A 115,343-nucleotide genomic window follows, 5' to 3' on the forward strand; every position below is an offset into this window, starting at 1 on the left:
GGAAATTAACTTAGAAATGGCTGAGATGGTGGGTCGTGCAGGATTCGAACCTGCGACCAATTGATTAAAAGTCAACTGCTCTACCGACTGAGCTAACGACCCATCTTGGAAATTCTGATTTTTTTACTGCTTAGATGGTGGGTCGTGCAGGATTCGAACCTGCGACCAATTGATTAAAAGTCAACTGCTCTACCGACTGAGCTAACGACCCATCTAAATTGTATTTTAATGCAAGTATCTAATGAAGTGGTGGGCGATAGCGGGCTCGAACCACTGACCCCCTCCTTGTAAGGGAGGTGCTCTACCAACTGAGCTAATCGCCCACTTCATGACTTATATTACATTATAATAAATAATTGGTGGGCGATAGCGGGCTCGAACCACTGACCCCCTCCTTGTAAGGGAGGTGCTCTACCAACTGAGCTAATCGCCCAATTATTTACTGTCATCGTCAACGGTGGTGGGCGATAGCGGGCTCGAACCACTGACCCCCTCCTTGTAAGGGAGGTGCTCTACCAACTGAGCTAATCGCCCCGTCGTCGATGGAGGTGCATTATAGGGATACTGAGTTCTGAGTCAACGCTTTTTCAATAGATTTTTATCGTTCGTTGCAAAAATAATCAAGATGTTTCAATATTCACCAGAAAAGCTGCCTTTTTAATCAATTACCTATCATTTTCTCTTTGTTCTTTTAAGAAAAAAACAGAAATTATTTTTAAAGCGCATTTATTTATGTCAAATTTGGCGAAACTGCGTAATTTCTTGTCTTCTATTCTGATAACTTGATTGAGGAATCATTGTAGGATGATAGAATAGATACACATTTTAGCAATGCTTAGACATTTCGCTGTTTAGAACATCAAACTTGCTACCCAGTTAACTGTGCTTGTTTTTAGTCTTTTACAGTAAATAGATAAGCGCTTCAAAAACATGTTTTGCAATTAAGGCAATCTCGATGAGTAAAATCAAAACCCGTTTTGCGCCAAGTCCAACTGGCTATTTACACGTTGGTGGTGCACGTACCGCTCTGTATTCCTGGTTATTTAGTCGCCACAATCAGGGCGAATTTGTCCTGCGTATTGAAGATACTGACTTAGAACGTTCAACTCAGGAAGCTATCGACGCCATTATGGACGGTATGAACTGGTTGAATTTAAATTGGGATGAAGGTCCTTATTATCAAACTAAACGTTTTGACCGTTATAATGATGTCATTGATCAAATGTTAGATGCGGGTACCGCTTATCGTTGTTATTGTTCAAAAGAGCGTCTAGAAGCGTTACGTGAAGAACAAATGGCAAATAACGAAAAGCCTCGGTACGATGGTTGCTGCCGTGATCATGCTCACAACCATACGCCAGATGAGCCACACGTTGTTCGTTTTCGTAATCCACAAGAAGGTTCCGTTATTTTTGACGACAAAATTCGTGGGCCAATTGAGTTTAGTAACCAAGAACTGGATGACTTAATCATTCGCCGTACTGATGGTTCCCCGACATATAATTTCTGCGTCGTAATTGATGACTGGGATATGGAAATCACTCATGTTATTCGTGGTGAAGACCATATTAATAACACACCTCGCCAGATCAATATTCTAAAAGCATTAGGGGCACCAGTGCCTGTATATGCCCACGTGTCAATGATCCTAGGTGATGATGGTAAAAAACTGTCAAAACGCCATGGTGCAGTTAGCGTTATGCAGTACCGTGATGACGGTTATTTGCCGCAAGCGCTTCTTAATTATCTTGTGCGTTTAGGTTGGTCTCATGGTGACCAAGAAATTTTCACCGTTGAAGAAATGAAAGAGTATTTCAGCCTTGATGCTATCAGTAAATCAGCAAGTGCGTTTAACACTGAAAAACTGCAATGGTTAAACCACCACTATATCAATACATTACCAGCAGAAGAAGTTGCAACCTATCTTGCATGGCATATTGAACAACAAAACATTGATACCAGCACAGGGCCTCAATTAGTTGATCTAATCAAATTACTGGGTGAACGCTGCAAGACATTGAAAGAAATGGCGGAATCCTGCCACTATTTCTACCAAGATTTTGAAGAGTTTGATGCTGATGCCGCGAAAAAACACTTACGACCTGTTGCACGTCAACCGTTAGAAGTCGTAAAAGATAAGTTAGCTGCGATCACTGATTGGACGGCTGAAAATGTTCATCAAGCCATCGAAGCTACTGCAGCTGAATTAGAAGTGGGTATGGGTAAAGTGGGAATGCCTTTACGTGTTGCTGTAACAGGTGCCGGCCAATCTCCAGGCCTTGATGTGACCGTTCACGCTATCGGCCAAGCCCGTTCAATCGCTCGTATTGAAAAAGCACTTTCATTTATTAGTGAGCGCGAATCAAGCGCACAATAATAACGACTAAAATTAAATAACCTCATGCGTCTTATCACGTATGAGGTTATTATTTATATATTACCTGGGTTCATATAAAATCTTAATTAGACGTATGGGTGATGATTAATTTATGGTAAACACTTCTATCACACAATTACGGTCATTAAATGAAAAAATTCATTATCAATCTCACAATCATATTACCTATAGTAATATTTTCAAAAATGAGTTTTTCCTCTATTCTCTCAGAAAAGAAAGTACTCATTGATAATAGTAAAAACCAACAAATTAGAATAACTGAAAACAGAAACAATATTCCTATTATAGAGGTAAACCCAAGCGATAAAAACCAAGTTTCCCATAATTATTATCAAGAATTTCATGTTAATAAAGAGGGGTTGAAAATCAATAACCACCCTATTTATCCAGCAAAATTAATTATTAGCGAGGTCACTTCCAATAACAAAAGTTATATTAACGGTAATATTAATATTAACACCGGGAAAACCCATCACCTTATCGTCAACCCCAATGGGATCAACTGTAATCGCTGTAGCTTTGATAATTTAACCACTTTAACAGCCTTTTCAGTCCAACATATTAATAATAAAGGAGAATATAAACCCAATACAGTTCAAAAAGGAACAATCAACATCAGTAAATTAAAAAATAATTATAATGACTTGAATTTAATGGCCAATAAAATTAGGTTTAATAAAGAAAATCACTCTGAAGGAAGCATTAAAATTTATAATGGTGATGTTAAAATCACAAAAGATGAAATAATTATTCCAGATATCTTTCCTGAGGCAATACCACAACAGCGGAAAAGAAAAAATATTCTGATAAGGCCAGCTGCAACGGTAAATACACCTTATCTATTCATTCATAGCGAAAATGAATTTAATATAGCAAATAATGGAATTATTAATACTAAACGCGCAGAGATCTCAACTCTAGGTGAGTTTCAAGGAAAGGCGTTTTCCGCCATTAATATCACACGGCCATATGATAAAAAAACCTCATCAATAAGCATGAATAACATATCATTAAAAAATACGCTCCTTCTCGTTGATAGCAGTAGCTTATTGCTTATGGCTCCAAATCTAACTAATGATGATATCCAATATAATAATACGCTGCTCTTGAGAAACGGTGCAAAAATTAACATCGGCCAAGGGTTTGGCTTTAATAAATAAAAATTACCCGCTGATTACTTCAATCATTTGAATTAGCTAGAATTTGCTTTATATTTAATCAATCGGTTTGGAAATGCTATTATTTGATTGACACTCTCTCTAGCCTTGAATATCATCCCTGCGTCCAAAAGATTTTGCTTGGGGCTATAGCTCAGCTGGGAGAGCGCTTGCATGGCATGCAAGAGGTCAGCGGTTCGATCCCGCTTAGCTCCACCATCTAATTCCCTGTTAGATGGCACAATACAAAACATTTCGATTGGGGCTATAGCTCAGCTGGGAGAGCGCTTGCATGGCATGCAAGAGGTCAGCGGTTCGATCCCGCTTAGCTCCACCATTAACTTTCTACACTTTCAGTCTGTTTAGCTTCCGATTTAATCCAATTTAAAAATGCTAAAACCTCTGTTTTTTCAATAGATTCCGGTAACATCACTAAATAATACGCGAACCTCGCTGGCCATGGCTTATCAATCACTTGCACTAGCCGCCCTTCTTCGATTTCCTGTATCGCATACTCTTTTGGGACTAAGGCTAAACCTTGCCCTGCAATCGCAGCACGGATCAATAAATAATCATCATCAAATGCACTACCTCGTGTTGCCTGTTTATCCTGTTCAACACCATGCGCAGCTAACCATAATGGCCAGTCCATTCTGTCATTATCTTGCAAAAGGGGATAATTAAGACAATCTGCTGGGGTTATAATCGGATTATTAATTGGAAAATTTGGACTCATCACCGGTAATAAAACAGGGGTAATTAACCGCTCACTCACTAAATTGGGGTAATGACCTAGACCATGGCGAATAGCAATATCGACCCGCTGTTGATGCAAATTAACTAACGTTGAAGAAGCTTCAATATGCACCTCAATTTCAGGATGTGACTGCGTGAACCTCCCTAAACGGGGTACTAGCCAAGAGGCGGCAAATGAAGGAACGGTACTAATGTTAATCGTTTTTTCTTTACGAATATTTTCTAGTACATACATTGAACCTTCGATTTGTTCGAATGCCTGCAACAACGCAGGGTAAACACACTGCCCTGCATGTGTTAATTCCATGCTGTGGTGGCTGCGCACAAACAATGGCATTCCAATCCGTTCTTCTAATAAACGAATTTGCTGGCTAACCGCACCTGATGTCACACCAAGAAAGTGTGCGGCGCGCTTAATACTTTTATGTTTCGCCACTTCGGTGAAAGCTCGTAAAGCAAGTAATGGGAGAACCGGATTCATAGTTTAGTTTTTCTAAATTTAAGTTGAGTTAATATGGTTTTATTTTCTTCAGTAGAAAACCAATAATCAAGGCATCAATTCAATCTTAACGATATAGAAAAGCGAATACAACTATGCTTGAACTTTATACTGATAGCTCACCAAATGGATTTAAAATAACAATAGCATTAGAAGAACTAAACCTTCCATACCACCTTAATCATATACAAATTTCTCGTGGTGACCACCAGCAACCCACTTTTTTACAGTTAAATCCTCATGGACGTATTCCTGTTATTTATGATCCACAAACAGAGATTACTCTCTTTGAATCAGCCGCAATTTTATTATATCTTGCTGAAAAAACAGGCCAACTTCTTCCCGCTATCCCTAAACAAAAGTGGGAAGCCATTAAATGGCTACAATTCCATTCTGCCAGTTTAGGGCCGATTATAGGTCAATGGGTAAACTTCGCTATTTTCGATAAATCACCAAAGCCAGAGATTGTGGAACGCTATTTTAATATGACCCACAAGGCACTCACGGTATTAGACAAACAACTCGAAAATGCACCTTATCTTGCAGGCTCTGATTACTCCATCGCAGATATCGCTAATTTCGGCTGGTTACACATTGCTCAGGTTATTGCGTTCGATTTTAGCCAACACACACATTTAACGAAATGGTATGACCGAGTTGCCTTGAGACCCGCTGTCATGAAAGGGATCACTCTACCCGCCCCTGCTACAGAAGCCTAATATTGGACAATAACATGAATACATCCCCATTTTTCCCTAAACAAAAAGCACAGCCATCATCGTCCTTTGCATCTCATGTAGGCTATAGTCGTATGTTTTCTCCTAACAAACTTACTGTCGGAATTTTCCTGCCCTTACGTTTTTATCAAGGAGATACCCAGGTATTAAAAGGGCAAATAAAGTTAATCGAACATATTGATGAATATAATTTTGCTGCAGTTTGGGTGCGAGATATTCCCTTATTCGACCCATTGTTTGGTGATGCAGGTCAGTTATTTGATCCTCTGACCTATTTGTCTTTTATTGCTGCCAGAACAAAAAATGTTGCATTGGTTACAGGAAGCTCGATTTTTTCATTACGACACCCAATTGATTTAGCCAAAGCGGCCACCACAATTGACCAACTTTCAGGTAACCGGCTAGTAATGGGTATCGCCTCAGGAGATAGAGCTATTGAGTTTCCTGCCTATGGTATTAATTATGAGCAACGTGCAAAAAGATTTGCACAGGCTGTTGATTACTTTAGGCAGTTAATGGCTGATGGGTTACTGAATATTCAATCCCCACTAGGTGAGTTCAATCGAGCCCAGCTACTCCCGAAACCAATCACTGGGCAAATACCATTAATCGTCACAGGAGGCTCAGGCCAATCTAAACAGTGGATTGCTGATTATTCCGATGGTTGGTTATCCTATCCTGAAGCTACCAGTCATCCAGAAGGCGCTCTTCGTTTAGCTGAGAAAATTGCGTCCTGGCGTGCCCTCATCCCTGAACATGACTTTAGGCCACATATGACAAATGAATGGATTGACCTTGTCGATGATCCTGATTTCCCGCGCACTCCTTTACGAGGAGGATTCACTCTACGAACAGGCCGTAACGGTTTGATTCAACTACTCGAAGAATGGCAAGCTGCGGGAGTTAACCATGCCGCGATTGGAATTCAATACTCTGAGCGACCAGCTTTAGAGGTACTACAAGAAATGGCTGAAGAGGTTTTACCACATTTCCCTAGCCACCAAGGGATGCAAAGCAGGCTCGTAGACTGGTAGTAATTTTGGCGTCTTCCCTCATTTTGTGGCTGACGCCAAACCTTGATTATTTTGCATCACTGCGCAGTATAACCACCATCAATAGGAATAAACGCCCCTGTTATAAAGCTACTCTCTTCTGATAACAAGAAAGCGACAACATTAGCAATTTCTTGCCGAGTAGCCATTCTACCCATTGGATGAGTTGAAGCCATCCATTGCTTCGTTTCCTGTGGTAATACGCTAATATTCGGTGTTTCTACATAGCCGGGGCCAACCGCATTGATACGAATACCTTTTTGAGCGTTTTCTAAGGCTGCTGAACGCGTTAACCCCAGTACCGCATGCTTTGCTGCGGTGTAAGGTGCTATGCCCGCTATCCCTGTTACCCCATTGCAAGCTGATAAATTCACGATAGCTCCCCCACCACTGCGCAAAATCGCAGGAATACTGTACTTTAAACCATGAAATGTTCCTGTTATATCGGTCTCGATCACCTCATGCCAAGCCTCTAAAGGATAATCTTCAATATTGACGCCATGAGGCCCAGTGATCCCTGCATTATTCACCAAGTAATGCAATGCACCGTATTGTTGCTCAATTTTTTCAACTGTTGTTTTAAAGTCTTGTGCATTTGCGACATTCATTTTTATGGCATAGACACGTTGTCCTGTTGGGTCTATTTCTTTAGCGGCTTGTTGTAAAGCTGCCTCATTACGCCCCGTAATTACCGTTATTGCGCCAAGTGAATACAGCTTTTGTGCAATAGTGAAACCGACACCTGTCGATGCCCCTGTTATAAGCGCAACTCGCTGATTAAATTTACCCATAGCTCACCTCAATTATAATTAACTTTAGTTAACTATAATTAATTAACTAAAGTTAATCAACTGGTCGTCTTATTATTAAAATCAATATATACTCAACAGATTGAATATTACGGGATCGTCATAATGCCAAATTCTCTTGAAGATGCGCTTTCTCTACTGCAATGTACGCTAGTTGCACGCAGAGTTAGCTTTACCCCTGAACAAATAACTTGGGGCCAATATGATGTGCTAGAGATATTGAGATTAAAAGGAGACTTAACACCAAGCCAGTTAAGCCAAGCACTTGGCCTTTCTCGTCAAAATTTATCGAAGTTTCTTCGAGTTCTGAAATATTATGAATTTGTCGAGCAATATCAATCTGAAGAAGATAGACGGGAACTGATCACCCATTTAACCGACAAAGGGCATCATTTTTTGCAGCGTGCAGCCACAGGACGTGCTGAAAACGCGGCTAAGGTCAAAGCAGCATTAACCCCCCAAGAGCAAAAGTTATTTATTACTTTAAGCCAGAAGATTACTCACGCACTAGGGCACAATTAACCTCGCTTTAAAGGCTTTACTAGCCCTTCTAAGCCTTCTATTTTTAACCCTAGGGTCATCTCCATTAACTGCCCTAAACGTCCAGCAGGAAACTCCCCTTTCTTATAGAACCATAATAAATATTCTTCAGGTAAATCAATTAATACGCAGCCTTTATATTTACCAAATGGCATATAGGTATTGGCGATATCAATGAGATCTTGTTTTTCCATTATAAGTTCTCTTTTGTGTCAAAGCATAAAAAAACGGCGCTCATTTGAACGCCGTTTCTTAATTTAGCATGTTTTAGTGGATTACAAAACTAACCCGACAACGGCTGCAGATAAGAAGCTAACTAGGGTTGAACCGTACAGTAATTTCAAACCGAAGCGAGCCACGGTATTACCTTGTTTCTCATCTAAGCCTTTAATCGCACCCGCAATAATACCGATGGATGAGAAGTTAGCGAAAGAAACTAAGAATACAGATAAGATACCAACAGAGCGCTCAGATAACCCACCAGCAATCGCTTGTAAGCCGTCCATCGCAACGAATTCATTCGTCACCATTTTCACTGCCATAATTCCGCCAACCTGTAAGGCTTCATCAGCAGGAATACCAAGTATCCACGCAAACGGATAGAACACGTAACCTAACATGGTTTGGAAGTCGATACCGAATACGGCTGAGAAAATACCGTTAATCATCGCAATGAGGGCAATAAAACCAATTAACATTGCTGAAACGATAATTGCTACTTTAAACCCTGCAAGAATATATTCACCTAACATTTCAAAGAAGCTTTGCCCTTCATGCAGGTTGCTCATTTGAATATCTTCTTCACCTTCCGGTGGATACGGGTTAATCAGTGAGAGTACAACGAAAGTACCAAACATATTCAGAACCAATGCAGCGACCACGAAACGTGGCTCTAACATGGTCATGTATGCCCCAACGATAGACATAGATACCGTTGACATGGCTGTTGCGGCCATGGTGTACATTCTGCGGTCAGACATCCGGTTCAATTGGTCTTTATACGCAATAAAGTTTTCTGACTGACCCAATAACAATGAGCTGACTGCGTTAAATGACTCCAATTTCCCCATACCATTCACTTTCGATAGCACGGTACCGATGATACGGATCACAATAGGAAGAATTTTGACGTGCTGTAAGATCCCGATCAACGCAGAAATAAAGATGATTGGGCATAATACTTGTAAGAAGAAGAACGCTAAGTTGCCTTCAATCATACCGCCAAAAATAAATTTGGTCCCTTCTGCTGCATAGCCTAGCAAGTGGGTAAATACCCCTGCCACACCAAGAACAAATGATTCGCCAATATTCGATTTTAAGAACAGATAAGCTAATGCAATTTGAATAACCAGTAGTTGAACAACATAGCGAGGGCGGATCCCTCTACGGTTACTACTGGCTAAAATAGCAAGAGCAGCTATTACTACTAAAGATAAAACGAAATGCAGGATCGAGGTCATATGCGACTCCAACAAATTTAAGAATCAGTCTATGTGCATATTCTATGTAATAGACAACATTTAAATGAGACGGAGGTCACATTAATATGAAAGCTTACTAGGTGTATTTTGCAAAAAGAAGAAGGGGATCACGTTTCAACTATAACAAATCCTAGTATTCGCTTTTTTTGCACAGAAATTTTACTGAGAATTTAAGTTAAGACTTACAACAACCTGCGTACAAAATTGTTGCCTACAGAGATTGTAGGCAACTAAGCCAAATTGAATATAGTTCACTATTGAATATTCAGCAAACGAATCAATTCATTTTCATCTATAACACGTATGCCAAGTTCATTTGCTTTCGCTAATTTAGAACCTGCAGCCTCACCAGCAATCACCAAATCTGTTTTTTTAGAGACGCTTCCTGAAACCTTTGCACCTAAAGCGACTAATTTGTCTTTGGCTTCATCACGCGTCAAGATACTCATTGACCCTGTTAGCACTACCGTTTTACCTGCAAATGGGCTATCAATTTCTGCACTGTTGACGACTTTTACTTCAGGCCAATGAATATTTGCCTTAGTCAGTAAATCTTCAATCACCGCTTGGTTATGAGGTTCGCGGAAAAAATTGACCACATGCTTCGCGACCACATGACCAATATCTTGAACCGTTTTTAGTGACTCTTCATCTGCCGCCATCACGGCTTCAAGTGTGGTGTAATGCGCTGCTAAGTTTGCCGCCGTTGCTTCACCAACTTCACGAATTCCAAGGGCATAAATAAAACGAGCTAACGTCGTTTGTTTAGACTTATTGAGTGCATCAACCAGATTTTGTGCCGATTTCGGCCCCATTCTATCCAAGCCTGTTAAGATACCTGCACTTAATTGATACAAATCTGCTGGAGTTTTGACATACTCTTTTTCGACTAGCTGGTCGATAATTTTATCGCCCATACCATCGACATCCATTGCTCTGCGTGAGACAAAATGTTTCAGTGCTTCTTTGCGTTGTGCCCCACAAATAAGCCCACCTGTACAGCGCGCTACCGCTTCGCCTTCGATTCGTTCGATATCAGAGCCACATACTGGGCAATGAGTTGGAAAAACAATTTCCCGGCTATCTGCAGGGCGGTTATCAACCACAACACTGACGATTTGCGGAATAACATCTCCGGCTCGACGAATAATAACCGTGTCACCAATATGCACACCAAGGCGTTCGATTTCATCGGCATTGTGTAAAGTCGCATTGCTGACAACAACACCTGCAACTTGCACGGGCTCTAAACGCGCGACAGGCGTGATAGCCCCGGTACGCCCGACTTGAAATTCAACATCTTTTAATAATGTCACTTGTTCTTGCGCTGGAAATTTAAATGCGGTCGCCCAGCGAGGTGCTCGAGAAACAAACCCTAACTCTTCTTGAATCGCAATCGAGTTAACCTTAATAACCACACCATCGATATCAAAGCCAAGGTCAGGTCGAACTTGCTCAATTTCATGGTAAAAATCCAATACTGCCTGATGACCAACACGTAATTGAACATAATCACTAACCGGTAAACCCCATGCCTTGAATTGCATTAAACGGTCATAATGTGTATCCGGTAAAGAGCCTCCTTCCACAAGCCCCACACCATAACAATAAAAAGTAAGCGGCCTTTTGGCGGTAATACGTGGGTCTAATTGGCGTAAAGAACCTGCTGCTGCATTACGTGGGTTTGCAAAGACTTTGCCATCCGTTTTGCGTGCTTGCTCATTAAGCGCTTCAAAGCCTTTTTGGGGCATAAAAACTTCCCCACGGATCTCAACGCGATCAGGAATATTGCTTCCCGTTAAACGCAATGGGATAGCACGAATGGTTCGAACATTCGCAGTAATATTTTCGCCTACGGTTCCATCGCCCCGAGTCGCGGCCTGTACTAGCTCACCGTTTTCATACAGCAAACTGACCGCTAGCCCATCTAACTTGAGCTCACAACAAAAAGTCAGTTCTTGATGATTTTTCAAGCGATCCCTGACTCGCTTATCAAACGCAAGATAGCTTTCTTCATCAAAAACGTTATCTAGCGACAACATAGGAATTTCATGGCGTACGGTATCAAACGCAGCTAATGGTGCAGCACCAACACGTTGAGTCGGTGAATCACTGGTGACAAGTTCAGGATGCTGCGCCTCTATCTCTTTTAGACGTTGCATTAACTTGTCATATTCCACGTCTGGAATTTCAGGCGCATCTAATACATGGTACTGATATTCATGATGACGTAACTGCTTTTTTAATTCGTCTATTTCTTGTTTGGTAGTCATGATTCACTCATACAGATAAAAAACCCCCAATTAATGGGGGTTTTGTTCAATGTTTACTTAACTTAGTGTGTTTCTAATTCGTGCATGATACACCTCTATTTTTTGAGGTGTCAGCATTTTGCGTTCGTCATCAAGAACAACCCCTCCCGCATCTGATGCGATACGTTGAGCCGCTTGCAACATCAGTTTGAAATTTTGCCCTGCATCACCGTAAGACGGTACCATCATAAACATGGAAACCCCTGGGGTGGTAAAGTCCGCCATTGTCTCAGGGTCAAATGAGCCCGGCTTTACCATGTTAGCTAAGCTAAACAGCACAGGCCCTGTACCAGACGGATTCACATGACGGTGGAATATTTTCATTTCCCCAAATTGGAAACCGGCTTGTAAAATACTCTGCAGTAACAATTCACCTTGAAGTTCTTGTCCTTGAAGAGCGGCTACGTGAAGTACCAGGACTGTCTCCTTGCTACTTGTTGTAGCAGAATTTTCCTGCGGCTCAGCTTTCTTCTCAATATGCTGCGTCTCTTGTTCATAGGTACTCGGCTGAGGTTCTTCGCTCAATTTAGTTGAATCAATATGTGGCTCAGCGGCAGTACCAATGACTGGCTGAGTACGAACTTCTGGCTCAATAGCCACTTCCTCACTCATATTAATGGTGAGTTGCTCAGGTACATGAACAGGTTCAGTACGTTGGTGCATCGTAGGCTCATTATGAACTGGCGATTTAGCCTCTGGCTCCATATTCATAATAATGTCAGGTTCAACCGATGCCTGTGGCTGTATATTAGGTTCAACTGGAGACTCATTTTTTACCGGATATACAGGCTCAGTCGCAGCAGGGTGAACAGGCGCTTGCTGAGTAGGTTGATTTTCAGTAAATAATGCGGAATCATCATATTCTGATGAATTCTCTTGCATATCGTTTTTTCTACGTTTTACGGGTCTATCGCGAAATAACTTTGAGCGCTCTTTACGGCTGGTCCATAAACCATGCAGTAATAAAGCGACAATCGCTATCGCACCTACGACCACTAATATCAGACGCAAATCCTGCATCGCTGCTATCTCTAGTTGATGAATGATAATGCCAATACGGCGGAAACTACCCTAAGATTATTTCTCAATTGCTCTAAGTGCAACCCCCAGAACGATTTTCTTACAAGAAAGAGAATATTCCGCTTTCATTTGCTGCTTTTTTAAGCGAATAATGGCTAGTCAGCCTAATTTCATATCTATATGATACATGGTCAACCGAAAAGGAGAGAACAAGAAGTATGACCCAATCGACATTTTCGACACAAAAAGACCATTCCGGTTTTTATTATTTTACACAAGGGTGGAGATTAATCACTCGTCCCGGTATTAAACGTTTTGTTATTTTGCCCCTATTAGCCAATATTTTATTCTTAGGCGGCGCATTTTGGTGGTTATATACCAAGCTTGGTGGCTGGATAAACCAAGTGATGAGTTACGTTCCTGACTGGCTACAATGGCTCGACTATGTTATTTGGCCAATCGCCGTTATCTCAATACTGCTCGTATTTACCTATTTCTTTAGTACGGTTGCTAATATTATCGCGGCGCCTTTTAACGGTTGGCTATCAGAGAAACTCGAAGCTGAGCTAACGGGTAAACCATCGCCAGATACGGGTGTGGCTGAGTTATTAAAAGATGTTCCTCGTATGATAAAACGCGAGTTTGTCCGAATCGGTTACTACTTGCCTCGCGCTATTGGGTTATTAATCCTATTTTTCATACCTGGTATTGGCCAAACTGTCGCTCCGGTACTGTGGTTTTTATTTGGTGCTTGGATGATGTCAATTCAATATTGCGATTATCCGTTTGATAACCATCGTGTTGGTTTCAGTGAAATGAAGCAAGCGCTTGCCAAAGAACGAATGAGAAATGTTCAATTTGGTGGTGTCGTTAGCCTGTTAATGATGGTGCCTTTTGTCAACTTAGTGATCATGCCTGTTGCTGTCTGTGGTGCAACATTGATGTGGGTTGACCGGTATCGTGAGCGTTACGCACGTTACTAATTTTATCAATTATTGTATACCAATTATTGCGCAGGCTTATCGCCTGCGCCTTTCTCTTATCGAATACTTCACTTCTTTTCAGCGAAATTTCTTAGAACAATTGGATCTAAAATAGCATTACGTTATAAGCTTATACTCAAATCATATTTGCATTAATTTGTTCTTAACGTATGTTGAATCCATCTCATTATTTTTTTATTAATACCGATTACATTACCGGCTAACCGATTTTAAGGATATCCCATGAGCAAAATTTATGATGATAACTCGTTGACCATTGGCCACACCCCTCTTGTCCGTTTAAAGCATTTTGGTAATGGCAATATTTTAGCAAAAGTGGAATCTCGCAACCCAAGCTTCAGCGTTAAGTGCCGTATTGGTGCGAACATGATTTGGGATGCAGAAAAAAAAGGTATCCTCAACAAAGATAAAGAATTAGTTGAGCCAACCAGTGGTAATACGGGTATCGCTTTAGCCTATGTGGTTGCGGCAAGAGGTTATAAATTGACGTTAACCATGCCTGAAACTATGAGCATCGAGCGCCGTAAACTGCTCAAAGCATTGGGTGCCAACCTCGTTTTAACCGAGGGTGCAAAAGGTATGAAAGGTGCGATAGCTAAAGCTGAAGAGATAGTGAATAGTAACCCTAAAAAATACCTATTACTTCAACAATTTAATAACCCAGCAAACCCTGAAATTCATGAAAAAACCACAGGGCCTGAAATTTGGGAAGATACCGATGGCAATGTAGATGTTGTAGTCGCAGGTGTCGGTACGGGAGGGACAATTACCGGTATTGCAAAGTATCTGAAAAATACCAAAGGTAAAGATGTGACTATCGTCGCTGTTGAACCCGAAACATCTCCTGTCATTACCCAAGCTTTGGCGGGCGAAGAAATTAAGCCGGGTCCTCACAAAATACAAGGGATCGGCGCTGGGTTTATTCCAGGTAACTTAGATTTAAAATTGCTTGATAAAGTCATTCAAATCAGTGATGACGAAGCGATTAAAACCGCACGCGAGCTGATGGAAAAAGAAGGTATTCTTGCAGGGATTTCATCAGGTGCAGCAATTGCTGCTGCCACTAAGATTGCCGCTGACCCTGCTTATAAAGGTAAAAATATTGTCGTTATTTTACCTTCTTCAGGTGAGCGTTATCTGTCAACTGTCCTGTTTGCTGACATTTCCGCTGAATAGCATAATTTCGTTACAATATCGTTAAAAAAGCACCTAAATGGTGCTTTTTTTGTGGCATGGATCAAACTTTAGCACGGATGGAGATGATTTCTAATTCGGGGTTTAGTATTAAACATAGTAATTATTTTGCACCTCGAAATTAATCACTTTTTAGCCAACCTCTAGGCCAAGTAAAATAATTTGCCAACGAGAAAAAGTCACGAGTTCGCAAGAAAAGCAGAAAAAGGGTTGATACCGCACAAAGTAGGAAACCTTTTTTCAAGTTAATAATCTAACTTATACGCAAACCTAGTCTATTTCATCTACAATTGGCTGGGTAATTAAAAAAAACGAAAGTTATTGAGGAAATACTATGTTTCAGCAAGAAGTTACTATTACGGCACCAAATGGTCTACATACTCGTCCTGCAGCTCAATTCGTAAAAGAAGCAAAAGCATTCTCTTCCGATATTTCTTTAATCTCTGGTGGTAAATCCGCTAGTGCGAAAAGTTTGTTTAAATTACAAACCTTAGGCCTAACACAAGGCACAGTAGTGACAATTTCAGCTGAAGGCGAAGATGAAAAAGAAGCCGTTGAGCATTTAGTTAAACTGATGGGCGAATTAGAATAATTTCGCACGAATATAGCGTTTACTGATTTCATTCAATGTCCCTGAGTGATCTCATTCGGGGACATTTGTATAATCAGCTATATTTATTGTCGTCTCTGCAACATCAGAACTCCCAGCACTAGCAGCAGTAAGGTAATATTATGATTTCAGGAATTTTAGTATCCCCGGGTTTTGCTTTTGGTCAGGCTTTAATCCTCAAAGAAGATCCTATCGTTGTTAGCACAAAAAAAATCGCTGACGATCAGGTTGATAAAGAAATCGCTCGTTTTATTGAGGGTCGTAACAAATCAGCCGAACAACTCAATTTGATTAAAGAGAAAGCCGAAAAAAATCTTGGAGCCGAAAAAGCTGAGATTTTTGAAGGTCATATCATGCTGCTGGAAGATGAAGAGCTGGAACAAGAAATTGTCTCTTTAATCAAAGGTGATAAAAAAACTGCTGATGCAGCTGCATATTCCGTTATTGAAGACCAAGCCCAAGCACTTGAATCTCTTGACGATGAATACCTTAAAGAGCGTGCCGCTGACGTACGCGATATTGGTAAACGTTTATTAAAAAACATCTTAAATATTCCTATCGTTGATTTAAGTGCAATCAGCGAAGAAGTTATTTTAGTCGCTGCGGATTTAACCCCTTCAGAAACCGCCCAGCTGAATTTAGATAAAGTATTAGGGTTTATTACTGATTTAGGTGGCCGTACATCGCATACCTCAATTATGGCGCGTTCCCTTGAGTTACCTGCCATTGTCGGTACGAGCGATGCCACCAGTAAAATTAAAAATGGCGATTTCATTGTGTTAGATGGTGTCAACAACACTATCCACTTGAACCCATCTGAAACCGAAATTGACAAACTGAAAGCCTTCCGTGATGAATATCTTCAAGAAAAAGAAGAGCTCGCAAAATTAAAAGATTTGCCAGCTATCACCCTTGATGGTCATCAAGTTGAAGTTTGTGCCAACATTGGTACTGTGCGTGATGTTGCCGGAGCAGAACGCAATGGCGCAGAAGGCGTTGGCCTCTACCGTACTGAGTTTTTATTCATGGATAGAGACTCTCTTCCTACTGAAGAAGAACAATTCCAGGCATATAAAGCAGTTGCAGAAGCAATGGGCAGCCAAGCCGTTATTGTCCGCACTATGGATATCGGCGGTGATAAAGACCTGCCATACATGAATTTACCGAAAGAAGATAACCCATTCCTCGGCTGGCGTGCAATTCGTATTTGTCTTGATCGCAAAGAAATCTTACACTCACAATTAAGAGCTATTTTAAGAGCCTCTAAATTTGGTAAACTGCGTATTATGTTCCCAATGGTCATTTCCGTTGAAGAAGTTCGTGAACTAAAAGCAGAGCTAGAAATGCTAAAAGCTCAGTTACGTGAAGAAGGTAAGGCTTTTGACGAGTCAATTGAAGTCGGTGTGATGGTTGAAACGCCAGCAGCTGCTGTTATTGCTCGCCATTTGGCAAAAGAAGTTGATTTCTTTAGTATTGGGACGAACGATCTCACTCAATACACTTTAGCGGTCGACCGTGGTAATGAACTGATTTCTCATCTTTACAACCCGATGTCACCTGCTGTCCTAAACTTAATTAAGCAAGTGATCGATGCATCACACGCTGAAGGTAAATGGACTGGGATGTGTGGGGAGTTAGCTGGAGATGAGCGTGCAACCTTATTGCTACTTGGCATGGGGCTGGATGAATTTAGTATGAGCGCAATTTCAATCCCACGTATCAAAAAGCTAATTCGCAATGCAAGCTTTACTGATACTCAAGCTTTGGCTGAACAAGCACTTGCTCAACCAACAGCGGATGAATTGATGAAACTTGTAGATACCTTTATCCAAGAAAAAACGTTATGCTAAGAACAGCACATTAGTTCGGTCCCATATAAAACGATTAGGAGAAGGTCCATGGGTCTGTTTGACAAACTGAAATCACTCGTTTCGGAAGACAAAAGTAGCAGTGGCAGTATTGAGATTATCGCGCCTTTATCGGGTGAAATTGTCAATATTGAAGATGTTCCAGACGTTGTGTTCGCAGAAAAAATTGTAGGTGACGGTATTGCGATTAAACCCGCAGGTAACAAAATCGTTGCCCCTGTAGACGGTACAATTGGTAAAATCTTTGAAACTAACCATGCGTTTTCTATTGAATCAGATGATGGCATAGAACTATTTGTTCACTTCGGTATTGATACTGTTGAGCTTAAAGGTGAGGGTTTTAAACGCATCGCCGAAGAAGGTCAAGCAGTGAAAAAAGGTGATTTAATCATTGAGTTTGATTTAGCACTATTAGAAGAGAAAGCAAAATCGGTTCTAACTCCAGTTGTCATTTCTAATATGGACGAAATCAAAGAGCTAAACAAACTGACGGGCTCAGTGACAGTGGGTGAAACTGTCGTCATGCGTATTAAGAAATAACTCAACTACCCATATTTAGTTTAAACCATCAGGCTTGCCTGATGGTTTTTCATTGATGGGGTACATTATTGCACGCCAGTGGCAATTAAATTATCTCACTCATTAAATACACCTGTTGATAAATATCGGTCTCCTCGGTCGCAAATGACTGCCACAATCACCGCTCCTGGGTTAGCTTGAGCCACTTTTAAAGCACCGGCAACCGCTCCACCTGAGCTCACACCACAAAAGATACCTTCAACCTTCGCTAAGGCTCTCATGGTTTCTTCGGCTTCTTGCTGGTTGATATCCAGTACACTATCAACTAATGAACCATCGAAGATGCCGGGCAAGTAACCCGGTGACCAGCGCCTAATACCCGGAATTTGGCTTTTTTCAGCAGGTTGTAAGCCAACAATGTGCACGTCCGCTGACTGGGATTTTAAATAGCGGCTAACCCCTGTAATGGTCCCCGTGGTTCCCATACTCGACACAAAATGGGTAATTGCGCCGTGAGTTTGCTGCCAAATTTCAGGACCCGTTGTTTTAAAATGGGCTAATGGGTTATCAGGGTTATTAAATTGGTCTAAAACTTTCCCCTCTCCTCGCTGCTCCATTTCTTTAGCAAGATCCCGTGCACCTTCCATACCGACAGCCGTACTTACTAAGATAAGTTCTGCACCATAAGCTTGCATTGAGGCTTGTCGCTCTTTACTCATGTTATCTGGCATGAGTAATTTTAATTTGTAGCCTTTTACTGCGGCTATCATCGCGAGGGCGATACCGGTATTACCGCTAGTCGCTTCAATTAGCGTATCGCCTGGCTTAATTTCACCCCGTAATTGCGCTTCATTAATCATTGAAAATGCCGCACGATCTTTCACTGAACCCGCGGGGTTATTGCCTTCAAGTTTTACCCAAATTTCAGCTTCAATCCCTTGTGTTAAACGCTGAAGTTTTACTAATGGGGTATTACCGATAAACTGTTCCAGAGCCGACACTTTACCATCCTTATAATTTTTATATATAAATAAGAAAGAATAGAGATAAGATATTACCCCAATATTGAAATGTGAAAATTGAAATCTCTTCACATTAATATTAGAAAAATAGATTATCTTAATTACCATTTCTGATATAGCTAATTGATATATTATATTACAATAAGTTTATAGAATTGCCAGTTATATTTCCCATAAAAATACAATAATTAATTATTTGATATCAAATGGTTATGCGAAAATTAAACATAGAGAGATTAGACTTAATATTTTTAATATAAAGTCTAATCATCGGGAATATACCTAGAAAGTAATAGAGAAGGTAACACCAATAATATATTTATTAGTGTTATAAATTATTGAATTTTATATTCATGCACTTTCAGCGAGTTGTGGAAAAATTAACGCCTGATCACCTTGATAAATCTTTGCCTGCTGGCTACCTAAAAAGTAACGTTCACCTCGAGTGGGTATTGTTTTCTCAGACTGCCAAATCACTGACAACGGCTCTTTCCCCCAACCTAACGGTTGAACGGTTAATTGCCAAAAATGCCCTCTTGGCCCCGATTCCGTGACCCTTACAGGTAAACGGTGCTGCTCATCCACTTCAGCTTGTAATGAGATATCCCAAGGACGTAAAAATACGTCGACTTCTCCTTGTTGAACACTAGTGTGGTTCAGTGGAAAGTCATAGCCACCGATATTTAATGTTGAACCTTTGATATGGGCAGAGATTTGGTTGACTTCCCCCATAAATTCAAGGACAAATCGTGTTTCTGGGCGCTGCCATATATCACTCGGTGTGCCAACTTGCTCGATATGACCTTGGCTCATCACCACCACTCTGTCTGCAACTTCCATGGCTTCTTCTTGGTCATGAGTCACAAAAACACTGGTAAATTTTAATTCATCATGTAATTGACGTAACCAACGGCGTAATTCAATACGTACTTGTGCGTCGAGCGCGCCAAAAGGTTCATCCAATAATAAAATTTGTGGATCAACGGCTAAAGCTCTTGCTAATGCCACTCGCTGTTTTTGCCCCCCTGAAAGTTGTGCAGGGTAACGTGAAGCTAAATGAGCGAGTTGAACCATCTCCAACAATTTTGTTACTTTATCTTTAATAGCCTGAGCGGATGGGCGCTGTTTTCTTGGTAAGACAGTTAAACCAAAGGCTACATTATCAAACACTGTCATGTGGCGAAATAGTGCATAGTGTTGAAATACAAAGCCAACATGCCTATCTTTAGCATGGATTTTACTGACATCGTGACCATGAAAACGTAATAGCCCCTGACTTTGTTGCTCAAGCCCTGCAATAATCCGCAATAAGGTTGTTTTTCCTGAACCGGAAGGCCCTAATAGGGCAACCATTTCACCCGATGCAATATCCAGTGAAATATCGTTAAGTACTTGGGTTTTACCAAATAATTTACCGATTTTTTCAATTTCAATACTCATGATTAATGGACTCCTGATTCAGATTGCTGGCGACTCAAATGCCACTGCAATGCACTTTTAAGAATTAAGGTGATAATTGCCATTAGTGCGAGGATCCCTGCGGCCGTAAATGCGCCCACCGTATTATAATCCTGATGCAATAATTCAACTTGCAATGGTAAGGTGTATGTTTCACCGCGAATAGCCCCTGAGACCACCGAAACCGCACCAAATTCACCGATCGCGCGGGCGTTAGTTAGAACAACCCCATACAACAATGCCCAGCGGATATTAGGTAATGTCACACGCCAAAACATCTTCCATCCTGAGGCCCCAAGTAAAACCGCCGCTTCATCTTCTTGGCTACCCTGACTTAACATTAGCGGGACTAACTCACGTACCACAAATGGGCAAGTGACAAAAATAGTCACCAATGCCATACCGGGCCATGAAAACATCAGTTGGATGTCAAAACCTTCAAGCCATCCACCAAACCAACTGTTTGAGCCATAAAAAAGTAAGTACAGCAAACCTGCAACAACAGGTGAAACCGCAAACGGAATATCAACTAGGGTTAGTAATAATTGGCGACCAGGAAACTGAAATCGCGTCACTAACCACGCAATCATGGTACCAAAGACTAAATTTACCGGAACCGTAATTAAAGCAATTAATACTGTTAAACCAATGGCATGTAGCATATCAGGGTCTGCCAAATTCAGTAAAACAGCATCTAACCCTTTTTGAAATGCTGTAATAAATATCCAAACAATTGGAATAACTAATAGTAAAAGTGAAAACAATAGACCTATCGCTATTAATAGCCATTTCCCCCAGTTTATTTGGGTACGACTAGCAGTATGAATGGGGGTAATTTGCGCCATTACTTGCCTCCTAACCGTTTACCGAAGCGACTTTGTACTAAATTGACACTAAATAACAGTAACAATGAAACCGCTAAAATAACTGAGGCGACAGCACTGGCGGCCGGATAATCAAATTGTTGTAATTGACTAAAAATCATTAATGAAACAACCTCGGTTTGCCACGCAATATTACCCGCAATAAATATAATGGCGCCAAACTCGCCTAAACTACGTGTAAAGGATAAAACCGTTCCGGCTAATAAGGCTGGTGAAAGCTCCGGTAATACCACTCGACGAAAGGTTTGCCAACGGCTTGCACCTAGGGTCTGAGCAGCTTCTTCGTACTCAGGGCCGAGCTCTTCCAACACTGGTTGAACCGTACGCACAACAAACGGAATACTGGTAAAAGCCATTGCAACCGCAATTCCCAGCCAAGTATTAACAACTTTAATATCAAACTGGTGCAGATATTGCCCATACCACCCTGAGGTTGCAAATAAGGTTGCTAATGTTAGCCCCGCCACAGCGGTAGGTAATGCAAAGGGTAAATCCACTAAACCATCTAAAAACAAACGCCCAGGAAAGCGATAACGCGTTAAAATCCAAGCTAATAGCATGCCAAATACCGCATTAAACAGACTTGCGACTAACGCTGACAGTAACGTCACTTTATACGCAGCAACCACTTGTGGGTAACTTATGACGGCCCAGTATTGCTGCCATGTCATTTCTGATAATTGAATCACCAATGCACTCATGGGTAATAGCAAAATCAAACACGTATAGAACAGACTGCTACCTAGCGTTAGTCCAAAACCCGGCAAAAAGCGCTTTCCTGAACGATTCATTAACGGCGCCCTTCTGCCATTAATTTGTCAAATTCTCCTCCAGTGGAGAAATGAACATCCATCACTTTTGGCCAGCTCTCAAATTGAGATTCAACCGTAAACAGCTGAGTTTCAGGAAATTTATCCTTATTCGCATTCATTACCGCTTTATCATTCACCCGATAATTATACTGAGTGATGATTTCTTGCGCCTGTGGGCTATAGAGATAATTTAAGTAAGCTTTAGCGACGTCTTCAGTCCCATTTTTTTGTACATTTTTGTCGACCCAAGCGACAGGGAATTCCGCTAAAATATCCACTGGTGGCACAATAACTTCATAGTCTGATTCACCATACTGAGAGCGAATATTATTCACTTCAGATTCAAAGCTAATCAGGACGTCACCAAGCTCTCGCTCAATAAATGACGTTGTTGCACCACGCCCTCCGGTATCAAATACCTCGACATTTTTCAAAAACTGTTTCATTTGCTCACGGGTTTTCGCTTTATCACCTTTATTTTCTTGATTAAAAGCCCCCCATGCAGCAAGGTAGGTATAACGGCCATTTCCGGAAGTTTTTGGATTTGGAAAGATTAATTTGACATCTTCGCGGACCAAATCATCCCACGTTTTAATTCCTTTCGGGTTTCCTTTACGAACTAAAAACGCCATTGTTGAATAATACGGTGAGCTATTATTTGGCAAGCGAGCTTGCCAGTCTGCTGGGATCAAATTGCCTTTATCATGCAAAATTTGCACATCGGTGACTTGGTTGTAGGTCACCACATCTGCTTTTAACCCTTGTAAAATCGCTAAGGCTTGCTTTGATGAGCCTGCGTGTGATTGTTTAATCGTTAGTTTGTCGTCAGGGTGAGCCTCATTCCACTGTTTTTCAAATGATGGGTTCAACGCCACAAATAGTTCACGTGCAATATCATAAGAACTGTTAAGCAGTTCAGCTGCAATTAGTGGCGAGCTGCCGAGTAATGAGACTGTTGCCAAACTTGCGAGTGCCGTTTTTTTCAAAAATGATTTTTTCATTCCACACCTGTTCGTAACTAAACCCAAATGGCTGACATTGGAACCACTGTATATGTTTTGGTTATAACTGTGTAGCTATCAATCACCTTTTTATATATCAAATTAGAATAACAAAGAAATGAACGTCATAAGCAGGAAAATTAACTGATTTTTTAATTAGTTAGTGATATGAATATTACTCAATGGAGGAGCATTCTATAAGTTAAATCATTACTAGGTAGTAAGTAGGCATTAATGATAACGGGCTAATAATAATAGAATAAATACAAATCATTATGTTTAAATTGCTAAGTATAAACAGTTACTCTAAATAATTTGTGTTACAGCTAGGCGGCAAGGAAGATTAGCCCTAGGAGCATACATAGAGTATGTGACTAAGGCAATCTAGCCTACCTAACAGCACTGTAACGCAAAGTATGACGAGTAAACTTATAAAGACAGCAATGACTCTATTGATGGAGCATAGTAATAACTGCCCGATACCGCTTTCGTCATTCGCAACAAATCATCGTATTTGCCGTCTTTTTCACCAAACATACTTAATAATTGCTGTTCGATATTGTGTAATCTTGCACAATAAGCCACAAAGAATAAGCCGTGCTTACCGCTTGCTGTTCCATATGGCAAGCTGTGACGCATAACTTCAAGCTCTTCACCTTCTTCTTCAATAACCACACGGGAAACATGAGAGGTAACATTACGGGCATCTTCGTCCAGCTCAATACTGTCTTTTTTCGTCCGACCAATCATTTTTTCTTGTTCATGTTCCGAAAAACGATCCCATTTTCTTAAATCGTGTTCATAGCGTTGGACTAAAACATAGCTTCCACCTTTATCTTCACCGTCTTCGATTAATGTGACCTCCGCAATTTCTTCCCCTTGCGGATTTTCGGTTCCATCAATAAAACCACTTAAATCTCTATCATCTACCCAACGGAAACCATGAATTTCTTCAACCACAGAGATAGATTTACCAAATGCTTTTAAAGCCGCCTGTGCTAATGAAAAGTTAATATCGTGGCGCAGTGATTGAATATGAATAAACATATCCCGTTGAGTGGCAGGAGCGAGTCCTTTACCTAGCGTGCGAAATGGTTTCAATTCAGGGGCACTATTTGCCTTACCGAGCTGTTTCCAGATGTCAGAGCCAAACGCGATAACCGCGCCGAGGCGGTCATCTGGGTATTGGGCTTGTAATTTAGTTAAAGCCTCGACAAAGCTTTTACATCCAGACTTAATTTCATCCAGAGATCCCTCTTGCACTTGCGCTTCAATAAAAATACCAAAACGGCTATGTTCTTTCAAAATACCACTTTGAGAATGAGACATACGGTAAACCTCGTAAAATGAATATGTTATATAACCTATTTCTTATATAAAACGATATTAATATCCTATCTTATCGCCATGATGTTCACCTTGTTTTAACGCAAGGGAATATAGGTTTCAGGCCTATTATAAGAAAGAAAATTTAAGAAAGGGGAAATTTCTTTGAAAACAACGAAAAAGAAGTATTAATGGGAAGATATCGCCAGTCTGAATAGACCCAGCGATATCATTAACGAAATAAAACTATTTATGCCAAATAATTTGTGAGATTTGCCATGTTTTCAGATCATCATCAGGGGGCATTAAATCTTCTGGCCCTTGCCATTTACCTGTAAAACGGTAAACCACTTTACTTGATTGCGGTGAATTACATTCAATAGTCGGAACATCATTGACTCGTTCACCTAAGCCGCAAATACCGAAGGCTTTTTGGTAAATTTCGCTAAATTCAGTACCAATTGCAGGCCCCCATTCGGTGACGATATTTGGATCACTCACCGTAATACGTGAGACATAACCGTGCTCAGGGCCCACTATTTCTAATTTTACTTCATTGTCATCCATACCTTGGAAAACTGTGACCACATCCCCACTTTCCATTTGCATACCGCTGCGTAGTGTATAACGGTCATTAAGCTGTTTCTTAATGATATCCGCTTGCATTGGTGTAAAACTGGTCACTTGGCCAAGCCCTGAGCTAGAAACTACCAACGGGCCACTAAACCAAGTCGATGGCGAAAAAACCTTCACACCCGCACACCCTGATAACAAGGCGGCTCCACAGAGTAGAGAAACCTTCAACAACGGCGATAATCCATTATTACTGTTCAACTTTGCATGTTGGGACATATCATCCTCTTTTATGAGTCGCATAATGCATATTGTGACAATCTATTTACTAAAACATTCCCATAGAAAGTTAAATAAATAGTCAATTAACTTAAAAATCCGTTTCGTGCGTTAATTTTTTCGAATAAATCAAACGTTCAGGTTGTTCTTCTTCATACAACATTTTTTCAAACATACAAATAGCCGCATCAGACTCTTCACTCACTAATAACTCTATTCTTCCGCAGCCTCTGGCTATCAGTTTTTTTTCTAGTCGACTCACTAATGCATTAGCAATACCACGACCGCGATATTCAGGGTGAACAGCAAGATAAACAGCTGTGCCACGAATGCCATCGTAGCCCCCCATAATAGTACCGACAATTTCACCGGCAACTTCAGCCACTAAAAATAAGTCGGCCCCACACTGTAATTTGCGTTCAATATCGAGTTCAGGATCACCTGAAAATTCATTGAGAGCACAACGCTCCCATAAGGTCAGGACGTCTTCATAATCACTTTGCCGAAAGACTCGTATTTCCATCTCATTTGCCTACTTAAGCTAATCTTTCTGCCATTATCTCTGCTTTTGCAACACAATCAATATTCAATATGCCTTTCTTCGAGTAAAAGGGTATACTTTAACCATTATTTTTTTGCTATGGTTCTATTATAAAACAATGAATTACCCAGATATTGATCGCGTAAAAGCCTATTTGCAGAACTTGCAAGAGACTATTTGCCAAAAAATTACTGAGCTAGATGGTAAGCAAACTTTTCTAGAACAAACATGGGAACGAACTGAAGGTGGTGGCGGTCGTAGCCGAGTACTAACGAAAGGCGCATTATTTGAACAAGCTGGGGTTAACTTCTCACATATTAAAGGAGAAAAGTTGCCAGCATCAGCCTCTGCGCATCGGCCCGAGCTTGCTGGCCGTAGCTACCAAGCAATGGGCGTCTCTCTTGTTATTCACCCTCTGAATCCTTACATTCCAACTACCCATGCTAATGTTCGTTTCTTTATCGCTGAAAAAGAAGGTTGTGAGCCCGTTTGGTGGTTTGGTGGCGGTTTTGATTTAACCCCTTTCTATGGTTTTCATGAAGATGTTATCCACTGGCATACCGTTGCTCGTGATCTATGTCGCCCTTATGGGACTGATGTATATCCTAAATATAAAAATTGGTGCGATGAATACTTTTTCCTGAAACATAGAAATGAACCTCGAGGTGTTGGTGGGCTATTTTATGATGACCTTAACCAAGGTGGTTTTGAGTCTTGTTTTAGCTTCACTCAAGCGGTGGGTAATGGTTTTTTAGATGCCTATGTCCCGATTGTTGAAAAACGCCGAGCTCATTCATGGGGTGAAAGAGAACGTCAATTCCAATTATATCGTCGTGGTCGCTACGTAGAATTTAATTTAGTATGGGATAGAGGTACATTATTTGGCTTACAAAGCGGAGGCCGCACAGAGTCAATTTTAATGTCAATGCCACCGCTTGTTCGCTGGGAATACGACTATCATCCAGAACCTAATAGCCCAGAAGCTGCCCTCTATACTGAATTTTTAGTCTTAAATAAAGAGTGGGTTTCGCCATAATTGATAACACTGGTTTATAAATTAAGGTAGAAAAATAACCGTTCTACCTTTCTAACATAAAATAATAATTATTGATTATAAATCTTAAATATCAAGTAGTTACAAATCAATCACGACAGATTATGATTCCATTTCACCCAACTGAATGGAGTTGTAATATGAATCAAATTTTAGGCCGTTCATTATTATCACCTTGTTTATTAGCAAGTTTAGTCACTAAATCAGGCCACACAGACTTAAAATCAACGCTCACGCATATCAATGATATTATGAGCCGAACCTATTCACATGAAGATGCATTACTCCACCGCAATAATCTTTCAGCTTGCCCTATAGATATGATAGGAAAGCGCTATAATCGCTTTATTCGCGATGCTCAACGCCCTGTCCCACATAAAAACCACTGGCATTCCGACCTGCCAATTTGTGAACGTTCAGGACTTTCACCTGATAGCCATATGCCACATGATGACTACGCGGTGATTATGCGCGAAGAAGATACTCATGCGCCATCAGAACCAGCGGGGCAAGTATTTAATTCAATTGGCATTATCCGTACCTTTTTTAAGGAAAAATTAAATATTGACCAAATTTTTGGCTGTTCTGCTGATATTAATGCGGTTATCCATTATGGAACAAACTACGCTAATGCATTTTGGAATTCTCAAGCTATTTTCTTTGGTGACGGGGATGGAATCGTTTTTGGCCCATTCTATAATGACATCGATATAATCGCTCACGAGCTGGCTCACGGCTTTATTAGTTCAAAAGCTGATTTTAGATATACTTACCAATCTGGTGCGCTCAATGAGTCTGTCGCAGATGTACTTGGGATTATGGTGAAACAATATTTAAATAATGAAACAGCCGATACTTCTAATTGGCTACTAGGCGAAAATTTATTTATTGACCAAATAAATGCGCCGGCACTACGTTCTATGATAAACCCAGGGGATGCTTATTATCTTTCTGACGATGTTAGAGACCCGCAAGTTGGTCATATGTCTCAATATCAGGATTTACCTATTTTTATTGACAATGGCGGCGTACATATTAATTCAGGTATCCCAAATAGAGCCTTTTACCTATTAGCTAAGAGTCTTGGAGGTTATACATGGGACATCGCCGGTAAAATTTGGCTTGAAGCCGTGTCTGACAATAATGTGACAAAGAGAGCCAACTTCATCGAATTTGCTAATGCAACGATCCGTGCTGCTAAGAAATTATTTGATGATAATATCGCGCAAAAAACACAGCAAAGCTGGTTAGATGTTGGACTAGTTTTAAAACTGCAATAATTTATATAAACAGTTTTAAACTAATTTAAGATTAATTTTTCTGTAAAACATAAAGGCCGATAATAAAGAGCTCAAAACAACTCTTTTATTCAGCCTTATTAATCAAACCTGCACGTTAACGTTTTTTCTTTTTTCTACCTGGTTGTGTAAACTTTTTGCGTGTCGGGTTTTCTAGTTTTACTTTGGGTTTACTTGGCGAAGTCTGCTTTGTATTACTTTTGTTAGCAGAAGCTGACTTCTGTGGCTTCTTTACTTTTACGTCTGATTCAGATTTTTCCATCATATCAAATAATTCAATCAGTTCATCATCAGTTAAATCACGCCACTCCCCGACAGGAATGCCTGTTAACTTAACATTCATGATGCGAACACGTTCAAGCTTGGTGACCTCAAAGCCAAAATGCTCACACATACGACGAATTTGACGGTTTAGTCCTTGTACAAGTGTAATTCTAAAAACAAAAGGAGCCTCTTTCTTAACCTTACATTTTTTCGTCATTGTTCCAAGAATGGGTACTCCAGCCCCCATTCCACGAATAAAGTCATCCGTTACGGGTTTATTGACCGTGACTAAATACTCTTTTTCATGAGAATTGCCTGCCCGTAAAATTTTATTCACCAAATCCCCATGGTTGGTGAGAAAAATTAACCCTTGAGAGTCTTTATCTAAGCGGCCAATCGGGAAAATTCGGGTACTATGATTAACATAATCAACAATATTATCTTTTTCACCACTCTCTGTCGTACTAACAATACCGACAGGCTTATTGAGTGCGATTAATACTAAATCTTCTTCATTACGCGGCTCAATTAATTGCCCATTAACTTTTACCACGTCACCAGCAAAAACTTGGTCGCCAATTCCTGCACGCTTACCATTAATAAATACATTACCTTGTTCAATATAACGGTCAGCTTCACGCCTTGAGCAAATACCACTTTCACTAATATATTTGTTTAAACGTGTAGAAGAACGAGTGTCCATAATTTTCCTCAATCTTTGATTCTTACCCTTACGTTCATCATGATATATGCTAGTAACGTAAGGGCGATATTCATTCTTAAAGTATTATCCAGATAATATTAAAAAGCCGTAACATAATGACTTTGTTACGGCTTTTATGCGTTCAATAGGGCTAATTAAGCTTTCATCAGCGCCTTATTGACTAGCGTTTTTTCAAATGCTGCATTAAACGCTTACGCTTACGCAACTGGGTTGGCGTTAACTTATTTTTCTTATCTGCATAAGGGTTTTCTCCCTCTTTAAACAGAATTCGAATTGGCGTTCCCATCACTTGCAATGAACGGCGGAAGTAATTCATCAAATAACGCTTATAGCTATCTGGTAAATCAGAAACTTGGTTACCGTGGATCACTACAATCGGTGGATTGTGTCCCCCAGCATGGGCATACTTCATTTTAACACGACGACCACGAATAAGTGGCGGTTGGTGCTCATCTTCTGCCATCTTCATGATACGAGTTAATAATGCAGTACCTACTCGACGAGTTGCAGACTCATAAGCTTCTTGCACTGATTCAAATAAATTACCCACTCCACTACCATGCAGTGCAGAAATAAAGTGAATACGCGCGAAATCAACAAAACCAAGACGCAGTTCAAGCATGTCTTTTACGTGCTCGCGGTCTTCTGGCTTCATACCATCCCATTTATTGACTGCAATCACCAATGAGCGCCCCGCATTGAGGATAAAGCCAAGTAAAGATAAATCTTGGTCTGAAATACCTTCGCGTGCATCGATAACTAAGAGTACGACGTTCGCGTCTTCAATCGCTTGCAATGTTTTGATAACAGAGAATTTTTCCACTGTTTCTGTAACTTTTCCACGCTTACGCACACCGGCGGTATCGATTAAAATATACTCACGCTCATCGCGTTCCATTGGGATGTAAATGCTGTCACGTGTGGTTCCTGGCATATCAAACACCACAACACGTTCTTCACCTAAAATACGGTTGGTTAATGTCGATTTACCGACATTCGGACGGCCAACGATGGCTAATTTAATCGGTAATGTTGTTGGGTCAAAGTCATCTTCTTCGTCTTCATCAAGCTCACCTTGAGCTTCTAACTCAGCCCAATATGCCGCATTTTCTTCTTCCTCGGTCAACTCAACTTCTTCCTCGTCTTCTTCCACAAAAGGTTTCAACGACTGTTCAATTAACTGAGTAACACCGCGACCATGTGATGCCGCGATCGGATGAATTTCGCCTAGGCCAAGCGAGTAAAAATCTCCGATTGCCGTAGTTACATCAATTCCATCGGTTTTGTTCGCGACTAAATAGGTTTTTTTCTTGCGACTACGAAGGTGTTTGGCAATGCCTTCATCAGCGGGCATTAACCCGGCTCTTGCATCAACCATAAACAGAACAATGTCTGCCTCTTCAATTGCTTGCAAGGACTGTGCGGCCATGTGTGTTTCTACGCCTTCCTCAGTCCCATCGATACCACCCGTGTCAATAATAATGAACTCATGCCCTTCAACTTCAGCACGACCATATTTACGATCACGAGTCAGACCGGGAAAGTCCGCTACTAATGCGTCACGGGTACGGGTTAAACGGTTAAATAACGTGGATTTTCCTACGTTTGGACGCCCTACCAGCGCTACGACGGGTATCATTTTTAGATGCCTCACAACTTTTATTAACTAAAGGAATTCTGAGGCTTTAACTCAGAAAACAAAAAACGAAACGGCTCCTATCTTCAGGAACCGTTGATTTTATCGATAAATTGGCGGTTTGTCAGAAAATTAACGTGTTAACAGGTAAACTGTTCCGTTTTTTGTCTGAACCATTAGCTTATCACTTGCAACCACTGGACGACTGTGAATACCGGAGCTGTTTAATTTGTTTTGTGCTACAAACCCGCCCGTACTCATATCTAACCAATGCAGATAACCTTCTTTATCACCGACCACAAGATAGCCATTATACATTTCTGGCGCAGATAGCCCGCGGTTTAGTAGTTCTTCCTGTGTCCACAGCGTTACACCATCGCTTTTACGAACAGATAACACGCGATCATTTTGGTCGACAAGATACAGGTTTTCACCTGACATCACCATGTCATTGATTGAGCCAAGCTCGCGTTTCCACAGAATTTGACCTGAACGCATATCCAGTGCGGCTAAAGTACCATTATAGGCAATCGCATAGACTTTACCGTCATCAATAATTGGTGTCATATCGACATCATTTAAACGGCCGATTTCTGTCGAACTTGTCACTTGAGAAATACGTTGTTGCCAAATTAACTGACCTTGAGACAATAGCACCGCACTGACACGGCCGTTATCCCCACCGACAATCGCAGCACCAAAAGCAACCGCAGGAGCAGATTCACCACGTAATGACAACGACGGGGTATCCATGTTAACGGTCCACTTGATTTCACCACTATTGACATCTAAAGCTTGTAGTTGACCATTACTGGTGTGAATAATAACAAAGTCGTTACTCACAACAGGTTTAGAAAGGGCTTCGCCTGCAACTTCGACATCCCAAGCAACTTGGCCATCTTCTTTGTTCAGAGCAATAACGGTTCCGCGCTCAGTACCCACAAAAATTTTATCACCATCAACGGTTAAACCACCTGATAGCAATGCCGATAAGTTAGCAGAAAGAAAACCCGTGCGTTTAGATAAATCGACTGACCACAGTTCTTTACCACTATCGAGTTCAAAGGCTTTAACTAAACCTTTACGGTCTGCTGCATAAACGGCGGAACCATCCCAAACAGGTGATAATTCAGAATAAAATTGTTCAACACCATTTCCAACCGATTTATCCCAAACAATTGATGGGGTGAATTGATTTTCAACCTGTGGAAGTGGCGCCATGATAATAGAATCAGTTTCGCTGGAACAACCTGCAAGTAAAGCTGAAGCGACTAGGCCAACTAAAAGTGTTTTGCGCAACTGCATGTTTGTCGTTTCCTTTCTTCTTATGAATTAGATACGTTGTTCAACTTCAGAGTCAAAATACCTCTAATAGATTGAGAGCCTTCACTTTCTAACCCCTGAGCATAAGCGGCTTTTGCACCAGCTTTATCGCCCTTATGGAGTAAAGCATCACCACGGACATCCTGTGCCGTTGCTTGCCATGATTTACTTTTAATATTTGCAACTGACGCTATCGCGCCATCAGCATCACCTTGGGCTAATTGGACTCGAGCTAAACGCAAGTTAATTAAATCTTGCATATCCACGGTTTTTGCCTTGGCTAGTGCATTGGTCAATGCAGTTTGTGCATTAGCTAAATCGCCTTTATCCACCGCGATTTGTGCAAGCTCTAAGCCCATCATCGCACTGTATACATCGTCGGTTTCAGCCGCGAATTTTTGCGCTGCAACAATGCCTTGCTCTGAGCCTGAACGTAATTGGCTATTTACTGCTTCAAACTTTTGAGCGCTTTCCTGCAGTACATTCGTTTTATGAGACTGCCAGTAGTTCCAACCAAACACACCACCAACGCCAATTACGAGGCCAACAACTAATGCCACGCCATTATTCGCAAAAAAGCGTTTAATCGCATCGACTTGATCATTTTCGTTTGTATAGACTTCCACTTGTCTCTCCTTAACCTAATAACTCGGCGATGCGTGACGCCATAAGTTGCTGCGAAATAGTTTCTTGTACGCCTGTGCGTAAATCTTTCAATGTGACTTGGCTATTTTTAATTTCATCTTCCCCCAAGATCAGTGCAATTTTAGCGCCTTGTTTGTCCGCTCTTGCTAACTGTTTCTTGAAGTTACCACCACCGTGGTTAGTCATTAACCGTAGTGTTGGTAGTGCATCACGTACTTTTTCGGCTACTAATATCCCTGCTTGTTGGCTATCTTCGCCAAAAGAAGCAAGATAAACATCAGCAACTGAAGCATCCGCTGTAAATTCTGGGTTCACTTCTTGGACTAATAACACCATCCGTTCCATGCCCATGGCAAAACCAACCGCAGGTGTTGCACGACCGCCTAATTGTTCAACTAAGCCGTCATATCGACCGCCCGCGCAAACTGTGCCTTGTGAGCCCAGTGCCGTTGTTACCCATTCAAAAACGGTGCGGTTGTAGTAGTCAAGACCACGAACTAAGCGTTGATTAACGCGGTATTTAACCCCTGCTGCTTCTAATAACTTACATAAGCCATCAAAGTGCTCACGTGATTCGACATCAAGGTAATCAAACAGTTCAGGTGCATCATTCAATAAAGCCTGAATTTCTTGATTTTTAGAATCCAAAACACGTAGAGGATTTGTATACATGCGACGCTTACAATCTTCATCCAGCTTGTCTTTATGCTGTTCTAAGAAAGCAACTAAAGCCTCACGGTAATTGGCACGCGCTTCTAATGAGCCAATCGAGTTCAGCTCTAAAGTCACATGCTCACTAATGCCTAACGCTTTCCACCAGCGTGCCGTCATTAAGATGACTTCAGCATCGATATCAGGACCCGCAAGACCAAAAACTTCAGCCCCTAACTGGTGAAATTGACGATAACGGCCTTTTTGTGGGCGCTCATAACGGAACATAGGTCCTAAATACCACAAACGCTGTTCCTGATTGTACAGCAAACCATGCTCAATACCGGCACGGACACAACCTGCGGTATTTTCAGGGCGTAATGTCAGACTTTCATCGTTACGGTCATTGAAAGTGTACATTTCTTTTTCAACGACATCCGTCACTTCACCAATCGCTCTGCGAAATAGCGGGGTCTGCTCTACAATCGGGGTACGAATTTCACTAAAACCATAACCCTGTAAAATATTTTTCAATGTTGCTTCGATTTTCTGCCATACACGCGTGTCAGCTGGTAAGTAATCATTCATACCGCGAATGGCTTGGATATTTTTTCCCACTTTATTTCTCTATTTTCAGAATTACATAAGTTTGATTATAAGAGCGAAATATCATCTGGTTCAATCAACAAACACCAATTACTGATACTAATCGGGATTTATCTGTCAATTTGTACGGTGAGCGACCGATTTTAGAAAAAAATGCGGATGATTGATAGAGTGTTTGTTCTAAACATGCCAAACGACTCGGTGAGCCGCTTAGCAGTAGAATACACAAAATTAGTCTTTTAAGTTGACTTCAATCCGCTTGCTTTCATCCATCATCGCCGCTTTGGCTCGAATTTTAGCCTCTAACTGGTCGATAATGTTGTCATTATCAAAACGCTCTTTTTGTCGTTTACCGTCTTCATAAAAACCGCTCTTGGTTTTTGCCCCTGCAACGCCTAGCGTAGAAACTTCCGCTTCACCGGGGCCATTAACCACACAGCCAATAATCGATACATCCATTGGTGTAATGATATCTTCTAAACGCTGTTCTAATTCATTCACGGTACCAATCACATCAAACTCTTGCCGTGAACAAGTTGGGCAAGCAATAAAATTAATACCACGTGAACGAATTCGCAGTGATTTTAAGATATCAAAACCCACTTTAACTTCTTCAACAGGGTCAGCAGCTAAAGAAATACGCAAGGTGTCACCGATACCTTCAGACAATAGCATTCCTAAGCCAATTGCAGATTTTACTGAACCTGCACGGGCACCACCGGCTTCGGTAATCCCTAAATGCAGTGGTTGATCGATTTTATTCGCTAATAAACGGTAAGAGCCGACAGCAAGAAATACATCTGATGCTTTTACACTAACCTTAAACTGATCAAAATTAAGCCTATCTAGGATGTCCACATGACGCATTGCCGACTCAACCAATGCTTCAGGTGTTGGCTCGCCGTACTTCTCTTGAATATCTTTTTCAAGGGAGCCACCATTAACCCCAATACGAATTGGAATATTGTAGTGGCGTGCGCAATCAACAACTTGGCGAATTCGTTCTTCGCTACCAATATTACCTGGGTTAATACGCAAGCAATCAACGCCGTATTCTGCCACTTTTAATGCAATACGATAGTCAAAATGGATATCCGCCACCAATGGAACGCTAACTTGCTGTTTAATCAATTTAAATGCTTCAGCGGCATCCATGGTAGGAACAGAAACACGCACAATATCAACACCCACACGCTCAAGGGATTTTATTTGGCGAACTGTGGCTTCGACATCAGTTGTACGGGTATTAGTCATTGACTGGACAGCGATAGGAGCGCCATCGCCTACGGGTACGCTACCTACATTAATACGGGTGGATTTACGTCTTTTTATCGGTGATTCATTATGCATTTTGGTTTAATTCTCCGAACGTCCATGTGCTCTTTGTTACCGTGGTACTCTTTATTACCGTGATATTCTTTGTTACCGCGATATAGTTTTAACGATTATTTTTATACGCTCAACTATACACAAGAAAGCAAACTATAGCCTATCAAAAAAGATGTTTTCGGATATAGTTTGCTTCTTTTTACCTGTCTGTTTTTAGGCTTCAGGTAACTTCAATTTTGCTGGACGTTTCGCTTTAATGAAGCGGCTTAAATCAACAGTATTGCCTTGAAACTGTACAGTGACATTCGCTGGTGCACCAATATTCAGGCGATAAGGTTGCGGCCCATCAAGTTCCAACTTATCACCATTATTTTTGGTGCCACTAAATAAGATTTTATTATTCGCATCACGAATTTCTAACCAGCACTGGCCAGTAAAATTCAATACTAGGGCTTGGCTGCTTGCAGCAACAGGTTCAGCCGTTTCTGTATTTTGTGTTCTGTCTAATGCAACTGAAGATTGCGGTGCATTAGGCAATGGAATTGTTTTGACAGGCTCGGTAATAGGGTCAGTCGCTAATACGGGCTCTTGAGTTTGTAATTCAAGAGTATTTTCCGGTACAACAGGCGCCGTGTCAGTTGAGACGACCTCTGTTGATGTCAGTAATTCAACCGGTGTGGTGTTATTATCTTGCTGGGACAAAATCAAATCATTTTGATTTGCCATTGAAACTAGCTCATTTTTTTGAGCGTTATGATCCTGCCACCACCATATGCCAACCATTGCGATAAGAACAATCACAATCAACCAAGTCAGCTTCATTAACCAACCTTCGCGCTTTTTGCGTTTTTTCCCCAAAGAATAACTTTGCATAGGAGAAACTTTGGCTAACGTAACGGTTTCTTCCGTTTTCATATACGTTTTTAATTCGCTTTCGGGTATACCTACCATACGAGCGTAAAGACGAATATAGCCTCGTAAAAATGTTGGTTCCACGCCAGCGGGAGCAATATCTTGTTCTATCTCTTTTACCGTACTGATTTTAAGGCACAATCGTTCTGCAACAACATCTTGGGTTAGCCCCATGCGCTCACGTGCTTGCGTCAATAATTGTCCTACTGTGGTCGTAGCTTGTTCGGTATTATTTTCGATAGTCATTTGCTGGCAACACTATTTCCAAGTTTAAAAGATATAAAGCAAACATTGAGCAGCTTTATTCGTCAATAATTTATCATCATGTTGAAACAACAATTAAATTTTTCTTATTGCTTCAACTATTGTAGGTGAACAAAGGCGTTTTGCCTAACTCTAAAACGCCCTAAATCATCACCTAATTCACTGATTCAAGCCTATTTATAAATCAGACTGTTTTTACCTTGATAGGTTCCCCTGCTAAGCGTTTTTTCAACGTTCGTTTTGTTCTGTCGATCACGTCGCCAGCAAGTTGCCCACAGGCAGCATCAATATCATCACCGCGTGTTTTGCGCACTATCGTGGTAAAACCATATCCCATCAATACTTTACAAAAACGGTCAATACGACTATTCGAACTTCTACCGTATGGCGCCCCTGGGAACGGGTTCCATGGAATTAAGTTAATCTTACTCGGTGTATTTTTTAAACATTCCGCTAATTGATGTGCTTGCTCAACACTGTCGTTCACGTGATCTAACATCACATACTCAACAGTTACTCGCCCTGCATTAGCATTCGATTTCGTTAAATAACGATTCACACTGTTGAGGAAGGTTTCAATATTGTATTTTTTATTAATTGGAACGATATCGTCACGGATATCATCTGTTGGCGCATGCAATGAAATCGCTAACGCAACATCAATCATATCCCCTAGCTTATCCAGTGCAGGCACAACACCTGAAGTGGAAATCGTGACACGGCGCTTAGATAGACCAAAGCCGAAGTCATCTAACATAATTTCCATCGCAGGGACGACATTATTCAAATTCAGCAATGGTTCGCCCATTCCCATCATCACAACGTTGGTAATTGGACGACGTCCACTGGATTTCAGTGAACCAATAATTTTGGCAGCTCGCCAAACCTGACCAATAATTTCTGAAACACGTAAGTTACGGTTGAAGCCTTGTTGCGCCGTAGAGCAGAATTTACATTCCAATGCGCAACCCACTTGTGAAGAAACGCACAATGTTGCACGGTCTGCTTCTGGGATATACACCGTTTCAACCAGTTGGTCACCCACTTTGATTGCCCACTTAATGGTGCCATCTGATGAACGCTGTTCATCAGCGACTTCTGGTGCACGGATTTCCGCGACTTCTTTCAGTTTTGCTCTAAGGACTTTATTAATATCGGTCATTTGGTCAAAATCATCATAGCAATAATGATAAATCCATTTCATGACCTGATCCGCGCGGAACGGTTTTTCACCCATTTGAGCAAAGAACTCGCGCATTTGCTTGCGGTTTAAATCAAGTAAATTGGTTTTTTGGTTCGTTTTTTCTGGTGTGACAGAAATAGCGGAAGAAGTTGCACATTGTGCATCTGTCGTCATATCAGACATGGTGTATTGCCTCGTTGTTACACTTTCGGCAGTGCTAGTAGTGAGTATAGCACGACGTAATTTTTGCGGTCTTAAAAATATAATCGCCCCGCTAATCATAGCAGGGCGTCGCATTGTACAAACTTTATAACAATAATGCTAATGCATTAGTTAAAGAAGTCTTAGCGTGGGCAGATTTCATCAGCAGTGAAGAAATACGCGATTTCACGTGCAGCAGATTCTTCAGAGTCTGAACCGTGAGTTGCGTTTTCAGTGAAACTGTCTGCGTAGTCTGCACGTAAAGTACCCGCTAATGCGTTATCTGGGTTAGTTGCGCCCATCAGGTCACGGTGACGTTGGATTGCGTTTTCACCTTCTAACACTTGCAGCATGATAGGGCCTGAAGTCATGAATTCAACCAGACCTTCAAAAAAAGGACGGCCTTTGTGTTCAGCGTAGAAGCCTTCAGCTTGCTCACGAGTCAAATGCATCATTTTAGCAGCAATGATTGTGAAACCCGCGCTTTCAAAACGGTTGTAGATTGCACCAATAACGTTTTTCTTCACAGCGTTTGGTTTAATAATAGAAAATGTACGTTGAACAGTCATAAATAACCTCTTAGCGATTCATTAGGCCTTTATTCTTTATTCTTCCCTGTAATTTAGGATGCAAGAACTTAAAATAGGCATGTTGTAGTTTTTTATATTATTTCTAATTCTATTGTTAGGCCTTTAGACTTCAAAAGCAACCATATCTAGGAAAAAGAAAAATAAGGCGATGATTATAGGGGCTCTGATTACAATTTCCTACAGTCACAACAACATTTTGTTAAACTTTTTATAGCAAAAAACACTATTTTTTCGGGTAAGTCACGTTTTTCATCTATTACTTCACTCTAAAGCTCATTGCCGTCACTTGGCCGCTTAAATCTAATACCGAAATTTGGTAGTTCCCACTTTTATCGAGTGTCAGCAAAATAGAACCGTTTTGCTCGGTTGTATTCACTTGTTCTCCGTTTAAAAACCACCATTTCTGCCCTTGCCCACCCTGCGTGACTAAACGTAAATCTAAGCTGGTTTTCCCGGGTAGACGCTGTAAAACCTCCCCATCACGGATACCAGAAATCAATAATGGCGGCATTTCTAGCTTCATCGGTGGACACGCTAAATCCGCTTTGGGTAAACGGTTCTCACGTTTTTCACTTAATGGCAACCAAGATTCGACGGTAATAGGCCATAAATGTACTTCTTTTTCTTGGGCATTTGGGCAATCTGCCGCGACTTGAAGCCCTTTGTCATTTACCCAGATTTTTTGTCTTAATCCTAATAGAGACTCTTGATCTCGCGCCATTAGAGTAGGCGGAATGGTATTATCCAAGATCCAACTAAGACGCCTTTGGCGGCAGTTATTATCGTCTTTCAGTAATGAAGTTCCTCCCGGCCAGCAGATCACCGCTTGGCTCACACTGGCAGGTTTTACATCTTTTGGTAGTGGTTCGTGGGATTGATAGATTTTGCTCAGTAACATGCCATTAATTTGGTTCATAATCGGAATGGCGGTTGCAAAGCCTAGTTGTCCCGCAACGGGTGTCGCATCAGGCCGCCCAACCCAAACGCCGATGGTATAACGTGGATTAACACCAATCGCCCACGCATCGCGATAACCATAACTGGTTCCCGTTTTCCATGCCAAATTGAGTTGCCCTGATAAATTAGCCTCAGGAACAGGGCGTGCTTCCCCCCCCATAATACGGCGTACTATCCATGCAGCTCCCGGTGACATCAACACTCTATCGCGAATTTCATCGGCTGGTTTAAAACGTAACGGTGACACATTACCTTTTCGCGCAAATGCGCTATAGGCAGAAACTAAATCTTCCATCCGTGTGGCTGTGCCGCCTAAAATCAGCGACAAGTTTGGTTCACTACCTAACGGAAAACGCAGCTCAGTCCCAACATTGCGCAGTTGAGCCGTAAATCGTTTGCTGCCATACACATCTAACAACTGAACCACCGGTAAATTCAATGAACGAACGAGCGCATCGCTAACACTCACTGGCCCATTAAAACCACTGTCAAAGTTCCCCGGACGATAATCATTAAAGCGCCGTGGAACATCTTGTAATAACGATTCCGCATGGATGAGCCCGTCATCCATAGCTAATGCGTATAAGAATGGTTTTAACGTTGAGCCTGGAGAGCGCCAAGCACTAATCATGTCCACATGACCAAAACGGCTATCATCCTGAAAATCAATTGAGCCAATATACGCTTTCACTGCCATATCTGTATGATCAACCACCAAAATTCCCAATGATGTTTGTTTTGGTAGTTGGTTTTTCCAATTCATGGCCATGTCTTCCAGTTGCCTTTGCAAACTGGCATCGATAGTGGTTTCAATGATGGACTGTTGCGTATCTTTGGTCACCCTCCTTGCAAGCAAAGGGGCTGAATGTGGGTTCTTCCTCGGTGCTAACCAAATTTGTTCTTGTTTAATATCGGCAACTTTTTCAGAGCTCCAGACTTGGTATTCTTCTAACCTATCCAATACTTTATCACGGGCGGCTTGTGCCCTTTGTGGATAACGGTCTGGCCTTAAACGGCTAGGGGCTTGAGGTAGAACAGCAAAGAGAGCCGCTTCACTCGCCGTCAATTTTGCCGGTGACTTATTCAAATATACCCAGCTAGCTGCGCCAATACCTTCAATGGTTCCGCCATACGGAGCACGGTTTAAATACATTTCTAAAATTTCATCTTTCGAATAGTGATATTCGAGTTGAGCCGTACGCCAAAGCTGTTTCAGCTTACCGCCCAATGTTCTTTCGTGGGGGTCAATTAACCGTGCAACTTGCATCGAAATGGTACTTCCGCCCGACACAATACGCCCTGAACTCACAAACTGCCCCGCTGCCCTAACTAACGAAAACGGGTTTACCCCCGGGTGACGGTAAAAATGGCGGTCTTCATACGTTAATAACGCTTCGATAAAATCAGGAGAAACCTCTTCGAGTGTAACAGGAAAGCGCCAAATTCCTTCTTTGTCTGCAAAGCGCCACAATGGTGTACCATCAGCTGCAACCACGGTTCGTGCCATTTCAATTTGCTTAATCGGCAACGGCCAAATTTTATCAGCGGCTAAAAAAGCCAGTGGCAAAATAATGACCAACAGAACCAGTGTGATGCCTGTGCGACGTAACCATTTTTTCATTGATGGGAGTACCGAAAATAAATTAAAAAAGCCCTTATATCTGAGTATCAATATAAGGGCTTTAGAAGGTGATTAGCGAACGATTTCTAATTGACCATCCGAGTAGCCAGTCGCACGCCAGTCAGGGACATACATTGATTCAACTTGTGGTACCGGAATACTATACACACCCGGCGTCACCGCTCGCGCTAAGTAGACTAATGTCGTTGGGCGGTATTGCTGAACTTCAACCGCAGCCACAAAACGGTCATCACGGTATTCCATATGGCGTATTTGCGATTGCTGCATGTCATCAATTAATTCTTGCAGGTTCGGCGCGGACTCACTCAAATTAGCGCTACTGTTCGCTAAATTTTGGTTTTCCAGTTCTAAGCCTGCGGGCAGCAAGTCAACCACTAACGCATCTGGCACACTTTGGGATGCTTGAACTTCCAGTTTAACCACCACCATTTCACCGCTTCTTAATCTATCTAATGAAATGCGATTGCCTTTCATATCATAGTAGCTACGAGTGATACCTAATACATTCGAGCTTGGTTTTGGTGAATGTTGCGGATAACCCACTACATTTAAGCGTGTATACAGAGTATTCGTTCCGCTGTTTTCGATGCTATAACCTGTCTCCAATTGATTTTTACTCAGGAATTCACTTACAGGTTTATCTGAGACCATCGGGGGTTCTTGGCCATTAATCGTAGCTTTCCACGGTGCTTCACTTTCATTTAAGTAGAAACGACCTGCTAAATATAACGCATTGCTCTCTTGTGTTGAGAAATAACGTTGAGAAGTCAAATTATTAGATAAAGTTTGAAGTTTTTGGTCACGGGATTTTGGCATTAAATTATATTCATTTAATAGCGCAACAATCATCGCATCATCACGGATCACCGAACCGTAATCCCCAACATAGCTGTAGCGGTTACGTTGTTTTTTCAGTCCGTCAATCACTGCACTCTCACCACGTGATTTATCACCCATCAAGTTCAATGCAACTCCAAGCTGAACCAGAGGTAAGCCACTTGCTGCAGAGTTTCTTTGGTTATAAAGTTGACGTAATGCGCCTAACGGTGCTTTTTGCTGTGATGCTAACACTAAACCTGCATAGGCCTGAGTAGCAAAACGAGCGCCCTCTTGGTTTTCCGTATACGGGTAGTTGATTTGACTACCATCCTGTAAATAGCTCAGTAGACGCGTATTGGCGTTACTTATCGCCTCTTGCGGGACAGTAAAGCCACGTTGATTGGCTTTATTCAAGAAATCCGCCGCATACGCAGTTAACCAATACTCTTCGCGACCGTTCCTATCCCATAATGAAAAACCGCCATCATTACGTTGCATACTTAACAAATGTGGAATACCAATTTCAATCGCTTTATGGCGGTCCGCATCTGTTTGCGTTTTAATCCCTAACTTATTCAGTTCGGCTTGGGTTGAGAACAATGAAGGGTATAAACCACTGATAGTTTGCTCTAAACAACCGTATGGATAAGCAAATAACTCTCGAATATAACGTGAGATATCTAATGGCGGACGGCTGGTTAACAGAACTTGCCCTTCAATGGTATCCGGTTGCAGGCCTGCAATTTGGTTAGTTGGCAATGCCCATGAAGTACCTGGCTCAATGGAAGTGGCAAAAGAAACCGTTTCTGCTGGCTGTGCCGGACGAACACCCACTTTCCAACTATTGCTGTAGTCTTTATTGGCTTCGCCTTGAATTTTCACGCCATTAATGGTCATCGAAACTTCGCCTTCACCGAAGCCGTAGTCTGCTCTGACAGGTAAATTAATGGTGGTGCGTTTGCCTTTTGGTAACTCCAACTCACGGCTGCTGACCCCATCAAGTTTCACCATTCCTGATGCCTTGAAATTAACAGTCACATTTTGTGTGTTATCCGTCATATTGGTCAAATCAAGCGCAAAGTAAGACTTATCACCGCCCGCCATAAAGCGAGGCATCGACATTTGTGTCACTAATGGTGCCGCGACAATCACTTTGCTATCCGCATGGCCGAACTCTTTTTCATTCCATGCTTGGGCCATCACACGTAATTCCCCGTTAAAATCAGGGATAGCAAGGCTAATTTCACCCTCACCGTCTTTATTTAATGTGACAGGTTTGGCTTGCTCCGCAATGATTTGCACTTCAGTGAGTGGCTTCATACCACCACGCTCTAATGCCGCATCCTCGCTGTCACCACCAAAGCGTAAGTTAGCAATCTTACCTTGCCCTTCAATTAAGTGACCATAAACGTCATACTGATCAACGCCATAGCGCTTGCGGCCAAAAAAGGCGTCATACGGGTCTGGGGTTTTGAAATCCGTGATATTTAATACACCAGTATCAACTGCAGATAACAGCACATTCACTTTTTCAGGTAACGGTTTGCCATCTTGCGCTGTCGCTTTAATTTTTACCGTTAAGTCTTGATTAGGGCGCATTTTGTCTGGCGTCGTTAAGGCCAACGCAATCTTACGGTTTTCATCTGCAATTGGTAAATGCAACACACCCACCGCACGTTTCACCGTGGCTTCTTTAGAGTCATCACCTGGACGAACAACGACGGCAGAAACGTATAAGTCATGACGAGCCCACTCTTTATTGACTGGGATTTCAACGTCTAAGCCCTTTTCTGGTACATCAATTTCTTCCCACCACAGTGGGCCATTACTCGACTCGAGCAATATATAGCCTTTGCCGGCTTTAGGGGATTCAATGCGAACTTTGGCTTTTTCACCTGGTAAATACGCAGGCTTATTCAGGCTGAGTTTCACTTGGTCAGGACGAACTGAACCGCTTCCCCCTGTGTTATCTTGCCATGAATACCCCGCCCAGAACTGGACGCTGGAAACGAGCTGATTCTCTGGGTTTAATACCTCTAAACGGAATGCCCCCCAATCCACAGGGAAGGAGACTTTCGCTGTACCGTCTTTGGCGATGGCAATATTTTCATTCGCCATAACAAGGTCTTTTTGGTCATAATTTGAAGACCAACCACCACTTTCAGACCAACTCCAATAATAATCACGGCGTTCATACACTAAACGCACGGTTAAGTTTTCTGCTGCCAGTTTATTACCCGCCGCATCCGCCATGACTAATTCAAATTCTGCGAGTGAATTTTCATCCACATTGTGGCGTTTGACATAACGATCTGTACGGTAATCGTAAATTTCTTTTTTGGCGAATAATGGACGAATACCGACTAGTTTTTCCGCAGGCCAAATGGCTTGCTCAGCACGACGCGTCACTGGACGTCCGCCAGCTTCGAGTAAACTTGCTTGTAAAACGGCCGAAATTGGTGAACGTGTTGAGCTCCAATTACTGTTTGGAATTGAAATTACAGTTTCGCCGTTGCTGTCCAGCGTCAAGTCAAACTCATCTAATTTACGAGGTAAGCCCTCTTCATTGACAGCGCCAAATTCAAAACCAGGTAATTTTGCTACCGCTTCACGGTCTGCTTTTAAAACAATTTGGCCTTGCAGTTGGTTGTCTGCTGCAGGTGCTCCGTATAAATAACGGCCTTGAATATCAAAATCAACTGACTGGTCAGTTAAACGAGGAACATCACTGCCAACAATTTCCAGCGCCATGCGTTCTGGCATGAAATCTTCAACATTGAATTTGTAATAACGTTGCGGTGAACCGTCACCTAAATCAAAACGTAGTGACCAACCGCCCGTTTCTGCATTTTTAGGAATTTCAAATTGGTATTGATATAACCCATTTTGGTTTTCTTCCGGCTGCCACACGAAACTACGAACCACTTGCCCATCTGTTTTTAATACATCAACTTTAACCGGCTGAGTTTTAACTGGGTTACCATCGCCATCACGCAGTAAGCCATTCACCAGCAGCAGTTCACCCGGACGATATAAATCACGCGGCCCAAAGGTGAAAAATTGTTTTGCATAGCCTTCTGGCCCTGAAATATCAAATTCAGACAGGTCAAGTGCCGGCTGCGTGAGATCAATCATACTGGTTTGCCCTTCATGGGTTGCCAGTAATAATTTTCCACCCGCTAATTTATCTAATTGAGCGTGACCATCACCATCTGTGGTGCCTTTTGTCACTAACTGACCTTTTTCATCCAAAATACGTAGCTCAACGCCTTTAATGGCAGAGCCTTTCGCTAAGGATTGCGTGAAAATATCGACTCGGTCTTGGTAACTGTGTAGTGACACGCCAATATCACTTAATGTGAAGACGGTTGCAGGGAATTGATAGCTATAGCTGCCTGCTTTTTGCATGATGGCCAAATATACGCCATCTTGCTGTAATTCTTTGACATCTTTCAACGGAAGTAAAATAGTTTGGCGAGTATTTTTATCTGGATTTAAATCAAAACGGCCGGTATAAGCCAGCTCCACTTTGTCGAGAAACTCTTCTGAATACCAATACTCATAATTACTACGATACTGCCACTGCGCTAAAAATTGTGGCAGCTGCTTTTCATCCACACGGAAGAAATTAACATCAACCTTATCAACATTCAGCGCAATCACAGGTAAACCCTGTGCGACCTTACTCGGTAATAAAGAGCCTTTACTTGCAAAACCAACTGTTGGGATGATTTGCGCCGTGGTGAGTTTTTTCTCAAAACTTTCGGTCGTTGTACGCTCATTAACCGCTTTAATGCCCGGGTTAATGGTGAGGTTTAATTCTTTAGACGGTGGAAGGTGACGAAAACGTAATTCCATTTGGTTATCAGACAGTTCCCAAGCGCCATCTAACTTACCGGTTTTAACATCAATGAGGTTTATGTACTGGCCAAAATTTTGGTTTGCTTGTAATGGAACGGAGAATGTCACCACCATGGCACTCGCACCATCAAGCTGCAATTCAGACGCATCCAAAATGGTGAGATCTTTCCCTGCATATTTTTTTACCATTTCTTCAGTGGAAAGTTTCGGTGCTGCTTTTTTCTGCTCTGCAACTGGCGCTGTTTTAGTTTGATTTTCTGGCGCTGTCGTGGAAACATTTGGCTCATTTTTGGTTGCTTCTTCTGTATTATCACAACCGGCCAATGCCACGACAGATGCCAACGCAAGTGCTAAATAACGCTTTTTGGTTTTTAGACCCGCCAATGAAGCCCAACTAGATTGTTGTTTCATTACCGCCCGCCCTTTAATTAGTTAAAATTTATTCTGTTTTTTTAAGGTTTTAACAGGAGGTTAAAACCCACTATATACTTGGAAATGGCTAAAAACACACACAGATAAATACTGCTGATATTGTTTCAATTATCAATATAATTTAACAGAATGTGATTAGAACACCTATCAGACAAAACGGAAAAAATGATGGGCGAGAAAAACAGTGAAATGAAATAATATTTTTTAAATAGTAAGCAGAATATATATTTAATAAATGAGCAATATGCCTTTTATGAGTGAGAAAAACATTTTTCTCACTCTATACATGGAACTATTAGGTGTTTTTTACTGGGATTGTGTCTCGTAAGAAGCTACCAAGGCGACGCTGATAAAAAGGCTGAATATGTTGAGTAATAAAGTGGCTGACACCTTGCTCATTCTCATTTACCACACAAAAATCAATAGATTCGTCATCGGCTAAAAACTCACAAGCAAGTGTCCCCGCCTCATGAATAATGGAATCAATATTTTCTGCCCCTGCAGTAAACTCTAACGCTATCATTAATATTGGCGTTTCTTCAGCGTTATTACTCTCTACTGCGGAGACCATAAAACCGCGTCTCACGACTTTGTGTTGTTTAAAAAATTCGCTAAGCGCATCAACAATAGCCTGCGGCTGTTCTTCTAACACACTTAATTTAAGTGATGAGCCTTTCGGTACGGTTAACTCAGTAAATTGGATCTCAGTTTCTTGGGTGGAACTGTTATTATTCGATTGCTGCGACATTGCCAATCCCCTGCTATTAAAAAGAAGAGCTTATTATACTCGCAAATACATCAAGATAAAAAATAGGCACGAAAAGTTACCTTCCCGTGCCTGTTATTAATCAAACATTCACTACTTTGATTTACTGATTAATAAGTTTGCTAATGTTCTTACACCTGTACCCGTTGCGCCTTCTGCCCATAAGCTAACTGCAGATTTACGGTAAGTCGCGGAGCAGTCGATATGTACCCAATTTTGACGATAATTTTCGACAAAATGCGATAAAAATGCCGCAGCAGTGCTTGCGCCTGCAGTGTGCGATGGTGCCGCGATGTTGTTCAAATCCGCAAAGCCAGACGGTAATTGTTGGCGATGGAACTCTGCCAAAGGTAAACGCCAGAACAGTTCAAACTCAGCGTCTGAAGCGCTCATCAAGTCAGCAACTAATTTATCATCGAAGCTCAACACTGAATGGTAGTCATTGCCCACGGCGGTTTTCGCCGCACCTGTCAAGGTTGCAGCATCAATGATCAGCGTTGGTTTTTCTTTGCTCGCATCAATCAGGCCATCAGCTAACACAAGGCGGCCTTCAGCATCCGTATTCATAATTTCAACGGATTTACCATTACGGTAACGAATAATATCACCCAATTTGAATGCATTACCGCTAACCATATTGTCAGCAATACACAGGAACATTTTGACGCGTTTTTGTAAGCCACGAGAAATCGCCAATGCCAATGAACCCGCTAAGGTTGCAGCACCGCCCATATCCGCTTTCATTGAATTCATGGAAGACGATGGTTTGATGCTATAACCACCTGAATCGAAAGTAATACCTTTGCCGACTAACGCAGCAAAAACAGGGGCATTTGGGTTCGCACCTGGGTTGTAATCTAACGCTAAAAAGACAGGTGGGCGACTTGAACCACGACCGACCGTATGAATACCGGTATACCCCTGTTCTAATAAGTCATCGCCTTTAATAATGCGGTAGCTAATGTCTTGTGCGCCCACAGTGCAGAGTAAATCAATGGCGCGTTGTGCGAGTTGTTCTGGGCCTAACTCTTCTGCAGGTGCGTTAATGACATCACGTACCCAATCAATGGTACGAATACGGTTTTCTAATTCTTTGCGGTCTGCTTCAGGCAATACTGGCCATTCAATCGTTCTCGCCCCTTTTGGCGCACGAAAACCTTGCCAAAATGCCCAGCTTTTTTCTAAATCCCATCCTTCGCCAGCCAAAGCAACATTGCGGATCCCTTGACCATCTAATTTACGGCCAGCACTTTGTACTGCACATAATTTACCTGCATGTTTCAGGTGGATTGTCATCCCTTTATCACTAGAGCTTAACAATGCGCCTTCACCCCAACAAGGTGCAGCAGGCTCACAAGAAATCATTACTGGCATAATTTGTTTTGTCATCGTTTTTCTCACTTTGTCTATTTTTGCAGACAGTAAAAACCCATTGATTCTGTCGGCAGATAGCATTACCTTAACTGATAAATACCAATAGGGATATCATTATAGTGCTGATATAAAATAAAAAACCGAGCACTATTTCTGACAGTCACTCGGTTTTTAGGGTAAAACTCTACTTATTCGAACTCATCCAGCCAAACTAACAAAATGGCTTCTAGGATTTTCTCATTCGATTTTTGCGGGTCATCATCAAATTCTTCTAAATCGCAAATCCACTGGTGCATATCAGTAAAGCGCACCGTTTTAGGATCAACATCAGGAAATGCGTCGTACAGTGCTTCACCGATTTCGCGGCTATTTGACCATTTTAAACTCATTTTCTCTCACCAATTTGATTATTAAATGATTTTTACCATTGATGCTCTACGTTACAACGCCAAACATGCCGAGCATTTCAATTTTTTAAATAATTCACATTGTAGCTAGGCGGCGATTGAGCTAATCCCTAGGAGCATACAAAAGTATGTGATTCGAGTTAGCGAAAGAAGCCAACAACGCTACAGTATGAAGTATGACGAGCGTTTCTATTTTTTAAATAATTCACGTTGTAGCTAGGCGGCAAGTTGAGCTAATCCCTAGGAGCATACAAAAGTATGTGACTAGGGTTAGCGAAAGAAGCCAACAACGCTACAGCGTGAAGTATGACAAAAATCAGTGTTCGCGGGCGTGATTGATAGTATAACGAGGGATCTCTACCACTAAATCCTCATCCGTCACCAATGCTTGACAACTTAGACGGCTTTCAGGCTCTAACCCCCATGCTTTATCTAACATGTCATCTTCGAGTTCACTGCTTTCTTCCAGTGAATCGAAACCTTCACGAACAATACAATGACAGGTTGTACAAGCACAGGATTTTTCACAGGCGTGCTCAAGCTCAATACCGCTGCGTAGTGCAACATTTAAAATAGATTCGCCTTCTTGTGCTTCAACTACTGCACCGTCTGGACATAAATCACTATGAGGTAAAAAAACTATTTTAGGCATAATTATATCTCATCCACAGAATGACCTGACAACGCTTGGCGAATGGAGGTATCCATGCGACGCGCTGCAAACTCCTGCGATTGCTTATCCAGTTGTTTAATGGCATTTTCAATTACGATTGGGTCTGTACCCTCAACCGCTTTAATTAACTCATTGACTGCATTATCAATTTCTGACTCTTCTTCTGGCGTCAGTAAATTGCCATCTTGGGCTAATGCGCTCGTTAAACTTTCAAGCACTCTTGCAGCTTCAACTTTTTGCTCCGCTAAGCGGCGCGCATTTAAATCATCTTGCGCGTTAGTCATTGAATCTTTAATCATGTTTGAAATTTCGTTATCCGTTAACCCATACGATGGCTTAACTTGAATCGATGCTTCTACACCTGTCGATTTTTCCATGGCGCTAACACTCAACAGCCCATCGGCATCGACTTGAAAAGTCACACGAATATGTGCCCCACCTGCGGCCATCGCTGGAATATCACGCAAGGTAAAGCGAGCTAATGAACGGCAATCTGCCACCATTTCGCGTTCACCTTGTACGACATGAACGCTCATCGCCGTTTGACCATCTTTAAAGGTGGTAAACTCTTGGGCTCGAGCAACAGGGATGGTGGTGTTACGCGGGATCACTTTTTCGACTAATCCACCCATCGTTTCCAAACCAAGAGAGAGTGGGATCACATCTAACAACAGCATCTCGCTATCAGGCTTGTTTCCGACTAAAATATCCGCTTGAATTGCAGCGCCAATGGCGACAACTTTATCTGGGTCGATGGATGTCAGTGGTGATTTACCAAAAAACTCCCCGACTTTTTGACGTACTAGTGGCACACGAGTCGAACCACCGACCATCACGACATTCAGAACATCTTCAGCCTCAACACCCGCATCTTTTAACGCACGGCGACAAGCCATCAGAGTGCGCTTTACGTAATTTTCAATTAACGTTTCAAACTGCTCACGACGAATTTCCCCTTGCCAGTTGGCAAGCTGAATAGTCACTGTTTCTGCATCACTAAGCGCAACTTTGGTTTCTGTCGCCACATTTAATAACTGACGATTTAAATGATGATCACCTTGTAATGAAACCCCTGCCTGCTCAGCAATCCACTGAGCCAATACTTGGTCAAAGTCATCACCACCAAGCGCGGTATCGCCGCCCGTTGCTAACACTTCAAAAACACCACGGCTCAGGCGTAAAATGGACACATCAAAAGTGCCACCACCGAGGTCATAAACAGCAATCACACCTTCTTGCCCAGAGTCTAATCCATAGGCAATCGCAGCCGCAGTCGGTTCATTCAGCAAACGCAATACATGTAAGCCTGCAAGGCGCGCTGCATCTTTGGTCCCTTGGCGTTGTGCATCATCAAAATAAGCCGGTACTGTGATCACTACGCCATCCATTTCCCCACCTAAGGTTTCTTCAGCACGTTTTGCTAGTGTTCTTAGAATGTCAGAAGAAACTTGGATTGGGTCAACTTGGCCAGCCACGGTTTGAATAAACGGCAAACCATTTTCACTGGCAGTCAATTGATAAGGTAAGTCAGGGTAGCGTTTTTGAATATCGGCTAATGAACGCCCCATCATGCGTTTCACTGAAATAATGGTATTGACCGGGTCTTGCTCGGCAAGTTGTTTCGCTTCCCATCCCACTAATTTGCTTTCGGGTTGATAATTAACAATCGATGGTAATAAAAAGCGCCCTTGGCTATCAGGCAAAGCTGCAGCTTCACCACTGCGCACTGTCGCAATCAAAGAGTGGGTGGTACCTAAATCAATGCCTGCAGCCAATTTGCGTTGATGCGGAGCTGCTGTCATACCGGGTTCGCTGATTTGTAGTAACGCCATAATCGTTTTCTCTTAAAATTCATCTAGTAATCGTTCTTCGAGTTGCTCTGCTTGCTGCTGAAGCTTGTCGAGAAAACGTAGTTTACGTACGGTATCAGCGGCTTTTTCCCACTGCATGGCATCTAGCTCTGTCACCATCAGTGCACTTCGTGCTTGCTGCATTTGCTTGACGCTCTGCATAAATTTAGCCAATAGATCAAGTGCGTCATCACTGTTCTCAATATTGTCTAACTCTTCGCGTAGCTCAAGTTGCTCCATCAAAAATGCCGTATCATGCATGGTATGTTGTTCGTTATTAATATCAAAACCATGCAATGAAAGCATATATTCCGCGCGTTTTAGCGGATGACGGAGGGCTTGATAAGCAGCATTAATGGTTGCTGCTTTTTGTAGTGCTTGCATTTTCTCCTGTTCAGAACAGGTTGCAAAACGGTCAGGATGGTATTGACGCTGTAAGTCTTGAAAACGTAACGTCAGTTGTTCGCTATCGATGGCATAGATGGGAGTCAACCCAAAAAGAGTAAAATAATCCATAAGTGCTCAGTTTCTCGAACCGGTTACCAATACCACTAATAAAATAAAATTAGTAAGATTGGCCAAAAATTAGGCTTAATAAAACGCATTATACGTGAAAACTTTCACCGCATCCGCATTCACTATTGACGTTAGGGTTATTAAATTTAAACCCTTCGTTTAAGCCTTCTTTCACGAAATCCAGCTCAGTACCATCAAGATAAACAATGCTCTTGCCATCGATGATGACTTTCACACCTTTATCTTCAAAAACTGTGTCTTCTTCATTGATTGTATCAGCAAATTCAAGAACATAAGCCATTCCTGAACAACCTGAAGTTCTTACACCTAAACGCAAGCCTTCGCCTTTCCCACGATTTTGTAGAAAGGATTGAATACGCTGCGCAGCACTTTCTGTAAGAGAAATAGACATTGCAAACCTCACTTTAGAAACAAACAAGGCAGATGCTACTCATGAGTCGCATCCGCCTTCAAATTATTTTATACCCACCCTATTTCTAAACTAAGAAACTCAGCGATGTTTAGCCTAGACGCCGTGGGTATTGTGCCAGTTATAGGACGATAACTTGTTGTTATTTATTAATATGGGTTGTCCTATAGACTGATTAAAAACTTATTTGCTTTGGCGTTTGCTTTTGTAATCAGCAATAGCAGCTTTAATTGCATCTTCAGCCAGAATTGAACAGTGAATTTTCACTGGTGGTAATTCTAACTCTTCGGCAATCGCTGTATTTTTGATTGACTCCGCTTCGTCCAAACTTTTGCCTTTCATCCATTCAGTCACGAGTGAACTTGATGCAATTGCTGAACCACAACCATAAGTTTTAAAGCGTGCATCTTCAATAATGCCGTCATCATTTACTTTAATCTGTAATTTCATGACGTCACCACAGGCAGGTGCGCCTACCATACCGCTACCTACGCTTGGGTCGCTGTTGTCAAACGAACCAACGTTGCGTGGGTTTTCATAATGATCGATAACTTTTTCACTGTAAGCCATTTTTAAACTCCTGAAACCGTCTGATTAATGGTGAGACCATTCGATGCTGTTAAGATCTACGCCGTCTTTGAACATTTCCCATAAAGGAGACAGCTCGCGTAAGTGGCCAATTGCGCCATGAATCATTTTGATTGCATAGTCAATTTCTTCTTCTGTCGTGAAACGACCTAAAGAGAAACGGATTGAGCTATGTGCCAGCTCATCATTCATCCCTAAAGCGCGCAGTACATAAGAAGGTTCTAGGCTTGCAGAAGTACATGCAGAACCTGAAGATACAGCCAAATCTTTTAATGACATCATCAGTGATTCACCTTCAACATAGTTGAAGCTGACGTTCAGAATGTGCGGCGCACCGTGTTCTAAATCACCATTGAGGTAAACTTCTTCGATATCTTTAATACCGTTCCACAAACGTAGCCGTAAACCGCGTAAACGCTCAGATTCCGCTGCCATTTCTTCTTTGGCAATGCGGTAAGCTTCGCCCATACCCACGATTTGGTGTACAGGTAATGTTCCAGAACGCATACCACGTTCATGACCACCACCATGCTGTTGCGCTTCAAGGCGAATACGTGGTTTACGGCGAACATACAATGCACCAATCCCCATTGGCCCGTAAAGTTTGTGAGCAGAGAATGACATTAAATCCACTTTTAGCGCACTAAGGTCGATAGGTAATTTACCTACGCTTTGTGTTGCATCAACGTGGAAAATAATTCCTTTGCTACGGCATAATTCACCGATAGCTGCGATATCCTGCACAACCCCAATTTCGTTATTAACATGCATAATAGAAATTAAAATGGTGTCTTCACGAATAGCGTCTTGTAGGTCTTGCATAGCAATTAAACCATTGCTTTGTGGTGACAGATAAGTCACTTCAAAACCTTCACGCTCTAATTGGCGGCAGGTATCTAAAACGGCTTTGTGTTCCGTTTTACAGGTAATAATGTGGTTGCCTTTCTTTTTATAGAAATTAGCAGCGCCTTTAATCGCTAAGTTATCAGACTCAGTTGCGCCTGAGGTAAATACGATTTCACGTGGGTCAGCACCCACTAATTCGGCGATTTGATTGCGAGCAATATCCACCGCTTCTTCAGCTTGCCAGCCGAAACGATGAGAACGGGACGCTGGGTTACCAAAGTTCCCATCCATTGTTAAACATTGCATCATTTTTTCAGCCACACGCGGGTCAACCGGTGTTGTTGCTGAATAATCAAGATAAATTGGTAATTTCATTGCTCACTTACTCCAAAGGACAAGCTAACTTGCCTTTAATTTTTAAAGATACAAATGGCGGAAATTAGCTCTTCGTCCAATAACTCACCAAAATGTACCGACTGCAATTTTTTTAATATTTTTAAGCACGTACATTGATAATCGATTCAGGTGTAATCCCATTTGGCATGGTCTTACGCTGTTCGTTATCTTGTCTATCAGCAACAACCATGACTTCTTGGTTTTTAACCAGTTCATCAAGGCTAATGCTGCTAAGGAAACTTGTAATTCTATCGCTTAAATCGCGCCATAATGCGTGAGTTAAGCAGCGATCACCATTTTGGCAACCTTCTTTATTACCCTGACAACGGGTGGCGTCAACAGATTCATCTACCGCAGCGATTACTTCAGCAACAAAGATTTGGTCTGCGTCTCTACCAAGCAAATAACCGCCACCTGGACCGCGCACACTCGAAACTAACTCGTTTTTACGTAAACGAGAGAAAAGTTGCTCAAGATAAGAGAGGGAAATTCCCTGACGTTCAGAAATGTCAGCTAAAGGCACTGGACCTGACTGAGAGTGTAATGCGACATCTAACATCGCAGTTACTGCGTAACGCCCTTTGGAAGTGAGTCTCATAACATATTACTCCATGGTAAATTATGGTCAGATTGTGACATTCCTGAGTAATTTAGTCAACTATTTACCTGACTAATTTACTCAAGTATTATTCACCTGATTTTACCACGGATTTAACCTCACTTTTTCGCCCATTTTTCCATTGATGTTAAGATACCCCGCAGGATATGTAACTCTTGGGTTTCGATATGCGCTCGTGTGAATAAACGGCGTAATTTATTCATAATTAAGCCAGGATGCGCTTTACGAATAAAACCTGATTCATTCAACACGCTCTCAAGATGGACATAAAAACGTTCAACATCTTCTGACGGTGGGTATTCTACCTCATCATCAGCGGAAATTACCGTATTTTTTTCATCCATTGAAAGATACGCCATGCGTATTTCATAACTCACCAATTGCACTGCCATCGCTAAATTCAAAGAACCGTATTCTGGGTTTGTGGGGATATATAAATGATATTGGCATTTTTGAAGTTCTTCGTTGGTTAAGCCCACTCGCTCACGGCCAAATACAATAGCAACAGGTGATTCTCTGGATTGCTCAACGGATTTAACACCACATTCACGTGGTTCAACCATTGGCCAAGATAAGGTGCGAGAACGCGCACTGGTACCGATCACTAACTTACAGCCTTCTAAAGCTTCATCGAGAGTTTTAACTATTGTCGCATTACCAATAACATCACTTGCCCCGGCAGAAAGCGCAATAGAGTGTGAATCAGGTTCAACGAGAGGATTAACGAGGTACAGATTAGAAAGCCCCATGGTTTTCATGGCACGAGCTGTTGAGCCCATATTACCAGTGTGTGAGGTTTCAACAAGAACAATACGGATGTTATCTAACATGATTTATACGTTTAATGAAAAAATTATTGCAATAGCTTAACACAAAATTGCTTATTGTGACGAACATCTATATACTTTGGCACTCAAGTTTTTCGTTCTTTAACATTCCAGTGGAAAAAGCCCATGCATCCGATGCTTAACATCGCCATACGTGCAGCACGTAAGGCCGGTAATCACATAGCTAAAAACTATGAAATGCCTAGCAATATTAAAGTCACTCAGAAAGGCACTAACGATTTCGTTACTAACGTTGACCAAGAATCTGAGCAACTGATTATTGAAATCATCCGCAAATCATATCCTGACCACACTATTATCACTGAGGAAAGTGGTGAATTAATAGGTAAAGATGATGATATTCAATGGGTAATCGATCCACTGGATGGCACTACCAACTTCACAAAACGTCTCCCCCATTTTTCTGTTTCTATCGCTGTGCGCGTTAAAGGCCGTACAGAAGTTGCTGTTGTTTATGACCCAATGCGTAATGAATTATTTAGCGCAGTACGTGGGCAAGGCGCTCAGCTTAACGGTTATCGTATTCGCATCGACGAAAAACGTGACCTTGATGGCGCTATCGTTGCGACAGGCTTCCCTTTCAAACAAAAACAACATGCACCTGTCTATATGAACATCATAACTGCGATGTTTAACAAATGTGCTGATTTTCGTCGTACCGGCTCCGCAGCATTAGATTTATGCTATGTGGCTTCTAGCCGTGTTGATGCTTTTTTTGAAATTGGTTTAAAACCGTGGGACTTCATGGGCGGTGAGCTGATCATGCGTGAAGCTGGCGGTATCATGACTGACTTTATTGGCGGTCATAATTATTTAGCCTCAGGTAACTTAGTTGCTGGTAGCCCACGTGTTGTTAGAGACATACTGTCCGTCATGAAAGATGAGCTATCAGAAGCATTAAAGCGCTAACACATCCTTTCTAGAGACGAACTAAAAACAAAACCCACTTTTATTGTGGGTTTTTTGTTGTTATTTAAAGATAAATTGTTATTTAAAATAAAATAACACCTTTAATTAATTCACGATTATTAATAACATCACTTTCATAAATATTACCAATGGTATTAAAATCAAATTGATGCGTTAGCATCATACCACTAGATAACTTACCTTCTGCCATTAACCTTGCAACTTTATTGAAATCTTCAGGAGTGGCATTTCGGCTTCCCATCATTGTTGTCTCTTTCTTATGAAAATCTGGATCTGGAAACGATAAATTACCTTTAAATAGCCCAACAAATACAATTAAGCCACCATGACGAATTAAATTCACCGCGGTGTTCATTGCGTGTTGATTCCCCGTTGCATCAATAACTTTCTCAGCAAGCATACCTGAAAAATGGTGTTCAATACTTGATAAGTAGTTTTCATCGGCTGGGTCACACGTTTTTAAGCCTAATACTTTTTCAACATGTTGACGACGTGCCTCGCTGGTATCAGCCACTAATACGTTAGCACCATCCGCTTTAGCAATAGCAGCAACACCTAGCCCTATAGGCCCTGCCCCTACAACTAAAACAGTATCTTGAGGTTTAACCTGCGCACGCCTGACGGCATGAGCACTGATTGAAAATGGTTCGATTAAGGCGCCATCAATATCTGTAACTGTATCTTCAATCGCTAATACATTTTTCTCTGGCACATTTAAATATTCACAAAAACCACCATCTTCGTGAACGCCAATAACTGAAATTTTTTCGCAGCAATTTGTTTTTCCTTCCTTACAAGCACCACATTCATAGCAGGCAACATAAGGCATTACAGCAACACGCTGACCGACTTTCCATTGTGTAACGTCAGGTGCAACATCACAAATAGTTCCAGAGATTTCATGTCCTAATACTCGTGGATATTGAAAAAAGGGCTGATTTCCTCCCCAAGCGTGGATATCCGTTCCACATATTCCAACCGCATGTATTTTTATTTTTACATGCCCAACTTGCACTGTAGGTTCAACGACTTGTTGATAGACTAATTTTTTAGGTTCCTGACAAATCAATTGTTTCATATTTTCCTCCGTCAATTAATCTGTCTTTTTTAATTTAAAAAACATAGACTAGATACTTAACAACCGAATTTTGTGATTAACTGTTTTTAAATCGGTTTTAAATCTGTCTTTAAAGAATAAAAATCAGATTAAGGAGTGTTTAAATGGTGAGGAGTAAAAATGTACGCTATGGGTCAATTAATGAATTTTTAGACGCTATACATAAAAATTTATTAACATCCCCCTTTCCCTCACAATCTTCTTTAGCTGAGATGTTTAATATCAGTCGAACCACAGTGAGACATACCCTCGAATATTTATTAGAAAAGAAAATCATTGAAAAACAAGGGAGTGAATATCATGTTATTCGCTATCCCAATAAAACTGATTTCTTTCCTGTTGAATCAAGTCTTCCTGATCAACAAATCGTCTTATTCGAAAAAGCGTTTTATCAAATGATTAAACGCAAAGAATTGATGCCTGGGGATACTTTTACTGAATTACAACTAGCAAAAAAAAGCCATGTAAGTTCTAGTATTGTTCGGGAGTTCTTAGTGGAGTTTTCTCGTTATGGGTTAATTAAAAACACCCACCGGGGGAACTGGCACATGATGAAATTTTCGCGTGAATATGCAGAAAAGCTTTTTGAGTTTAGGGAATTGCTAGAAACCAATGCTCTGACTCATTTTTTAAATTTACCACCAGATGACCACCGTTGGATTTTAGCGAAAGAGCTATTACTCAAACATAGAACACTACGGGAAACCGTTACTATCAATTACCGCGACTTTTCCCAACTAGATTATGAACTACATAGTCTTATTTTATCAGGTGCCAATAACCCGTTTTTTAATCAGTCTCTTGAAATCATCACTGTGATATTTCACTTTCAATATCAATGGGATGAGTCAGATTTAAAAGAAAGAAATGTACTGGCAATTGAAGAACATATGACCATTTTAAGTGCTTTGATTAGCCGTAATGATATTGTGGCGATGAATGAACTTCGACATCATTTAGATACCGCTAAAAGAACTATGATTAACTCCATACAGCAAACTTATGAATAAATAACATTAAGTTACAAGGCCAATGAATGGTCAACGATGACTTATTCTTTGGCTCGATAATATACACATCAAATAAAACCTGAATTTTTTAGTAAAAAAAACAACTTAATTATAAAATTACTATTAATCAAAATTATAACAAATAAAAATATTACTATTTTTCATGCGATTAAAATACCAACTAACTAAATAGATTGAATTCATTTATAATTCCATCTGTTTTTAACTGATAAAAAACAGATTAAAAACATCAAAAAGCCATTCATTCCACAAAATTGGTGCAATTAATAGTCCATAGAAAAAAATACTTCTAGTCTGAATCAACACCGGATGATTAATACACATAATAACTAGAGGAATGGTCATGGATTACTTAAATAGACAGTCAATGGCTAATAAGCAATACCCAGAGAGAATTTTGCAATTCGGAGAAGGTAATTTTCTACGTGCTTTTATCGACTGGATGGTTGACCAACTGAATGAAAAGACAGATTTCAATAGTGGCATTACCCTTGTCAGGCCAATTGACTCATCACATCCCTCAATTAATCAGCAAAATGGACTTTATACTGCCATCACCAGGGGAATTAATGAACAAAAACAAAGCGTTTCGAATATAAGAATTATTAATTCGGTTAACCGTGAAATACTGATTTATTCTGAATATGATAAGTTTCTAAAATGTGCAGAAAATCCCGAATTACAATGGATCTTCTCTAACACGACGGAAGCAGGGATCGTATATAAGCACGACGTACGCTTAGAAGATGCACCAGCAAGTAGTTTCCCTGCGAAACTTACTCAGTTTTTATTTCACCGCTTTCAACATTTTAATGGTGATAATAGCAAAGGGTTGTTCATCATCCCCTGTGAGTTAATTGACTATAATGGCGATAAGTTACAAGAATTTGTGAATCAACATGCGCAAGACTGGCAACTCCCCGCAGATTTTATTGCTTGGCTAAATAACAGTAATACGTTTTGTTCTACGTTAGTCGATAGGATCGTTACTGGCTACCCGAAAAATGAAATTGAGAAACTGGAAAAAGAATTAGGTTATAAAGACGATTTTCTCGTCACTGCTGAATATTTCTATTTATTTGTCATTCAAGGGCCAAAAATACTAGAGCAGAAGCTAAAACTGAATGAATTACCATTAAATATCAAAGTAGTCGATGACATAAAGCCCTACAAAGAGCGTAAAGTTGCAATCTTAAATGGTGCGCACACCGCGATGGTTCCTGTTGCTTACTTGGCAGGGATCAGAACTGTCCGTGATGTCACTAGCAACCCAATCTTTTTAGCTTTCATTAAAGATTTAATTGATAATGAAGTTATTCCTGTTTTATCTCAAAGCCCTTCGGAGCTCGCGGCTTTTGCCTCCGCAGTTATTGACCGCTTTAATAACCCATATATAGAACATGAATTAATTTCAATATCTCTAAACTCGTTAACTAAATTTAAAACTCGCCTATTACCTCAATTAATCTCTTATGTTAAGCAATACAATAAAATTCCTTATTGCATTTCATTTTCACTTGCTGCACTTATTGTTTTCTATCGAGGAAAACAGGCTGAACAACTCATTCCTTTAAATGATGATGATTATTTACTTGAACGCTTTAAAGCTTGGCATGAACTCTATGACTCAAATGTAAAACAACTTACTGAAAATGTGCTAGCAATGTCTGATTTATGGGGATTAAACCTCAACGAAATACCACAATTACAAGATGATGTGAGCCAAAAAATTACTGAAATTCTGAGTAGCGGTACAGAATCAATGCTACGCAGAAAATACATTGGTTAGAAAAAGAAAATAAATACTTAAAACAATAAATCCCCCTACAGGAGATACCTTTATGAAACTGAGCACATTAAACGGAAAAAAACTTCTTAGCTTAACACTCAGCACAATGCTATTAATGGGCAGCATGACAAATGCCGCATTTGCAGATGCTAAATATAAGTTAAAAGTCGCTTATGAAAATAACCCTGGAGAGCCTTTTGATTTAGCTATTCACGAATGGGCAAAAAAATTCAATGAAAAAACTAATGGTGAAGGTGAATTAATTCCTTATCCAAGCTCACAATTAGGCTCCAAAAAAGATGTCATCGAACAAATGAAGTTAGGTAGCCCACTAATTACCTTAGCAGATGGTGCCTTCTTTTCTGATTATGTACCTGATTACGGCATTATGTTTGGGCCGTATTTAGGACTATCTTATAAAGATATTTTTAAATTAAATGCCTCACCTTGGTATGGTTCCTTAGAACAACAGTTAGATAAAAAAGGCCTTCACGTGGTTTCTAAAGATTGGTTATATGGTTCACGCCATATCTTAGCCAATAAAATGATCCAAACTCCAGATGACCTAAAAGGTTTAAAAATTCGCGTCCCCAATAATAAAATTCAAATTAAAGGTTTAGAGGCAATGGGTGCCACACCAACACCATTACCTTTAGCAGAAGTTTATACTGCACTTAATCTTAAAATTATTGATGGCGCAGAAAACCCAATTCCTGTGCTATATGGGCAAAAACACCATGAAGCGGCCAAATTCTTGATTTTAACGGGTCATGTAGAGAACGTAACCAACCTAGTCATGGGCAGCAAAACCTACGCTAAATTACCTGAAAATATTCAGCAGGCTTTAGTTGAATCAGGAAATGAAGCTGGGCAATTCCTAACAGATTTAGTCTTACAACAAGAAAAAGAAATCATTGAGAAAATGAAAAATGAAGGTGTTACTGTTGTTGAAGTAGACAGAGCGCTCTTCAAAGAAAAATCTAAGCCTTTCTATAATGAATTCCCTGAATGGTCTGCGAATTTATATCAACAAACTCAAGATATTATTAATAAGTAACCCTATTACTTGGCGGTTAATACCGCCAATATTTTTACAATACAAATGGTTAACTATTATTCTCGCAAGGATCTTTTATGTTTAAATTTCTGGGGAAATTAAGTGATATAGTGGCTTCTCTTGCTGTTGCCGCTATTGTCATTATTACCATTCTTGCTGTATTCATGCGTTGGCTTCTTAATGACCCTTTAATGTGGAGTGAGGAAGTTTTAATCATTTGCTACATTTGGTTGGTGATGATTGGCGCAGCATCTGCGGCAGGCAAAAGAATGCATGTCAGTATTGATGCAATTACCTCTTTATTTCCTGAAAAAGTACAATTAGCTATTGCGGTCGTTACTCATATTATGGCCATTATTGCTTTATCAATTTTTGGTTATCTTGGATATGAACTCTCTATTATTGCAGAAGACAAAATAACACCAATTATTGGTGTCTCTTATTATTATATCGACCTTTCTGTACCCATTGGCGCATCCATCATGGTGTTATTTTCTATCCAACATTTACTGGAAGACATGAGTAAATTACTAAAAGGAGATAAACCATGTCAGTAATTATCGCCTGTATCGTATTAATATTCTGCTTTTTAATTAATGTTCCCATTTTTTTAAGTGTACTGATTGCATTACTCACCTACTTTTTCTCTGCGGGTGACATTTCTCCCCTCATTGCGGTACAACGCATTATTGGGGCTGGGGAAAATGTGACGTTACTTGCTATCCCTTTCTTCATTTTGTTAGGTAACCTTTTGAATTACACTGGTATTACTAGACGAATGTTGAAATTTACTGGTACTCTGTCTGGCCACTATCCAGGAGGACTTGCCCAATCTAACGTATTATTAAGTACAATGATGGGCGGACTTTCTGCATCTAACCTCGCTGACTGTGCAATGCTATCTAAAATGTTAGTGCCAGAAATGACAAAATTAGGTTATGGAAAAAGCTTCTCTGCCGCTGTCACTGCCGCAGGATCATTAATAACACCTATAATTCCACCGGGTATTGCATTAATCATCTATGGATTTGTCGCTGACGTCTCTATTGGTAAGATGTTTATGGCTGCAATCATTCCTGGATTAATGTGCTGCGTTGCTTTAATGGTTGCAATTTATCTGATTGCAAAAAAACGTGGATATAAGCCTGCTAGAGATAAAGCACCAACATTTGCTGAAGTTTACCAAACAGGTAAAGGAGCGATGTCTGCTTTCCTATTAGTTCTCGTTATTATTGGTGGAATTCGCTTTGGTATTTTTACACCAACAGAAGCTGGTGCTATTGCTGTACTTTACGTTATTATAATTGGTACCTTCTTTTATCGTGAAATGAAGTTAAAAGACATTGCTGCCTCATTTTTAGAAACAGCCCGTTCAACAGCAAGTATCATGCTCATTATTATGACTTGTTCCGCATTAGCATGGGTATTGACGAACGAGCAAGTGGCGCAAGATGTTGCCAGAATGATGACCAATTTTTCTGATAACCCGTATGTCTTCTTAATGATTGTCAATGCGGTGTTGTTAATCCTAGGTATGTTTATTGAAGGAAATGCCGCAATTATTGTCCTTGTTCCATTATTAATGCCTACAGTAAAGCTATTAGGGATTGATCCTATCCATTTTGGCATTGTCATGATCCTTAATTTGGCCATCGGCTGCTTAACACCGCCAATGGGAACCGTCATGTTTGTAGCCACATCGATTACTGGTGTCCGTATTTCTGATTTTATTCGTGAAGTTATGCCCTTGTTCTTTGCATTAATTATCGTTTTACTCTTAGTCACCTTTATGCCTGTATTTACTACTTTCCTACCAAGCTTATAAGATATCTTTCAATGGCAAATCATTTTCTATGATTTGCCATTTTATTATCAATTTATTTTTTATAAATTAAATTTTATTTAATTCCATGAGTTAATATTACTTCTATTTATGATTAAGTTAATTGACCTTTGCCATTGTCATAATAACACTTACAACGAGAAGTATTCCAATAGACAAACCACTAACCACCAATAAACACACTTATTATGCGTTATTTTGAAACAATCAAAAAAATAATATTACATTAAATTCATATATATAAAAAACACACCTATCTCATTATTTGTTTTTTTTAATTTTGAATTTGAAAAAATGCACTTTATATCTAGCATAAAACAATACAGCTAATTTACATTCAGCTGTTAATCAAAGTTATATAACTTTATTTTATTTTTGACCTTATGGGGTTAATTATGTCTAGATATATACTACCTCTGTCTTTACTTTCTTTATCTTTTATATCAGGTTCAGCACTTGCAATAACGAATAGTGCTGGGGGGATTATTTCAATTTCTGGAGCAATAAGCGATACAACTTGTACCATTAATGGCGGAAATAGTGCCGATATGACTGTTGTTCTTGATCCAATAACCGTAACAGATGCAGGGACAACTGCCGCCACGGTTATTTCTAAAAATCAAAAACAATTTTCTTTAACTTTCTCTGATTGCGCACCCGCAAGCGTCCCTGTAAGTAATCTGAAATTACACTTCTATTCGTCAAGTAATATTTCTCCTTCCGGTTTGTATTTAGTGAATACTTCCGTGAATGAAAATGATGCTTCCGTTGCCAAAAACGTCGGATTTAGTTTATCTAAAACCAGTACTCCAACCACCGCAATTCCACTCAATGTGGCTTTTGATACTAACCTTACAGGAGCTGATACTGGTGGTGCGACAGGAGCTACCCTCAATTTAATTGCCAGTTATTATAAAACTAATGCAACTGCCGCCAAAGTCGGTCTTTTGCAATCAAACGTAATATATACAGTTTCCTATTTATAATTATGACTTAGCCAGGCTTTTATTAGCCTGGCTTTAAATGGATGCTATTATGAAAATTCTAGTTTTATTACTCACTATTTTATTTTCGAGCGCAACACTTTCTAATGTTATTATTACTGGCACTCGAATTATATATCCTGCTGACGCTGATAGTATTGCTGTACAATTAACCAATAACAGTAAAACATCGTCTCTTGTTCAGTCATGGATTGATAACGGTGATGAAAATTCCACGCCTGAGAATTCTGAAGCGCCTTTTTATTTATCCCCTCCTATTGTTAAAATTGAAGGTTTACAAGGTCAGCAACTAAAAATTAAAAAAATACCCGGAAAACTTCCTGAAAATGTTGAAAGCGTATTTTTCTTAAATGTTTTAGATATTCCTAAAACGCCAGAGTCTGCTAAAGGCAAAAATGCAATTCAGCTAGCCACACGTTCACGAATTAAAATTTTTTATCGTCCTATTGGGCTAACTGAATCTCCCGATGAGGTTATTAATAATGCAAGCTATCAGATTAAAAATAATAAAATATTAGTTAAAAATAATTCACAATACCATTTAACTATTGCAGCTATCGCACCATCTAACGATAAAAATAACTCATTAACTGATTCTGCGATGATTGCCCCTATGTCTGAAAAAGAATTACCTATTAAAGGAATAATGAAAAACCACGATCTTATTTTAATGTATGTGGATGACTATGGTGTTTTCAAATCTAAAAATATTAAACTTTAATAGAAGAAATCATCGTGAAAAAAGAAAATTATCTCTATCTCCTAATCTTAATAGGACTACAAAGTTATCAAAAGAACTCAATAGCGGACGAGTTTGAGACTTCCCTATTGGTAGGTAAATCTGCACAAGGAGATATTTCACGATTCTATACTGACAATAACATTCCATCAGGTAAACAATTAGCCGACCTTTATGTCAATAATAATTGGAAAGGTCAGTTTGAAATTGATATCAATAATGATGGCAAACTGATCAGCCTTGCTGCTGATGATGTACAGAAATTAAACCTAAATTTATCTGCTGAGGTGATTGAGCAAACCGAACAACAGCCATTTGTTCCTATTGATGATTTAGTACCCAATATAAAGTATAAATTTAATATCAACAACCTACGACTCAATATTACAGTTCCTCAAGTCGCTCTGAAAAAACTCGAAGCTAACTATGTTGACCCCAGCCTATGGAATTATGGCGAGCCTGCAATTATTTTTTCTTATAATACAAATTATTATAGCTATAAAGAGAAGAAAAACTCAAAAACCAGCAGTGACAATTTTTATGCAACCTTAAATTCAGGTGTTAATTTGGGCGCCTGGCAATTTAGAGATGAATCCAGCTATCGACATAGCTCTCATGGTAGCCAAAAATGGAAAAACAATACCCGTTATATTTATCGCCCCCTTAGTGCAATCAAATCCGGGTTGAAATTAGGTGATTTTTATACACCTGCAGCCCTATTTAATAGTATTCGAGTTCGAGGCATTGCATTGGCAACAGAAGCCAGTATGTTGCCAAATTCAAGTCAAAATTTTGTCCCCATTATACGCGGTGTCGCTCAAACAAATGCCTTAGTCAGCGTATACCAAAATAACAATCTGGTTTATCAAGAAAACGTTCCCCCTGGTGAGTTCGCATTTAATGACCTTCAGCCTAGTGCTGGTGGTGGTGACTTATTCGTCGTTGTCCAAGAAGCTGATGGAAGGCAAGAAACCTTTACTGTGCCCTATTCTGCAGTACCTGATATGCTCAAACAAGGCGTTTACAATTACAGCCTCATTGCTGGGCAAACAAAAATCGACAATACCCATTATCAACCCAAATTTACTCAAGGTGAGTTTCACTATGGTTTAAATAATTTAGTGACACTTTATGCAGGAATGTTATTTAGCGAAAAATACTATTCCGGCGTTATTGGGAGTGGTTGGAATTTTAGTTTTGGGGCCATTTCAGCTGATATTACGCAAGCAAATACTAAATTAGATTCAGGCGATCATAGTGGTCAAAGCTACCGCTTGACTTATAACAAATATATTAACGCAACGTCGACCAATTTAACCTTGGCGTCATATCGTTATTCGACTAGTGGTTACTATAGTTTTATTGATGCCATTTATTCTCAAGATAATTATCGCGCTTGGAAAGCTTATCAAGACCAGCTATCAGAAAAACTCGGCAATAATATTCCACCTGAACTTTCACTCACTAATTATGACGCCTTACGCGGTTCACGTGCTAAAAACACATTTACATTGAATTTAAACCAACAACTAGCTGATGGTTATGGTTCGGTATTCATCTCGGGGACACATCGTGATTATTGGAATACAAACGGTAATAGCCGTGAATATCAAGCTGGCTATGCCAACAACTATAACGATATTTCCTATAGTGTGTCTGTTTCACGTGTTCGTAATTACGACAGCGAAGAAGAAACACGTATTTATGCCAACTTTAGTATTCCTTTTTCTTTATTTGAAAAACGCGCCAATATTAGCATGGGAAGTTATTTCACTGACTCTCGTTACCAACAAACTACACTAAGTGTCAGTGGTATTGCAGGTAAAAATGACCAAATCAATTATACGTTAACTGCAACGAACCAAAACGGTGGGAATAACTTAGTTGGTGGCAACGTCAGCTATCAGCTTCCCTCTAGCACGCTTTCAGGATCTTACACAGAGGCCAATAATTACCGCCAAACTGGTTTAGGCGCCAAAGGAACTCTGGTTGCTATCCCTGGACATATTGTTTTTTCAGGGGAAACAGGACAAACCTATACCATCATTGATGCTCCAATGGCCAGTAACATGATGGTCAACGCCAATAAAACTACCTTAACCAACCAACAAGGTGTCGTTTTAGTTGCTAATTCCACACCGTATAGAACCAATACCTATACCTTGACGGATACAGAAAAAACCGCAGGTGCAGAGGTGCTCGGTAATATGGCCAATGTGAGTCCATATCAAGGAGCGGTGAATTACATCAAACTCGAAACCGATACACGACAAACTTATCTCATCCGAGGCGTGCTTGCTAATGGCGATAGCTTACCTTTTGGTACAGAAATCACAGATGCTAAACAGCAAAGTGTTGGTTATGTCGGTCAATCTGGCGTGATGTATATCAAAAGTGAGCAATTACCGATGGCATTGCACATAAAGCTTAAAGGGAAAAAGACATGTGTTATTGAGCCACTACTCAATACGATGGATAAGAATAAAAACCTCTGTCGATAAAGGAAAACATGATGAAAAAAATCACTTTAGCACTGATGCTTTCCAGTATATTGGCTTATAGCCAGTATTCCTCAGCACATTGTAGACAAACATCTACAGTGACGGCTCCCGCTCTTGCTTTTGATTTATCAACAGAACTTACCAGTACATCGACTCAAGTTAGTAAAAATAGCAGAACCATCTACCCTGGAACTTTTACCTGTACTGCAAGAGGATTGCTTTTTCCTAACTCTATCGGTATTGCATCCCCCTTCCAAGGCAGAACAGCCACTATTGGTTTTAATGGTGGAAAGCAGTTTGTCTCAATTACAGTCACTGCATTAGAAAAAGATAGAGTTGTCGGCCTTACGGAAGGTATACATCAAGGTAGTGAGCTCGATACAAATTTTACCGTTCAATTTAATTTGCTCACAGCCAAACCCGGAACCAACTATGTCGAAGTATCAGGAAGTACCGCCACAGTTACCCCTATTGTACTCGCCTCTGATGCATCCAGCTTGGGAATTCTACAGTGGTTATTAGATATTGTAGTCAAATTAGTCACTTTTCTGTTAACGCTACAATGGCCAACCAGTGCCGATGACATCTACTTACAACCAATTACCTTAACTTATAATCCCATTCTCACTACCTGTAATTTCATTAACCAAGGTTTAGTCGTTGCACTACCCCCAGTAAGTATCAATGCGGTGAAAACTGTAACTAGAGCAGGCTACACGCCATTTACGCTTAATTTTACCTGCCAAGACTTTTTAGCAGGCGGTAATGCTTCTCGTGATGTATCTATTTTTTTATCCAGTAGTAATTTACTCTCAAATGATAAAACAACCTTGAATAATACCATTAGCCAAGGTGCTAAAGGCGTTGGTTTCCGATTAGTTAGCGCAAGCAATCTCAATACACCGTTAGTACTTTCGGATAGCGTAGCAGCTAAAAATGGCGCGACAAATATTTTTACTGTCCTTAAAGGAAATCCGATTTCCCCTTCTTTTTCAGTAAACTTAGGTGCTTATTACCATGCATACAACCCAAGTAGTGTCACTCAAGGACAAGTCTCAAGTACTGCAACCGTGGTGATGTCATACAATTAGAAAGGAAAATATTATGGACGGAATAATTAAAATCACAGGGTTCGCTACGTTACTATTTTTTAGCGTCCAAGCATGTGCGAGCCTTGTTTTACAAGGAACACGAATTATTTTTCCTAGCGATAAAAAGGCCGTCGGGATTCAACTGACTAATTACAGTGAACAAGCCACATTGACTCAAAGTTGGGTGGATGAAGGTAACCTCGATTCAACACCAGAAACAACGAACGCGCCATTTATTGTGACACCCCCCGTCACTAAAATCGCGGCAAATGACGGGGTTCAATTACAAATACGTTTTATTGGCGACAAGCTCCCTACGAATAAAGAGTCTGTATTTTATTTAAATGTATTAGACATTGCGCCAAAGCCAAAACAAATAAATAGTGCAAATATGCTGCAGTTTGCCATTCAAACACGGATTAAAGTTTTTTATCGCCCTACAACCCTCACGGAAAAGCCAGACAATACCATCAAAAACATTCAATTTCATTTAGCTAAAGACGGTATTATCGTCAACAACCCGACTCCTTATTTTTTAAATATTGCGAATATTTATCTGGCTAATAACGAAAGCCGTTCTATTGCAAAAAGTTCGATGGTTGCGCCATTTTCATCACAAACTTTCTCTTCAACCGCAGACATTAATCACGGAGAAAATATAACAATGATTTATATTGACGATACAGGGAAACAAATTCAGTACCAAACCAAGCTATAAAAATAGGTTTAACCCCTTTTATAGCTTGGTTGATAAATACTAGGATTGAGCTACAACTTTAGGGCGGATAAACACAGCAGGAACAGCAAGAAGCGCCATTAAATAGAAAACTACACCATGATGAGCAGGCACTCGCTCATAAATATACCCCACAATAATAGTCAGGACGGCTAACCCACCACCAGTTGCGAGGGCAGAGTAAACACCTTGTAATGGGATAATTTCATTTTCTTTTCTTGCGCTGATAAAGCGCATTGCCGCTAGATGACAAATCGTAAAAGTCCCACTGTGAAGAATTTGCACTACAATTAACACAGGTAATGCAGTAAACGCCCCCATCAACCCCCAACGGATAATTCCACAAAATGCGGATAGCAGCAGTAAATTACGCGCACTCCAACGCCGGAATAAACGGTGACTTAACATAAATACAATGACTTCAGCGACCACACCCAGTGACCATAAATTACCGATCACTAAATCTGAATAACCCGCCTCTTTCCAAAATAGGGAAGCAAAACCATAATAAGCCGCATGAGCCCCTTGTAATAAGGTCACACAAATTAAAAACCTAACGACGTTTTTATCAGCAATCAACTGTTTAAAAGTGACTTTATTGCCACCTTCAATTTTCGCCGCTCCCATTGGCATAATTGCCGGTTTCATCATTGCGCCTAGTAATAATGCTAAACAGCTTACTATCAACGCTACCATGATGGCTTTATTACCCCAAACACCTGCTAAATACCCCATCAATGAGGAGCCAATAATAAAAGCTATCGACCCCCAGACGCGAATTTTGCCATAGTCAAAGGTAAATTGTTTTTGCCATGTTCCTGCCAGTGAATCTCCTAACGGAACCATTGGCGCAAAAAATAAGTTAAAGCCTATCATTACAAATAGCAGCCATGCCCAATGAGAACCCAAAGCAAAACCAACAGAGAAAATGAGTGAAAGCCCTGCAAGTAAACGTAGTGCCGTAATCAGTTTCGAGGGCTCTTTAACTAAAGGAGTAATGAACATCGCGCCAAGGAAACGGGCTGCTAACCCTACCCCTAACAAAACACCAATCATTTCTGCATCAATTCCCTCACCTTGTAGCCAAACTGACCAAAATGGTAAGAAAATACTGTAGGCAAAAAAGTAGGTAAAATAATCAATGGCTAGCCAACGCGTTGATGGAATGACCATCATCCCTCCGTTTTTTCAATGCAAAAAACCCGCTCATACATGCATGTAGAAGCGGGTTTTAATCACGAATTGTCGTTTAAATTATGCGTAAACTGGGTATTTCTTGCAAATTGCTAATACTTTTTGTTTTACGCTCTCAATGGTCGCTTCGTCATTGAGGTTGTCTAGGATATCACACATCCAGCCCGCTAGCTCACTCGCTTCTGCTTCTTTAAAGCCGCGGCGTGTAATTGCAGGAGAACCGATACGTACACCAGACGTTACGAATGGGCTCTTAGGATCGTTAGGTACACTGTTTTTGTTAACTGTGATATTCGCACGGCCCAGTGCAGCATCTGCATCTTTACCTGTGATATCTTTGTCTACTAAATCCACTAAGAACAAATGGTTTTCCGTTCCACCAGATACGACTTTATAGCCACGTTTTTGGAAAACGTCGACCATTGCTTTGGCATTTTTAGCCACTTGTTGTTGGTAAACTTTGAATTCTGGTTCCATCGCTTCTTTCAATGCAACCGCTTTACCTGCAATCACATGCATTAAAGGGCCACCTTGAGAACCTGGGAATACGGCTGAGTTGATTTTTTTGTATAACTCTTCGTCACCACCTTTAGCTAAAATTAATCCACCACGTGGACCTGCTAAAGTTTTATGTGTTGTTGTCGTCACAACATGTGCGTGAGGCACTGGGTTTGGATAAACACCAGCAGCAATCAAACCTGCTACGTGAGCCATATCCACGAACAAATAAGCACCAATGCCATCTGCGATTTCACGCATTTTTGCCCAATCAACCACACCTGAATACGCAGAAAAACCACCGATAATCATTTTTGGTTTATGTTTTTCAGCTTGCGCTTTGATATCATCGTAGTCAATTTTACCGCTTTCATCGATGCCATAAGGCACGATGTTGTACAGTTTACCTGAGAAGTTAACTGGTGAACCGTGAGTTAAGTGACCACCATGTGCCAGATTCATCCCCAGAACAGTATCACCTGGCTGTAATAACGCCATGTAAACAGCAGCGTTAGCTTGTGAACCTGAGTGTGGTTGCACGTTCGCATAGTCAGCACCAAATAGTTCTTTCGCACGGTCAATCGCTAATTGTTCTACCACATCAACATACTCACAACCGCCATAGTAGCGTTTGCCTGGGTAGCCTTCTGCATATTTATTGGTTAGCTGAGAACCTTGAGCCTGCATGACTCGTGGACTGGTATAGTTTTCAGAAGCAATTAATTCAATGTGTTCTTCTTGACGTTGTACTTCTTGCTCCATTGCTTCCCATAATTTTGGATCGTAGTCAGCAATATTCATTTCACGCTTTAACATTCGCTTCTCCTGCCTCAGCAATTCAATAGGTTGAAAATCGATTCATCGCAATGACACACAGTGTAAACTCTTTTTCTCTCTTGAGATAGCCCTAAAGAAAAAATATACGCAAACGATTGCATTAATTTTTTTCACTTCATTTGCTTCTGAAGGCTCCACTATAAAATAGCTTAAATTTTAATTTTTAACGTAGAAACATCCAGATTTGCTAGCCCCTTCTCATTGTGTGCTTAATTCCGACATATTTTCCCAGTTTGAGTCTTTACATAAAACCTTAAATATTATAAGTTGTATTTAAAATACATGTTTATAAATAAACTTTATGTCTCTCAAAAAAGAGTGATTTATTGGGATGAAATATACTTATCCCAATGATGTAAAAGGATATGTTTGTACAAAACTAAAAACTGACGCCTTACGATCACTACGATGAGAACATGAAAATAATTCAGGAGCACCTGTATGCTAGATAGCCAAACCATCGCCATTGTTAAATCCACCATTCCTGCCATTGCTGAAACAGGGCCAAAACTAACCGCACATTTTTATGATCGGATGTTTAAACAACACCCTGAACTAAAAGATATTTTTAACATGACTCACCAAATGAATGGCGACCAACGTGAAGCTCTATTCAACGCTATTTGTGCTTATGCGGTAAATATTGAAACCCCTGAAGCACTGATTTCAGCGGTTGAAAAAATTGCCCAAAAACACGTTAGTTTAAATATCAAACCTGAGCATTACCCTATTGTTGGGGAAAATTTACTGGCGGCTATCGATGAACTACTTAGCCCAGGCCAAGAAGTACTTGATGCTTGGGGAAGAGCTTACGGGGTCTTAGCTGATATCTTTATTGGTCGTGAAGCAGTAATTTACCAAGAGAATGCAGATAAAATTGGGGGCTGGGAAGGTTTACGTGAATTTAAATTGAAACAAAAACAGCCCCAAAGTGATGTAATCACCAGTTTTGAATTCGTACCTGTCGATGGGAAACCTGTCGCGGATTACCGTCCAGGCCAATATATCACTATTTATGTCAACAACCAGGGATTTGAAAACCAAGAAATCCGCCAATACTCACTGACGACTGCGCCTAATGGCCGTAGCTACCGTATTGCAGTAAAACGTGAAGAACAAGGCTCAGTTTCTAATTTCTTACATCAACAATTAAATGAAGGTGACCATGTACTACTCGCCCCACCATGTGGTGATTTCTTCATTGATGTTGATGGCCAGACACCTGTTACCTTGATCTCTGCAGGCGTTGGTTTAACCCCAATGCTGAGTATGTTAAATCATCTAACAGAACAAGGTCACAATGCTCAAGTTAATTGGTTCCATGCCGCTGAAAATGGTGCTGTTCATGCCTTTAGGCACGAAATTCAACAACTATTAGCAAAACAACAAACCAGCCAATCTGCGATTTGGTTTAATCAACCAAGAGAGGAAGATCGTCTCGGGTTTGATTACCAATATGAAGGTTTAATGAATTTAGAATTGGTACGTGAATGGATTGAGCAACCGAACATGCAATTCTATTTCTGTGGCCCTGTTGGTTTTATGCAGCACGTAGGCAAACAGCTAATTGCAATGGGTGTCGATGCCGATGCTATTCACTATGAATGTTTTGGACCACATAAAGTATTACCCCTCAATTAATGGATAAAAAATGCTCTTCTGTTTAGAAGAGCATTCTCTGAAACATGTTAACTGAAGAAAATGGTTTAAATGGTTAAGTGTTTGCCATTTTTCTAAATTTAGCGGTAACGGACTCGCATAATAAATACACAATTCTAATCCCATTCCTGTGTATTTTCCGTTACCGCTTTTTCACATAACGTAATTTATTAAATCGCTTCTTCATCTTGCTCACCAGTCCGAATACGGATCACTCGAGCTACATCATAAACAAAGATCTTCCCATCGCCAATTTTGCCCGTTTGGGCCGTTTGCATAATGGTTTCGACACAGTTTTCAACAATGTCATCAGGGACAACAATTTCAATTTTAACCTTAGGTAAAAAATCAACCATATACTCTGCACCACGGTAAAGCTCAGTATGCCCTTTTTGACGTCCAAAGCCTTTCACTTCAGTTACCGTCATTCCGGTAATACCCACTTCAGCCAATGCTTCACGAACATCATCAAGTTTGAATGGCTTTATAATTGCATCAATTTTTTTCATAAATAATTCCTGTTATGACCAGTTTTTACGGCCAAAACCTGAGGTGATCGGATAGCGGCGATCTTTACCGAAATTACGCATCGTAATACGTGGCCCAACAGGAGCCTGACGGCGTTTATATTCATTAATATCAACAAGACGTACAACTTTTCGTACCACGTCTTTATCAAAACCAAGTTTGATTAAATCATTAACTGACAAGTCTTTTTCCACGTAGCCTTCCAATAATGCATCTAACACATCATAAGGCGGCAAGCTGTCTTGATCTAATTGCCCTGGAGCAAGTTCTGCTGACGGTGGCCTATCAATCACACGTTGAGGAATTGCTGGAGATAATGTATTACGATATTTAGCTAACTCAAAAACAAGGGTTTTAGGCACATCTTTTAACACATCAAAACCACCTGCCATATCGCCATATAATGTTGAATAACCAACAGCAGATTCACTTTTATTACTGGTAGTCAACACTAAGCGACGACGTTTATTTGACATTGCCATTAAAATAACCGCTCGGCAACGTGCTTGTAAGTTTTCCTCAGTGGTATCAACCGCGGTTCCTTCAAACATCGGCGTTAACTGAGCCATAAAGGCATCAAACATCGGTTCGATGGATACGATATCGAATTCAACCCCAAGCAAATCAGCTTGCTCTTTAGCGTCGTGAATACTCATTTCAGAAGTATAGCGGAATGGCATCATGACAGCTTGCACATGCTCTTTCCCTATAGCATCAACCGCAATAGCCACCGTTAGCCCTGAGTCAATACCGCCTGATAGCCCTAAAATTGCACCATTAAAACCATTTTTATTGATGTAGTCACGAGTTGACATAACTAAAGCTTGGTATACCTGAGCAACTGGGTCATTCTCAATAAATACGCTACCTTCGCTCACCAATGCAAGTTCATCAAATTGAACTGTGATAACTTGCTCTTTAAATTCTGCCAATTTAAAGATTTGTTTACCTTTATTTGCAATGACTTTTGAGCCACCATCAAACACCAATTCATCTTGCCCACCCACTTGGTTGAGATACACAATTGGCATATGAGTGCGTTTGCAATGTTCGACTAATAAGTCGGTTCGAATATGTTCTTTATGAATATCATAAGGAGATGCATTGATGGTTAATAATATTTCAGCACCCGCCCCTTTAACTGCATCTACTGGCTCGTCATACCAAATATCTTCACAAATTAATAAACCGAGCTGATAACCTTTAAATTCAACAACACAGGATTTTTCATCTGCAGTGAAATAACGGGGTTCATCAAACACACCATAATTTGGCAACTCTTGTTTAAAATAGCGAGCGTGCAATTTGCCTTGATAGAAAAAGGACAGCGCATTATAGATATCATCCCCTTCATACCATGGGTGACCAACAATAATCGCCGTTTCTTGGCTGGCTTTTTGCAAACGGTCGAGTTGTACTAAACAGCGGTCCTCGAAATCAGCTCGGAAAATTAAATCTTCTGGTGGATACCCTGTCAAAGACAGCTCTGAAAACATGACAATATCTGTGTTTGGTGCTTGTTCATTCACAACTTGCAGCATGCGATCGCAGTTGCCTTCGATGTCACCGACTAACCAATTAAGTTGTGCTAGTGAAATATTAAGCTTACGGCTCATAAGGTATTTTTTCTCCCGGAGCGTGAATATGAATTGCCTTATTCCACATAATGTAATCGATAACAACCATGTGGTAAATAATACTTATTTATTCTTTAAAATCATTAGCTTCTAAATCATGACGGCCAAGTAATTTATAAAATTCTGTACGGTTTCGTCCTGCCATTCGGGCAGCTTGGGTAACATTTCCTTTCGTCATTTGTAATAACTTACGTAGATAATTCAATTCGAACTGATTGCGAGCTTCAACAAATGTTGGTAGCGCCGTATTTTCACCTTGAAGTGCTTGGCTAACCAGTGCTTCGCTTATAACAGGAGACGTCGTTAATGCTACACACTGTTCAATCACATTCACTAATTGACGGACATTGCCCGGCCAGCTCGCTGTTATTAAGCATTTCATTGCATCACTGGAAAAACTACGTACAAACGGTTTATGACGTGATGCAGCTTCACGCAATAGATGATTAGCTAATAATGGAATATCTTCTGAACGTTCATTTAACGCAGGAATACGTAAGTTGACCACATTTAAACGATAGTAAAGATCCTCACGAAACTCATTTTTTTCCATTGCTTTTGGTAGGTTACGGTGAGTTGCAGACAGAATACGTACATCAATATCTAAATCACGGTTGCTACCTAAAGGACGAACTTTGCGCTCTTGCAATACCCGCAGTAATTTAACCTGCAATGGCATTGGCATATCACCAATTTCATCTAAAAATAACGTCCCACCACTGGCTGCAAAGAATAACCCTTCGCGATTACTAACTGCGCCAGTAAAGGCGCCTTTTGCATGCCCAAATAGTTCAGACTCTAATAATTGTTCAGGTAGTGCACCACAGTTAATGGCAATAAACGGCTTACGCGCCCTAGGGCTAGCTTTATGAATCGCCTGCGCTAAAACCTCTTTACCTGTACCACTTTGCCCGTTAATCAATACGCTAACATCAGATTGTGCCACCATATGCGCTTGTTCTAACAGGCGTATCATTAAGGGGCTACGTGTGACAATACCAGAGCTCCACTCTTCATCACTTATGGGTGTTGAAGAGAGCGCGAGTGCTTCATCAATCGCTTTATATAATGCGTCTTTGTCGACTGGCTTAGTTAAAAAACTAAATACGCCTCGTTGTGTTGCCGCGACGGCATCAGGAATCGAGCCATGAGCTGTTAATATAATGACAGGCATGTTTGGATGGGCTTTTTGTATCTCATCGAAAAGCGCCATGCCATCCATTTCATCCATACGTAAATCACTGATCACTAAATCTAATTTTTCTTTTTGTAAGATTTTTAGCGCTTCAGGGCCGCTCTCTGCGGTAGTGACTTTAAAGCCTTCACTACTCAAACGCATACCTAACAGTTTCAGAAGACTTGGGTCATCGTCAACTAGTAACAAATTTGCTGACTTACGATTCGTCATTTTTGTTCATTCTCCGATGAATTTTGCTCTACTGGAGAAGATGCGCTGCTATCAGGCTTTGGCTCTTCAGAGGAAATAGGTTTATCTCCTTCAACCCCATTTTCTACCTCTTTTTCGGTTTCGTTCGTGCTTTTCTTACGAGAAGAAAGCTGACGTTCAATATCCGTTAAGTTTTCAAGCTTACGGGAGGTCGTATTCAGTTCGAAAGCCAATTTAGCATTATCTTCTTTCAAGCGGTCGAGCTTTGTATCCATTTCTTGTTGTAGGCGCTTATAACGAGCCCCCGCATCTGACAAGTTGATAATTTGCACCTGTTGCTCACGCCATAATTGCAATAATGGCCGTACTGCTGTTGGAAAATTCAAACTATACGTATTAATGCTATCCAGCATTTTGCGACGTTCAGCAATAGACGGATCTGCAGAATTCAACAAAATATTCTGTTGAAATGCACTCGACCAGTTTGTTACCTCGATTTTACCTGCTTCCTCACGTGCTTGACTGGTTTCAGTACGATCGGCACAATCCATCATTCGCAACCAAAATAGCGCGTTTTCCCGTGCAGTAGGTTGGTCATTGTTCCAGATCGTTTCACATGATGTATACCGATAGTCCGTAACTTTTACCTCAGGCACAACGACTTGCGCTAGAGTTTCGAGCGGTGACTGGCCATTTTTAGCGACACATCCACTTAAGATTAGGGAAAATAAGACCGCCCCAAAATTGAGCCCTGTACGTCTCATCACATAAGGTACTCTTCGATTATTTTTACTTAACGATGCGTTACGGTAAAGTACCGCCCAAACACCTGTAGACCGATTTACCATTATTCATTCTCTGCGGTTAGAGGCAGTTCAATTCTAAAACAGACATCTGCTGATTTAGTGGGAACAAGAGAAAGCTCGCCCCCCATTTGTTTAATACAATCTTGCGCAATACTTAGCCCTAGCCCACTTCCTTTAACAGCACCTTTTCTTTGTAATGAGCCTTGATAAAAAGGTTCAAAAATCATGCTTTGCTCAGATTCAGGAATTGGCGTACCCGTATTCGCAACTTCAATTAGCAATTTATTGCCTGTTTGGCGACTAGAGATCCAAATATTACCTGATTCGCCGCCATAGTGCACCGCATTGGAATAGATATTATCAATAACTCGCCCAAGAAGTGAGGGTTCAGCTAAACAGCTATCCACTTTTAAACGCACTTCTGTTTTGATGTTTTTAGCCCGTGCGGGTAAGTTATGTGCTTTGACAATATCTTCAATGAGCTTTTGTAAATCAACAATCTGTGCTTCTGGTGGGTCATCTACAAGCTTACGATTATAGTCAAGTAATTGCTCAATAAGTTGCTGAAGATGCTTACTACTGTGATCCAAAATTTCTACAACTTCTTTTTGAGACACCGTTAATGGTCCAGCTACCTCATCAGCAAGTAACTCCGTTCCTTCACGCATACTTGCAAGAGGTGTTTTTAATTCATGTGAAATATGGCGAAGAAATTCATGACGCTGTGATTCAAGCCATGCTAATCGCTCACTTAACCAAATAATACGCTGCGCAATTGTCCGTAATTCCCTAGGGCCTTTAAAGCGCTCAATATTATTGGCTATCGTGCGTCCAGTTCCAAGACGGTTAATCATTCGTTCGATAGCTTTAACTGGGCCAATAATCATCCTTGTGAATAATGCAACTAGTAAAGCGCTTAATAAGAATAAAATTAAGCTCTGCCAGCCAAATAATTGACCTTTATTCGCAATTGCTTTTTGTAACTGTTCTCCACGGCTAAAAATCACATCACGAGTTTCTTGCACTAATGAGGCATTTTCGGCAGAAAACTGTTCTAAAGCTCGTGTAATTTTTTCTGTCGGCTCATTGTTTTCACAAGCGACCGTTTTAAGTGCATCCAAAGTGTTAGTCAATGCGGAGGTGTCTGACGAAGTGGGTAAGATTGTTTTCTGACGCTCGAACATTTGCTGATAATCTGCAAACTGTTTCTGATATTGCGTTTGCAAGGTGGGATCTTGTAACACACAATATTGACGATAGCTCCGTTCCATTTCTAAGGCGAGACTACTCATCACTTCACTACGCCGTGCGTCAAGCAACGTGGTTTTATTGATATTGGCAGCTTGGTTACTAAGTTGCTCCAGACTTTGATATGCCTGGTAAGCGAGTACTAATAAAGGAAGTAGTACAAGCCAAAATGCCATAACAACGAGTTGGCGCAAGGAGCGCGGGAAAAAACGCCATTTACTCAATACATTCATCTCATACCCATTCAACGTATTGCAATGGTAGCAGAACTCTTTGTCATGCGAAAAGCACAATCCAAATTATGTGTCCCATAGCGTTAAAATCAGACTAAGTGTAACAACTAAAAGCAATGAACGTGCCAATTTAATTGGTAAAAAATGATAATTTTCAGATAGGTATGTTCATCGCTCCGGATGTTCCTTTTTCGCATAAACGAAAGCATAAAAGAATCGATAGGTCTTATTAAATGAATTCTTTCGTCTTTTCTTTAGTTTTTGCTTTAAAAATAAAACACTCAGCTATGCCCTAAATAATTCGGATTGCAGCTAGGCGCCAAGTGAAGATATCTCTATAAGTATGTGATTCGGGTAGACGAGAGCAGCCAACAACGCTGTGGTACAAAGTATGACGGGCATTATGGTGGGCATAAAATAGGAAGGCGGGATAAAGAACTTACCTTTACCCCGCCAGCGATAACAACTACTCTGATTCTGATGGTTACTGCTTTTATATAATTATGTCTTTACATTAAAGATAATTATATAGGTGGTGCCTCACTCCACGTGTCGCCCTGTGTTTGATAAGGCCCGAAGGCGAATATCTGTGCTGTTGGACGGTAGGCACCTTACTTTGGCGTCATTCTTGGTTTATGTGGTATGTACCCAACTAATTTTGGACCTACATAAGAAGTTGAATGAGCAACTGAATATTATTATGCACATGCCGTGCCAACTTTTCAATTTATTTTTTAACACATTAAAAAATAAGACAATTTATTTTTTACCGTCTATTCAGTGATTCTGGATACACTGAAACGGTTTATCTCTTTCTCAATATTGTCGCTAATTTAAGACACCCTAAACATCAAATTTATAAATCTATATTTATCAATAAGATAAATGTCTCCTTTTGGCGACACCCCAAAGTGGCGTCTGTCGCTATTTTTATACACCTTGTTTTTTGGTCATTTATTATTCAATATGAATAAGTTTGCGTGAAAATTTTACCCCAATAAAAAAATTGCTCGTCATTATGGATGAACAACAGAATTTTACATTCTGCTGGTAGCTAATCTTTCTCGATATTGATATAAGATTTCCCAATATCCTACTCATCAAATTGATAAAAAATATGATAAAAATCGCTTTAGTTGATGACCACGTGGTTGTGCGTTCTGGTTTCGCTCAACTTTTAACACTGGAACCCGATATTTCTGTTGTTGGGCAATATGCGAATGCCCAAGAAGCTTGGCCTAATTTGCTTAATTTGGATATCGATGTCGCCATCATGGATATATCGATGCCAGATGAAAACGGTTTACAGCTTTTATCACGTTTACGTCAAAAAAAGCCTGATTTTCGCACCATTATATTGAGCATTTATGATACCCCAGCCTTTGTGCAAAGTGCTTTAGATGCGGGAGCCAGCGCGTATTTAACTAAACGTTGTGGCCCTGAAGAGTTAGTGCAAGCTGTTCGCTCTGTCCACCAAGGCGGCTGCTACTTATGTTCCGATGCTATGCGAGCACTACGCCACTCACCTCAACAACAGCAAAGCCTACATGAATTGACACCTCGGGAACGGGAAGTATTTGATTTATTAGTTGCTGGCTTGAGTGTAAAAGTGATCGCAGAGCAACTTGAATTAAGCCATAAAACCGTGCACGTTCACCGCGCAAATATATTAGGCAAATTGCAATGCGAAAATACCATCGACCTTGTTCACTACGCGCTAGAACATAATCTAATTTCACGGTAATTTAGGCATGAATAAAAGCTTACGGTTAACGCTGCAATCCATCTTCTTATTTTTTACTTATTCGCTGTTATGGATTGGGTTGTGGATCATCGGCTTTTATTTAAGTCAAAACAGTTTTCAGGCAACTTTATTTCTGCCGCAAGGCTTACGCCTAGCATTGATGATTATCCTTTGGCGACGCTACTGGCCAACACTGCTACTTAGCGAAGGGATATTAAATTTTTGGTTATCATCAGAGCAACTTCTCTTCCAACCTATTTTACTGTTATCACCGTTATTAAGTCTCGGTGTTGCTTTTGTTATTCAAAATATCTGGTGGCGTTATACGTTATATTGGCAGCGGTTATTATTATTACTCGCAGGCGTTGCGGCAAATAGTGTATTACATGCTTTATTATTCAGTGGGTTATCATCTTATTCCATTAGCCAATTATTCCTAACAACATTCACCGGAGGGATACTGCTTTCTCCTTTTGTTTACCTTATTTATGAATATCTACACGAACAGCACTACCAAATGCTCCTTGATTATGGGACGCCAGATAAGCAATTACGAACCTCTTTAATTGTTTGGTGTTTTCTATTTTGTGTCGTTGGGCTCAGCGCCCAAGTATTTTTTGCTCCCGAAATTGAACGGTTAATTGTCTTACTGGTGTTTATTCCTAACGTTTTTATGGCTTATCGTTATGGCTGGCAAGGTGGCGTACTTTCTGCATTATTAGGTAGTTTAATCATTACTTTTGCCCGGCAATTTCACGGTGCATTTGCTGATTTAGAAGAATTAGAAATGTTTCTCAGCACTCAAGCCTTAATTGGTATTGGCCTTGGGATAGCAATTAGCCGACAAAAACAGCTGGCGAGTAACCTACAACGTTATCGCCAACGCTTAGAAGAAGAACTAAAAACACGGCGCGACTTAATGTTGCAGCTCGTGCATACCGAAGAAGATATCAAAAAAGCGATTGCCCGTGAGCTGCATGATGAAATTGGGCAAAATATCACCGCGATTCAAATTCAGTCGATGTTAGTGAAAAAAACAGCAACAGATGACATCAGCCACCAAGCAGCAAGTCAAATAAATGAATTAGCGCAACAAATTCATCAATCTACGCGGCAATTATTGCGCCAGTTGCGCCCTCCTGTGTTAGATGAAATGTCGCTTGAAAATGCACTAACACACTTAATTGCTGAATTTTCTTTTCCACAGAATAATATTCAATGCCACTTTCATTATGGCTTACAAACAACACCGATCAATGAAACAGTGTTGTTTACGCTTTATCGCCTCGTCCAAGAGTTACTTAACAATATCAGTAAACATGCAAAAGCCACACAAATCCACATATCTCTTAAGCAAATAGGTGACTCGATCCAGCTTGTTGTTAATGATAATGGCGTCGGCATTCCATTTAGCAAACGCACTAGTGGCTTTGGGTTGCGCGGTATTGAGGAGCGAGTTCGAGCCTTAGGTGGTGATTGGACATTAACAACCCAAAACGGAACACAAATAAGTGTTAACTTGCCCACATTTTAAGATAAAACATCGCAAAACTAGGAATAATTCCTAGCCCTCTAATACCTTCTCTCATCCTTTTTGTTAAAAACTTGATTACATTTTCCTTAACAAGAGAAACCGCCCTATGACAGGTAAAGACACGTTGAGTCTGGATAACACATATCGTTTTTGGCGTCGCCGCTTAATGCTATCAATGATTATTGGTTATGCCACTTTTTACCTCACACGAAAGAGTTTTAACTTCGTGATGCCTGTTATGCAAAACGAACTGTTTCTCGATAAAAGTGACATAGGTTGGATAGCGACGTCGTTTTATTTGACTTACGGAATCTCCAAGTTTCTTTCAGGGATTTTCCACGATATTACAGGATACCGTTGGTTTATGGGGGTTGGCTTAGTGATGACGGGGTTACTCAACATCATTTTTGCCTATTGCTTATCGTTTCCAGCGTTATTAATTGTTTGGACATTAAATGGCTTTTTCCAAGGTTGGGGTTGGCCGCCTTGTGCACGCATTCTAACGCATTGGTATTCACGTAATGAACGTGGCTTTTGGTGGGGATTATGGAATATCTCCATCAACCTTGGGGGAATGTTACTGCCCTTGCTTACCGCATTATTGGCGACCCAATACAGTTGGCAAATGGCCTTAATTGTCCCTGGTGTTATTGGTGTCATTATTGGGCTGTGGTTATGTCGTCAATTACGTGGCACACCGCAAGAAGAGCAGCTTCCAAGCGTTGGGCAGTGGCGACACGATGTTTTGGAGTTGCGCCAAGAGCGCTTATCGCCGCCAATGCCAATGCTAGTGATATTAAAAGATGCCATCATTTTTAACCGTATGATTTGGTTACTGGGCTTCTCCTATATTTTGGTTTATCTCATTCGCATGGCGATAAATGATTGGGGAAATCTATGGTTAACAGAGAAACATGGCACCAATTTACTCAGTGCGAATGCAACATTATCGTTATTTGAGCTGGGCGGATTATTAGGGGCACTCTGCTCTGGTTGGGGCTCTGATATTCTGTTTCGTGGCCAACGAGCGCCTATGATCCTGCTGTTTTCATTGGGTCTTTGTGTCTCAGTAAGTGCCTTATGGTTAACGCCAATTCATCACTATGCTTTATTGGCTGCATGCTTCTTTGCGATTGGATTTTTTGTTTTTGGACCACAAATGTTAATCGGTCTAGCTGCAACAGAATATTGTCATAAAAAAGCAGCTGGAGCGGTAACAGGTTATCTCGGTTTGTACGCCTATTTAGGGGCGGCGATTGCCGGGTGGCCACTCTCTCAAGTCATTGCACATTATGGTTGGTCAGGCATGTTTTCCTTACTTGCCAGTGCCGCGGCTTTGATGGGATTACTGCTAATGCCTCTATTGATTGCCAATGTCAGCAAACGAGAGCATTTGGCGGGCACTGTTTCACCCTCTGATAATAAAACCTGAATAAAGGACTGACAATGAAACTGAAAACTCTCTCTACGCTTGTTGCTGCAGGCTTATCCCTTGCAGCTATTACTACCACTGCAAATGCTGCGGGCCGTTTAGTTGTTTACTGTAGCGCCACTAACGCCATGTGTGAAACTGAAACACAAGCTTTTGCTAAGAAATATGATGTCAAAACCACCTTTGTACGTAATGGTTCTGGCAGTACGTTAGCCAAAATCGAAGCTGAAAAACGAAACCCACAAGCTGACGTGTGGTACGGCGGTACATTAGACCCACATTCACAAGCAGGGGAAATGGATTTACTTGAACCATACAAATCGCCAAATCTGGCTGAAATCATGCCACAATTCCAAGACCCTGCAAAACGTAAAGGTAATTACTCTTCCGCAGTTTACATCGGTATTTTAGGGTTTGGCGTTAACAAAGACCGCCTAAAAGAGAAAGGGTTACCTATCCCAACTTGCTGGAAAGATTTAACCAAACCTGAATATAAAGGCGAAATTCAAATTGCCGATCCACAAAGTTCAGGAACCGCTTATACCGCATTAGCCACTTTCGACCAATTATGGGGTAATGAGCAAGCCTTTGATTACCTGAAAAAATTAAACTCAAATATCTCTCAATATACTAAGTCAGGTATTGCCCCAGCACGTAACGCCGCTCGCGGTGAGTCGGCCATTGGTATTGGCTTTTTACATGATTATTCATTAGAAGTGGAAAATGGCGCGCCATTAGAGCTTATCGCACCATGCGAAGGTACTGGCTATGAAATTGGCGGGATCAGTATCCTGAAAAATGCACGCAATATGGATAACGCGAAACTGTTTGTTGATTTCGTCTTATCGAAAGAAGCCCAAGAGTTAAGTTGGAAAGAAGGAAAATCTTACCAAATCTTAACCAATACGACAGCTGAGTCATCTCCTATTTCTTTAAAACTCAATGAGTTAAACCTAATTAATTACGATATGGACAAATACGGTGATGCTGATGTCCGTAAGAACCTTATCAATAAATGGGTAACAGAAGTCAAAATGAGCAAATAGCTATCTCGTGCGGTGGCCATCCACCGCACTGAGCTCTTACTAAACTAAAATAAAAATTAAATTTAATTAAGCTCTGAATAATTTGAGTTGTCACTAAGCGGCAAGTGACGTTATCCCTAGATGAGGGTAACGGAATGAAGCCAACACCGTGACAGCGCAAAATATGACGAGCTTAGGGGGAACTATGTCTCAAACCCTAACCTTATCGGCTCCAAACAAAAAGGATAGTATATTCTTTTGGCTACTGATTGCTTGGCTAGGTTTCGCGTTGCTGCCTTCTTGGAGCTTAGACTATGGTGTACTTGACTCAACACAAGACGAAATCATAGCGGCTTATGGTTGGAGCAGCCTAAACATTAGCTGGCTCTGGTATTTATTGCCTTCTATTTTATTTATTCGCCCGTTAACACCAGCGGATCGTTACCATAAAACCCGCTATTATTTCGATATTGGCGTGGCGGTTGTCACCGCAGCCGTGGTGATCTTAACCTCCTATTTTGAAGGAAAAGGGTTAGGTTACTCAACTATTGTACTATTTATCGCCTTGGGTATGGTGATGACACTGGCGTTAACTCGACTTGAGTGGCTCGGTGGAGACCAATTCGTTATTGGCTCGCTGATCACCGTTGTGGCCTTAATAGCCCTATTCATTGTGTTCCCAAGTGTCGCTATTTTCATTCCGATGTTTACTGATGGAAATGGGGACTTTGCACCATTCGCCTTTGTGGCAATTTTGACGCAATCGCATATTGTCCAAGTTATTATTAACTCAGTATTTTTATCATTGGCCGTAGGTGCTGGTTGTACTTTCTTTGGTTTGATTTTAGCCATTTATACTTCACGCATCGCCAAACGCTCCGCTATTATTGGTCGCGTGTTTTCTATTTTACCTATTGTCACACCCCCCTTCGTTGTCGGTCTAGGGGTCACGTTGATGATGGGGCGCTCAGGCTATATTACTGAGTTTCTTGCCGCCTATATGGGCCTTGAAAATACCAACTGGTTATATGGCTTCACCGGTATTTGGTTGGCTCAAGTCCTCGCATTTACCCCTATGTCATTTATGATTTTAGATGGGGCAATTAAAACCATTCATCCATCATTAGAAGAAGCGTCGTACACACTGCGGGCAAACCGCTACCAAACGTTCTTTAATGTGTTTATGCCATTACTGAAGCCTGCACTGGCAAACGCATTTTTAATCGTTATCGTACAATCGCTGGCTGACTTTAGTAATCCATTGGTTCTAGGCGGTAACTTCGACGTACTCGCGACGCAAATTTACTTCTATATCACCGGCTCCCAATTAGATTATCAAGCTGCCAGTACCTTAGGTGCGTCATTATTAGTGTTCTCACTATTAGTGTTCTGCGTACAGTATATGTGGATAGGTAAACGTTCCTATGTCACCGTATCAGGGAAATCTTACCGTGGTGATGTTCAGCCTTTACCAACGTCATTAATTGCCACTGTGACCACTTTCTTAGCGATTTGGGTTGCATTTAACGTATTGTTGTACGGCAGTATTTTCTACGGTAGCTTTACAGTTAACTGGGGTGTTGATTACACCTTAACCTTCGATAACTTTATTAAATTATTCGGCCAAGGAATGAGCGATGGTGCGTGGCCATCATTGTTAGATACCCTTCTGTACGCCGGTATTGCCGCCCCCATCACCGCGATCCTCGGTTTATTAATTGCCTATATCGTAGTTCGCCAAGAGTTCCGCGGTAAAAAGACTATCGAATTTACCACGATGCTGTGCTTTGCCGTACCAGGAACAGTTGCGGGCGTGTCATACATCTTAGCCTTTAACGATTCCCCGTTTTATTTAACGGGAACTGCCGCTATCGTTATTATATCAATGACCATGCGTAACGTTCCTGTCGGGATCCGTGCAGGTATTGCAGGCTTAGGCCAAATTGATAAATCGTTGGATGAAGCATCACTCAGCTTACGAGCGGGTTCAATGCGTACCATCTTCTTTATCTTACTGCCATTGTTGCGCCCAGCCATTTTATCAGCGCTGATCTATAGTTTTGTCCGTGCGATCACCACGGTCAGTGCGATTGTATTCTTGGTTACTCCTGATACTCGCGTCGCTACAGCCTATATTTTGAACCGTGTAGAAGACGGTGAATATGGCGTTGCCATTGCCTATGGCTCAATCCTGATTGTCGTAATGCTGGCAATTATTTTCTTATTTGACTATTTGATTGGCGAAGCCCGTGTTTCACGTTCCAAAGCCAAAAATGCAGAGTAATCACGGAGTAACTGACATGACACAACATAATTTTGTTGAACTAAAAAATGTGACTAAACGCTTTGGCAACAATACCGTCATCGATGATTTAAGTCTTTCTATTCCACAAGGCAGCATGGTCACCCTACTCGGCCCATCCGGCTGTGGTAAAACCACCGTATTACGCCTTGTCGCAGGGTTAGAAAAACCCACCGAAGGCCGTATGTTTATTGATGGTGAAGATGTTACTGACCGTTCAATTCAACAGCGTGATATTTGTATGGTTTTCCAATCCTACGCCCTATTCCCACATATGTCGTTAGGGGATAACGTCGGTTATGGCTTAAAAATGTTAGGCTTACCCAAAGCGGAAATTAAAAAGCGGGTTGATGAAGCATTGGAGTTAGTGGATTTGGCCGGCTTTGCTGACCGTTTCGTTGACCAAATTTCTGGAGGTCAGCAGCAGCGTGTAGCCTTAGCTCGTGCATTGATACTCAAGCCTAAAGTGCTATTATTTGATGAGCCATTAAGTAACTTGGATGCAAATTTGCGTCGTAGCATGCGTGAAAAAATTCGTGAGTTACAGCAACAGTTCAATATCACCTCTTTATATGTCACCCATGACCAAAGCGAGGCTTTTGCGGTTTCGGATATGGTTCTAGTGATGAATAAAGGGAAAATCATGCAGTTAGGTTCACCGCAAGAGCTATACCGCCAGCCAGCGTCAAAATTTATGGCGAGCTTTATGGGGGATGCAAATATTTTCCCTGCAACTCTTAGCGCTGACTCGGTGGATATTTTCAATTATCGTTTACCGCGTCCAGAGCAGTTTGTTACAGATAAAACTGCGGTGACTGTGGGGGTTCGTCCTGAAGCCATCACACTGAGTTTGCAAGGCGAAGATAGCCAATGCTGCACAGTTACTCACGTTGCTTATATGGGACCTCAATACGAGGTCACTGTTGATTGGCACGGTCAATCTATGTTACTGCAAATTAATGCGACGCAGTTGCAACCCACTATTGGGGATAAACTTTATTTGCAGATCCACCCATACGGCATGTTTATCTTAACCGAAAAAGAATAATTTCTAATTCAATCACTTAAACCGTCACTTCATGGTGACGGTTTTTTTCGTTATTAAGTCCAAATAAAAAAGCAGAAAAGTTTCCCCTTCTGCTTTTCTTAACAAACCAATTATTTATAAAAATGCTTTATATGGTAATTCAGGTTCATTTTTGAAAATATCACTAAAGCCACGGAAATGTTGATAATGCATGCGGTCTTTATCTGTTGGATAAGTATATCTCCCACCCACTTGCCAGAAGAACGGGGCAAATTTATATTGCAAACGCTCTTTTTTCATATTCCACAACACTTCTATTTCACGCGGGTCATTTTGGAAGTTTGCCCAAATATCATGGTGGAATGGAATAACCCGCTCACAATCTAATGATTCTGCTGCACGTAAAATATCCGATGACGTCATTTTATCCGTCACACCACGTGGGTTTTCGCCAAAAGAAAGCAGTGCGACATCAATATTGTAACGGTTACCATGCGCCGCATAATAGTTTGAATAATGTGAATCGCCGGAATGATAAATAGAGCCGCCAGTTGTTTCTATCAAGTAGTTCACCGCACGAGAATCCATGCCATCTAAAATTTGCTTATCAGTGGAAGAAACACCCTGTGGCAATGTCACCAATGCTGTGCGGTCAAATGAATCTAACACACGAATTTTCATATCCCCTACTTCCAGTACATCGCCAACTTTGGCGACTACACAACGCTCTACTGGTACGCCCCACTTAATCCATAAATCTACACAGGCTTGAGGACCAATAAATTTAACGTGGTCGCCGCAATTTTGCATTACCGCCGCCGCCACATTCACATCAATATGGTCAGCATGGTCATGAGAGGCTAGAATCGCATCAACTTCTTTAATGGCAAACGGGTCTAAAGGGAAAATTGCGGTTCGTAAGTTTGGTTGTAGCGCTTCAACTCCCCCCATGCGCATCATTTGGTGTTGCTTATTCATCAATGGATTTTTTTGTGTTTTTTTCCCTGTTCCACACCAAAAATCAATGCAAACATTGGTATTTCCCTCACTTTTTAACCAAATCCCTGTGCATCCTAGCCACCACATTGAAAAGGTATTAGGTTCAACAACCGTTTTTTCAATTTCTTCATTTAGCCATGTCCCCCACTCAGGAAATGTACTTAAAATCCAAGATTCACGTGTGATTTCATTAACTTTGCTCATAGTCATAATACCTTTTTCAAGAATTTTAGATGTAGGGAGCCTGATGCCTTAATCGAGAAATTAAGGCATGAAGGCTGAATTGGTTTAAGTTTTAAAAATTAGGTAGACGGTGGAATTAAACCAGTATCACTCGCGTGCCCTGTGCAGCAATCGCTTTGATAACCTCAGAGTTGGCATTTCTTCCAGTGATAAGAACATCTATCTTATTAGCTGGGCAAAATAACATCCCGGTTCGATGACCCACTTTTGAACTGTCTACAACAACGACTAATTTATCAATTTGGTCAAGCATTTGTTGTTCTGCTACCGCAGTTAGCATGTCAGCTTTATATAAGCCAGCCTCTGTTAACCCTTTCCCTGATGTGAACATCCAGTTACCTGCATAACCCATTAACGTGTTCAAAGCCGGATTCAAAAAAATGTTTTGTGCTTTGTTATACTGCCCACCTATTAGAATTACGTCATCATGGTCTTGGTCAATCAAATAGCTCGCTAATGGAAAATAATTAGTCACAATTTGTACGTTTTTCCCGCATAATTGCTGCCCTAACATAAACGCGGTAGAACCACAGTTAATAACAGCGCTTTCCCCAGGAAGACAAAGCGCTGCCGCTCTAATTGCGATTTCAGCTTTTTCTTCATAGTGCTCGGTACTGTTAATGTTTAACGGTGTCCACTTACGTTTTTTATTTTCAATACGTTCAGCGCCATTACGGATTTTCCGCAATTTACCTTGCTCATCTAACTTTGAAATATCACGACGAGCTGTTGCAGGAGACACACTAAATTGTTCGGTAATATGAGAAACATTGATCACTCGATGTGTTTCCAATAACGACAATATTTCATTGTGTCTTTGCACTTCATTCATAATCATCGCCTTATTAGTTAATAATCACCTTGATGATGGATTATGATTCAAAATGATTATTGGTGATTGGTTTTGATTCTATTTATCTCACTTACTATTGTCAACCTTTGCTCAGGTAAAAAAACAACATTTGACAAATATAAATTTACTCTATTGATATATAAGATAATTTTAAATTTTACGTGATCAGGTCGCCATTTATTTATTTTTTTGCTGGTAAAAAAACGCACAAATGAGAACAATCAAAAAAGAGCAATTGATGATTACATATGATCACATTTGATTTTTGCGAGACTGATTAGTCGCTTTAAATGATTATATCGCAATAACACCAGATACGATCAATATGATTAATCTCTGACCCAGATAAATTACAAATACAATTTGATTAGAGGTAAAAATATGGATTTTTTATACGACGCTTTCTATATTTTTTACAGCCAAGTAATGACAAAAGCGCCTCTATTATTAGGCTTAGTCACATTTATCGGTTATTGGCTATTAAAGCGCGATGGCACGACAATCCTCAAAGGGACAATCAAAACGATTGTTGGTTTTATGCTAGTTGGCGTGGGTGCCAGTACCTTAGTGTCCAGTTTTAAACCCGTCATCGAAAAAATGTCTGAATACCATGGACTTACAGGGTCAGTTATTGACCCATATACATCAATGATGGCCACCATGGAAGCGATGGGAGATAACTATTCATGGGTGGGCTATACCGTGTTGTTAGCTCTCGCAATTAATATTCTTTTAGTCCTTTTCCGCCGCGTCACCGGTATTCGTACCATTATGCTGACAGGGCATATTATGTTTCAACAAGCAGGCTTGATCGCTGTTTTCTATTTTGTACTCGGGACGAGCATGTGGGAAACCATTATTTATTCTGCGGTATTAATGGCGCTGTATTGGGGGATTTCTTCCAATATTATGTTTAAACCGACGCAAGAAGTGACGGGTGGAGCCGGATTCTCAATTGGTCATCAGCAACAATTTGCCTCATGGATAGCAACCAAAGTTGCTCCGAAACTGGGCGATAAAAAAGACAGCGTAGATAATTTAAAACTGCCCAAATGGTTGCATATATTCCATGACAGCATTTCCGCCACCGCCATTGTGATGACCTTATTCTTTGGCGTTATTCTGATTTCTTTTGGCATTCCCAACCTACAAACCATGGCAGGTACCACTCACTGGACTATTTATATCATTGAAACGGGTTTAAAATTTGCCGTTGCCATCCAAATCATTGTTACCGGTGTACGCATGTTTGTCGCTGAATTATCTGAAGCTTTCAAAGGTATTTCAGAGCGCGTGATCCCCAATGCTGTTCTTGCGATTGACTGCGCCGCTATCTATGCATTCTCCCCTAATGCCATGGTATTTGGTTTTATGTGGGGTGCTATCGGGCAATTTGTTGCGGTACTCGGTATGTTGGCATTCAACTCCCCCATTATGATCATTCCAGGCTTTATCCCTATGTTCTTCTCGAACGCCACTATCGGTATTTTTGCCAACCATTTTGGGGGTTGGAAAGCCGTCATGAAAGTGTGTTTCGTGATGGGTATCATTGAAGTATTGGGTTCAGCTTGGGCAATCAGCTTAATTAATAGCCAAGGTACGGACTTTAGTGGTTGGATGGGTATGGCCGACTGGGCCCTCGCCTTCCCTGTCATTATGCAAGGTTTGTCCTTCTCTAAAATGTTCTTCTTTGTCGTTGTCGCCCTCTCCCTTGTCTATATGTATTTTGCTGCAAAGAAACTTCGCGCCGAAGAAGATGCACAAAACCCAATCGAAACTGAAATGGAAACCAATGAAGAAGTCGAAGCTGCATCTATTGAACATAATGGTACTAAGCCTGTACGTATCTTAGCGGTTTGCGGCAATGGACAAGGCTCGTCCATGATGATGAAAATGAAAATTGGCCAGTACCTCGAAAAGAAAGGCATTCCTCATGTGATGGATTCTTGTGCAGTCTCCGATTATAAATCGAAATTACCAGCAACTGATATTATCGTTTCCTCTAAACACCTTAGTGCAGAAATGGATCCGGGTGATGGTAAATTCATTCTTGGCGTACAAAATATGCTCAACCCCAACTCATTTGGTGATGAACTACTCGATATCATACATACCAATTTTATAGGGAATAAATAGCATCACTCATGGGTATAGATATCGCTCATAACGGTATCTATTCACTTAATGTATAAAAATAGGAAGGCAATGATGGGATTTAAACAATCATTAATCGACAATAATTCGATACAGCTACAAGCATCCGCTGATAACTGGCGTGATGCCATTAAGATAGGCACAGACTTGCTCATCGCTTCAGGTGCGATAAAACCTAGCTATCATAAAGCAATTATCAACAGTATTGAAAAACTTGGGCCTTATATTTGTATCGCACCTAATTTAGCGCTTCCTCACGCAAGGCCTGAAGACGGGGTACTAAAAACCGCTTTTGCTTTAGTCACACTGGAAAAACCGATTGTTTTTGATGGCGAAGATGAGCCTGTTGACGTACTTATCACCTTGGCAGGCAGTTCATCCGATGAACATATGGAAGGTCTGATGGAAGTCACTCGTGTTCTCGATGATGAAGACAGTGAAACCGGCGTTGATCTTGAAAAACTACGCCGTTGCCGCACGATTGATGATGTTTATCAGGTTATTGATCAAGCATTATGCTAATTTAATGAAAATAAAAGAAAATCATTAATTAGCGATAGAGGTAATCAACTATGTATAACGTATTAGCGCTTGATTTGGATGGAACGGCTTTAACTCAAGAACATACGATCCACCCTGCAGTCAAACAAGCCATTCAACAAGCAGCAAAACAATGCCACGTCATGATAGTCACTGGTCGCCACCATACTGCTGCCCGTCCCTACTATGATGAACTCGGGCTAACTACGCCGATTATTTGTTGCAATGGTACTTATATCTATGATTACCAAAATGAAAAAGTTATCACGCACAATGCCCTTACCAAAGAGAATGCACTGACATTCATCGAATTAGCACAGAACGATAAACTGAAAATGGTGATGTACATCACCGATGCCATGGTGTATTCAAAAATCGACCCTATCGATTACATGAGTGCAATGGAACAGTGGGCTAACGACCCAACCATGGCTCATCCACCGAAAATTTATCGCATTGATTCATTTGAAGAACAAGTCCAGCAGGCTGACTATATTTGGAAGTTCGTCGTCGAAGGTGAACCGTCTACGTTAGAACGTTTCTTAAATTCCCCTTGGATTAAACAAACTTTTAATGCCGAAAAATCATGGTCAAACCGTTTCGACTTTGCCGCAAAAGGCAATAACAAAGGAACGCGTTTAGCAGAATATCTTAACTCTCAGGGTTATAACTCAAACCAAGTTATCGCTGTTGGTGATAACCACAACGATATCTCCATGATTGAGCTAGCGGGCCTAGGCGTAGCAATGAAAAATGCCGATGACACGGTGAAATCCCATGCGAATGCTATCTGTGCTACAGATAATAACGGTGATGGCCTTGCGCGTCTAATCCATGAAAATATTTTAGGACAATCACAATGACAAAGCCTTTGATCCAAATTGCATTAGACCAAACCAACTTACCTGCTGCACTCGAAGTAGCTGAAAATGTACACACTTTCGTTGATATTATTGAGGTGGGTACAATTTTAGCGTTCGCTGATGGCATGAATGCGGTCTCTACTTTACGTCAAAAATACCCTAATCACATTCTGGTTTGCGATATGAAAACCACCGATGGGGGAGCCATTTTATCGAGAATGGCATTTGAAGCAGGAGCAGATTGGATCACAGTCTCAGCCGCGGCGCATATTGCCACTATTGCTGCCTGCAAAAAAGTTGCCGATGAGTTTAATCGTGAGATCCAAATTGAAATTTATGGTAATTGGACTTTTGAAGATGCCAAAAATTGGGTCGATTTAGGTATTTCCCAAGCGATTTACCACCGCTCCCGCGATGCTGAACTCGCCGGTATTGGCTGGACCAATGAAGATATCGAAAAAATGCGAAAACTGTCTGATTTAGGGCTAGAACTGTCCATTACTGGCGGTATCGTGCCGGAGGATATCCATTTATTTAACGGTATCAAGGCCAAAGCCTTTATTGCTGGCCGTGCATTAGTGGGCGATAAGGGTAAAAAAACGGCAGAAGCATTACGTGAGCAAATCAACCGTTTTTGGGCCTAAATGGCGCTAAATATGTTTCTTAGTTAAGCCCTAAAACCAACAAAAATTTTAGGGCTTTTAATTTTATTCAATCTTTTTATAAAGTTTAAAAAAAGCAACGTATTAATAGACTATTCTTTATAAACTTACCTTTTTGACAAAAAATTGTTCACAAGCTGAGTAGGTTGCCAATCACTATTTATTCTTTCAAAATCATGAGTCCCAACGCTGTTATATTCATCTTGTAATCGCATTTCAGCTAAAGTATTCACTAAATAATCAAGCTTTTGTGCTGTCGTATATTTTTGGGCACCCGGCAAGGAATTATGATGAATAACGACTGGTGCTTGATTATTTTTGTGCTGGATAAGAGTAACTTTATAACCGGACTCTGAACTGAACACATAGCGAGCCATTTCATTTTGGTTATCAGGTTCTAATATTTCTGGTGTTTTATTAAAGCTAATTAAGTGTATTGTGTCTTTATCACTATAGCGATGGATAACGCTTTCCCCTGTGAATTCCCCATTAACAATAAATGTATTCTCCCCTTTATTGTCACTTAACAATCCATTATGACCATTTGCAATAAGCACATCATTCCCAGCACCACCAAATAAATCAATATTTCCTTCGTCTGCATATAAAACATTATGACCAGCAGCATTGTGTGCCATAGATATACTGCCTATATTCATCTTTGCTTTAAATACTCGTCCATGTTGGCTTTCATCAGCTATTTTATATTGATTTTTTGTTAAATTTATAACTAACTGAGAAGGATTTGAATCCTCCGCAATATTAATTTCAGGTAAAGATAAATCTATTTTTGAGTGCTCTGTATTTTCAAAAAAACCTTTAAAAGCAAGCATCGGCTGCCATGGTAATAATGGATGTTCTCTTTTCCAGTACTGCTTGTGCTCAGCTAGATACCTTACCATATGGCTCATACTTTCTTTAACATCGTTAGGAATATTATCAGGAAGTTTGTCATAATGGTGAATGTGATTTCTATTTATTTCGTTAGACGATATTATCTTTATTTTCACCTCACGTAATGTTGAAATTGACTTAACCACCTGATACTTCATTCCATTTTCTTCTACTTCTTTATATTTTTTATTAAAATACATTAAGTGGATATCATTAATACCATTGGTATCATCAATAATTGTTGTTCCAGTACCTTTGGAACCATCAACAATATAGTGGTCATTACCATGATTGCCATTTAAAATATCATTACCTAAATCAGAAAGTAATAAATCCCCTTGCTTACCGCCATTAACTACATCATTCCCCTGCCCACCATATAAAACATTCATTCCCTTATAGGCTATCAGTTTGTCGTTACCATTACCGCCATTAGCAATCACACCTTTCTCACTATAATTATTAATTTCATCATCCCCATCTAGTGCATCAATAATAGCACCTTGATAGGATTCACCTCTTCTAAGATAGAATATATCCGATTGTTCAGTAAATAAACCGGTTGTCTTTTTAGTTACTATTTCATGCCCTTCACTATTTAAATTAATCTTAATTAAATTATCATTTGCATCCTTAATATATATATGCTGAAAGTCCTTATTTTCATAACCGACAAATTTGATATCCAGTTTTCTATCATTAAACATATTGGTAAAATATATTGATTGACCATCTGTATGTAACTGATCTCCATATTCATCAGGTAACTTTATAATAATGCTACTATCACGAGCATTCCTTCCCTCCAAATTACCCAGATTAATAGTCAATTCTGATTGAATAAGATCACTGGGTTTTAGTTGATAAATATCTTTCCCTTTTGTAGCAATAATATAACTATTCCTATTAACCATAACTAAATGGTCATTATGGTCACTACCTGTATAAGTTAGGTTTTTAATATTTCCATTAAAATTGAAATTACCCCATGAAGGAGAAAAATACCCATGATTATTAATAATTATATTTTGCTTTTCTTGATTAATTTTGACTTTATCAATTTCATCACTTCTCTTAAGATAATCATTATCTTGAAGATAGGTAATCTCATAAAATTTTTCCGAATTTTTCTTATCACTATTGTTATTTAAAATCGGATTTAAACAAAATCCATCATGTGTATAGAGCTGGTAATGATGTTTTAGTTCTTTTCCATTTAAAGTATCTTGATAAGCATTTTTTAATGTAATATTTAGTACTAAAACATCTGAGATTTTATATGGCGATTTTGCCTTTATTGTTAATACTAGATCATTACCTATGCATTTTACGTTAACTATTTCCTTTAAAGTATACCCTAAGTGAACATCACTCTGACCTTTTGTATTCTCAACAATTCTCGCATTTAATTTAGTTATACTTTTATTTTTAACATTCTTCCATTGAAAACGGCGTAAATAATAATTATCATCACCATCCCCACCTCTCGCAACACCCGACCTAAAAATAAGATGATCGTTCCCACCATATCCATTAATAGAAGCTTTCATTACACCCGCATCTAAAATATTATTGTTTTTATTCCCTTTTATAAATAAATTGGATTCTATTCCCCCTGAAAAAAACACATTATTAGTATGTTCCAATTTGACTTCATGCCCTTTAGCTTCACCTAAATTAAGATTTCTCTTCATTAAGTTAATATATATTGGTCCTTTATTAAGATAATTAGAATCTACAACTATCTTTTCAAAATCAATAATTTCCTTCAATTTACTTATCGCATCCATATTAACTCCTATCAAAATTCATTTGAATATAAACTGCTGAGCCATTCATTGACTTAGTAGCATTTAACATTTAATAATTTAACATTTAATTTATCTTTTAATTAAGAAGTTAATCTGATATATCAATAAAATTATTCATAAAACAAATTTAAAATTAATTAACATTTAAATAATAAAAACAAACTCGCATTATTCATATCCATTCAAATATAGCTAAAGTAAAAACAAATGATAATTTGTAAAAATAACATAATAAAAAAGCACTCTATCGCTTTAGTTTTATCCCTGACGATAGAGTGCTTGTATTCAAATTAGCCCAGCGACTAATTTATTAAAATACTTATTAGCCTAATTGCTTACGTGCATTACGGAAAATCCGCATCCATGGGCTGTCCTCTCCCCAATTTTCAGGGTGCCATGAATTGCTTACCGTACGGAAAACACGCTCAGGATGCGGCATCATAATCGTTGCACGGCCGTCTTTCGAGGTTACAGAAGTAATTCCATTAACTGACCCGTTCGGGTTAGCTGGATATTCCTCTGTCACTTGGCCATAGTTATTCACGAAACGCATCGCCACCAGCCCGTTATCTTCTAATTGCTGTAAATGTGCCGCTGCACGTGTTTCCACTTGCCCTTCACCATGAGAAACGGCAATAGGCATACGAGAGCCTGCCATATCTTGCAGTAATAACGATGGGCTATTCGCAATTTCTACTAAACTAAAGCGCGCTTCAAAACGTTCTGAACGGTTACGTACAAAGCGAGGCCAGAATTCCGCACCTGGGATCAGCTCATGTAAGTTCGACATCATCTGGCAACCATTACACACCCCAAGAGATAAGGTATCTGGGCGGTTAAAGAACGTAGCAAATTCATCACGAACTTTATTATTGAATAAAATAGATTTTGCCCAACCTTCACCCGCACCTAATACGTCCCCATAAGAGAAACCACCACAAGCCACCAATGTTTGGAATTGTTCCAAAGACAAGTTACCTGCAAGTAAATCACTCATGTGCACATCAACCGCATCAAAACCAGCACGGTCAAAAGCGGCGGCCATTTCCACATGCGAGTTCACGCCTTGTTCGCGTAAAACAGCCACTTTAGGGCGCACGCCTGACAAAATAAACGGCGCTGCGATGTCTTCTTCAATGTCATACGTCAGTTTCACATTCAAACCAGGGTCCTGGTTATCCTGCTTCATCGCATGCTCTTCGTCTGCACACACTTCGTTATCACGCAAGCGTTGCATTTGCCAAGTAGTTTCAGCCCACCATTGACGCAATAAACTACGAGATTCACGATATACAACCGTATCTCGGCTATTAATAATCACGGCATCATCATGTATTGCAGAACCTAAATAATGAACGCAACCTGCCAGCCCTGCTTGTTCAAAACATTCTGCTACATACGCTCTATCGGCTTCATTAATTTGAATGACTGCTCCTAGCTCTTCGTTAAATAACGCCGCAAGCGTGTCTTCATCAAAAGAGCTGATATCAACATTAATACCGCAATGACCCGCAAAAGCCATTTCTACTAAAGTGACGAATAAACCACCATCTGAACGGTCATGGTAGGCTAGAAGTTTTTGCTCTGATAACAACTTCTGAATTGTATTAAAGAAGCCAAGTAATACTTCAGGACTGCGTACATCAGGGGCTTTATTACCTAACTGACGATATACCTGTGCGAGCGCAGAGCCGCCCAGCGCATTATTGCCTTGCCCAAGGTCAATTAATAACAAGGCATTATCATTAGTTACTTTTAATTCAGGTGTCACTGTCAAGCGAACATCTTCAACACGACCAAATGCACTAATCACCAAAGAAAGTGGCGAGGTCATTTCGCGTTCTTCGCCATCTTGCTGCCAACGCGTTTTCATTGACATGGAGTCTTTACCAACTGGGATAGTTAAACCTAACGCAGGGCACAGTTCTTCTCCTACCGCTTTAACCGCTTCATATAGACCTGCATCTTCACCAGGGTGCCCAGCTGCTGCCATCCAGTTAGCCGACAATTTAACGCGTTTTAAATCTTGCACATAAGAACATGCGATATTAGTTAATGCTTCCCCAACTGCCATTCGTGCTGATGCAGCAAAGTCCACCAATGCTACTGGTGTTCTTTCACCAATTGACATGGATTCCCCATAGTAGCTATCTAAGCTAGCAGTGGTTACCGCGCAGTCAGCAACAGGAATTTGCCATGGGCCAACCATCTGATCACGCGCCACCATACCCGTCACTGTGCGGTCACCAATGGTGATTAAGAATGTTTTTTCAGCTACTGCAGGCAAATGTAGAACACGCTTCACCGCTTCATTTAAATTAATCGCTGTTCTATCTAATGAATCGGGCTCTGCCTTTAATGTTGTTACATCACGCAGCATTTTTGGTGTTTTACCCAGTAAAACATCCAAAGGCATATCTATAGGTTGGTTAGAAAAGTGTTCATCATTCAGTGTTAAATGACGCTCTTCAGTCGCCTCCCCAATCACGGCAAATGGCGCACGTTCACGTTCACAAATTGCCGTAAAGACAGAAAGCTGCTCAGGTGAAACTGCCATCACATAGCGCTCTTGAGACTCATTACACCAAACTTCTAGCGGGCTCATGCCCGGTTCATCATTAAGAATTTTACGTAACTCAAAACGTCCACCGCGGCCACCATCACTCACCAGCTCAGGCATGGCATTCGATAAACCACCTGCGCCCACATCGTGGATAAATAAGATAGGGTTATCATCACCAAGCTGCCAGCAACGGTCGATAACTTCTTGGCAACGGCGTTCCATTTCGGCGTTATCACGTTGTACCGAAGCAAAATCGAGATCTGCGTCTGATTGGCCTGATGCCATTGATGATGCAGCCCCGCCACCTAACCCAATGTTCATTGAAGGGCCACCGAGTACAATCAGTTTTGCACCAACCGTAATATCGCCTTTTTGTACGTGATCTGCACGGATGTTTCCGATACCACCCGCTAACATAATAGGCTTATGGTAACCACGTAATTCTTCACCATTGTGGCTGTTAACTTTTTCTTCATACGTTCTGAAATAACCTAATAGCGCAGGACGACCAAATTCATTATTGAATGCCGCCCCACCTAATGGCCCTTCCATCATAATATCCAAAGCCGTCACAATGCGCTCTGGTTTACCAAAATCTTCTTCCCAAGGCTGTTCAAAACCGGGAATGCGTAAGTTAGAAACAGAAAAACCGACTAAACCAGCTTTTGGCTTCGCGCCGCGCCCTGTTGCGCCTTCATCACGAATTTCACCGCCAGAGCCTGTTGCTGCTCCCGGCCATGGTGAAATCGCTGTTGGGTGGTTATGAGTTTCCACCTTCATTAAGATATGAGCATCTTCTTGGTGGTAGCGGTATGTACGTCCTTCAGGTTCAGGAAAAAAGCGGCCAACAGACGAACCTTCCATAACGGCGGCATTATCTTTATAAGCAGATAAAACATGGTCAGGTGTTTTTTCAAACGTATTTTTAATCATTTTAAACAGTGATTTAGGCTGTTTTTCACCATCAATTACCCAGTCTGCATTAAAGATTTTATGGCGGCAATGTTCTGAGTTTGCTTGCGCAAACATATAGAGCTCAACATCCGTTGGATTACGTTTTAACCCAGTAAATGCCTCTAACAGGTAATCAATTTCGTCATCGGCTAACGCGAGCCCCATTTCCCTGTTTGCTGTTTCCAATGCAAGGCGGCCACTCGTAATCACATCAATGGACTTCATTGGTGCTGGCTGTTGCTGCACAAACAGTGCACTCGCTTGTTCAAAAGAAGAAAAAATGCTTTCCATCATGCGATCATGCAAAATAGCGATCACTTCATGCCACTGTTCTTGGGTCAATGCATCACCTTGAACATAATAAGCAATCCCGCGTTCGATACGCTTTACTTGGCGAAGACCACAGTTATGTGCAATATCGGTGGCTTTTGAAGACCACGGAGAGATAGTTCCCGGACGAGGAGTGACTAAAATAAGCTTACCGAATGGCTCGTGCTCAGCCAGAGAAGGACCATACTTTAACAAACTGCTCAGTTTGCCTTGCTCACTATCACTCAACGGCGCTGATAATTCAGCAAAGTGCATATACTCAGCATAGATATCCGTGACAGGAAGCTGTTTTTCTGCAAACAGCGCCAAAAGGCGGGTAATACGAAATGCTGATAGAGCAGGTGAACCACGCAAAATTTCCATCGTCTTAATTTCTCTCTTTTAAACGCCAGCCCTGAACATGAAAGCAGGGAAACCGGAACACATTATAGAGCAATGTTCATCAATACGAAACCGTTTGCGTGATTAAAAATAAAGCGATTAGTTAAATATTATTCTGTGCTAAATACGATAATATAGGTTGCACCGTTCCTAAATGTTGAGCAAAATAGCCGACTACTGGAATTATAACCATTACTTAGCCATACTCTTTTATGGACATACAGCACCAGTCAATGCACGAGAAACTATTATTTGAATAACTTAAAAGTTAACTATTTAATTATCGTGGTCATCGCGCTACTAGCAACTATGGTCATCGGTTTTAACGTCCGCTGGCCCAATACGCAGAATTCACAAATTAATAAAATTATTTCTCAAGGTGAATTACGTATTAGTGCCGTTAGCTCGCCACTTATCTATATTGATGAGCAGAAACAGCTGCGTGGGTTCGACTACGAGCTGGCTCAAGGCTTTGCCTCATACTTAGGCGTTAAACTCAAGATAACCATCCGCCCAACATTCGAGCAAATATTTGATGACCTTGAAAATGGCGATGCCGATATCGCGGTTGCGGGTTTACTGTATAACAAAGACCGTTTAGCCAAAACAAAAACTGGTCCAAGTTATCTTAATGTCACTCAACAACTTGTCTATCGCAAAGGAACAAATCGCCCCAAAAACTTCAATGAAATAACGGGTAAATTATTGGTAACAGCGGGTACGGCGCATGCAAGTACCTTGAAGGAACTCGCCAAGGAATACCCGAACCTAAAGTGGGAAGAAACCTCAAAATACAATACCAGTCAAATCCTTGAAATGGTTGCCGATGGTGAGGTTGACTACACATTAGAAGACTCTATTGCCGTTGCACTACAGCAACGTATTCACCCGCAATTAGCGGTTGCTTTTGATTTATTGGATGATCATGCTGTTACTTGGTATATGCGTCGTAGTAAAGAAAACAGTTTAGATGCTGCGTTGCTTGATTTCTTCAACATCAGCCATGAAAGCGAATTACTTGCACGTCTTAATGAAAAATATTTCAGCCATGTAGAGTCTTTCGATTATTTCGACACAATGGCATTTATTAAAGCCATTGATAATAAACTCCCCGAGTATCAACCTCTATTTGAAAAATATGCTCAGGTAATTGACTGGAAATTATTAGCGGCTATTGCATGGCAAGAGTCCCATTGGGATCCTTTAGCGACCTCACCTACGGGGGTACGCGGGCTAATGATGCTAACAAAGCCAACCGCAACAACAATGGGTATTGCGGATAGGTTAGACCCGGAAGAAAGCATAAAGGGCGGCGCCGCTTATATTGCTTATATTATGGAGCGTTTACCTGAAACCATCGAAGAGGATGACCGTATCTGGTTTGCCCTTTCCGCCTATAATATGGGGTATGGGCATATGCAGGATGTCCGTAAATTAACTGAAATGTTAGGCGGAGACCCTAACCGGTGGTTAGATGTAAAAGCCCGTTTACCTTTATTGACGCAGAAAAAATATTACTCACAACTCACTTATGGTTATGCACGTGGCCACGAAGCTTATCGTTACGTTGAGAATATTCGTCGTTATCATCAAAGTTTAGTGGGTTACTTACAAAGCCAAGAAAGAAAACAGCATGCTCTTGATATTGCCCAGAAGTCACTTATTTATTTGATTTCTCCTGAGAACCATAGCACTACTGAATCTCAAGCTATGCAAAATCAGTCCCCTATTTCTGAAAAAGTTAGTATGACGAATTTAGGGAAAATGAGTTCTGCGGCGCGGCCATCTAAAACTCTTGATGAAAAAAGGCTGCCATTAGGAAAATATTTACTTTCATTACACCCATCACAAAATACCGATGAGACCGATAATGAAACACCTATCTCGCCACCAGAAGCACCTAAAAACTCGCTATAAATCATGCTGAAATAAAATAAGTGCGCTAAATTTTACTGTGTTAGCGCTTTTGTTCTTTTTTTTGCGCTCTACGCAATTTAAAAAAAGCACTCAGCATTGAAGAACATTGCTCTTCTAGAACACCACCAGTCACATCCACATAATGGTTTAGCCCGGCTTGCCCCATAATATCTAGGTAGGAACCACAAGCGCCAGTTTTAAAATCCTTAGCACCATAAACGACACGATTAATACGGCTGTGGATCATTGCGCCTGCACACATAATGCAAGGCTCTAACGTTACATATAATGTGGTATCCAATAACCGATAATTTGACAGCACTTGCCCTGCTTGTTGCAGAGCCATAATTTCAGCATGTGCTGTTGGATTATGGTCAATAATCGAACGATTCCAGCCTGAAGCAATTAAACGATTGTCTTTAACTAAGACCGCACCAACAGGAATTTCGCCAAGATCTTGTGCTTTTAGCGCAAGTTCAATAGCTTGTTGCATCCAATACTCATCAATTTCAATTTGCGTCACTCTTACCTCTGGTCAATGCGTTTTACACGCGATTATCCTCAAATGTTAGAATGACCGCAATTAAAATGCTTTTGTCTCTGTAATAGCAACCTAATTTTAATTGCTAAAAATCGCTAATTTAGCTGCAAACCCCATAAAGAAAGCGCCTACCGTACAATTTCCAAGCTTTGCAAGGAGTTGCTTTTCACGCAAAAAACGCGCAATCAAATAGCCACTAAAAATCAATAAGCTCAGGTATAAAAAACTCACTAATTCTAAAATCGTCGCAAGTACAAGGTAAGGTACCCATGCATGTGAGTAATTAAAGTCAACAAATTGTATAAAGAAAGAAATATAAAATAAAATTGCTTTCGGGTTTGTTAAGCTCAGCACTAGAGCGCGAGTAAAGTGTTTTTCTGTTTTAATTGGGATAGCATCAATACCGTTTGGCTGCGATTTTTTATACATAAATGTGCTATATAAAATCTTACCGCCTAAATATAGTAGATAAGCCGCACCTAAATAGCGAACTATCATAAATAATGTCGGGGATGCTTTAATCACTGAAGCGACACCGATAAATGACAGGAAAATTAATATTGCATCTCCAGTAAATACCCCTAGAGCAGCCCGATAACCAAACCGAGTGCCACTCGATGTACTTGTTTTTAATACATATAATGAGTTAGGTCCTGGTACAATAATGATTAAAACTAACCCTGCCAAATAAGTCCAGAAGTTAAGAACGCCAAGATTTTCGAACATATTTTTGACCCTTTATCTTTTTTATTATTTTTATCATAACTTTCACTCTTTGTGAATATTTATTCAATTAATTAGATATATGAAATGAACTGATAATAAAGATTATTTTAAATCAAACTTATTTATGATTACTAGGCTTATTCATTATTAACAACGGAAGGAATAAATATATGCTTATTATTAGAACATTAGTATAAAATGGAGCATTCGAAGATTTCTATCCAACAAAGATGACCTTTAGTGCCGCTAAACGTAATTATTTTTTAGGGCACTCAAAAGATAAAACTTACGTTGTATACTCTATGGCAGATAATGGTAAAGTTGCCCCAAATGCACCAGTACAAAAAGGAAAACTGAGGTCCTACCTTAGTAATATTCAAGCATTCTATGATTCAGCAAAAAATAAACAATATTTATATGGTTATAATTTAAATGAAAAAATTGTCGAATTGTACCAAATAGATGATAAAGCAGGTATACAGCCGATCTATGTTGATAACTTCAACGTTTGAGATACAATTCAATCAGCAACGCTTTATATCGCTAATGGTCTTATTCATATATATAGCCAAGCAGAAAAAATAAAAACTAGAAAATCCATAGCTATTCAATAGAGGAATAATAACACCGAATTATACTTCAGTTAAAATTCAAAATACATAAGGGTCAAGTATAAGGCCATTATTGATAATAATTAAACATACTCCCCATAAAATTCTAAAAAAATCCCTTTATCATTGATTAACAAATAAATAAATAAATAAATAAATAAATAAATAAATAAATAAATAAATAAATAATATTTTAACATTAAGATTTTTTAATTAAAAACAACTTCCTTTTCAATTTTTTTAAATCATGCATTTCCTATTAAAATATAATTCATTTTTAGCTAATACTAAATCCATAACCAAACAGCAATAAAAAACACTAATAAAACCAAATAATTCACTTACATTCCATTAACAAAACCATTTGATTTGAATATTCCTATTTTTCAGAAGAAAGTAGCCATTCTGCATAACAATGAACTTAAAAAAAATTACATTTAAATAATATGAAAAATAAGTATTGTAATTTAGTATTACTTTTTCAAGCTTTTCAATGTAAAATGGTTGCACAAAAACACAAGAATTGAATAGAAGTAACGAATAGGTGCAAGGTATAAGTTACTATTTTTTAACTTAGTCGAGTATAAGTCACTGATATGTCTTTATTAATTACAAAACGCTGTATCAATTGTGATATGTGTGAACCTGAATGCCCAAATGATGCAATTTTTATGGGTGACGAAATTTATGAGATTGACTCAAACCTATGCACTGAATGTGTAGGGCACTACGATAAGCCTACCTGCCAATCAGTATGTCCCATAAACAATACTATCATTATTGATCCCAATCATATCGAAAGCCAAGATCAGCTATGGGATAAATTTGTTATGATCCACCACGCAGACAAAATTTAAACCTCTATGATTACTTTAAGAATTCATCATTATAAAAAATAAACATAATAATATTTAGTAGTAGCTTACTTCCTATGATGAATTCTTATCAGTTTAAGCTTATATAAGTTTTCGCTTATACAATTTATTACCAAAGATTAATAAATATTATATTCTGATAATATTTATTACTATTACAATAAATATTTTCTGATACATTAACCTCTCGCATTTACCAATTTTCAAAGAGGGATATTATGACCAAATCAAGTGAAAGCGTTCAAAAAAGTAAATTTAATAATTATTACAGCACAAGTTTAGTTTATACTGTAAAAGACTATAATTACTTTATTGGTATAGCTAAGAACAAGTCTTTTGTTATTTATGAAATAACAAAAGATGGAAAAATAGATCTTAAAAATTTTGTACAAGATGGAGTGTTAGATACTTTCCATGATGACCTCCAAGTTGTTTATGAACCAAATCAAAACAAACAATTCCTTATATGTACAAACACCACTGAGTCTAAATTAGATATATTTACTATTTATGCAAATGGTTCTATAAAACTATTTGACTCCCTTGACTATAAAAGAAACTCTAAACAAGGAACAGCAATTTATGCTGAAAATGGATTTTTCTTCTTTTATGAACAATCTCAGCGAACTTTAGAGTGGGAAATTAGAAAATTTGTAAGAGAATAATATAATTTCACCATGGAAAATAGTTTTTAATTAAACTAATTACAAAGCGATGTATTATTAGCCAGTCAATTCTTTATTAACTGATTGAATGGCCATTTTATTTCATAGCGTTAACCATAGATATTTAACTTAAAATAAGTATTGTATTCTATTTTCAGATAATATATCTTTTATTTTAATAGGTTATTTATTGGCTAATCAAACAAGCAATAAATAACCTATATTTTTCTACTACTGAGAAAGACTTTAATTCTTCATAATACTTTCAATTATCACAGTAGCTACCGCATAATGCCGCTCATCGGTAATCGAAACATGAAAGTGTGTTGCATGTATGCAGTTAGCCAACGTTAATGCCTCATCACTTAAGCTCAATAAGGGTTTCCCAAGCTTGTCATTAGTGACTTCAAATTGATTAAACGCTAGACCATTGCGAATTCCCGTACCTAGTGCTTTTGCTGCAGCTTCTTTAACTGCAAAGCGTTTTGCTAAAAAGCGAGCTGGCTTTGATTGTTGTTGGTACTGGACTAACTCAGCCTCCGTTAAAATGCGTTTAGCAAGGCTGTCACCTGTACGTTCAATCATAGACTCAATACGAGCAATTTCCACAATATCTGTACCTAACCCTACAATTGCCATTATTTACGCGCTTCCAACAGAATTTTTTTCATATCAGCAACGGCTTGAGCTAACCCACTGAACAATGCTCGACCAATAATTGCATGACCAATATTAAGCTCATAAATTTCAGGTAACTGAGCAATACGTTGAACGTTATGATAGGTTAAGCCATGACCTGCATTGACTTTAATTCCTTTACTCGCCGCATATATAACGCCATCATGAATACGGCGAAACTCAAGTTCTTGCTCCTGTTCTGTTTTAGCATCTGCATAGGCTCCTGTATGGATTTCAATAAACGGAGCACCACACTCTTGCGCAGCATCAATTTGTGCGTGGTCTGCATCAATAAACAATGAAACTAAAATACCCGCTTCTGTGAGGCGTTTAACAGCATCTGCAACTTTCTGTTTTTGCCCTGCGACATCTAAACCGCCTTCCGTGGTCACTTCCTCCCGTTTTTCAGGTACTAAACAGCAGAATGCAGGCTTAATACGACAAGCAATCTCTACCATTTCGTCCGTTACCGCCATTTCAAGATTCATTCGAGTTTGAATGGTTTCATTTAGCAATGTGACATCTCTATCTGTAATATGACGGCGGTCTTCACGTAAATGAATGGTGATACCATCAGCTCCCGCTTGTTCAGCAACGAACGCAGCTTGTACAGGATCTGGATATTGAGTTCCTCTTGCATTTCTAACCGTTGCAATATGGTCGATATTTACGCCTAACAAAAGCTCTGCCATTTTTTATTCCTCATTAGTAAACGCTAATAAACTTATCTGCCTACTATCCTACTGTAATTTCCTGTGCTGAGGGAATAAATCTCTCATCATTCGAAGTAAATTCCAATATACATACCCTATTTCAGTCGTTGTATTTAATTTTTGCGAAGCGCTTCGTAAGATTTTATATCGACAAAAAAATATATTGTTTGATAAAGCCAGTTCAGCTAAAAAGATACATGAGAAAGGGATATATAGAGGTATTAGGGGTATTAGCGGTATAACAAACTAGGTAAAAATAAAATTAAAAACAATTTCAACTCTGTTTGTTCTGCACAACTGGCGAATAAGTAAACTGGCGAAATAACTCTCGGCTTTTTAAAGGTTTTCCACCTAAATAAGGCTTTAAAGCAAGTCGAGTAAAACGTTTTGCTGCTTTAAGCGTATCTGCATCAGGAAATTCGCGACTTGCCAGTGCTTTAAGTTGTTTACCCGTAAAACTAAGCTGGTCAACAACCAAACTACCAATAAATCCTTTTTCTTCTCTATACCGGTAAGTCATTGTGTCAGAAACGGGCTCCCCGCTACCAGCACAATGTAAAAAATCAACACCATAACCAAGGTAAGAAAGCAAGGCTAGCTCAAAGCGACGCAAGGCAAATTCAGGAGTGTGCTCACTCGCAGCAAGAATTTGTAAACAGGAGAGATAATCAAAAAATAGTGCAGAATATGGTGTACCAAATTCTAATACACGCGCGGTTAATTCATTAAGATATAAACCGCTATATAGAACGGTTCCTGTTAAAGGGAGGGCTAAAGAAACCGGGTCTGCACTAATTAAGGTTTTGATTTCACCTTTGCCTCCCCAGCGGATTAGCAAAGGTGTGAAGGGCTGTAAGCAGCCCCTTAATGGTGAGCGATTACGGCGAGCGCCTTTTGCAAGTAAACGTATTTTTCCTTCGCCTTCAGTAAAAAAATCGAGTAATAAACTCGTCTCACTGTAAGGCCTTGAATGGAGTACAAACGCACGCTGCCAACCACTCACTTTGCCACCTACTATTTTAGGTCGTCAACATAACCCAGGCTACGTAATGCTCTTTCGTCATCAGCCCAGCCTGATTTAACTTTAACCCAAAGCTCAAGGTGCACCTTGTTATCAAACATTCTTTCCATATCGATACGCGCTTCGGTACCGATGGTTTTCAGTTTGCTACCTTTGTTACCAATAACCATTTTCTTTTGGCCTTCACGCTCAACAAGAATCAAGCCATTGATATGGTAAATACCCGCTTCTGTTACCTTAAATTGTTCAATTTCAACCGTCACCGAATATGGTAGCTCATCACCTAAGAAACGCATGAGCTTTTCACGGATAATCTCAGATGCCATAAAACGCTGAGAACGGTCAGTAATGTAATCTTCCGGAAAATGGTGTACTGCTTCAGGGATATGCTGTTTAACAATTTTAGCAATTGTATCCACACCAGTACCTTTTTCAGCACTAATCGGAACAACATCTAAAAAATTCATTTTCTGACTGATCATACTAATATGAGGCAATAGTATCGTTTTATCAGTCACATTATCAATTTTGTTAATTGCTAATATAACAGGGCAACGTAAGCTAGATAATTTAGTCAATACCATTTCATCATCAGCGGTCCAATTAGTCCCTTCAACGACAAAAATAACTAACTCAACATCACCAATTGAACTGGATGCAGCCCGGTTCATTAAACGGTTAATTGCACGTTTTTCTTCAATATGAAGTCCTGGGGTATCAACATAAATAATTTGGTAATTATCTTCTGTATGGATCCCCATAATACGATGGCGAGTCGTCTGTGGCTTTCTCGAAGTAATCGAAACTTTTTGCCCCAGTAATTGATTCAATAATGTCGATTTACCGACATTTGGCCGTCCAACTATGGCAACAAAACCACAGTGGGATTGTAATTCACTCATTCAAGCTCCAAAATTTTCAATGCTTGCTCTGCTGCTGCTTGCTCTGCTTTACGACGGCTTGAGCCAACACCATTAATCGGTTGGTCAATACCACTAACTTGGCAGTGGATCGTAAATTCTTGATCGTGAGCTTCACCTTTAACCTGAACAACCAAATAATTAGGTAGTGGTAAATGGCGCCCTTGCAGATATTCTTGTAACCTTGTTTTCGGGTCTTTTTGCTTATCACCCGGACTGATCTCAACCAGTCTACTTTGATACCAATCTAAAATAATTCTTTCGATCGTTTGGATATCACTATCTAAAAAAATACCACCGATCAGTGCTTCAACAGTATCAGCAAGGATAGATTCGCGACGAAAACCACCGCTTTTTAATTCCCCCGGCCCTAAACGTAAACACTCACCGAGTTCAAATTCACGTGCGATTTCTGCTAATGTATTTCCGCGTACAAGCGTTGCTCGCATACGACTCATATCACCCTCGTCCACTTTTGGAAAGCGGTGGTATAAGTCATTTGCAATCACAAAACTCAAAATTGAGTCACCTAAAAACTCTAGACGCTCATTATGTTTGCTACTTGCACTTCTATGTGTCAATGCTTGGATTAATAACTCGTTCTGTTTGAATTGATAACCAAGCTTACGCTGTAATTTTTCTAATAAAGAGGGGTTCATGTGCGCCCAACCATTTTTTATTTGATAAAAAAGCACACGCAACAGACCTGTAAAATTCACCATTTTACAAAACTGTTGCGTTTGCACTGACTCCTTATGCTTCCATATATTTTACAGTTCAGTGGAACTAATTATAAAAATTCATTAGTTACAATAAGTTAAAATAGGAGAGTCAATAATTGGGGAGCCAATAATATTAATTAATCTATATTGTACACTGGGTAAAACAATAATGCTTCGGTTAATGCGGATTTTCAAATGAAAACCCGCATTTCCAACATTTGGCTAGACCCACTATTCAAATTATAGTGGACCAATTCGGCTAAAGCGAATACCTGTCGGCCATTCATTTTCTTGTTTATCAAGACTTAACCAAATAAATACTGCGCGACCGACTAAATTTTCTTCTGGTACAAAGCCCCACATACGACTGTCAGAGCTATTATCTCTGTTGTCACCCATCATAAAGTAGTGCTTTTCAGGAACAATCCATTCGTTCTTCGGCATACCTGGTTGCAGATATTTAGCTTCAGTAATTGCTTGACGAATAATTAAAATTTGATGCTCAACCGTATCCAATTTTTCACTACGCTCATACTGGCGTAACGCATTCCTTGGTAGAGGTTGGTCTAATGGAATTTCATAATTCCCCTTTTGGTTATCAACAACAGAACCGATATCAAGGAACATGGTCCATTCACTCGGCGCCAGAGGACCATAAACAATAGGTAAGGTCTCTGTACATTTGTTATCTGCACAATTCGGGTAAATTGTTAATTCCTTTGCATCTGGGTTATAAATAATTTTATCACCCGGCATTCCAATAACTCGTTTTACAAAATCAACATTAGGATCTCTTGGGTATTTAAAAACTGCGATATCGCCACGTTTCGGTTTACCCGTTTCGATTAACGTCGTTTGTGTAATTGGGTCTTTTAAACCATAAGCAAATTTCTCAACCAACATAAAATCACCAACTAACAACGTTGGCATCATTGACCCTGAAGGTATTTGAAATGGCTCATAAATAAATGAACGCACAATCAGTACAATCGCCAACACAGGGAAAATAGACGACCCTGTTTCAAGCCACGATGGGCGCCGGACAGCATTTGCCACATCCGCTTCACTCACGGCGCCATTCGTTGCATCCTGTAACTGCTTGAGTTTTGCTTTACGCGCAGGTGCAAATTTAAACTTGTCTAAACACCATATAATCCCTGTGATTAATGTTGCCAGTGTTAGGATCAAGGCAAAGGTGTTAGCCATTGAGGCTCCTTGTAAACTTAGTCTTTACCAACATGCAATATAGCAAGAAACGCTTCTTGTGGTAGCTCAACGTTACCAACTTGCTTCATACGTTTCTTACCATCCTTTTGCTTCTGCAACAGTTTTTTCTTACGGCTAACGTCACCACCATAACACTTGGCAAGTACGTTTTTACGCAATTGTTTAACTGTAGAACGAGCAATAATATGGTTACCAATCGCTGCTTGAATCGCAATATCGAACTGCTGACGCGGGATTAGCTCTTTCATTTTTTCGACCAGTTCACGACCGCGATATTGAGAATTCGCACGGTGTGTGATCAAGGCCAAAGCATCAACACGTTCATTATTAATAAGAACATCGACACGCACCATATCTGATGCTTGGAAGCGTTTAAATGCATAATCTAAAGATGCATAGCCGCGAGACGTTGATTTTAAGCGATCGAAGAAATCCAATACTACTTCTGCCATTGGGATTTCATAAGTCAGCGATACTTGATTACCATGATAGACCATATTGGTCTGAACGCCACGTTTCTCAATACAAAGTGTAATAACGTTACCCAAATATTCTTTAGGCATCAGCATGTGACACTCTGCGATTGGTTCACGTAATTCTTCAATATTGTTCAATGCCGGTAGCTTAGATGGGCTATCGACATACACGATATCACCGTTAGTTTGCTGCACTTCATACACGACAGTCGGTGCAGTGGTAATCAAATCAAGATCATATTCACGTTCTAAACGTTCTTGAATGATTTCCATATGCAATAAACCAAGGAAACCACAACGGAAGCCGAAGCCTAACGCAGTCGAAGTTTCTGGTTCATAAAATAAAGATGCGTCATTTAGACTTAATTTACCTAATGCATCACGGAATGATTCATAGTCATCAGAACTGACGGGGAATAAGCCTGCATATACCTGTGGTTTAACTTTTTTAAACCCTGGTAACGCTTTATCTGCCGGGTTGCGAGCCCCAGTTAATGTATCCCCAACTGGGGCGCCAGTGATATCTTTAATCGCACAAACTAACCAGCCCACTTCACCGCAACTTAATACATCGCGGTCGATTTGCTTCGGTGTGAAAATCCCAAGGCGGTCTGCGTTATACACTTGCCCTGTGCTCATAACTTTAATTTTATCGCCTTTTCTCAATGTTCCGCTCTTAATACGGATCAAAGAAACCACGCCTAAATAGTTATCAAACCAAGAGTCAATAATCAGTGCTTGTAACGGAGCATCTGCATCACCAACAGGTGGTGGAATCTCTTTAACAAGACGTTCAATCACATCTTGAACACCAATACCGGTTTTTGCAGAGCAGCGAACTGCATCATGTGCGTCAAGGCCGACAATATCTTCGATTTCATCGGCAACACGTTCAGGATCAGCAGCTGGTAAATCAATTTTATTTAAGACCGGAACAACTTCTAAGTCCATCTCGATAGCGGTATAGCAATTTGCCAAAGTTTGAGCTTCAACACCTTGCCCTGCATCAACCACCAGCAAAGCCCCCTCACAGGCAGCTAATGAACGAGACACTTCATAAGAGAAGTCAACATGACCCGGTGTGTCAATGAAGTTTAATTGGTAAGTTTCACCATCTGAAGCTTTGTAATCAAGCGTTACGCTCTGTGCTTTAATAGTGATCCCACGCTCACGCTCTAAGTCCATCGAGTCTAAAACTTGTGCCGCCATTTCGCGGTCAGTTAAGCCACCACAAATTTGAATGATGCGGTCTGACAAGGTCGACTTGCCATGGTCGATATGTGCAATGATGGAAAAATTTCTTATATTATTGATTTTCAAGGTAATATCTTCTTTTAAATTGCCTTACAAAATCAGCTTTGTGCAAATATTGCAGCAAAACTAAAATGCTATGATTATCACAAGATTGTTAATTAGCTGCATTTTACATATAAGAACCCGCTAACACAAAGATTCAATGTAAAACAACTGTAAACCTGCATCAGGTTAATAGATTAGTTGTCGTGATTCATCATTAATACAACTCACACCAACCACTTCTATAGCCATAGTCAATCTATTGTAATTTCTAACTCAAAACAGACAAAATTGGTTAATAACTTTGTTCGCCATAATACTATTTGTTTGTTAATTAACTCTAATCCACAAAAAGGGGAAACTTAAGTTTCCCCTTTCTATTGATAATATCAAATTAACCTTCTAACTCAATATATTGAAATTTAGCAATTAACTTGTACTGAAAGCTCACTTGGAGGTAGCCCTATCTGTAAAATAACAGGTTGAAAAGCTTCATCATCACGCCAATTTGAGGCTAGTCTACGCGCAATATAAAAGCCAATAATACCACCAATTACACCTGAAATCGCTATCCAGAACTGCTCAAAATCAAACGCCTGTGCTAAGCCTGCAAAAATAAATAACCCCAAAATAGGCGTTAAGTAAACTAATAGCGCTGAACGGATCAAACTTCCCTCCGGGATGCCCACTTCAATTTTTTGCCCTTCAACTAGCGGTTGTTCAATCGCAATTTCTAATTCATGTTCCGTATTTGGCCCTATTTTGCTTAAAGCATAAGAACCACAGGTTTTACGAGCACCACAACTACCACAGCCGGACGAAGAACCATAGCGCAATAAAGCCCTACCGTTTTGCCAACGGACTACTGTTGCCCACTCTTTTACCATAATTTACTCCCGAAACTGAATACTACCTGCTACCACTTGCGCTGTTGCTAACGGTAATTCACCAATGATAGTGATAACATTTTGCTTTTGCGTCATTGTGTAAATAGTACGACGCCCATTTTGAAGCGGTTGATCAAGTAACGGGCCTTTAGTCGATTTTGTCACGTTTACAGAAAAGGTAAATAAACCATCACTAAACATTGCGGTTTCTACTACGTCGTCTTCAGCTAATTTTCGCGAAGAACGAGATATTTCTTCAAAACCAGGAGGTAACATGCCAACTTGCCATTTAAAAGAAGGATTTCCATTTTTAGGGGAAATCAATAATGGTGGCAT

Annotated in this window: 97 protein-coding genes and 7 tRNA genes (1 of these 104 running past the window's edge); 40 read left to right on the forward strand and 64 right to left on the reverse strand. The window is 40.3% G+C overall.

All coding sequences use genetic code 11. The features are described 5' to 3' along the window. Positions 1-26: 26 nt before the first annotated feature. The 5 genes from PR767_RS09880 to PR767_RS09900 form a co-directional block, all read right to left on the reverse strand. A tRNA-Lys gene (locus tag PR767_RS09880) sits at positions 27-102 on the reverse strand. Between the two features lie 33 nt (positions 103-135). Further along, positions 136-211 (reverse strand) — tRNA-Lys (locus tag PR767_RS09885). 36 nt (positions 212-247) lie between these two features. Continuing rightward, positions 248-323, reverse strand: a tRNA-Val gene (locus PR767_RS09890). A 34-nt stretch (positions 324-357) separates the two neighbouring features. Then, a tRNA-Val gene (locus tag PR767_RS09895) sits at positions 358-433 on the reverse strand. A gap of 25 nt (positions 434-458) precedes the next feature. Next, positions 459-534, reverse strand: a tRNA-Val gene (locus tag PR767_RS09900). 421 nt (positions 535-955) lie between these two features. Between PR767_RS09900 and gltX the strand changes: the two genes are divergently transcribed. The 4 genes from gltX (at position 956) to PR767_RS09920 (ending at position 3,892) form a co-directional block, all read left to right on the forward strand. Further along, positions 956-2,377, forward strand: a complete 1,422-nt coding sequence (gene gltX, locus PR767_RS09905) for a glutamate--tRNA ligase (RefSeq protein WP_004912558.1) — start codon at positions 956-958, stop codon at positions 2,375-2,377. A 149-nt stretch (positions 2,378-2,526) separates the two neighbouring features. Further along, positions 2,527-3,558, forward strand: a complete 1,032-nt coding sequence (locus PR767_RS09910; protein ID WP_272520242.1) for a two-partner secretion domain-containing protein — start codon at positions 2,527-2,529, stop codon at positions 3,556-3,558. Between the two features lie 140 nt (positions 3,559-3,698). After that, positions 3,699-3,774, forward strand: a tRNA-Ala gene (locus PR767_RS09915). Positions 3,775-3,816: 42 nt separating this feature from the next. After that, positions 3,817-3,892: transfer RNA gene (locus PR767_RS09920), tRNA-Ala, on the forward strand. Here the strand turns inward: PR767_RS09920 and gcvA are convergent. After that, complete coding sequence (gene gcvA, locus PR767_RS09925; RefSeq protein ID WP_004912564.1) at positions 3,893-4,792, reverse strand: transcriptional regulator GcvA; 900 nt, start codon at positions 4,790-4,792, stop codon at positions 3,893-3,895. Positions 4,793-4,905: 113 nt separating this feature from the next. On the opposite strand from gcvA, the gene PR767_RS09930 reads away from it, so the two are divergent. Both PR767_RS09930 and PR767_RS09935 read left to right on the forward strand, forming a co-directional pair. Then, positions 4,906-5,529 carry a glutathione S-transferase family protein gene (locus PR767_RS09930; RefSeq protein ID WP_272520243.1) on the forward strand — a complete coding sequence of 208 codons (624 nt, stop codon included), beginning with the start codon at positions 4,906-4,908 and terminating at the stop codon, positions 5,527-5,529. A gap of 14 nt (positions 5,530-5,543) precedes the next feature. Continuing rightward, positions 5,544-6,581 (forward strand): LLM class oxidoreductase, encoded by a 1,038-nt coding sequence (locus PR767_RS09935; RefSeq protein WP_272520244.1) that lies wholly within the window; start codon positions 5,544-5,546, stop codon positions 6,579-6,581. Between the two features lie 56 nt (positions 6,582-6,637). Here PR767_RS09935 and PR767_RS09940 read toward each other — a convergent pair whose 3' ends face one another. Further along, positions 6,638-7,390, reverse strand: a complete 753-nt coding sequence (locus PR767_RS09940; RefSeq protein ID WP_272520245.1) for an SDR family NAD(P)-dependent oxidoreductase — start codon at positions 7,388-7,390, stop codon at positions 6,638-6,640. A gap of 123 nt (positions 7,391-7,513) precedes the next feature. Between PR767_RS09940 and PR767_RS09945 the strand changes: the two genes are divergently transcribed. After that, positions 7,514-7,930, forward strand: a complete 417-nt coding sequence (locus PR767_RS09945) for a MarR family winged helix-turn-helix transcriptional regulator (protein WP_109911494.1) — start codon at positions 7,514-7,516, stop codon at positions 7,928-7,930. Here PR767_RS09945 and PR767_RS09950 read toward each other — a convergent pair. The 4 genes from PR767_RS09950 to zipA all read right to left on the reverse strand — a co-directional run bounded on the left by PR767_RS09950 (position 7,927) and on the right by zipA (position 12,761). Next, positions 7,927-8,142: a DUF3820 family protein gene (locus tag PR767_RS09950; protein ID WP_109911493.1), complete on the reverse strand. Its 216-nt coding sequence runs from the start codon at positions 8,140-8,142 to the stop codon at positions 7,927-7,929. The two genes, PR767_RS09945 and PR767_RS09950, sit on opposite strands and share 4 nt — an antisense overlap. An 81-nt stretch (positions 8,143-8,223) precedes the next feature. Beyond that, on the reverse strand, positions 8,224-9,408 hold the full coding sequence (locus PR767_RS09955; RefSeq protein ID WP_272520246.1) for a NupC/NupG family nucleoside CNT transporter: 1,185 nt from the start codon (positions 9,406-9,408) through the stop codon (positions 8,224-8,226). 275 nt (positions 9,409-9,683) lie between these two features. Further along, positions 9,684-11,702 carry an NAD-dependent DNA ligase LigA gene (gene ligA, locus PR767_RS09960; protein WP_109911492.1) on the reverse strand — a complete coding sequence of 673 codons (2,019 nt, stop codon included), beginning with the start codon at positions 11,700-11,702 and terminating at the stop codon, positions 9,684-9,686. A 57-nt stretch (positions 11,703-11,759) separates the two neighbouring features. After that, on the reverse strand, positions 11,760-12,761 hold the full coding sequence (gene zipA, locus PR767_RS09965; RefSeq protein WP_109911491.1) for a cell division protein ZipA: 1,002 nt from the start codon (positions 12,759-12,761) through the stop codon (positions 11,760-11,762). Positions 12,762-12,979: 218 nt separating this feature from the next. Between zipA and cysZ the strand changes: the two genes are divergently transcribed. The 5 genes from cysZ to crr all read left to right on the forward strand — a co-directional run bounded on the left by cysZ (position 12,980) and on the right by crr (position 17,977). Next, complete coding sequence (gene cysZ / locus PR767_RS09970) at positions 12,980-13,744, forward strand: sulfate transporter CysZ (RefSeq protein WP_109911490.1); 765 nt, start codon at positions 12,980-12,982, stop codon at positions 13,742-13,744. 243 nt (positions 13,745-13,987) lie between these two features. Beyond that, positions 13,988-14,941 (forward strand): cysteine synthase A, encoded by a 954-nt coding sequence (gene cysK / locus PR767_RS09975; protein WP_272520247.1) that lies wholly within the window; start codon positions 13,988-13,990, stop codon positions 14,939-14,941. 352 nt (positions 14,942-15,293) lie between these two features. After that, positions 15,294-15,551, forward strand: coding sequence for a phosphocarrier protein Hpr (gene ptsH / locus PR767_RS09980; protein WP_004264876.1), 258 nt, complete (start codon positions 15,294-15,296; stop codon positions 15,549-15,551). Positions 15,552-15,691: 140 nt separating this feature from the next. Continuing rightward, positions 15,692-17,419, forward strand: coding sequence for a phosphoenolpyruvate-protein phosphotransferase PtsI (gene ptsI, locus PR767_RS09985; protein ID WP_272520248.1), 1,728 nt, complete (start codon positions 15,692-15,694; stop codon positions 17,417-17,419). 48 nt (positions 17,420-17,467) lie between these two features. Next, positions 17,468-17,977 carry a PTS glucose transporter subunit IIA gene (crr, locus tag PR767_RS09990; protein WP_004912598.1) on the forward strand — a complete coding sequence of 170 codons (510 nt, stop codon included), beginning with the start codon at positions 17,468-17,470 and terminating at the stop codon, positions 17,975-17,977. A 95-nt stretch (positions 17,978-18,072) separates the two neighbouring features. Here crr and cysM read toward each other — a convergent pair whose 3' ends face one another. The 8 genes from cysM to PR767_RS10030 all read right to left on the reverse strand — a co-directional run bounded on the left by cysM (position 18,073) and on the right by PR767_RS10030 (position 25,834). Then, positions 18,073-18,957, reverse strand: a complete 885-nt coding sequence (gene cysM, locus PR767_RS09995) for a cysteine synthase CysM (RefSeq protein WP_004912600.1) — start codon at positions 18,955-18,957, stop codon at positions 18,073-18,075. A gap of 372 nt (positions 18,958-19,329) precedes the next feature. Beyond that, a complete protein-coding gene (gene cysA / locus PR767_RS10000) occupies positions 19,330-20,418 on the reverse strand; it encodes a sulfate/thiosulfate ABC transporter ATP-binding protein CysA (RefSeq protein ID WP_004912602.1) in 1,089 nt (362 codons plus the stop codon). Between the two features lie 2 nt (positions 20,419-20,420). Further along, positions 20,421-21,281, reverse strand: a complete 861-nt coding sequence (gene cysW, locus PR767_RS10005; protein ID WP_272520249.1) for a sulfate/thiosulfate ABC transporter permease CysW — start codon at positions 21,279-21,281, stop codon at positions 20,421-20,423. Further along, on the reverse strand, positions 21,281-22,111 hold the full coding sequence (gene cysT, locus PR767_RS10010; RefSeq protein WP_004912608.1) for a sulfate/thiosulfate ABC transporter permease CysT: 831 nt from the start codon (positions 22,109-22,111) through the stop codon (positions 21,281-21,283). The genes cysW and cysT overlap by 1 nt, the downstream gene beginning before the upstream one ends. Further along, positions 22,111-23,133, reverse strand: coding sequence for a sulfate ABC transporter substrate-binding protein (locus PR767_RS10015; protein WP_004912611.1), 1,023 nt, complete (start codon positions 23,131-23,133; stop codon positions 22,111-22,113). Before PR767_RS10015 ends, cysT begins: the two co-directional genes overlap by 1 nt. A gap of 429 nt (positions 23,134-23,562) precedes the next feature. Continuing rightward, the gene (locus tag PR767_RS10020; protein WP_210782413.1) at positions 23,563-24,462 is read right to left on the reverse strand and encodes a Dyp-type peroxidase; all 900 of its coding nucleotides are present in this window, start codon (positions 24,460-24,462) and stop codon (positions 23,563-23,565) included. A 243-nt stretch (positions 24,463-24,705) separates the two neighbouring features. Beyond that, positions 24,706-25,311: an RpoE-regulated lipoprotein gene (locus tag PR767_RS10025; protein WP_109911484.1), complete on the reverse strand. Its 606-nt coding sequence runs from the start codon at positions 25,309-25,311 to the stop codon at positions 24,706-24,708. A 91-nt stretch (positions 25,312-25,402) separates the two neighbouring features. Beyond that, positions 25,403-25,834: a GNAT family acetyltransferase gene (locus PR767_RS10030; protein ID WP_109911483.1), complete on the reverse strand. Its 432-nt coding sequence runs from the start codon at positions 25,832-25,834 to the stop codon at positions 25,403-25,405. 136 nt (positions 25,835-25,970) lie between these two features. On the opposite strand from PR767_RS10030, the gene hemF reads away from it, so the two are divergent. Then, the gene (gene hemF / locus PR767_RS10035; RefSeq protein ID WP_004912622.1) at positions 25,971-26,888 is read left to right on the forward strand and encodes an oxygen-dependent coproporphyrinogen oxidase; all 918 of its coding nucleotides are present in this window, start codon (positions 25,971-25,973) and stop codon (positions 26,886-26,888) included. Positions 26,889-27,046: 158 nt separating this feature from the next. Further along, positions 27,047-28,186, forward strand: a complete 1,140-nt coding sequence (locus PR767_RS10040; protein WP_184957485.1) for a M4 family metallopeptidase — start codon at positions 27,047-27,049, stop codon at positions 28,184-28,186. Between the two features lie 115 nt (positions 28,187-28,301). On the opposite strand, the gene rluF is transcribed toward PR767_RS10040, so the two are convergent. The 22 genes from rluF to trmJ form a co-directional block, all read right to left on the reverse strand. Next, positions 28,302-29,171, reverse strand: coding sequence for a 23S rRNA pseudouridine(2604) synthase RluF (gene rluF / locus PR767_RS10045; protein WP_272520250.1), 870 nt, complete (start codon positions 29,169-29,171; stop codon positions 28,302-28,304). A gap of 181 nt (positions 29,172-29,352) precedes the next feature. After that, complete coding sequence (der, locus tag PR767_RS10050; protein ID WP_004912629.1) at positions 29,353-30,831, reverse strand: ribosome biogenesis GTPase Der; 1,479 nt, start codon at positions 30,829-30,831, stop codon at positions 29,353-29,355. Between the two features lie 129 nt (positions 30,832-30,960). Next, positions 30,961-32,133, reverse strand: a complete 1,173-nt coding sequence (bamB, locus tag PR767_RS10055; protein WP_004912633.1) for an outer membrane protein assembly factor BamB — start codon at positions 32,131-32,133, stop codon at positions 30,961-30,963. 20 nt (positions 32,134-32,153) lie between these two features. Continuing rightward, the gene (locus tag PR767_RS10060; protein WP_110732027.1) at positions 32,154-32,777 is read right to left on the reverse strand and encodes a YfgM family protein; all 624 of its coding nucleotides are present in this window, start codon (positions 32,775-32,777) and stop codon (positions 32,154-32,156) included. A 10-nt stretch (positions 32,778-32,787) separates the two neighbouring features. Beyond that, positions 32,788-34,065 (reverse strand): histidine--tRNA ligase, encoded by a 1,278-nt coding sequence (gene hisS / locus PR767_RS10065; protein ID WP_272520251.1) that lies wholly within the window; start codon positions 34,063-34,065, stop codon positions 32,788-32,790. A gap of 219 nt (positions 34,066-34,284) precedes the next feature. Beyond that, positions 34,285-35,403 carry a flavodoxin-dependent (E)-4-hydroxy-3-methylbut-2-enyl-diphosphate synthase gene (ispG, locus tag PR767_RS10070; RefSeq protein WP_004264895.1) on the reverse strand — a complete coding sequence of 373 codons (1,119 nt, stop codon included), beginning with the start codon at positions 35,401-35,403 and terminating at the stop codon, positions 34,285-34,287. A gap of 192 nt (positions 35,404-35,595) precedes the next feature. Further along, positions 35,596-36,540: a cytoskeleton protein RodZ gene (gene rodZ / locus PR767_RS10075; protein WP_004912642.1), complete on the reverse strand. Its 945-nt coding sequence runs from the start codon at positions 36,538-36,540 to the stop codon at positions 35,596-35,598. A gap of 202 nt (positions 36,541-36,742) precedes the next feature. Further along, positions 36,743-37,924, reverse strand: coding sequence for a bifunctional tRNA (adenosine(37)-C2)-methyltransferase TrmG/ribosomal RNA large subunit methyltransferase RlmN (locus PR767_RS10080; RefSeq protein WP_004912645.1), 1,182 nt, complete (start codon positions 37,922-37,924; stop codon positions 36,743-36,745). Between the two features lie 161 nt (positions 37,925-38,085). Beyond that, positions 38,086-38,511 carry a nucleoside-diphosphate kinase gene (gene ndk, locus PR767_RS10085; protein ID WP_004264899.1) on the reverse strand — a complete coding sequence of 142 codons (426 nt, stop codon included), beginning with the start codon at positions 38,509-38,511 and terminating at the stop codon, positions 38,086-38,088. 277 nt (positions 38,512-38,788) lie between these two features. Next, complete coding sequence (pbpC, locus tag PR767_RS10090) at positions 38,789-41,110, reverse strand: peptidoglycan glycosyltransferase PbpC (protein ID WP_272520252.1); 2,322 nt, start codon at positions 41,108-41,110, stop codon at positions 38,789-38,791. A 72-nt stretch (positions 41,111-41,182) separates the two neighbouring features. Then, positions 41,183-46,222 carry an alpha-2-macroglobulin family protein gene (locus tag PR767_RS10095; RefSeq protein WP_272520253.1) on the reverse strand — a complete coding sequence of 1,680 codons (5,040 nt, stop codon included), beginning with the start codon at positions 46,220-46,222 and terminating at the stop codon, positions 41,183-41,185. Positions 46,223-46,538: 316 nt separating this feature from the next. Then, positions 46,539-46,991: an enhanced serine sensitivity protein SseB C-terminal domain-containing protein gene (locus tag PR767_RS10100; protein WP_117162426.1), complete on the reverse strand. Its 453-nt coding sequence runs from the start codon at positions 46,989-46,991 to the stop codon at positions 46,539-46,541. Between the two features lie 111 nt (positions 46,992-47,102). Beyond that, the gene (pepB, locus tag PR767_RS10105) at positions 47,103-48,398 is read right to left on the reverse strand and encodes an aminopeptidase PepB (RefSeq protein ID WP_036959049.1); all 1,296 of its coding nucleotides are present in this window, start codon (positions 48,396-48,398) and stop codon (positions 47,103-47,105) included. A 173-nt stretch (positions 48,399-48,571) separates the two neighbouring features. After that, complete coding sequence (gene iscX / locus PR767_RS10110) at positions 48,572-48,772, reverse strand: Fe-S cluster assembly protein IscX (RefSeq protein ID WP_004912658.1); 201 nt, start codon at positions 48,770-48,772, stop codon at positions 48,572-48,574. Between the two features lie 334 nt (positions 48,773-49,106). After that, positions 49,107-49,442: an ISC system 2Fe-2S type ferredoxin gene (gene fdx, locus PR767_RS10115; protein ID WP_004912660.1), complete on the reverse strand. Its 336-nt coding sequence runs from the start codon at positions 49,440-49,442 to the stop codon at positions 49,107-49,109. Between the two features lie 2 nt (positions 49,443-49,444). Beyond that, complete coding sequence (gene hscA, locus PR767_RS10120; protein WP_004912663.1) at positions 49,445-51,295, reverse strand: Fe-S protein assembly chaperone HscA; 1,851 nt, start codon at positions 51,293-51,295, stop codon at positions 49,445-49,447. A 12-nt stretch (positions 51,296-51,307) separates the two neighbouring features. Then, positions 51,308-51,829 (reverse strand): co-chaperone HscB, encoded by a 522-nt coding sequence (gene hscB, locus PR767_RS10125; protein WP_004912668.1) that lies wholly within the window; start codon positions 51,827-51,829, stop codon positions 51,308-51,310. 88 nt (positions 51,830-51,917) lie between these two features. Then, the gene (gene iscA, locus PR767_RS10130; RefSeq protein ID WP_004912669.1) at positions 51,918-52,241 is read right to left on the reverse strand and encodes an iron-sulfur cluster assembly protein IscA; all 324 of its coding nucleotides are present in this window, start codon (positions 52,239-52,241) and stop codon (positions 51,918-51,920) included. Between the two features lie 201 nt (positions 52,242-52,442). Then, positions 52,443-52,829 (reverse strand): Fe-S cluster assembly scaffold IscU, encoded by a 387-nt coding sequence (iscU, locus tag PR767_RS10135; RefSeq protein ID WP_004264914.1) that lies wholly within the window; start codon positions 52,827-52,829, stop codon positions 52,443-52,445. 24 nt (positions 52,830-52,853) lie between these two features. Further along, entirely contained in the window at positions 52,854-54,068 is a 1,215-nt protein-coding gene (locus PR767_RS10140) for an IscS subfamily cysteine desulfurase (protein ID WP_004912674.1), read from the reverse strand. 121 nt (positions 54,069-54,189) lie between these two features. Next, the gene (gene iscR / locus PR767_RS10145; RefSeq protein ID WP_004264917.1) at positions 54,190-54,687 is read right to left on the reverse strand and encodes a Fe-S cluster assembly transcriptional regulator IscR; all 498 of its coding nucleotides are present in this window, start codon (positions 54,685-54,687) and stop codon (positions 54,190-54,192) included. Positions 54,688-54,806: 119 nt separating this feature from the next. Next, on the reverse strand, positions 54,807-55,538 hold the full coding sequence (gene trmJ, locus PR767_RS10150) for a tRNA (cytosine(32)/uridine(32)-2'-O)-methyltransferase TrmJ (protein ID WP_198641517.1): 732 nt from the start codon (positions 55,536-55,538) through the stop codon (positions 54,807-54,809). Positions 55,539-55,661: 123 nt separating this feature from the next. On the opposite strand from trmJ, the gene suhB reads away from it, so the two are divergent. Continuing rightward, positions 55,662-56,465, forward strand: a complete 804-nt coding sequence (gene suhB, locus PR767_RS10155) for an inositol-1-monophosphatase (protein ID WP_004912683.1) — start codon at positions 55,662-55,664, stop codon at positions 56,463-56,465. A gap of 82 nt (positions 56,466-56,547) precedes the next feature. Here the strand turns inward: suhB and PR767_RS10160 are convergent, their stop codons facing one another. After that, a complete protein-coding gene (locus PR767_RS10160) occupies positions 56,548-57,564 on the reverse strand; it encodes a zinc-binding alcohol dehydrogenase family protein (RefSeq protein WP_272520254.1) in 1,017 nt (338 codons plus the stop codon). A 143-nt stretch (positions 57,565-57,707) separates the two neighbouring features. Between PR767_RS10160 and PR767_RS10165 the strand changes: the two genes are divergently transcribed. The 10 genes from PR767_RS10165 (at position 57,708) to PR767_RS10210 (ending at position 69,376) form a co-directional block, all read left to right on the forward strand. Further along, positions 57,708-58,613 carry a GntR family transcriptional regulator gene (locus tag PR767_RS10165; RefSeq protein WP_004912686.1) on the forward strand — a complete coding sequence of 302 codons (906 nt, stop codon included), beginning with the start codon at positions 57,708-57,710 and terminating at the stop codon, positions 58,611-58,613. Positions 58,614-58,977: 364 nt separating this feature from the next. Then, positions 58,978-60,423, forward strand: a complete 1,446-nt coding sequence (locus PR767_RS10170) for a tagaturonate reductase (protein WP_272520255.1) — start codon at positions 58,978-58,980, stop codon at positions 60,421-60,423. A 52-nt stretch (positions 60,424-60,475) separates the two neighbouring features. Then, positions 60,476-61,480 (forward strand): C4-dicarboxylate TRAP transporter substrate-binding protein, encoded by a 1,005-nt coding sequence (locus PR767_RS10175; RefSeq protein WP_004912689.1) that lies wholly within the window; start codon positions 60,476-60,478, stop codon positions 61,478-61,480. Positions 61,481-61,557: 77 nt separating this feature from the next. Then, a complete protein-coding gene (locus tag PR767_RS10180; protein ID WP_004912692.1) occupies positions 61,558-62,037 on the forward strand; it encodes a TRAP transporter small permease in 480 nt (159 codons plus the stop codon). After that, a complete protein-coding gene (locus PR767_RS10185; protein WP_272520256.1) occupies positions 62,028-63,305 on the forward strand; it encodes a TRAP transporter large permease in 1,278 nt (425 codons plus the stop codon). The genes PR767_RS10180 and PR767_RS10185 overlap by 10 nt, the downstream gene beginning before the upstream one ends. Before the next feature lie 413 nt (positions 63,306-63,718). Continuing rightward, positions 63,719-64,309 (forward strand): fimbrial protein, encoded by a 591-nt coding sequence (locus PR767_RS10190; RefSeq protein WP_109911473.1) that lies wholly within the window; start codon positions 63,719-63,721, stop codon positions 64,307-64,309. Between the two features lie 49 nt (positions 64,310-64,358). Then, complete coding sequence (locus PR767_RS10195; protein ID WP_115166967.1) at positions 64,359-65,048, forward strand: fimbrial biogenesis chaperone; 690 nt, start codon at positions 64,359-64,361, stop codon at positions 65,046-65,048. 14 nt (positions 65,049-65,062) lie between these two features. Further along, positions 65,063-67,567 (forward strand): fimbria/pilus outer membrane usher protein, encoded by a 2,505-nt coding sequence (locus tag PR767_RS10200; protein WP_272520257.1) that lies wholly within the window; start codon positions 65,063-65,065, stop codon positions 67,565-67,567. 11 nt (positions 67,568-67,578) lie between these two features. Beyond that, positions 67,579-68,658 (forward strand): fimbrial protein, encoded by a 1,080-nt coding sequence (locus PR767_RS10205; protein WP_004912706.1) that lies wholly within the window; start codon positions 67,579-67,581, stop codon positions 68,656-68,658. A gap of 13 nt (positions 68,659-68,671) precedes the next feature. After that, positions 68,672-69,376 (forward strand): fimbrial biogenesis chaperone, encoded by a 705-nt coding sequence (locus tag PR767_RS10210; RefSeq protein WP_115166965.1) that lies wholly within the window; start codon positions 68,672-68,674, stop codon positions 69,374-69,376. A 39-nt stretch (positions 69,377-69,415) separates the two neighbouring features. Here PR767_RS10210 and PR767_RS10215 read toward each other — a convergent pair whose 3' ends face one another. Both PR767_RS10215 and glyA read right to left on the reverse strand, forming a co-directional pair. Continuing rightward, complete coding sequence (locus PR767_RS10215) at positions 69,416-70,567, reverse strand: 3-phenylpropionate MFS transporter (protein WP_272520258.1); 1,152 nt, start codon at positions 70,565-70,567, stop codon at positions 69,416-69,418. 81 nt (positions 70,568-70,648) lie between these two features. Further along, complete coding sequence (glyA, locus tag PR767_RS10220) at positions 70,649-71,902, reverse strand: serine hydroxymethyltransferase (protein ID WP_004912718.1); 1,254 nt, start codon at positions 71,900-71,902, stop codon at positions 70,649-70,651. Positions 71,903-72,364: 462 nt separating this feature from the next. On the opposite strand from glyA, the gene hmpA reads away from it, so the two are divergent. After that, positions 72,365-73,564: an NO-inducible flavohemoprotein gene (gene hmpA / locus PR767_RS10225; RefSeq protein ID WP_004912719.1), complete on the forward strand. Its 1,200-nt coding sequence runs from the start codon at positions 72,365-72,367 to the stop codon at positions 73,562-73,564. Between the two features lie 188 nt (positions 73,565-73,752). Here hmpA and glnB read toward each other — a convergent pair whose 3' ends face one another. The 5 genes from glnB to PR767_RS10250 all read right to left on the reverse strand — a co-directional run bounded on the left by glnB (position 73,753) and on the right by PR767_RS10250 (position 79,421). After that, the gene (gene glnB, locus PR767_RS10230) at positions 73,753-74,091 is read right to left on the reverse strand and encodes a nitrogen regulatory protein P-II (protein ID WP_004912721.1); all 339 of its coding nucleotides are present in this window, start codon (positions 74,089-74,091) and stop codon (positions 73,753-73,755) included. 12 nt (positions 74,092-74,103) lie between these two features. Beyond that, on the reverse strand, positions 74,104-75,726 hold the full coding sequence (locus tag PR767_RS10235; RefSeq protein WP_272520259.1) for an NAD+ synthase: 1,623 nt from the start codon (positions 75,724-75,726) through the stop codon (positions 74,104-74,106). 88 nt (positions 75,727-75,814) lie between these two features. Continuing rightward, positions 75,815-77,155, reverse strand: coding sequence for a two-component system response regulator GlrR (gene glrR / locus PR767_RS10240; RefSeq protein WP_004912726.1), 1,341 nt, complete (start codon positions 77,153-77,155; stop codon positions 75,815-75,817). After that, entirely contained in the window at positions 77,152-77,982 is an 831-nt protein-coding gene (gene qseG / locus PR767_RS10245; protein ID WP_109911468.1) for a two-component system QseEF-associated lipoprotein QseG, read from the reverse strand. The genes glrR and qseG overlap by 4 nt, the downstream gene beginning before the upstream one ends. Then, positions 77,982-79,421: a sensor histidine kinase gene (locus tag PR767_RS10250; protein WP_004912732.1), complete on the reverse strand. Its 1,440-nt coding sequence runs from the start codon at positions 79,419-79,421 to the stop codon at positions 77,982-77,984. The genes qseG and PR767_RS10250 overlap by 1 nt, the downstream gene beginning before the upstream one ends. 1,117 nt (positions 79,422-80,538) lie before the next feature. On the opposite strand from PR767_RS10250, the gene PR767_RS10255 reads away from it, so the two are divergent. From PR767_RS10255 to fbpC, 6 genes are all read left to right on the forward strand, one after another. Beyond that, positions 80,539-81,165 carry a response regulator transcription factor gene (locus tag PR767_RS10255; protein WP_109911466.1) on the forward strand — a complete coding sequence of 209 codons (627 nt, stop codon included), beginning with the start codon at positions 80,539-80,541 and terminating at the stop codon, positions 81,163-81,165. A gap of 7 nt (positions 81,166-81,172) precedes the next feature. After that, the gene (locus PR767_RS10260) at positions 81,173-82,699 is read left to right on the forward strand and encodes an MASE1 domain-containing sensor histidine kinase (RefSeq protein ID WP_109911465.1); all 1,527 of its coding nucleotides are present in this window, start codon (positions 81,173-81,175) and stop codon (positions 82,697-82,699) included. A 79-nt stretch (positions 82,700-82,778) separates the two neighbouring features. After that, on the forward strand, positions 82,779-84,131 hold the full coding sequence (gene uhpC / locus PR767_RS10265) for an MFS transporter family glucose-6-phosphate receptor UhpC (RefSeq protein WP_226537939.1): 1,353 nt from the start codon (positions 82,779-82,781) through the stop codon (positions 84,129-84,131). A 14-nt stretch (positions 84,132-84,145) separates the two neighbouring features. Further along, positions 84,146-85,177: an ABC transporter substrate-binding protein gene (locus PR767_RS10270; RefSeq protein ID WP_004912741.1), complete on the forward strand. Its 1,032-nt coding sequence runs from the start codon at positions 84,146-84,148 to the stop codon at positions 85,175-85,177. A 184-nt stretch (positions 85,178-85,361) separates the two neighbouring features. Then, positions 85,362-87,440, forward strand: a complete 2,079-nt coding sequence (locus PR767_RS10275) for an ABC transporter permease (RefSeq protein ID WP_272520260.1) — start codon at positions 85,362-85,364, stop codon at positions 87,438-87,440. A gap of 16 nt (positions 87,441-87,456) precedes the next feature. After that, positions 87,457-88,506, forward strand: coding sequence for a ferric ABC transporter ATP-binding protein (fbpC, locus tag PR767_RS10280; protein WP_272520261.1), 1,050 nt, complete (start codon positions 87,457-87,459; stop codon positions 88,504-88,506). Positions 88,507-88,620: 114 nt separating this feature from the next. Here fbpC and ulaG read toward each other — a convergent pair whose 3' ends face one another. Further along, positions 88,621-89,688, reverse strand: a complete 1,068-nt coding sequence (gene ulaG, locus PR767_RS10285; RefSeq protein ID WP_110732038.1) for an L-ascorbate 6-phosphate lactonase — start codon at positions 89,686-89,688, stop codon at positions 88,621-88,623. A 115-nt stretch (positions 89,689-89,803) separates the two neighbouring features. After that, entirely contained in the window at positions 89,804-90,559 is a 756-nt protein-coding gene (gene ulaR, locus PR767_RS10290; RefSeq protein ID WP_238562712.1) for an HTH-type transcriptional regulator UlaR, read from the reverse strand. A gap of 402 nt (positions 90,560-90,961) precedes the next feature. Between ulaR and PR767_RS10295 the strand changes: the two genes are divergently transcribed. The 4 genes from PR767_RS10295 to PR767_RS10310 all read left to right on the forward strand — a co-directional run bounded on the left by PR767_RS10295 (position 90,962) and on the right by PR767_RS10310 (position 94,781). Continuing rightward, complete coding sequence (locus PR767_RS10295; protein WP_109911459.1) at positions 90,962-92,716, forward strand: PTS ascorbate-specific subunit IIBC; 1,755 nt, start codon at positions 90,962-90,964, stop codon at positions 92,714-92,716. Positions 92,717-92,788: 72 nt separating this feature from the next. Beyond that, on the forward strand, positions 92,789-93,256 hold the full coding sequence (locus PR767_RS10300) for a PTS sugar transporter subunit IIA (protein ID WP_109911458.1): 468 nt from the start codon (positions 92,789-92,791) through the stop codon (positions 93,254-93,256). A gap of 50 nt (positions 93,257-93,306) precedes the next feature. After that, positions 93,307-94,137 (forward strand): Cof-type HAD-IIB family hydrolase, encoded by an 831-nt coding sequence (locus PR767_RS10305; protein WP_109911457.1) that lies wholly within the window; start codon positions 93,307-93,309, stop codon positions 94,135-94,137. After that, positions 94,134-94,781: a 3-keto-L-gulonate-6-phosphate decarboxylase UlaD gene (locus tag PR767_RS10310; RefSeq protein WP_109911456.1), complete on the forward strand. Its 648-nt coding sequence runs from the start codon at positions 94,134-94,136 to the stop codon at positions 94,779-94,781. The genes PR767_RS10305 and PR767_RS10310 overlap by 4 nt, the downstream gene beginning before the upstream one ends. A 125-nt stretch (positions 94,782-94,906) precedes the next feature. Here the strand turns inward: PR767_RS10310 and PR767_RS10315 are convergent, their stop codons facing one another. Then, a complete protein-coding gene (locus PR767_RS10315) occupies positions 94,907-97,483 on the reverse strand; it encodes a calcium-binding protein (protein ID WP_272520262.1) in 2,577 nt (858 codons plus the stop codon). 343 nt (positions 97,484-97,826) lie between these two features. After that, a complete protein-coding gene (purL, locus tag PR767_RS10320; protein ID WP_272520263.1) occupies positions 97,827-101,714 on the reverse strand; it encodes a phosphoribosylformylglycinamidine synthase in 3,888 nt (1,295 codons plus the stop codon). A 270-nt stretch (positions 101,715-101,984) separates the two neighbouring features. Between purL and mltF the strand changes: the two genes are divergently transcribed. After that, positions 101,985-103,649, forward strand: a complete 1,665-nt coding sequence (mltF, locus tag PR767_RS10325) for a membrane-bound lytic murein transglycosylase MltF (RefSeq protein WP_272520264.1) — start codon at positions 101,985-101,987, stop codon at positions 103,647-103,649. 40 nt (positions 103,650-103,689) lie between these two features. Here mltF and tadA read toward each other — a convergent pair whose 3' ends face one another. Beyond that, positions 103,690-104,172 carry a tRNA adenosine(34) deaminase TadA gene (tadA, locus tag PR767_RS10330; protein ID WP_109911452.1) on the reverse strand — a complete coding sequence of 161 codons (483 nt, stop codon included), beginning with the start codon at positions 104,170-104,172 and terminating at the stop codon, positions 103,690-103,692. 96 nt (positions 104,173-104,268) lie between these two features. Then, positions 104,269-104,916 carry a leucine efflux protein LeuE gene (gene leuE, locus PR767_RS10335; RefSeq protein WP_004912773.1) on the reverse strand — a complete coding sequence of 216 codons (648 nt, stop codon included), beginning with the start codon at positions 104,914-104,916 and terminating at the stop codon, positions 104,269-104,271. 302 nt (positions 104,917-105,218) lie between these two features. Here leuE and PR767_RS10340 point away from each other — a divergent pair, with 302 nt between their 5' ends. The 3 genes from PR767_RS10340 to PR767_RS10350 all read left to right on the forward strand — a co-directional run bounded on the left by PR767_RS10340 (position 105,219) and on the right by PR767_RS10350 (position 107,067). Next, positions 105,219-105,428 carry a hypothetical protein gene (locus PR767_RS10340; RefSeq protein ID WP_272520265.1) on the forward strand — a complete coding sequence of 70 codons (210 nt, stop codon included), beginning with the start codon at positions 105,219-105,221 and terminating at the stop codon, positions 105,426-105,428. Between the two features lie 695 nt (positions 105,429-106,123). Beyond that, positions 106,124-106,384: a YfhL family 4Fe-4S dicluster ferredoxin gene (locus PR767_RS10345; RefSeq protein ID WP_004912777.1), complete on the forward strand. Its 261-nt coding sequence runs from the start codon at positions 106,124-106,126 to the stop codon at positions 106,382-106,384. Positions 106,385-106,620: 236 nt separating this feature from the next. After that, a complete protein-coding gene (locus PR767_RS10350; RefSeq protein WP_004912779.1) occupies positions 106,621-107,067 on the forward strand; it encodes a hypothetical protein in 447 nt (148 codons plus the stop codon). A 246-nt stretch (positions 107,068-107,313) separates the two neighbouring features. Here PR767_RS10350 and acpS read toward each other — a convergent pair whose 3' ends face one another. The 9 genes from acpS to rseB form a co-directional block, all read right to left on the reverse strand. Next, complete coding sequence (gene acpS, locus PR767_RS10355; protein WP_123382549.1) at positions 107,314-107,706, reverse strand: holo-ACP synthase; 393 nt, start codon at positions 107,704-107,706, stop codon at positions 107,314-107,316. Further along, complete coding sequence (pdxJ, locus tag PR767_RS10360) at positions 107,706-108,437, reverse strand: pyridoxine 5'-phosphate synthase (protein ID WP_004912787.1); 732 nt, start codon at positions 108,435-108,437, stop codon at positions 107,706-107,708. The genes acpS and pdxJ overlap by 1 nt, the downstream gene beginning before the upstream one ends. Before the next feature lie 295 nt (positions 108,438-108,732). After that, on the reverse strand, positions 108,733-109,461 hold the full coding sequence (recO, locus tag PR767_RS10365) for a DNA repair protein RecO (RefSeq protein ID WP_004912788.1): 729 nt from the start codon (positions 109,459-109,461) through the stop codon (positions 108,733-108,735). 11 nt (positions 109,462-109,472) lie between these two features. After that, a complete protein-coding gene (era, locus tag PR767_RS10370) occupies positions 109,473-110,381 on the reverse strand; it encodes a GTPase Era (RefSeq protein WP_004912791.1) in 909 nt (302 codons plus the stop codon). Next, entirely contained in the window at positions 110,378-111,058 is a 681-nt protein-coding gene (gene rnc, locus PR767_RS10375; protein WP_004912793.1) for a ribonuclease III, read from the reverse strand. Before rnc ends, era begins: the two co-directional genes overlap by 4 nt. A 303-nt stretch (positions 111,059-111,361) precedes the next feature. Then, complete coding sequence (gene lepB, locus PR767_RS10380; RefSeq protein ID WP_004912796.1) at positions 111,362-112,327, reverse strand: signal peptidase I; 966 nt, start codon at positions 112,325-112,327, stop codon at positions 111,362-111,364. Between the two features lie 17 nt (positions 112,328-112,344). Further along, positions 112,345-114,138, reverse strand: coding sequence for a translation elongation factor 4 (gene lepA / locus PR767_RS10385; RefSeq protein ID WP_042851876.1), 1,794 nt, complete (start codon positions 114,136-114,138; stop codon positions 112,345-112,347). Between the two features lie 404 nt (positions 114,139-114,542). Further along, positions 114,543-115,007 carry a SoxR-reducing system protein RseC gene (gene rseC / locus PR767_RS10390; protein ID WP_164528609.1) on the reverse strand — a complete coding sequence of 155 codons (465 nt, stop codon included), beginning with the start codon at positions 115,005-115,007 and terminating at the stop codon, positions 114,543-114,545. A gap of 3 nt (positions 115,008-115,010) precedes the next feature. Next, positions 115,011-115,343: the 3' end of a sigma-E factor regulatory protein RseB gene (rseB, locus tag PR767_RS10395; RefSeq protein ID WP_004912804.1), read on the reverse strand. Its footprint extends 618 nt past the window's final position; 333 of the gene's 951 nt are visible here — the last part of the coding sequence; the start codon falls outside the window, past its right edge — the gene reads right to left on this strand; the stop codon is at positions 115,011-115,013.

Source organism: Providencia sp. PROV223 (genome assembly GCF_028479245.1).
Taxonomy (GTDB): Bacteria; Pseudomonadota; Gammaproteobacteria; order Enterobacterales; family Enterobacteriaceae; genus Providencia; species Providencia rettgeri.

Excerpts from the sequence above, each read along its gene's own strand:
- ispG (WP_004264895.1), bottom strand. The coding sequence starts at position 35,403 with ATGCATAATGAATCACCGATAAAAAGACGTAAATCCACCCGTATTAAT.
- gltX (WP_004912558.1), top strand. The coding sequence starts at position 956 with ATGAGTAAAATCAAAACCCGTTTTGCGCCAAGTCCAACTGGCTATTTA.
- trmJ (WP_198641517.1), bottom strand. The coding sequence starts at position 55,538 with ATGTTAGATAACATCCGTATTGTTCTTGTTGAAACCTCACACACTGGT.
- lepB (WP_004912796.1), bottom strand. The coding sequence starts at position 112,327 with ATGGCTAACACCTTTGCCTTGATCCTAACACTGGCAACATTAATCACA.
- glrR (WP_004912726.1), bottom strand. The coding sequence starts at position 77,155 with ATGACGAATCGTAAGTCAGCAAATTTGTTACTAGTTGACGATGACCCA.
- iscU (WP_004264914.1), bottom strand. The coding sequence starts at position 52,829 with ATGGCTTACAGTGAAAAAGTTATCGATCATTATGAAAACCCACGCAAC.
- PR767_RS10100 (WP_117162426.1), bottom strand. The coding sequence starts at position 46,991 with ATGTCGCAGCAATCGAATAATAACAGTTCCACCCAAGAAACTGAGATC.
- PR767_RS10350 (WP_004912779.1), top strand. The coding sequence starts at position 106,621 with ATGACCAAATCAAGTGAAAGCGTTCAAAAAAGTAAATTTAATAATTAT.
- PR767_RS10015 (WP_004912611.1), bottom strand. The coding sequence starts at position 23,133 with ATGAAAAAATCATTTTTGAAAAAAACGGCACTCGCAAGTTTGGCAACA.
- gcvA (WP_004912564.1), bottom strand. The coding sequence starts at position 4,792 with ATGAATCCGGTTCTCCCATTACTTGCTTTACGAGCTTTCACCGAAGTG.
- ndk (WP_004264899.1), bottom strand. The coding sequence starts at position 38,511 with ATGACTGTTCAACGTACATTTTCTATTATTAAACCAAACGCTGTGAAG.
- PR767_RS10305 (WP_109911457.1), top strand. The coding sequence starts at position 93,307 with ATGTATAACGTATTAGCGCTTGATTTGGATGGAACGGCTTTAACTCAA.
- PR767_RS10170 (WP_272520255.1), top strand. The coding sequence starts at position 58,978 with ATGGATTACTTAAATAGACAGTCAATGGCTAATAAGCAATACCCAGAG.
- PR767_RS09940 (WP_272520245.1), bottom strand. The coding sequence starts at position 7,390 with ATGGGTAAATTTAATCAGCGAGTTGCGCTTATAACAGGGGCATCGACA.
- PR767_RS10185 (WP_272520256.1), top strand. The coding sequence starts at position 62,028 with ATGTCAGTAATTATCGCCTGTATCGTATTAATATTCTGCTTTTTAATT.
- bamB (WP_004912633.1), bottom strand. The coding sequence starts at position 32,133 with ATGCAGTTGCGCAAAACACTTTTAGTTGGCCTAGTCGCTTCAGCTTTA.
- PR767_RS10255 (WP_109911466.1), top strand. The coding sequence starts at position 80,539 with ATGATAAAAATCGCTTTAGTTGATGACCACGTGGTTGTGCGTTCTGGT.
- fdx (WP_004912660.1), bottom strand. The coding sequence starts at position 49,442 with ATGCCTAAAATAGTTTTTTTACCTCATAGTGATTTATGTCCAGACGGT.
- PR767_RS10235 (WP_272520259.1), bottom strand. The coding sequence starts at position 75,726 with ATGAGCCGTAAGCTTAATATTTCACTAGCACAACTTAATTGGTTAGTC.
- rnc (WP_004912793.1), bottom strand. The coding sequence starts at position 111,058 with ATGAACCCCTCTTTATTAGAAAAATTACAGCGTAAGCTTGGTTATCAA.
- rluF (WP_272520250.1), bottom strand. The coding sequence starts at position 29,171 with ATGGACACTCGTTCTTCTACACGTTTAAACAAATATATTAGTGAAAGT.
- qseG (WP_109911468.1), bottom strand. The coding sequence starts at position 77,982 with ATGGTAAATCGGTCTACAGGTGTTTGGGCGGTACTTTACCGTAACGCA.
- PR767_RS10025 (WP_109911484.1), bottom strand. The coding sequence starts at position 25,311 with ATGTCCCAACATGCAAAGTTGAACAGTAATAATGGATTATCGCCGTTG.
- cysA (WP_004912602.1), bottom strand. The coding sequence starts at position 20,418 with ATGAGTATTGAAATTGAAAAAATCGGTAAATTATTTGGTAAAACCCAA.
- PR767_RS10165 (WP_004912686.1), top strand. The coding sequence starts at position 57,708 with ATGGTGAGGAGTAAAAATGTACGCTATGGGTCAATTAATGAATTTTTA.
- purL (WP_272520263.1), bottom strand. The coding sequence starts at position 101,714 with ATGGAAATTTTGCGTGGTTCACCTGCTCTATCAGCATTTCGTATTACC.
- PR767_RS10080 (WP_004912645.1), bottom strand. The coding sequence starts at position 37,924 with ATGTCTGATATGACGACAGATGCACAATGTGCAACTTCTTCCGCTATT.
- rseC (WP_164528609.1), bottom strand. The coding sequence starts at position 115,007 with ATGGTAAAAGAGTGGGCAACAGTAGTCCGTTGGCAAAACGGTAGGGCT.
- PR767_RS09945 (WP_109911494.1), top strand. The coding sequence starts at position 7,514 with ATGCCAAATTCTCTTGAAGATGCGCTTTCTCTACTGCAATGTACGCTA.
- hscA (WP_004912663.1), bottom strand. The coding sequence starts at position 51,295 with ATGGCGTTACTACAAATCAGCGAACCCGGTATGACAGCAGCTCCGCAT.
- pbpC (WP_272520252.1), bottom strand. The coding sequence starts at position 41,110 with ATGAAAAAATGGTTACGTCGCACAGGCATCACACTGGTTCTGTTGGTC.
- PR767_RS10195 (WP_115166967.1), top strand. The coding sequence starts at position 64,359 with ATGAAAATTCTAGTTTTATTACTCACTATTTTATTTTCGAGCGCAACA.
- PR767_RS10310 (WP_109911456.1), top strand. The coding sequence starts at position 94,134 with ATGACAAAGCCTTTGATCCAAATTGCATTAGACCAAACCAACTTACCT.
- ulaG (WP_110732038.1), bottom strand. The coding sequence starts at position 89,688 with ATGAGCAAAGTTAATGAAATCACACGTGAATCTTGGATTTTAAGTACA.
- PR767_RS10040 (WP_184957485.1), top strand. The coding sequence starts at position 27,047 with ATGAATCAAATTTTAGGCCGTTCATTATTATCACCTTGTTTATTAGCA.
- PR767_RS10140 (WP_004912674.1), bottom strand. The coding sequence starts at position 54,068 with ATGAAATTACCAATTTATCTTGATTATTCAGCAACAACACCGGTTGAC.
- PR767_RS10095 (WP_272520253.1), bottom strand. The coding sequence starts at position 46,222 with ATGAAACAACAATCTAGTTGGGCTTCATTGGCGGGTCTAAAAACCAAA.
- rodZ (WP_004912642.1), bottom strand. The coding sequence starts at position 36,540 with ATGACTATCGAAAATAATACCGAACAAGCTACGACCACAGTAGGACAA.
- suhB (WP_004912683.1), top strand. The coding sequence starts at position 55,662 with ATGCATCCGATGCTTAACATCGCCATACGTGCAGCACGTAAGGCCGGT.
- PR767_RS10315 (WP_272520262.1), bottom strand. The coding sequence starts at position 97,483 with ATGGATGCGATAAGTAAATTGAAGGAAATTATTGATTTTGAAAAGATA.
- PR767_RS10345 (WP_004912777.1), top strand. The coding sequence starts at position 106,124 with ATGTCTTTATTAATTACAAAACGCTGTATCAATTGTGATATGTGTGAA.
- PR767_RS10340 (WP_272520265.1), top strand. The coding sequence starts at position 105,219 with ATGGCAGATAATGGTAAAGTTGCCCCAAATGCACCAGTACAAAAAGGA.
- iscX (WP_004912658.1), bottom strand. The coding sequence starts at position 48,772 with ATGAGTTTAAAATGGTCAAATAGCCGCGAAATCGGTGAAGCACTGTAC.
- PR767_RS10175 (WP_004912689.1), top strand. The coding sequence starts at position 60,476 with ATGAAACTGAGCACATTAAACGGAAAAAAACTTCTTAGCTTAACACTC.
- ligA (WP_109911492.1), bottom strand. The coding sequence starts at position 11,702 with ATGACTACCAAACAAGAAATAGACGAATTAAAAAAGCAGTTACGTCAT.
- cysZ (WP_109911490.1), top strand. The coding sequence starts at position 12,980 with ATGACCCAATCGACATTTTCGACACAAAAAGACCATTCCGGTTTTTAT.
- PR767_RS09935 (WP_272520244.1), top strand. The coding sequence starts at position 5,544 with ATGAATACATCCCCATTTTTCCCTAAACAAAAAGCACAGCCATCATCG.
- PR767_RS10270 (WP_004912741.1), top strand. The coding sequence starts at position 84,146 with ATGAAACTGAAAACTCTCTCTACGCTTGTTGCTGCAGGCTTATCCCTT.
- PR767_RS10295 (WP_109911459.1), top strand. The coding sequence starts at position 90,962 with ATGGATTTTTTATACGACGCTTTCTATATTTTTTACAGCCAAGTAATG.
- hmpA (WP_004912719.1), top strand. The coding sequence starts at position 72,365 with ATGCTAGATAGCCAAACCATCGCCATTGTTAAATCCACCATTCCTGCC.
- PR767_RS10190 (WP_109911473.1), top strand. The coding sequence starts at position 63,719 with ATGTCTAGATATATACTACCTCTGTCTTTACTTTCTTTATCTTTTATA.
- hemF (WP_004912622.1), top strand. The coding sequence starts at position 25,971 with ATGAATTACCCAGATATTGATCGCGTAAAAGCCTATTTGCAGAACTTG.
- PR767_RS09910 (WP_272520242.1), top strand. The coding sequence starts at position 2,527 with ATGAAAAAATTCATTATCAATCTCACAATCATATTACCTATAGTAATA.
- PR767_RS10180 (WP_004912692.1), top strand. The coding sequence starts at position 61,558 with ATGTTTAAATTTCTGGGGAAATTAAGTGATATAGTGGCTTCTCTTGCT.
- glnB (WP_004912721.1), bottom strand. The coding sequence starts at position 74,091 with ATGAAAAAAATTGATGCAATTATAAAGCCATTCAAACTTGATGATGTT.
- era (WP_004912791.1), bottom strand. The coding sequence starts at position 110,381 with ATGAGTGAATTACAATCCCACTGTGGTTTTGTTGCCATAGTTGGACGG.
- cysT (WP_004912608.1), bottom strand. The coding sequence starts at position 22,111 with ATGAATCGTTCAGGAAAGCGCTTTTTGCCGGGTTTTGGACTAACGCTA.
- ptsH (WP_004264876.1), top strand. The coding sequence starts at position 15,294 with ATGTTTCAGCAAGAAGTTACTATTACGGCACCAAATGGTCTACATACT.
- PR767_RS10210 (WP_115166965.1), top strand. The coding sequence starts at position 68,672 with ATGGACGGAATAATTAAAATCACAGGGTTCGCTACGTTACTATTTTTT.
- iscA (WP_004912669.1), bottom strand. The coding sequence starts at position 52,241 with ATGTCTATTTCTCTTACAGAAAGTGCTGCGCAGCGTATTCAATCCTTT.
- iscR (WP_004264917.1), bottom strand. The coding sequence starts at position 54,687 with ATGAGACTCACTTCCAAAGGGCGTTACGCAGTAACTGCGATGTTAGAT.
- hscB (WP_004912668.1), bottom strand. The coding sequence starts at position 51,829 with ATGGATTATTTTACTCTTTTTGGGTTGACTCCCATCTATGCCATCGAT.
- glyA (WP_004912718.1), bottom strand. The coding sequence starts at position 71,902 with ATGTTAAAGCGTGAAATGAATATTGCTGACTACGATCCAAAATTATGG.
- ptsI (WP_272520248.1), top strand. The coding sequence starts at position 15,692 with ATGATTTCAGGAATTTTAGTATCCCCGGGTTTTGCTTTTGGTCAGGCT.
- PR767_RS10030 (WP_109911483.1), bottom strand. The coding sequence starts at position 25,834 with ATGGAAATACGAGTCTTTCGGCAAAGTGATTATGAAGACGTCCTGACC.
- pepB (WP_036959049.1), bottom strand. The coding sequence starts at position 48,398 with ATGACAAAACAAATTATGCCAGTAATGATTTCTTGTGAGCCTGCTGCA.
- cysW (WP_272520249.1), bottom strand. The coding sequence starts at position 21,281 with ATGGCGCAAATTACCCCCATTCATACTGCTAGTCGTACCCAAATAAAC.
- PR767_RS10275 (WP_272520260.1), top strand. The coding sequence starts at position 85,362 with ATGTCTCAAACCCTAACCTTATCGGCTCCAAACAAAAAGGATAGTATA.
- cysK (WP_272520247.1), top strand. The coding sequence starts at position 13,988 with ATGAGCAAAATTTATGATGATAACTCGTTGACCATTGGCCACACCCCT.
- pdxJ (WP_004912787.1), bottom strand. The coding sequence starts at position 108,437 with ATGGCAGAGCTTTTGTTAGGCGTAAATATCGACCATATTGCAACGGTT.
- leuE (WP_004912773.1), bottom strand. The coding sequence starts at position 104,916 with ATGTTCGAAAATCTTGGCGTTCTTAACTTCTGGACTTATTTGGCAGGG.
- PR767_RS10215 (WP_272520258.1), bottom strand. The coding sequence starts at position 70,567 with ATGGTCATTCCATCAACGCGTTGGCTAGCCATTGATTATTTTACCTAC.
- zipA (WP_109911491.1), bottom strand. The coding sequence starts at position 12,761 with ATGCAGGATTTGCGTCTGATATTAGTGGTCGTAGGTGCGATAGCGATT.
- PR767_RS10160 (WP_272520254.1), bottom strand. The coding sequence starts at position 57,564 with ATGAAACAATTGATTTGTCAGGAACCTAAAAAATTAGTCTATCAACAA.
- ulaR (WP_238562712.1), bottom strand. The coding sequence starts at position 90,559 with ATGAATGAAGTGCAAAGACACAATGAAATATTGTCGTTATTGGAAACA.
- der (WP_004912629.1), bottom strand. The coding sequence starts at position 30,831 with ATGATACCCGTCGTAGCGCTGGTAGGGCGTCCAAACGTAGGAAAATCC.
- PR767_RS09955 (WP_272520246.1), bottom strand. The coding sequence starts at position 9,408 with ATGACCTCGATCCTGCATTTCGTTTTATCTTTAGTAGTAATAGCTGCT.
- acpS (WP_123382549.1), bottom strand. The coding sequence starts at position 107,706 with ATGGCAATTGTAGGGTTAGGTACAGATATTGTGGAAATTGCTCGTATT.
- PR767_RS09930 (WP_272520243.1), top strand. The coding sequence starts at position 4,906 with ATGCTTGAACTTTATACTGATAGCTCACCAAATGGATTTAAAATAACA.
- PR767_RS09950 (WP_109911493.1), bottom strand. The coding sequence starts at position 8,142 with ATGGAAAAACAAGATCTCATTGATATCGCCAATACCTATATGCCATTT.
- PR767_RS10205 (WP_004912706.1), top strand. The coding sequence starts at position 67,579 with ATGAAAAAAATCACTTTAGCACTGATGCTTTCCAGTATATTGGCTTAT.
- PR767_RS10300 (WP_109911458.1), top strand. The coding sequence starts at position 92,789 with ATGGGATTTAAACAATCATTAATCGACAATAATTCGATACAGCTACAA.
- PR767_RS10250 (WP_004912732.1), bottom strand. The coding sequence starts at position 79,421 with ATGAATGTATTGAGTAAATGGCGTTTTTTCCCGCGCTCCTTGCGCCAA.
- fbpC (WP_272520261.1), top strand. The coding sequence starts at position 87,457 with ATGACACAACATAATTTTGTTGAACTAAAAAATGTGACTAAACGCTTT.
- crr (WP_004912598.1), top strand. The coding sequence starts at position 17,468 with ATGGGTCTGTTTGACAAACTGAAATCACTCGTTTCGGAAGACAAAAGT.
- PR767_RS10020 (WP_210782413.1), bottom strand. The coding sequence starts at position 24,462 with ATGTCTCATTCTCAAAGTGGTATTTTGAAAGAACATAGCCGTTTTGGT.
- PR767_RS10260 (WP_109911465.1), top strand. The coding sequence starts at position 81,173 with ATGAATAAAAGCTTACGGTTAACGCTGCAATCCATCTTCTTATTTTTT.